The sequence below is a fragment of the Pseudooceanicola nitratireducens genome, from assembly GCF_900109195.1.
Lineage (GTDB): Bacteria > Pseudomonadota > Alphaproteobacteria > Rhodobacterales > Rhodobacteraceae > Pseudooceanicola > Pseudooceanicola nitratireducens.
Genome location: NZ_FNZG01000003.1, coordinates 706,244 through 812,327, shown reverse-complemented (window position 1 = coordinate 812,327; position 106,084 = coordinate 706,244). Strand labels below are relative to the sequence as shown.

121 protein-coding genes and 1 tRNA gene are annotated in these 106,084 nt (G+C 64.4%); 82 read left to right on the top strand and 40 right to left on the bottom strand.

Annotation, left to right across the window (positions count from 1 at the left end):
* The 11 genes from BMX99_RS20025 to rplP form a co-directional block, all read left to right on the top strand.
* Positions 1-94 (top strand): EF-Tu C-terminal domain-related protein (locus BMX99_RS20025; RefSeq protein WP_139199548.1); only part of this gene is annotated, 94 nt, incomplete at its 5' end.
* A gap of 206 nt (positions 95-300) precedes the next feature.
* Positions 301-609, top strand: coding sequence for a 30S ribosomal protein S10 (gene rpsJ, locus BMX99_RS14615; RefSeq protein ID WP_009805820.1), 309 nt, complete (start codon positions 301-303; stop codon positions 607-609).
* A 15-nt stretch (positions 610-624) separates the two neighbouring features.
* Entirely contained in the window at positions 625-1,467 is an 843-nt protein-coding gene (rplC, locus tag BMX99_RS14610) for a 50S ribosomal protein L3 (RefSeq protein ID WP_093453196.1), read from the top strand.
* On the top strand, positions 1,464-2,078 hold the full coding sequence (rplD, locus tag BMX99_RS14605) for a 50S ribosomal protein L4 (RefSeq protein ID WP_093453193.1): 615 nt from the start codon (positions 1,464-1,466) through the stop codon (positions 2,076-2,078). The genes rplC and rplD overlap by 4 nt, the downstream gene beginning before the upstream one ends.
* A complete protein-coding gene (locus tag BMX99_RS14600) occupies positions 2,075-2,371 on the top strand; it encodes a 50S ribosomal protein L23 (protein ID WP_093453190.1) in 297 nt (98 codons plus the stop codon). Before rplD ends, BMX99_RS14600 begins: the two co-directional genes overlap by 4 nt.
* Positions 2,372-2,534: 163 nt before the next feature.
* Positions 2,535-3,209 carry a VPLPA-CTERM sorting domain-containing protein gene (locus BMX99_RS14595; RefSeq protein ID WP_139199546.1) on the top strand — a complete coding sequence of 225 codons (675 nt, stop codon included), beginning with the start codon at positions 2,535-2,537 and terminating at the stop codon, positions 3,207-3,209.
* 332 nt (positions 3,210-3,541) lie between these two features.
* Positions 3,542-4,384: a 50S ribosomal protein L2 gene (gene rplB / locus BMX99_RS14590; protein WP_093453185.1), complete on the top strand. Its 843-nt coding sequence runs from the start codon at positions 3,542-3,544 to the stop codon at positions 4,382-4,384.
* Positions 4,385-4,387: 3 nt separating this feature from the next.
* Positions 4,388-4,666: a 30S ribosomal protein S19 gene (gene rpsS, locus BMX99_RS14585; protein WP_093453183.1), complete on the top strand. Its 279-nt coding sequence runs from the start codon at positions 4,388-4,390 to the stop codon at positions 4,664-4,666.
* A 3-nt stretch (positions 4,667-4,669) separates the two neighbouring features.
* The gene (gene rplV / locus BMX99_RS14580) at positions 4,670-5,050 is read left to right on the top strand and encodes a 50S ribosomal protein L22 (protein WP_093453180.1); all 381 of its coding nucleotides are present in this window, start codon (positions 4,670-4,672) and stop codon (positions 5,048-5,050) included.
* The gene (gene rpsC, locus BMX99_RS14575; RefSeq protein WP_093453177.1) at positions 5,050-5,772 is read left to right on the top strand and encodes a 30S ribosomal protein S3; all 723 of its coding nucleotides are present in this window, start codon (positions 5,050-5,052) and stop codon (positions 5,770-5,772) included. The genes rplV and rpsC overlap by 1 nt, the downstream gene beginning before the upstream one ends.
* Positions 5,773-5,784: 12 nt before the next feature.
* Entirely contained in the window at positions 5,785-6,198 is a 414-nt protein-coding gene (gene rplP / locus BMX99_RS14570; RefSeq protein WP_093453175.1) for a 50S ribosomal protein L16, read from the top strand.
* Positions 6,199-6,323: 125 nt separating this feature from the next.
* Here rplP and BMX99_RS14565 read toward each other — a convergent pair whose 3' ends face one another.
* A complete protein-coding gene (locus BMX99_RS14565; protein ID WP_093453173.1) occupies positions 6,324-7,166 on the bottom strand; it encodes an SDR family oxidoreductase in 843 nt (280 codons plus the stop codon).
* A 102-nt stretch (positions 7,167-7,268) separates the two neighbouring features.
* Between BMX99_RS14565 and BMX99_RS14560 the strand changes: the two genes are divergently transcribed.
* From BMX99_RS14560 to rpmD, 14 genes are all read left to right on the top strand, one after another.
* Positions 7,269-7,697 (top strand): winged helix-turn-helix transcriptional regulator, encoded by a 429-nt coding sequence (locus BMX99_RS14560; RefSeq protein ID WP_093453171.1) that lies wholly within the window; start codon positions 7,269-7,271, stop codon positions 7,695-7,697.
* Positions 7,698-7,792: 95 nt separating this feature from the next.
* Complete coding sequence (locus BMX99_RS14555; RefSeq protein WP_093453169.1) at positions 7,793-8,413, top strand: 2OG-Fe(II) oxygenase family protein; 621 nt, start codon at positions 7,793-7,795, stop codon at positions 8,411-8,413.
* 8 nt (positions 8,414-8,421) lie between these two features.
* Entirely contained in the window at positions 8,422-8,919 is a 498-nt protein-coding gene (locus BMX99_RS14550) for a DUF3237 domain-containing protein (RefSeq protein WP_093453167.1), read from the top strand.
* A 231-nt stretch (positions 8,920-9,150) separates the two neighbouring features.
* Positions 9,151-9,351 (top strand): 50S ribosomal protein L29, encoded by a 201-nt coding sequence (gene rpmC, locus BMX99_RS14545; protein ID WP_093453165.1) that lies wholly within the window; start codon positions 9,151-9,153, stop codon positions 9,349-9,351.
* Between the two features lie 22 nt (positions 9,352-9,373).
* The gene (rpsQ, locus tag BMX99_RS14540; RefSeq protein ID WP_093453163.1) at positions 9,374-9,604 is read left to right on the top strand and encodes a 30S ribosomal protein S17; all 231 of its coding nucleotides are present in this window, start codon (positions 9,374-9,376) and stop codon (positions 9,602-9,604) included.
* Between the two features lie 77 nt (positions 9,605-9,681).
* Positions 9,682-10,050 (top strand): 50S ribosomal protein L14, encoded by a 369-nt coding sequence (gene rplN, locus BMX99_RS14535; protein WP_009805806.1) that lies wholly within the window; start codon positions 9,682-9,684, stop codon positions 10,048-10,050.
* A gap of 2 nt (positions 10,051-10,052) precedes the next feature.
* Positions 10,053-10,364, top strand: a complete 312-nt coding sequence (gene rplX, locus BMX99_RS14530; RefSeq protein ID WP_093453161.1) for a 50S ribosomal protein L24 — start codon at positions 10,053-10,055, stop codon at positions 10,362-10,364.
* The gene (gene rplE, locus BMX99_RS14525; RefSeq protein ID WP_093453158.1) at positions 10,357-10,920 is read left to right on the top strand and encodes a 50S ribosomal protein L5; all 564 of its coding nucleotides are present in this window, start codon (positions 10,357-10,359) and stop codon (positions 10,918-10,920) included. Before rplX ends, rplE begins: the two co-directional genes overlap by 8 nt.
* A gap of 17 nt (positions 10,921-10,937) precedes the next feature.
* Positions 10,938-11,243: a 30S ribosomal protein S14 gene (gene rpsN, locus BMX99_RS14520; protein ID WP_093453156.1), complete on the top strand. Its 306-nt coding sequence runs from the start codon at positions 10,938-10,940 to the stop codon at positions 11,241-11,243.
* Between the two features lie 12 nt (positions 11,244-11,255).
* Entirely contained in the window at positions 11,256-11,648 is a 393-nt protein-coding gene (gene rpsH, locus BMX99_RS14515; RefSeq protein ID WP_093453154.1) for a 30S ribosomal protein S8, read from the top strand.
* 12 nt (positions 11,649-11,660) lie between these two features.
* Positions 11,661-12,194, top strand: a complete 534-nt coding sequence (gene rplF, locus BMX99_RS14510; protein ID WP_093453152.1) for a 50S ribosomal protein L6 — start codon at positions 11,661-11,663, stop codon at positions 12,192-12,194.
* 12 nt (positions 12,195-12,206) lie between these two features.
* Positions 12,207-12,566, top strand: coding sequence for a 50S ribosomal protein L18 (rplR, locus tag BMX99_RS14505; protein WP_093453150.1), 360 nt, complete (start codon positions 12,207-12,209; stop codon positions 12,564-12,566).
* A gap of 187 nt (positions 12,567-12,753) precedes the next feature.
* Positions 12,754-13,329: a 30S ribosomal protein S5 gene (gene rpsE, locus BMX99_RS14500; RefSeq protein WP_093453148.1), complete on the top strand. Its 576-nt coding sequence runs from the start codon at positions 12,754-12,756 to the stop codon at positions 13,327-13,329.
* 3 nt (positions 13,330-13,332) lie between these two features.
* Positions 13,333-13,518 (top strand): 50S ribosomal protein L30, encoded by a 186-nt coding sequence (gene rpmD, locus BMX99_RS14495; RefSeq protein ID WP_093453146.1) that lies wholly within the window; start codon positions 13,333-13,335, stop codon positions 13,516-13,518.
* A 126-nt stretch (positions 13,519-13,644) separates the two neighbouring features.
* Here rpmD and BMX99_RS14490 read toward each other — a convergent pair whose 3' ends face one another.
* Positions 13,645-14,385, bottom strand: a complete 741-nt coding sequence (locus BMX99_RS14490; RefSeq protein WP_244525523.1) for a vWA domain-containing protein — start codon at positions 14,383-14,385, stop codon at positions 13,645-13,647.
* 292 nt (positions 14,386-14,677) lie between these two features.
* Between BMX99_RS14490 and rplO the strand changes: the two genes are divergently transcribed.
* The 21 genes from rplO (at position 14,678) to BMX99_RS14385 (ending at position 34,304) form a co-directional block, all read left to right on the top strand.
* Positions 14,678-15,148: a 50S ribosomal protein L15 gene (rplO, locus tag BMX99_RS14485; protein ID WP_093453144.1), complete on the top strand. Its 471-nt coding sequence runs from the start codon at positions 14,678-14,680 to the stop codon at positions 15,146-15,148.
* A gap of 107 nt (positions 15,149-15,255) precedes the next feature.
* Positions 15,256-16,626, top strand: a complete 1,371-nt coding sequence (secY, locus tag BMX99_RS14480; protein ID WP_093453142.1) for a preprotein translocase subunit SecY — start codon at positions 15,256-15,258, stop codon at positions 16,624-16,626.
* The gene (locus BMX99_RS14475) at positions 16,623-17,204 is read left to right on the top strand and encodes an adenylate kinase (protein WP_093453141.1); all 582 of its coding nucleotides are present in this window, start codon (positions 16,623-16,625) and stop codon (positions 17,202-17,204) included. Before secY ends, BMX99_RS14475 begins: the two co-directional genes overlap by 4 nt.
* 159 nt (positions 17,205-17,363) lie before the next feature.
* Positions 17,364-18,266 (top strand): MBL fold metallo-hydrolase, encoded by a 903-nt coding sequence (locus BMX99_RS14470; protein ID WP_093453139.1) that lies wholly within the window; start codon positions 17,364-17,366, stop codon positions 18,264-18,266.
* Positions 18,267-18,276: 10 nt separating this feature from the next.
* Positions 18,277-18,654, top strand: coding sequence for a rhodanese-like domain-containing protein (locus BMX99_RS14465; protein WP_093453137.1), 378 nt, complete (start codon positions 18,277-18,279; stop codon positions 18,652-18,654).
* 153 nt (positions 18,655-18,807) lie between these two features.
* Positions 18,808-19,866: an alpha/beta hydrolase family protein gene (locus BMX99_RS14460; RefSeq protein WP_093453135.1), complete on the top strand. Its 1,059-nt coding sequence runs from the start codon at positions 18,808-18,810 to the stop codon at positions 19,864-19,866.
* Positions 19,867-20,268: 402 nt separating this feature from the next.
* Positions 20,269-20,637, top strand: a complete 369-nt coding sequence (rpsM, locus tag BMX99_RS14455) for a 30S ribosomal protein S13 (protein WP_093453133.1) — start codon at positions 20,269-20,271, stop codon at positions 20,635-20,637.
* Between the two features lie 15 nt (positions 20,638-20,652).
* Entirely contained in the window at positions 20,653-21,042 is a 390-nt protein-coding gene (rpsK, locus tag BMX99_RS14450; protein WP_093453131.1) for a 30S ribosomal protein S11, read from the top strand.
* A gap of 111 nt (positions 21,043-21,153) precedes the next feature.
* The gene (locus BMX99_RS14445) at positions 21,154-22,170 is read left to right on the top strand and encodes a DNA-directed RNA polymerase subunit alpha (RefSeq protein WP_093453129.1); all 1,017 of its coding nucleotides are present in this window, start codon (positions 21,154-21,156) and stop codon (positions 22,168-22,170) included.
* A gap of 164 nt (positions 22,171-22,334) precedes the next feature.
* Complete coding sequence (rplQ, locus tag BMX99_RS14440) at positions 22,335-22,754, top strand: 50S ribosomal protein L17 (protein WP_093453127.1); 420 nt, start codon at positions 22,335-22,337, stop codon at positions 22,752-22,754.
* Between the two features lie 249 nt (positions 22,755-23,003).
* Positions 23,004-23,777 (top strand): LamG domain-containing protein, encoded by a 774-nt coding sequence (locus BMX99_RS14435; protein ID WP_093453374.1) that lies wholly within the window; start codon positions 23,004-23,006, stop codon positions 23,775-23,777.
* 110 nt (positions 23,778-23,887) lie between these two features.
* Positions 23,888-25,288 carry a trypsin-like peptidase domain-containing protein gene (locus BMX99_RS14430; protein ID WP_093453124.1) on the top strand — a complete coding sequence of 467 codons (1,401 nt, stop codon included), beginning with the start codon at positions 23,888-23,890 and terminating at the stop codon, positions 25,286-25,288.
* Positions 25,288-26,631 (top strand): replication-associated recombination protein A, encoded by a 1,344-nt coding sequence (locus BMX99_RS14425; protein ID WP_093453122.1) that lies wholly within the window; start codon positions 25,288-25,290, stop codon positions 26,629-26,631. Before BMX99_RS14430 ends, BMX99_RS14425 begins: the two co-directional genes overlap by 1 nt.
* Positions 26,632-26,709: 78 nt before the next feature.
* Positions 26,710-27,084 carry a fluoride efflux transporter CrcB gene (gene crcB, locus BMX99_RS14420; RefSeq protein WP_093453119.1) on the top strand — a complete coding sequence of 125 codons (375 nt, stop codon included), beginning with the start codon at positions 26,710-26,712 and terminating at the stop codon, positions 27,082-27,084.
* Positions 27,081-28,124, top strand: a complete 1,044-nt coding sequence (locus BMX99_RS14415) for an RluA family pseudouridine synthase (protein ID WP_093453117.1) — start codon at positions 27,081-27,083, stop codon at positions 28,122-28,124. The genes crcB and BMX99_RS14415 overlap by 4 nt, the downstream gene beginning before the upstream one ends.
* Complete coding sequence (locus BMX99_RS14410) at positions 28,124-28,792, top strand: HAD-IA family hydrolase (RefSeq protein WP_093453115.1); 669 nt, start codon at positions 28,124-28,126, stop codon at positions 28,790-28,792. Before BMX99_RS14415 ends, BMX99_RS14410 begins: the two co-directional genes overlap by 1 nt.
* Entirely contained in the window at positions 28,789-29,493 is a 705-nt protein-coding gene (locus tag BMX99_RS14405) for an ATP12 family chaperone protein (protein WP_093453113.1), read from the top strand. Before BMX99_RS14410 ends, BMX99_RS14405 begins: the two co-directional genes overlap by 4 nt.
* 268 nt (positions 29,494-29,761) lie before the next feature.
* Complete coding sequence (locus tag BMX99_RS14400; RefSeq protein ID WP_093453111.1) at positions 29,762-30,781, top strand: amino acid ABC transporter substrate-binding protein; 1,020 nt, start codon at positions 29,762-29,764, stop codon at positions 30,779-30,781.
* Between the two features lie 133 nt (positions 30,782-30,914).
* Entirely contained in the window at positions 30,915-32,171 is a 1,257-nt protein-coding gene (locus BMX99_RS14395; protein WP_093453109.1) for an amino acid ABC transporter permease, read from the top strand.
* 1 nt (position 32,172) lies between these two features.
* On the top strand, positions 32,173-33,486 hold the full coding sequence (locus BMX99_RS14390) for an amino acid ABC transporter permease (protein ID WP_093453107.1): 1,314 nt from the start codon (positions 32,173-32,175) through the stop codon (positions 33,484-33,486).
* A 68-nt stretch (positions 33,487-33,554) separates the two neighbouring features.
* The gene (locus BMX99_RS14385) at positions 33,555-34,304 is read left to right on the top strand and encodes an amino acid ABC transporter ATP-binding protein (RefSeq protein ID WP_170848823.1); all 750 of its coding nucleotides are present in this window, start codon (positions 33,555-33,557) and stop codon (positions 34,302-34,304) included.
* Between the two features lie 68 nt (positions 34,305-34,372).
* Here the strand turns inward: BMX99_RS14385 and BMX99_RS14380 are convergent, their stop codons facing one another.
* The 4 genes from BMX99_RS14380 to argB form a co-directional block, all read right to left on the bottom strand.
* Positions 34,373-34,702, bottom strand: a complete 330-nt coding sequence (locus BMX99_RS14380; protein ID WP_093453103.1) for a DMT family transporter — start codon at positions 34,700-34,702, stop codon at positions 34,373-34,375.
* A 177-nt stretch (positions 34,703-34,879) separates the two neighbouring features.
* Positions 34,880-35,392, bottom strand: a complete 513-nt coding sequence (locus BMX99_RS14375) for a SixA phosphatase family protein (RefSeq protein WP_093453101.1) — start codon at positions 35,390-35,392, stop codon at positions 34,880-34,882.
* A gap of 132 nt (positions 35,393-35,524) precedes the next feature.
* A complete protein-coding gene (locus tag BMX99_RS14370; protein ID WP_093453099.1) occupies positions 35,525-36,184 on the bottom strand; it encodes a ferredoxin in 660 nt (219 codons plus the stop codon).
* A gap of 1 nt (position 36,185) precedes the next feature.
* The gene (gene argB / locus BMX99_RS14365) at positions 36,186-37,052 is read right to left on the bottom strand and encodes an acetylglutamate kinase (protein ID WP_093453097.1); all 867 of its coding nucleotides are present in this window, start codon (positions 37,050-37,052) and stop codon (positions 36,186-36,188) included.
* 173 nt (positions 37,053-37,225) lie between these two features.
* Here argB and BMX99_RS14360 point away from each other — a divergent pair, with 173 nt between their 5' ends.
* Positions 37,226-37,810 (top strand): outer membrane protein, encoded by a 585-nt coding sequence (locus BMX99_RS14360; protein ID WP_093453095.1) that lies wholly within the window; start codon positions 37,226-37,228, stop codon positions 37,808-37,810.
* Between the two features lie 6 nt (positions 37,811-37,816).
* Here the strand turns inward: BMX99_RS14360 and yihA are convergent, their stop codons facing one another.
* From yihA to yidC, 3 genes are read right to left on the bottom strand one after another with little or no spacing between them, the layout of a single operon-like run.
* Positions 37,817-38,467 (bottom strand): ribosome biogenesis GTP-binding protein YihA/YsxC, encoded by a 651-nt coding sequence (gene yihA / locus BMX99_RS14355; protein ID WP_093453371.1) that lies wholly within the window; start codon positions 38,465-38,467, stop codon positions 37,817-37,819.
* Positions 38,467-39,207, bottom strand: a complete 741-nt coding sequence (locus tag BMX99_RS14350) for an MOSC domain-containing protein (protein ID WP_093453093.1) — start codon at positions 39,205-39,207, stop codon at positions 38,467-38,469. Before BMX99_RS14350 ends, yihA begins: the two co-directional genes overlap by 1 nt.
* Positions 39,204-41,024 carry a membrane protein insertase YidC gene (yidC, locus tag BMX99_RS14345; protein ID WP_093453091.1) on the bottom strand — a complete coding sequence of 607 codons (1,821 nt, stop codon included), beginning with the start codon at positions 41,022-41,024 and terminating at the stop codon, positions 39,204-39,206. Before yidC ends, BMX99_RS14350 begins: the two co-directional genes overlap by 4 nt.
* Positions 41,025-41,282: 258 nt before the next feature.
* Here yidC and BMX99_RS19745 point away from each other — a divergent pair, with 258 nt between their 5' ends.
* On the top strand, positions 41,283-41,552 hold the full coding sequence (locus tag BMX99_RS19745; RefSeq protein ID WP_170848710.1) for a hypothetical protein: 270 nt from the start codon (positions 41,283-41,285) through the stop codon (positions 41,550-41,552).
* A 205-nt stretch (positions 41,553-41,757) separates the two neighbouring features.
* On the opposite strand, the gene BMX99_RS14340 is transcribed toward BMX99_RS19745, so the two are convergent.
* Both BMX99_RS14340 and ttcA read right to left on the bottom strand, forming a co-directional pair.
* A complete protein-coding gene (locus BMX99_RS14340; protein ID WP_093453088.1) occupies positions 41,758-43,302 on the bottom strand; it encodes a putative bifunctional diguanylate cyclase/phosphodiesterase in 1,545 nt (514 codons plus the stop codon).
* A gap of 55 nt (positions 43,303-43,357) precedes the next feature.
* A complete protein-coding gene (ttcA, locus tag BMX99_RS14335; RefSeq protein ID WP_093453086.1) occupies positions 43,358-44,236 on the bottom strand; it encodes a tRNA 2-thiocytidine(32) synthetase TtcA in 879 nt (292 codons plus the stop codon).
* Positions 44,237-44,323: 87 nt separating this feature from the next.
* Here ttcA and BMX99_RS14330 point away from each other — a divergent pair, with 87 nt between their 5' ends.
* A complete protein-coding gene (locus BMX99_RS14330) occupies positions 44,324-45,565 on the top strand; it encodes an NAD(P)/FAD-dependent oxidoreductase (protein WP_093453084.1) in 1,242 nt (413 codons plus the stop codon).
* Positions 45,566-45,640: 75 nt separating this feature from the next.
* Here BMX99_RS14330 and yidD read toward each other — a convergent pair whose 3' ends face one another.
* The 3 genes from yidD to rpmH form a co-directional block, all read right to left on the bottom strand.
* Entirely contained in the window at positions 45,641-45,862 is a 222-nt protein-coding gene (gene yidD / locus BMX99_RS14325) for a membrane protein insertion efficiency factor YidD (protein WP_093453082.1), read from the bottom strand.
* Positions 45,859-46,200 (bottom strand): ribonuclease P protein component, encoded by a 342-nt coding sequence (gene rnpA, locus BMX99_RS14320; protein WP_093453080.1) that lies wholly within the window; start codon positions 46,198-46,200, stop codon positions 45,859-45,861. The genes yidD and rnpA overlap by 4 nt, the downstream gene beginning before the upstream one ends.
* A 169-nt stretch (positions 46,201-46,369) precedes the next feature.
* Complete coding sequence (gene rpmH, locus BMX99_RS14315) at positions 46,370-46,504, bottom strand: 50S ribosomal protein L34 (protein WP_005980833.1); 135 nt, start codon at positions 46,502-46,504, stop codon at positions 46,370-46,372.
* Between the two features lie 429 nt (positions 46,505-46,933).
* Here rpmH and BMX99_RS14310 point away from each other — a divergent pair, with 429 nt between their 5' ends.
* From BMX99_RS14310 to BMX99_RS14245, 14 genes are all read left to right on the top strand, one after another.
* Complete coding sequence (locus tag BMX99_RS14310) at positions 46,934-47,650, top strand: TVP38/TMEM64 family protein (protein ID WP_093453077.1); 717 nt, start codon at positions 46,934-46,936, stop codon at positions 47,648-47,650.
* Positions 47,651-47,661: 11 nt separating this feature from the next.
* Complete coding sequence (locus BMX99_RS14305; protein ID WP_093453075.1) at positions 47,662-49,095, top strand: dihydrolipoyl dehydrogenase family protein; 1,434 nt, start codon at positions 47,662-47,664, stop codon at positions 49,093-49,095.
* A gap of 21 nt (positions 49,096-49,116) precedes the next feature.
* The gene (locus BMX99_RS14300; RefSeq protein WP_093453073.1) at positions 49,117-50,517 is read left to right on the top strand and encodes a sensor histidine kinase; all 1,401 of its coding nucleotides are present in this window, start codon (positions 49,117-49,119) and stop codon (positions 50,515-50,517) included.
* 152 nt (positions 50,518-50,669) lie between these two features.
* A tRNA-Arg gene (locus tag BMX99_RS14295) sits at positions 50,670-50,746 on the top strand.
* A 216-nt stretch (positions 50,747-50,962) separates the two neighbouring features.
* Positions 50,963-51,892: an ABC transporter ATP-binding protein gene (locus tag BMX99_RS14290; protein ID WP_093453071.1), complete on the top strand. Its 930-nt coding sequence runs from the start codon at positions 50,963-50,965 to the stop codon at positions 51,890-51,892.
* Positions 51,889-52,650 carry an ABC transporter permease gene (locus BMX99_RS14285; protein WP_093453069.1) on the top strand — a complete coding sequence of 254 codons (762 nt, stop codon included), beginning with the start codon at positions 51,889-51,891 and terminating at the stop codon, positions 52,648-52,650. The genes BMX99_RS14290 and BMX99_RS14285 overlap by 4 nt, the downstream gene beginning before the upstream one ends.
* Before the next feature lie 190 nt (positions 52,651-52,840).
* The gene (locus BMX99_RS14280; protein ID WP_409371781.1) at positions 52,841-53,632 is read left to right on the top strand and encodes a S49 family peptidase; all 792 of its coding nucleotides are present in this window, start codon (positions 52,841-52,843) and stop codon (positions 53,630-53,632) included.
* Position 53,633: 1 nt separating this feature from the next.
* Positions 53,634-53,807 carry a hypothetical protein gene (locus tag BMX99_RS14275; protein WP_409371780.1) on the top strand — a complete coding sequence of 58 codons (174 nt, stop codon included), beginning with the start codon at positions 53,634-53,636 and terminating at the stop codon, positions 53,805-53,807.
* Complete coding sequence (locus tag BMX99_RS14270) at positions 53,804-54,775, top strand: calcium/sodium antiporter (protein WP_093453062.1); 972 nt, start codon at positions 53,804-53,806, stop codon at positions 54,773-54,775. The genes BMX99_RS14275 and BMX99_RS14270 overlap by 4 nt, the downstream gene beginning before the upstream one ends.
* Before the next feature lie 9 nt (positions 54,776-54,784).
* Complete coding sequence (locus tag BMX99_RS14265) at positions 54,785-55,564, top strand: SDR family oxidoreductase (protein WP_093453060.1); 780 nt, start codon at positions 54,785-54,787, stop codon at positions 55,562-55,564.
* A 298-nt stretch (positions 55,565-55,862) separates the two neighbouring features.
* Positions 55,863-57,731 (top strand): excinuclease ABC subunit UvrC, encoded by a 1,869-nt coding sequence (uvrC, locus tag BMX99_RS14260; protein ID WP_093453369.1) that lies wholly within the window; start codon positions 55,863-55,865, stop codon positions 57,729-57,731.
* A 310-nt stretch (positions 57,732-58,041) separates the two neighbouring features.
* Positions 58,042-58,704 carry a CDP-diacylglycerol--glycerol-3-phosphate 3-phosphatidyltransferase gene (gene pgsA, locus BMX99_RS14255; RefSeq protein WP_093453057.1) on the top strand — a complete coding sequence of 221 codons (663 nt, stop codon included), beginning with the start codon at positions 58,042-58,044 and terminating at the stop codon, positions 58,702-58,704.
* Positions 58,704-58,949, top strand: coding sequence for a molybdopterin converting factor subunit 1 (gene moaD, locus BMX99_RS14250; protein ID WP_093453055.1), 246 nt, complete (start codon positions 58,704-58,706; stop codon positions 58,947-58,949). Before pgsA ends, moaD begins: the two co-directional genes overlap by 1 nt.
* A gap of 3 nt (positions 58,950-58,952) precedes the next feature.
* Entirely contained in the window at positions 58,953-59,390 is a 438-nt protein-coding gene (locus BMX99_RS14245; protein WP_093453053.1) for a molybdenum cofactor biosynthesis protein MoaE, read from the top strand.
* Between the two features lie 244 nt (positions 59,391-59,634).
* On the opposite strand, the gene BMX99_RS14240 is transcribed toward BMX99_RS14245, so the two are convergent.
* From BMX99_RS14240 to ubiA, 3 genes are all read right to left on the bottom strand, one after another.
* Positions 59,635-59,955, bottom strand: a complete 321-nt coding sequence (locus tag BMX99_RS14240) for a hypothetical protein (RefSeq protein ID WP_093453051.1) — start codon at positions 59,953-59,955, stop codon at positions 59,635-59,637.
* Positions 59,955-61,967, bottom strand: coding sequence for an OmpA family protein (locus BMX99_RS14235; RefSeq protein WP_093453049.1), 2,013 nt, complete (start codon positions 61,965-61,967; stop codon positions 59,955-59,957). The genes BMX99_RS14240 and BMX99_RS14235 overlap by 1 nt, the downstream gene beginning before the upstream one ends.
* 70 nt (positions 61,968-62,037) lie before the next feature.
* Positions 62,038-63,036, bottom strand: a complete 999-nt coding sequence (ubiA, locus tag BMX99_RS14230) for a 4-hydroxybenzoate octaprenyltransferase (protein WP_093453046.1) — start codon at positions 63,034-63,036, stop codon at positions 62,038-62,040.
* A gap of 12 nt (positions 63,037-63,048) precedes the next feature.
* On the opposite strand from ubiA, the gene BMX99_RS14225 reads away from it, so the two are divergent.
* From BMX99_RS14225 to BMX99_RS14215, 3 genes are all read left to right on the top strand, one after another.
* Positions 63,049-63,777: a 16S rRNA (uracil(1498)-N(3))-methyltransferase gene (locus BMX99_RS14225; RefSeq protein WP_093453366.1), complete on the top strand. Its 729-nt coding sequence runs from the start codon at positions 63,049-63,051 to the stop codon at positions 63,775-63,777.
* A complete protein-coding gene (locus BMX99_RS14220) occupies positions 63,774-64,292 on the top strand; it encodes a hypothetical protein (RefSeq protein ID WP_093453044.1) in 519 nt (172 codons plus the stop codon). Before BMX99_RS14225 ends, BMX99_RS14220 begins: the two co-directional genes overlap by 4 nt.
* Before the next feature lie 61 nt (positions 64,293-64,353).
* Positions 64,354-65,724 (top strand): glutamate--cysteine ligase, encoded by a 1,371-nt coding sequence (locus BMX99_RS14215; protein WP_093453042.1) that lies wholly within the window; start codon positions 64,354-64,356, stop codon positions 65,722-65,724.
* 97 nt (positions 65,725-65,821) lie between these two features.
* Here BMX99_RS14215 and BMX99_RS14210 read toward each other — a convergent pair whose 3' ends face one another.
* From BMX99_RS14210 to BMX99_RS14185, 6 genes are all read right to left on the bottom strand, one after another.
* Positions 65,822-66,385, bottom strand: a complete 564-nt coding sequence (locus BMX99_RS14210; protein ID WP_244525524.1) for a GbsR/MarR family transcriptional regulator — start codon at positions 66,383-66,385, stop codon at positions 65,822-65,824.
* Between the two features lie 80 nt (positions 66,386-66,465).
* Positions 66,466-67,074: a glycerol-3-phosphate 1-O-acyltransferase PlsY gene (plsY, locus tag BMX99_RS14205; protein WP_093453038.1), complete on the bottom strand. Its 609-nt coding sequence runs from the start codon at positions 67,072-67,074 to the stop codon at positions 66,466-66,468.
* Complete coding sequence (gene pyrC, locus BMX99_RS14200) at positions 67,071-68,357, bottom strand: dihydroorotase (RefSeq protein ID WP_093453036.1); 1,287 nt, start codon at positions 68,355-68,357, stop codon at positions 67,071-67,073. Before pyrC ends, plsY begins: the two co-directional genes overlap by 4 nt.
* Positions 68,354-68,914 carry a hypothetical protein gene (locus BMX99_RS14195; RefSeq protein ID WP_093453033.1) on the bottom strand — a complete coding sequence of 187 codons (561 nt, stop codon included), beginning with the start codon at positions 68,912-68,914 and terminating at the stop codon, positions 68,354-68,356. Before BMX99_RS14195 ends, pyrC begins: the two co-directional genes overlap by 4 nt.
* Positions 68,911-69,855, bottom strand: coding sequence for an aspartate carbamoyltransferase catalytic subunit (locus BMX99_RS14190; RefSeq protein WP_170848711.1), 945 nt, complete (start codon positions 69,853-69,855; stop codon positions 68,911-68,913). Before BMX99_RS14190 ends, BMX99_RS14195 begins: the two co-directional genes overlap by 4 nt.
* A 290-nt stretch (positions 69,856-70,145) precedes the next feature.
* Positions 70,146-71,162: a ribose-phosphate pyrophosphokinase gene (locus BMX99_RS14185; RefSeq protein ID WP_093453029.1), complete on the bottom strand. Its 1,017-nt coding sequence runs from the start codon at positions 71,160-71,162 to the stop codon at positions 70,146-70,148.
* A 105-nt stretch (positions 71,163-71,267) separates the two neighbouring features.
* On the opposite strand from BMX99_RS14185, the gene BMX99_RS14180 reads away from it, so the two are divergent.
* Together BMX99_RS14180 and BMX99_RS14175 are read left to right on the top strand one after the other, a co-directional pair.
* Positions 71,268-71,870 carry a 2-hydroxychromene-2-carboxylate isomerase gene (locus tag BMX99_RS14180; RefSeq protein ID WP_093453027.1) on the top strand — a complete coding sequence of 201 codons (603 nt, stop codon included), beginning with the start codon at positions 71,268-71,270 and terminating at the stop codon, positions 71,868-71,870.
* The gene (locus BMX99_RS14175; protein WP_093453025.1) at positions 71,867-72,676 is read left to right on the top strand and encodes an alpha/beta fold hydrolase; all 810 of its coding nucleotides are present in this window, start codon (positions 71,867-71,869) and stop codon (positions 72,674-72,676) included. Before BMX99_RS14180 ends, BMX99_RS14175 begins: the two co-directional genes overlap by 4 nt.
* Before the next feature lie 213 nt (positions 72,677-72,889).
* Here the strand turns inward: BMX99_RS14175 and BMX99_RS14170 are convergent, their stop codons facing one another.
* The 6 genes from BMX99_RS14170 to BMX99_RS14145 form a co-directional block, all read right to left on the bottom strand.
* Positions 72,890-73,927 (bottom strand): threonine aldolase family protein, encoded by a 1,038-nt coding sequence (locus BMX99_RS14170; RefSeq protein WP_093453023.1) that lies wholly within the window; start codon positions 73,925-73,927, stop codon positions 72,890-72,892.
* Positions 73,927-74,433 carry a YcgN family cysteine cluster protein gene (locus tag BMX99_RS14165; RefSeq protein ID WP_093453021.1) on the bottom strand — a complete coding sequence of 169 codons (507 nt, stop codon included), beginning with the start codon at positions 74,431-74,433 and terminating at the stop codon, positions 73,927-73,929. Before BMX99_RS14165 ends, BMX99_RS14170 begins: the two co-directional genes overlap by 1 nt.
* Complete coding sequence (locus BMX99_RS14160; RefSeq protein ID WP_093453019.1) at positions 74,430-75,398, bottom strand: bifunctional riboflavin kinase/FAD synthetase; 969 nt, start codon at positions 75,396-75,398, stop codon at positions 74,430-74,432. Before BMX99_RS14160 ends, BMX99_RS14165 begins: the two co-directional genes overlap by 4 nt.
* A gap of 99 nt (positions 75,399-75,497) precedes the next feature.
* Positions 75,498-75,941 carry a MaoC family dehydratase gene (locus BMX99_RS14155; protein WP_093453017.1) on the bottom strand — a complete coding sequence of 148 codons (444 nt, stop codon included), beginning with the start codon at positions 75,939-75,941 and terminating at the stop codon, positions 75,498-75,500.
* A gap of 113 nt (positions 75,942-76,054) precedes the next feature.
* Positions 76,055-76,930, bottom strand: coding sequence for a TIGR01459 family HAD-type hydrolase (locus BMX99_RS14150; RefSeq protein ID WP_093453015.1), 876 nt, complete (start codon positions 76,928-76,930; stop codon positions 76,055-76,057).
* Positions 76,931-77,214: 284 nt separating this feature from the next.
* Positions 77,215-78,135: a manganese-dependent inorganic pyrophosphatase gene (locus BMX99_RS14145; protein ID WP_093453013.1), complete on the bottom strand. Its 921-nt coding sequence runs from the start codon at positions 78,133-78,135 to the stop codon at positions 77,215-77,217.
* Between the two features lie 281 nt (positions 78,136-78,416).
* On the opposite strand from BMX99_RS14145, the gene BMX99_RS14140 reads away from it, so the two are divergent.
* Positions 78,417-78,848, top strand: a complete 432-nt coding sequence (locus BMX99_RS14140) for a winged helix-turn-helix transcriptional regulator (RefSeq protein ID WP_093453011.1) — start codon at positions 78,417-78,419, stop codon at positions 78,846-78,848.
* 9 nt (positions 78,849-78,857) lie between these two features.
* On the opposite strand, the gene BMX99_RS14135 is transcribed toward BMX99_RS14140, so the two are convergent.
* Entirely contained in the window at positions 78,858-79,559 is a 702-nt protein-coding gene (locus BMX99_RS14135; RefSeq protein ID WP_093453009.1) for a ZIP family metal transporter, read from the bottom strand.
* Between the two features lie 104 nt (positions 79,560-79,663).
* Between BMX99_RS14135 and BMX99_RS14130 the strand changes: the two genes are divergently transcribed.
* From BMX99_RS14130 to BMX99_RS14100, 7 genes are all read left to right on the top strand, one after another.
* A complete protein-coding gene (locus BMX99_RS14130) occupies positions 79,664-80,374 on the top strand; it encodes a DUF2161 domain-containing phosphodiesterase (RefSeq protein ID WP_093453007.1) in 711 nt (236 codons plus the stop codon).
* 246 nt (positions 80,375-80,620) lie between these two features.
* The gene (gene groES / locus BMX99_RS14125) at positions 80,621-80,908 is read left to right on the top strand and encodes a co-chaperone GroES (protein ID WP_093453005.1); all 288 of its coding nucleotides are present in this window, start codon (positions 80,621-80,623) and stop codon (positions 80,906-80,908) included.
* A gap of 67 nt (positions 80,909-80,975) precedes the next feature.
* Positions 80,976-82,625: a chaperonin GroEL gene (gene groL, locus BMX99_RS14120; RefSeq protein WP_093453003.1), complete on the top strand. Its 1,650-nt coding sequence runs from the start codon at positions 80,976-80,978 to the stop codon at positions 82,623-82,625.
* 192 nt (positions 82,626-82,817) lie between these two features.
* Positions 82,818-83,300 (top strand): GNAT family N-acetyltransferase, encoded by a 483-nt coding sequence (locus BMX99_RS14115; RefSeq protein WP_093453001.1) that lies wholly within the window; start codon positions 82,818-82,820, stop codon positions 83,298-83,300.
* Positions 83,301-83,379: 79 nt separating this feature from the next.
* The gene (locus BMX99_RS14110) at positions 83,380-84,537 is read left to right on the top strand and encodes an alpha-D-ribose 1-methylphosphonate 5-triphosphate diphosphatase (protein ID WP_093452999.1); all 1,158 of its coding nucleotides are present in this window, start codon (positions 83,380-83,382) and stop codon (positions 84,535-84,537) included.
* Positions 84,538-84,684: 147 nt separating this feature from the next.
* Complete coding sequence (gene aspS, locus BMX99_RS14105; protein ID WP_093452995.1) at positions 84,685-86,466, top strand: aspartate--tRNA ligase; 1,782 nt, start codon at positions 84,685-84,687, stop codon at positions 86,464-86,466.
* 469 nt (positions 86,467-86,935) lie between these two features.
* The gene (locus BMX99_RS14100; RefSeq protein WP_093452992.1) at positions 86,936-87,445 is read left to right on the top strand and encodes a VPLPA-CTERM sorting domain-containing protein; all 510 of its coding nucleotides are present in this window, start codon (positions 86,936-86,938) and stop codon (positions 87,443-87,445) included.
* A gap of 85 nt (positions 87,446-87,530) precedes the next feature.
* Here BMX99_RS14100 and BMX99_RS14095 read toward each other — a convergent pair whose 3' ends face one another.
* Complete coding sequence (locus BMX99_RS14095; RefSeq protein WP_170848712.1) at positions 87,531-88,100, bottom strand: CHAP domain-containing protein; 570 nt, start codon at positions 88,098-88,100, stop codon at positions 87,531-87,533.
* Positions 88,101-88,342: 242 nt separating this feature from the next.
* Here BMX99_RS14095 and BMX99_RS14090 point away from each other — a divergent pair, with 242 nt between their 5' ends.
* Positions 88,343-88,933 (top strand): hypothetical protein, encoded by a 591-nt coding sequence (locus BMX99_RS14090; RefSeq protein ID WP_093452990.1) that lies wholly within the window; start codon positions 88,343-88,345, stop codon positions 88,931-88,933.
* Between the two features lie 146 nt (positions 88,934-89,079).
* Here BMX99_RS14090 and BMX99_RS14085 read toward each other — a convergent pair whose 3' ends face one another.
* Positions 89,080-89,556 carry a hemerythrin domain-containing protein gene (locus BMX99_RS14085; RefSeq protein WP_093452988.1) on the bottom strand — a complete coding sequence of 159 codons (477 nt, stop codon included), beginning with the start codon at positions 89,554-89,556 and terminating at the stop codon, positions 89,080-89,082.
* 173 nt (positions 89,557-89,729) lie between these two features.
* Between BMX99_RS14085 and BMX99_RS14080 the strand changes: the two genes are divergently transcribed.
* Positions 89,730-90,446, top strand: a complete 717-nt coding sequence (locus tag BMX99_RS14080) for a GNAT family N-acetyltransferase (protein ID WP_093452986.1) — start codon at positions 89,730-89,732, stop codon at positions 90,444-90,446.
* 120 nt (positions 90,447-90,566) lie between these two features.
* Here BMX99_RS14080 and BMX99_RS14075 read toward each other — a convergent pair whose 3' ends face one another.
* From BMX99_RS14075 to trpS, 4 genes are all read right to left on the bottom strand, one after another.
* Complete coding sequence (locus tag BMX99_RS14075) at positions 90,567-91,436, bottom strand: branched-chain amino acid aminotransferase (protein ID WP_093452984.1); 870 nt, start codon at positions 91,434-91,436, stop codon at positions 90,567-90,569.
* A gap of 299 nt (positions 91,437-91,735) precedes the next feature.
* The gene (locus BMX99_RS14070; RefSeq protein ID WP_093452982.1) at positions 91,736-92,221 is read right to left on the bottom strand and encodes a VOC family protein; all 486 of its coding nucleotides are present in this window, start codon (positions 92,219-92,221) and stop codon (positions 91,736-91,738) included.
* 208 nt (positions 92,222-92,429) lie between these two features.
* On the bottom strand, positions 92,430-93,752 hold the full coding sequence (locus BMX99_RS14065; protein ID WP_093452980.1) for a DEAD/DEAH box helicase: 1,323 nt from the start codon (positions 93,750-93,752) through the stop codon (positions 92,430-92,432).
* 363 nt (positions 93,753-94,115) lie between these two features.
* The gene (gene trpS / locus BMX99_RS14060; RefSeq protein WP_093452978.1) at positions 94,116-95,159 is read right to left on the bottom strand and encodes a tryptophan--tRNA ligase; all 1,044 of its coding nucleotides are present in this window, start codon (positions 95,157-95,159) and stop codon (positions 94,116-94,118) included.
* A gap of 132 nt (positions 95,160-95,291) precedes the next feature.
* On the opposite strand from trpS, the gene BMX99_RS14055 reads away from it, so the two are divergent.
* Complete coding sequence (locus tag BMX99_RS14055; protein WP_093452976.1) at positions 95,292-95,981, top strand: rhomboid family intramembrane serine protease; 690 nt, start codon at positions 95,292-95,294, stop codon at positions 95,979-95,981.
* Between the two features lie 38 nt (positions 95,982-96,019).
* Here the strand turns inward: BMX99_RS14055 and BMX99_RS14050 are convergent, their stop codons facing one another.
* From BMX99_RS14050 to BMX99_RS14035, 4 genes are all read right to left on the bottom strand, one after another.
* Complete coding sequence (locus BMX99_RS14050; RefSeq protein ID WP_244525525.1) at positions 96,020-97,615, bottom strand: phospholipase D-like domain-containing protein; 1,596 nt, start codon at positions 97,613-97,615, stop codon at positions 96,020-96,022.
* A gap of 82 nt (positions 97,616-97,697) precedes the next feature.
* Positions 97,698-99,236, bottom strand: a complete 1,539-nt coding sequence (gene murJ, locus BMX99_RS14045) for a murein biosynthesis integral membrane protein MurJ (RefSeq protein ID WP_093452974.1) — start codon at positions 99,234-99,236, stop codon at positions 97,698-97,700.
* Positions 99,233-102,043, bottom strand: a complete 2,811-nt coding sequence (locus BMX99_RS14040) for a [protein-PII] uridylyltransferase (protein WP_093453357.1) — start codon at positions 102,041-102,043, stop codon at positions 99,233-99,235. Before BMX99_RS14040 ends, murJ begins: the two co-directional genes overlap by 4 nt.
* A gap of 154 nt (positions 102,044-102,197) precedes the next feature.
* Positions 102,198-103,400: a penicillin-binding protein activator gene (locus BMX99_RS14035; protein ID WP_093452972.1), complete on the bottom strand. Its 1,203-nt coding sequence runs from the start codon at positions 103,398-103,400 to the stop codon at positions 102,198-102,200.
* A gap of 108 nt (positions 103,401-103,508) precedes the next feature.
* Here BMX99_RS14035 and rsmI point away from each other — a divergent pair, with 108 nt between their 5' ends.
* From rsmI to gshB, 3 genes are all read left to right on the top strand, one after another.
* Complete coding sequence (gene rsmI / locus BMX99_RS14030) at positions 103,509-104,381, top strand: 16S rRNA (cytidine(1402)-2'-O)-methyltransferase (protein ID WP_093452970.1); 873 nt, start codon at positions 103,509-103,511, stop codon at positions 104,379-104,381.
* A 24-nt stretch (positions 104,382-104,405) separates the two neighbouring features.
* A complete protein-coding gene (locus tag BMX99_RS14025; protein ID WP_093452968.1) occupies positions 104,406-104,831 on the top strand; it encodes a YraN family protein in 426 nt (141 codons plus the stop codon).
* A 66-nt stretch (positions 104,832-104,897) separates the two neighbouring features.
* Positions 104,898-105,836 (top strand): glutathione synthase, encoded by a 939-nt coding sequence (gene gshB / locus BMX99_RS14020; RefSeq protein WP_093452966.1) that lies wholly within the window; start codon positions 104,898-104,900, stop codon positions 105,834-105,836.
* The last annotated feature ends 248 nt before the right edge of the window (positions 105,837-106,084 follow it).

Genomic DNA, 106,084 nt, shown 5'->3' with positions numbered 1-106,084 from the left:
CGCACCGATCGCCATGGAAGACGGCCTGCGTTTCGCAATCCGTGAAGGTGGCCGGACCGTTGGTTCGGGCGTCGTCTCCAAGATCGTCGCCTAAGGCAGGCAATCCTGTCGATGCTGCGGGGAATTTCTCCGCGGCATCAACTATTGATTGATGTCTTCGTGAAGACGTTGTAACGCGTCCCACGACCTAATTCCGGAGCCCCGTTCACGCGGGGCTCCATACCTACAAGGGTTCGACGAAGGGGCAGGGTGGTCCTGTTTCTTCCTCTCAACTCAAACGCCGAAGAAGGCTGAATTGACATGTCAGGTCAAACCATTCGCATCCGGCTGAAGGCATTCGATTACCGTGTGTTGGATACGTCCACGCAGGAAATCGTGAACACGGCGAAGCGCACCGGCGCTCAGGTCCGTGGCCCGATCCCGCTGCCCAACAAGATCGAGAAGTTCACGGTTCTCCGTGGCCCTCACGTCGACAAGAAATCCCGCGACCAGTTCGAGATCCGCACGCACAAGCGTCTGCTCGACATCGTGGATCCGACCCCGCAGACGGTGGACGCGCTGATGAAGCTCGACCTCGCCGCCGGCGTGGATGTCGAGATCAAGGTGTAAGGGAGGGACCATCAGATGCTCCGTTCCGGTATCATCGCAAAGAAAATCGGCATGACCCGCCTCTTCCTGGAAGACGGCAAGCAGGTCCCCGTGACCGTTCTGCAGCTGGACAAGCTGCAGGTCGTGGCACAGCGTACCGCCGATGCACATGGCTACACCGCCGTCCAGCTGGGCGCCGGCACTGCCAAAGCCAAGCGCACCTCGAAGGCCATGCGTGGTCACTTCGCGGCTGCCAACGTCGAACCCAAGCGCAAGATCGCTGAATTCCGCGTCGACGCGGAAAACCTGATCAACGTGGGCGAAGAAATCACGGCCGACCATTACTTCGAAGGTCAGTTCGTCGATGTCTGCGGCACCTCGATCGGTAAGGGTTTTGCCGGTGGTATGAAGCGCCACAACTTCGGTGGTCTGCGCGCCACGCACGGTGTCTCGATCTCGCACCGGTCGCATGGTTCGACCGGTCAGTGTCAGGACCCGGGCAAAGTGTTCAAGGGCAAGAAAATGGCCGGCCACATGGGTGCCGTCCGTGTCACCACGCAGAACCTGCAGGTCGTCAAGACCGACAGCGAACGCGGCCTGATCATGATCAAGGGCGCGGTTCCGGGTTCGAAAGGTGGTTGGGTCACCGTGAAGGACGCGGTCAAGAAACCGTTCCCCGAGAACGCGATCCTGCCCGCAGCCCTGAAATCCGCCGCTGAAGAAGCCCGCAAAGCTGCTGAAGAAGCCGCTGCGCAGGCCGAAGCCGAAGCCAAGGCCGCCGAAGAGGCAGCCGCAGCCGAGGCAGCCGCCGCCGAAGAAGCCGCGCTGAAAGCAGCGGAGGCCGAAATCGAGGCTGAGAAGAAGGAAGGCGAAGAATGAAACTCGACGTGATCAATCTGGACGGCTCTTCTGCTGGTTCCGTCGATCTCGGCGACGAGATCTTCGGCCTGGAGCCGCGTGCAGACATCCTGCACCGTGTGGTTCGCTGGCAGCGCAACAAGGCGCAGCAGGGCACCCACAAGGTTCTGACCCGTTCCGAGGTCAGCTACTCGACCAAGAAGATCTATCGCCAGAAGGGCACCGGCGGCGCACGCCACGGTTCCCGCAAGGCACCGATCTTCCGCAAGGGTGGCATCTACAAAGGCCCGACCCCGCGGTCTCATGCCCATGACCTGCCGAAGAAATTCCGCAAGCTGGGTCTGAAGCACGCGCTGTCGGCCAAGGCCAAGGAAGGTTCGCTGGTGATCATCGATGCCGCAGACGCAGGGGCAAAGACCTCGGCTCTGGCCAAGCAGGTCAAGAACCTGGGCTGGAAGCGCGCGCTGATCATCGACGGCTCCGTGAACGAGGATTTCGCCAAGGCTGCCGCGAACATCGCGGGGCTGGACGTGCTGCCCTCGATCGGCGCCAATGTCTATGACATCCTGAAGCGTGACACCCTGGTGCTCACCAAAGCGGGTGTCGAAGCACTGGAGGCTCGTCTGAAATGAGCGCGAAAGCAGAACATTACGACGTGATCCGCAAGCCGGTCATCACCGAGAAGGCAACCATGGCTTCCGAAGCCAACGCCGTTGTTTTCGAGGTCGCACCGGAAGCGAACAAGCCGCAGATCAAAGAGGCCGTCGAGGCGCTGTTTGGTGTGAAGGTGAAGGCCGTGAACACGACCATCACCAAAGGCAAGGTGAAGCGCTTCCGCGGTAAGCTGGGCACCCGCAAGGATGTCAAAAAAGCTTACGTGACGCTTGAAGAAGGCAACACGATCGACATCTCGACCGGTCTCTGATCGGTCCTGGCGGCCGGACGCCAGTCTTGCCGTTGATTTAGATGAATAATCGGGCCCCGCTTATCGGCGGGGCCCGTTTCCATTTCCGGGTCTTGAATGCGTACGTTGTAAAGAATCAAATATTATGCTTTTTTAATTCTGTGTTTGTAAAAAGGTGAGATCTATGCGGTATTTCGCAGTATTGGGTACTTTGGCACTTCTGTCCGGTGGCGCAGTTCAAGCCGCCTCTGTTGTCGAAACTGTCGATTTCTCGAACAGTTTCTTTTCCCCGACCAATTTTGGCGAATTCGGTGTTGGTGACAACACAGTCACGGGGTCCGTGTCCGCGACCTGTGTGCTTGATCCGGGGGCAGATTTCTCGGACTGTTCCGGAGGTGATGAAATCGACTACGGTTTCTTCACCCTTGCCGCGGGTACGGAACTGGTCGGTGCGTCGGTCGTAATTTCGAATTTCACGACCGATGCGATGTACAACTATCCGGTCGATCCCAACTTCCCGGCAGAGACGGGTCCCATAGAGGATCCGTCGGCGATAGGCGGTGGCGTGAACAACGTCTATTTTGAAGAAAACGGCGTCTTCAGCCTTCTGGGTGACAGCTTCCTCGCCGGTGGCGTCATCTCGGTTCAGATTTTCCCGAGCACGATCCTGGGCTTCGGGAACAATCCCGATATCCAGAGTTTTGGCACCGTTTCTTTTGATTATCAGGTGACGGTTTCCCTTCGTGAAACCACGCCGGCTGTGCCGTTGCCGGCGGGCTTTCCCCTTTTTCTGACCGGGCTTGCCGGGCTTTACGGCGTTGCGAGCAAATCTAAGCGTCAGGATACTAAGGCGGCGTAATTCCGGTATGGATTCGTCCCTGGGGTGCCAGGGTCGGACCTCTACATCAAGCGGGAGAGAGCTTGCGACATTGATGTGGACCCAATGTCCCGCGATCGGGACTTGACCATGTGGCCCAAAGTTCTTAGACGACCCCATCGGCATGGCCCCGGATTCGTCCGGGGCTCTGCTTTTGTTCGTATGACATCCTCATAAGAACATCTCACCGGGCACCTTCGGGGGCCTATACCAACGGTCACCTCGCCACACCTAAGACGGTCAGGGCAGGGGGCTAACACATAGGTCACCCGCCCATGGGCTGGGGACCACTTGCTAAACGGAAGACAGAAAGCATGGCACTCAAGTCGTATAAGCCGACGACGCCGGGCCAGCGCGGGCTGGTGCTGATCGACCGTTCGGAGCTGTACAAAGGACGCCCCGTCAAAGCCCTTACCCAGGGTCTGACGAAGAACGGCGGCCGGAACAACACCGGACGGATTACGATGCGCCGCAAGGGCGGCGGGGCGAAACGCCTTTATCGGATCGTCGATTTCAAGCGCAACAAATTCGATGTGGCGGCAACCGTCGAGCGGATCGAATATGACCCGAACCGGACCGCATTCATCGCGCTGGTGAAATATGAAGATGGTGAACAGGCCTATATCCTGGCACCGCAGCGTCTGGCCGTGGGCGACAGCGTCGTCGCGTCCCAGAAAGCCGACATCAAGCCGGGTAACGCAATGCCGTTCTCGGGCATGCCGATCGGTACCATTGTCCACAACATCGAACTGAAGCCCGGCAAGGGCGGTCAGATCGCACGCGCCGCGGGCACCTATGCCCAGTTCGTCGGCCGTGACGGTGGTTACGCACAGATCCGCCTGAGCTCGGGCGAGCTGCGCATGGTCCGTCAGGAATGCATGGCCACCGTTGGTGCCGTGTCGAACCCCGACAACTCGAACCAGAACTACGGTAAAGCCGGTCGTATGCGCCACAAGGGCATCCGCCCCTCTGTTCGTGGTGTGGTTATGAACCCGATCGACCACCCCCATGGTGGTGGTGAAGGCCGGACCTCTGGTGGTCGTCACCCGGTTACCCCCTGGGGCAAGCCGACCAAAGGTGCACGCACCCGTGACAAGAACAAGGCGTCCTCGCGGCTTATCATCCGCTCCCGGCACGCCAAGAAGAAAGGGCGCTAACATATGGCACGCTCTGTTTGGAAAGGCCCCTTTGTCGACGCTTACGTGCTGAAAAAAGCCGAAGCGGCGCGCGAATCCGGGCGTAACGAAGTCATCAAGATCTGGTCCCGTCGTTCGACGATCCTGCCCCAGTTCGTGGGCCTGACGTTTGGCGTCTACAACGGCCAGAAGCACGTTCCTGTGAACGTCTCCGAGGACATGATCGGTCAGAAGTTCGGTGAATATTCGCCGTCCCGTACCTACTACGGGCATGCTGCCGACAAGAAAGCGAAGCGGAAGTAAGTCATGGGCAAGGCACAGAACCCCCGCCGCGTGGCCGACAATGAAGCAATGGCAAAACTGCGCATGCTTCGTACGTCCCCGCAGAAACTGAACCTGGTTGCACAGCTGATCCGCGGCAAGAAGGTGGACAAGGCCCTCACGGACCTGACCTTCTCGAAAAAGCGGATTGCCGAGGACGTGAAGAAATGCCTTCAGTCCGCGATCGCAAACGCCGAAAACAACCACAACCTGGACGTCGATGAACTGATCGTCGCCGAGGCCTATGTGGGCAAGAACCTGATCATGAAGCGTGGCCGTCCGCGGGCACGTGGCCGTTATGGCAAGATCATGAAGCCGTTTTCGGAGCTGACCATCAAGGTCCGCCAGATCGAGGAGCAAGCCTAATGGGTCAGAAAGTCAATCCGATCGGCATGCGCCTGCAGGTCAACCGTACCTGGGACAGCCGCTGGTATGCCGACACGAAGGATTACGGTGATCTTCTTCTCGAAGACATCCGCATTCGTGAGTTCATCAAGGAAGAGTGCAAGCAGGCTGGTGTCGCACGCGTCATCATCGAGCGTCCGCACAAGAAGTGCCGTGTGACCATTCACACCGCACGTCCGGGCGTCATCATCGGCAAGAAAGGCGCAGACATCGAAGTCCTGCGCGGCAAGCTTGCCAAGATGACCGACAGCGAACTGCACCTGAACATCGTCGAAGTCCGCAAGCCGGAACTGGACGCAGCCCTGGTTGGTGAGTCGATCGCTCAGCAGCTGGAACGCCGTGTTTCCTTCCGTCGCGCGATGAAGCGTGCCGTTCAGAACGCCATGCGCATGGGCGCCCTGGGTATCCGGGTGAACGTCGCTGGTCGTCTGGGTGGTGCCGAAATCGCACGGACCGAATGGTACCGTGAAGGCCGTGTGCCCCTGCACACCCTGCGCGCCGACATCGACTATGCCCATTCCGAGGCGTCGACCCCTTACGGGATCATCGGCATCAAGGTCTGGATCTTCAAAGGCGAGATCATGGAGCATGACCCGCAGGCGCGTGATCGCCGTGCGCAAGAGCTTCAGGACGGTCCCGCACCCCGTGGCGCCGGCGGTAACCGCCGCGACCGCGACCGGTAAGGAGAGCGCAAGATGCTTCAACCGAAACGCACGAAATTCCGCAAGCAGTTCAAGGGCCGCATCAAAGGCGAAGCCAAAGGTGGCTCTGATCTGAACTTCGGAACCTATGGCCTTAAAGCCACCGAGCCCGAGCGCGTCAGCGCCCGTCAGATCGAAGCCGCCCGTCGGGCCATGACGCGTCACATGAAGCGTCAGGGTCGTGTCTGGATCCGGATCTTCCCCGACGTGCCCGTGACCGCGAAGCCGATCGAAGTTCGTATGGGTAAGGGTAAAGGCTCTGTTGACCGTTGGGTCTGCAAAGTGAAGCCCGGCCGTATGATGTTTGAAATCGACGGCGTGAACGAAGACATCGCACGCGAGGCCCTGCGCCTGGCCGCGATGAAACTGCCGGTGAAAACCCGCGTCGTCGTTCGCGAAGACTGGTAAGCCGGTCGGGTCCCTTGGACCGCTGGCGATGTGATCCCGGGCCCTGTGCCGGGGATCACGGACCAAACAAAAAGCGCCCCGCTGGTGACAGCGGGGCGCTTTTCTTTTGTCGGTCGGGCCGGGGGTCAGGCCAGCGTGGCCTTGACCGTCTCGGACAGGGGCGTGGTCGGATGGCCGATCAGTGCGGACAGCGCCTTGGTGTCGTCAAACAGCGCGCCTGCCTTGGCGGCGGTGTCAAAACCCGCGAAAGCCTGAGCCATGGGCGCGGGGAAACCCGCCTGGGTCAGCACACCGGCGTAGTCCGCCTCGGGCATGTCGACGTAGGGAATGTCCCTCCCGGTTCGGCGCGAAAGTTCCGCTGCCAGGTCGGTCAGCGCATAACTGTCATCGCCGGCCAGCTCGAACGTCTTGCCCACGTGGTCGGCGTTGGTCAGCACGGCGACAGCGGCGTCCGCATAATCCGCCCGCGCGGCCGAGGAGATCCGCGCATCGCCCGCGGCCCCCACAAAGGCCCCGTGTTCCAGCGCCGAAGGGATCGAGGCGGCGTAGTTTTCCGTATACCAGCCGTTGCGCAGGAGGGTCACGGTCAGGCCGGAGGCGGCCAGCAGCGCCTCGGTCTGGCGGTGTTCTTCGGCCAGGCTCAGCGCCGAGGTATCTGCATGCAGCACGCTGGTATAGACGATATGGGGGACGCCGGCGGTTTTCGCGGCCTTAATCACGGCGCGATGCTGATCGACGCGGCGGCCGATCTCGGAGGCCGAGATGAACATCAGCGTGTCCACGCCGGATAGGGCAGGGGCCAGCGTATCGGGCTGATCATAGTCGAAGGCGCGGGCCGGCACGCCCAGATCGGCGGCATTTTCGGGGCTGCGGGCCAGGGCGATAACGTCAGCCTGTCCGGCGGCTTTCAGTTTCTCGATGATAAGGCGGCCAAGCTGGCCGGTGGCTCCGGTGATGGCAATGGTCATGGTCAGGTCCTTTCCTGTCTGTGGCGCGGGGTCGGCGCCTGTCTGATGCAGGGGACCTAGGCCCTTTACTTACGAAGTGTAAGTACGTACATAAATGTTAGTATGAACATTCCATCCGATCCCAAGCCCCAGGGCCTGTCCGACGCGCTGATGCGCGGTGACCTTCTGTCGGCGAAATGCCCGTCGCGCGAGGTGATGAAACATGTGACGTCCAGATGGGGCGTGTTGGTCCTGATCGCCCTGGAACATGGCACCCTGCGGTTCAGCCAGCTGCGCCGCCGCGTCGGCGGGGTCAGCGAACGGATGCTGGCGCAGACGCTGCGCTGGCTGGAAGGCGACGGGCTGGTGCTGCGGGTGGAATATGACGTGGTGCCGCCGCATGTGGAATATCAGCTGACCCCCCTGGGACGGGAAGCGGCGGAAAAGGTGCGGGTGCTGGCGGACTGGATCGAAGGCAGCATGCCCCGCATCGCCGCCCATTGGGCCGAAGCAGGCACAGGGCCGCAGGTCGAAGACGCCACCCAGGCGTGATCCGCAAGGGCAAAATGGCGGCGCTGACCCAAAAGCGTGTCTCGCCTTCCCGAAGCCTGTAGGGTAGGAGGCACAAACCCCTGCAGGAGGCCGTCATGGCAGATATAAGGACGCTCTTCGTCACGCCGCTGTATCACGCGAAGCTTTCGGAACATGGCCCGGCCGTGGATACCGAAGAGCTTGAGACCTCTTGCTATTCCATCGCCGAGGATGACGAGGCCGGGCAGGACTGGTGCGAAGATAATGGCTATCCCGGCTATACCTCTTACGCGTCGCTGACCGATCTGCCCTGGCGCTTTCCGATCTTCGCCGATCTGGTGAAGTCGCTGGATGCCCATGTGGCCGCCTTTGCAGAAGCCTGCCAGTTCGACCTGGGGGACAAGTCCCTGGTGCTTGAGGATCTGTGGATCAACATCCTGCCCGAGGGCGGGACGCATTCGTCACATATCCATCCGCACAGCGTCATCTCGGGGACAACTTACGTCGCGATGCCTGACGGTGCGTCCGCCTTGAAACTGGAGGATCCGCGCCTTCAGATGATGATGGCGGCCCCGACGCGCGTGAAAGGGGCCAGGGACGAGCTGAAGCCCTTCATCTACGTCGCACCCAAGCCGGGCGACGTGTTGCTGTGGGAAAGCTGGTTGCGTCACGAGGTGCCGATGAACATGTCCGAAGACGATCGGATTTCGGTGAGTTTCAATTACAAGTGGGACTAGTTGAGTTAATGACAGAGAAGACCACCCGGCTTCTGATGGAAATGCGCTTGGACATGGGGCCGGCGCAGCAGGTGACAGGCCAGAGTGGTGAGACCCGGCTGATATATCATGTTCGGGGCGGGCGCTTCGAGGGCGAGCAGATTGCCGGCAAGATCCTTCCGGTGTCGGGCGACTGGGTCAGCATCAAGAACAACGTCATCACAATGGACGTGCGGGTGCAGTTGCAGACCGACGAAGGCTGGCTGGTGCAGATGTCCTACGAGAGCATCTCGGACCTGTCGGAAGAGGAACGCCGGGTCTTTGCCGCCCGGGGCAAGATCGACCAGGCCGGGCATTTCTTCCGTGTTGTGCCCACCTTCACGACCCGCGCACCGCAGCTGGAATGGCTGACGCGGGCGTCGATCTTCGGCGTCGGCACCCGCTATGACGACCGGATCGAATACGACGTCTTCGAAGAGATCGCGGGTCAGCCCTGCGACAGGGGGGCGCCGCAGCACGCCGATTAGGGGCGGGCGATCCCCTGGCCCGGCCCCGGCAGGGACCCGGGCCGCTGTTTCCGGCACCGCCGGGGCAGGGGATCCGCCCCCGCGCGCGGCGGGGCATTCGGTCGGGATTAGGTCTTGCTTCCAAGGGGAATCGCGCCTATACGGCCGGCTCATCATGACTCCACCGGAATCAGGGTGACCCGGCGCATGCGCGCTCAGGGGCCAACCGGTGATGTTGAAAGGAACGACGATATGAGCGCGAACGAGCTTCGTGACAAGACCCCCGATCAACTGCGCGAGCAGCTGACCGAGCTGAAAAAAGAGCAGTTCAACCTGCGCTTTCAGCAGGCCACTGGCCAACTGGAGAACCCCGCACGTATGCGCGATGCCCGCCGCGAGGCAGCCCGCGTCTTGACCGTGTTGAATGAAAAAGCCGCAGCTGCTGCTGAATAAGGCCAGATAGGGAAGCATCCAGATGCCCAAACGTATCCTGCAAGGCGTCGTGACCTCCGACGCAAACGCACAGACCGTCACCGTGTCGGTGGAACGCCGCTTCACGCACCCGGTTCTGAAAAAGACCATCCGTAAGTCCAAGAAATACCGGGCTCACGATGAGAACAACACCTTCAAGACGGGTGATACGGTTCGCATTCAGGAATGCGCGCCGAAGTCCAAGACCAAACGTTGGGAAGTGATCACCGCGTAAGCGGCCGCAACCCAGCTTAATCGAAACCCTGGGGGCTAGGGGCACTGCAGCCCTCCCCAAAGGTCGGGAGAAACCAAATGATCCAGATGCAGACCAATCTGGATGTCGCTGACAACTCTGGCGCGCGCCGAGTTCAGTGCATCAAGGTCCTCGGCGGTTCGCACCGTCGTTATGCGTCGGTTGGCGACATCATCGTTGTTTCGGTGAAAGAAGCCATTCCGCGCGGCCGTGTGAAAAAGGGTGACGTCCGCAAGGCCGTCGTCGTTCGCACCGCCAAGGAAGTCCGTCGTGAAGACGGCACCTCTATCCGCTTCGACCGCAACGCGGCCGTCATCCTGAACAACGCAGGCGAACCCGTCGGCACCCGTATCTTCGGGCCGGTCGTGCGCGAGCTGCGGGCGAAGAACTTCATGAAGATCATCTCGCTTGCTCCGGAGGTGCTGTAATCATGGCTGCCAAGCTGAAAAAAGGTGACAAGGTCATCGTTCTGGCCGGCAAGGACAAAGGCAAGACCGGTGAGATCACGCAGGTTCTGCCGCAGGCAGGCAAGGCCATCGTCGACGGTGTGAACATGGCTGTTCGCCACACCCGTCAGACCCAGACGTCCCAGGGTGGCCGTCTGCCCAAGGCACTGCCGATCCAGCTGTCCAACCTGGCTTATGTCGACGCCAACGGCAAACCGACCCGCGTCGGTTTCAAGATGGACGGCGACAAGAAAGTCCGCTTTGCCAAGACGACCGGAGACGTGATCGATGCTTGATACCGCGAACTACACCCCGCGCCTGAAGGCCGCCTACAAGGACAGCATCCGTGCTGCCATGAAGGAAGAATTCGGCTACGCGAACGACCTGCAGATCCCGCGCCTGGACAAGATCGTCCTGAACATTGGCTGCGGTGCTGAAGCGGTCAAGGACAGCAAGAAAGCCAAATCCGCTCAGGAAGACCTGACCGCGATTGCCGGCCAGAAAGCTGTGATCACCAAGGCGAAGAAATCCATCGCAGGTTTCCGCGTCCGTGAAGAGATGCCCCTGGGTGCGAAAGTGACCCTGCGCGCTGACCGGATGTACGAATTCCTGGATCGCCTGATCACCATCGCAATGCCCCGTATCCGCGACTTCCGCGGCGTTTCCGGCAAGTCCTTCGATGGCCGTGGCAACTATGCCATGGGCCTGAAAGAACACATCGTGTTCCCCGAGATCAACTTCGACAAAGTCGACGAAGTCTGGGGCATGGACATCATCATCTGCACGACCGCGGCATCCGACGCGGAAGCAAAGGCGCTGTTGAAGCATTTCAACATGCCCTTCAACAGCTGATCGCGGGAGAGAACGATATGGCTAAAAAATCCATGATCGAGCGCGAGAAGAAGCGCGAGCGTCTGGTCAAGAAGTATGCCGCGAAGCGTGCTGCTCTGAAGGAAATCATCAACGACGAGTCCAAGCCGATGGAAGAGCGTTTCCGCGCCACCCTGAAGCTGGCCGAGCTGCCCCGCAACTCGTCCGCAACCCGTCTGCACAACCGCTGCCAGCTGACCGGCCGTCCCCACGCTTACTACCGTAAGCTCAAGGTGTCCCGGATCATGCTGCGGGAACTCGGCTCCAACGGCCAGATCCCCGGCCTTGTGAAATCCAGCTGGTAAGGAGGGTAAGATATGAACGATCCTGTCGGCGATATGCTCACCCGTATCCGCAACAGCCAGATGCGCGGCAAGTCCACCGTCTCCACCCCGGCTTCCAAGCTGCGTGGCTGGGTCCTGGACGTGCTTGCGGACGAAGGCTACATCCGCGGCTATGAAAAAGGCACCGATGTCAACGGTCACCCGACCCTTGAAATCAGCCTGAAATACTACGAAGGCGCACCTGTCATTCGCGAACTCAAGCGGGTCTCCAAGCCCGGCCGTCGCGTCTACATGAGCGTCAATGACATCCCGCAGGTCCGCCAGGGTCTGGGTGTGTCGATTGTCTCCACGTCCAAGGGCGTGATGTCGGATGCAGCAGCTCGCAGCCAGAATGTTGGCGGCGAAGTGATCTGCACCGTCTTCTAAGGAGGTCCGTCAATGTCTCGTATTGGGAAAAAACCGGTCGAGCTGCCCTCGGGCGTCACTGCGACGATCTCGGGTCAGACCGTTGAAGTGAAGGGGCCGAAAGGCACCCACAGCTTCACCGCCACCGACGATGTGACCATCGTTCAGGAAGACAACGTCATCACCGTCACCCCCCGTGGGTCGTCCAAGCGCGCACGCCAGCAGTGGGGCATGTCCCGCACGATGGTTGCGAACATGGTTGCTGGTGCGACTGAAGGCTTCAAGAAAGAGCTGGAAATCCAGGGTGTCGGTTATCGTGCCGCCGTTCAGGGCTCCACTCTGAAACTGAACCTCGGCTACTCGCACGATGTTGATTTCGATATCCCGGCTGGCGTGACTGTCACGACCCCCAAGCCGACCGAAATCGTCATCGAAGGCTCCGACGCTCAGCTTGTCGGCCAGGTTGCGGCAAACATCCGCGACTGGCGCCGTCCCGAGCCCTACAAGGGCAAAGGGATCCGCTACAAGGGTGAGTTCATCTTCCGTAAGGAAGGCAAGAAGAAGTAAGGACGCAAGGATATGGCACTTAGCAAACGTGAACTGTTCCAGAAGCGTCGCATGCGCAACCGGAGCAAGCTTCGGAAGGTCAACGCGGGTCGCGTTCGTCTTTCCGTTCATCGGTCTTCCAAGAACATCAGCGTTCAGCTGATCGACGATGTGAACGGCGTCACCCTGGCGTCCGCATCTTCGCTGGAAAAAGACCTGGGCGTGGTCGGCAAGAACAACATCGAAGCAGCAGCCAAGGTTGGTGCGGCGATTGCCGAACGTGCGAAGAAGGCCGGCGTCGAAGAAGCATACTTCGACCGCGGCGGCTTCCTCTTCCACGGCAAGGTGAAGGCCCTGGCCGACGCCGCCCGTGAAGGTGGTCTGAAGATCTAAGATCCGGATTTGGTGGGGATCCCCCCCACCTTTTCCAACCTCGCGAGGTGGGTTTTCAAACCCACCTTTCGATTTGAGGGTACGGACAGTGCCCCGATGATCCGGGACGCCCCGCCGGGGTATCACCAAGGATCGGACAATCGGGTCGCCCCACGGGGCAGGGACCCACGATAGCAAAGGAGAGCCCATGGCTCGTGAAGATAACCGCCGGGACCGTCGCGAACGCGACGAAGCACCGGAATTCGCAGATCGCCTTGTCGCGATCAACCGTGTGTCCAAGACCGTCAAGGGTGGTAAGCGTTTCGGCTTTGCAGCCCTCGTCGTTGTTGGCGACCAGAAAGGCCGCGTCGGCTTTGGCAAAGGTAAAGCCAAGGAGGTCCCCGAGGCCATCCGCAAGGCGACCGAGCAAGCCAAGCGCCAGATGATCCGCGTTCCGCTGCGCGAAGGCCGCACGCTGCACCACGACATGGAAGGCCGTCACGGCGCTGGCCGCGTCGTCATGCGCACCGCACCGACGGGTACCGGTATCATCGCCGGTGGTCCGATGCGTGCCGTGTTCGAGATGCTGGGCATCCAGGACGTGGTCGCCAAGTCGATCGGTTCGCAGAACCCCTACAACATGATCCGCGCAACGCTGAACGGTCTCCAGAAAGAGTCCTCGCCCCGTCAGGTGGCTCAGCGTCGTGGCAAGAAAGTGGCTGACATCCTGCCCAAGCGTGAAGACGCGCCGGCGGATAGCTCCCACGTTGCCGAGGAGGCCTAATCCATGGCTACTATCGTCGTGAAACAGATCGGTTCGCCGATCCGTCGCCCCGAAATCCAGCGCAAGACGCTGATCGGCCTGGGCCTGAACAAGATGCACCGCGTGCGCGAGCTGGAGGACACTCCGTCGGTCCGCGGCATGATCAACAAGATCCCGCACCTGGTCGAGATCGTCGAAGAAAAGGCCTGATAGGCTTTCTTCCGAGAAGATAAAGACACCCCGGTCCGCAAGGCCCGGGGTGTTTTCTTTTGGCAGGGTGGCCCCGTGGTTTCACGATCTTTCGGCGTGGGGGAGGTTCCGAAAAGGTAAGGGCGGCTAGCCGCGCCGCCTGGTGGCGGGGCTGGTGGTGTCGCCGTATAGCGGGCAGCCCAGGGTGACCTGCAGCGCTTCGATCAGCGTGTCGACCGTGTCGGCGGACACGTAAAGCCCGCCGGTCCGATCGGCGAGGCAGCGGGCGACGGATCCCTTGCCGGTGTGCGCTTCTTGCTCGGGGTTGTCCCAGGTCCAGAAGTCGACGATGGCGCGGAAGCCGATGACATGGATGGTCAGGTCGCGCGCCTCAGCAGCCAGGCGATCGGCGGTGGCGCAGGGCAGGCCTCCGCAGGTTTCATTGCCGTCCGTCACCACGACGATGATCCCGGGTTCGCGGCGGTGATCCAGCGCCTGTGCCGCCACATCGACCGAGGCCGCAAGCGGGGTTAGCCCGCCGGGGTTCAGATCGTTCACCGCCGAAATGATCGGTTGCGCCGCCTGGGGGCGGGGGGCAAAGCGCAGGTCCAGGCCGGCACAGCTGTCCCCGGTGTTGGGGCCATAGATCAGCAGGCCGATGCGGCGGAAGTCCTCGACCTGGGGCAGGGCGGTGGCGACGGCCTGCCGGGCCTCCTTGATGCGGGTGACCTGCCGGTAGTCGAAGCCGTATTCGATCATCGAGCCCGATCCGTCGAAGACCAGCATGGCGTCCGTCGCGCAGCCAGCGGCAAGCGCGTGCGCGGGCAGCGACAGGCCCGCCACGAAGGCGGTGACCAGGCGGGCAGGCAGGGCTTTGGTCGCGAACATCGGGATCACATCCTGAGGCGGCAGAAAACGTCACTGCCCGGGGAGGATAGGCCATTTGCGACGATTTGTCGTCCCATGGCGGGGCAGGGCCGGTTGGGGCTCGTATGGCGACGCTTGCCGCGTGCGTTCCGGGGGCTCGGCGGCAGGCGCGCGACCGGCAGGAATGGCTTGCTTGCCGGGGGCATAGGGAATATACGCCCCCGGTGGCCATCCGGCCGCATGAGAATCAACCAAGAAAAGCCGCGTGCCCTCCACTTCGCTTCAGGAGGGTCTTCCGGCAAGGAGAAGCGACATGAAACTGCACGAACTTCGTGACAATCCCGGCGCAACCAAAAAGCGTGTGCGCGTTGGCCGCGGCCCCGGCTCTGGCAAGGGTAAGATGGGTGGCCGTGGTATCAAGGGTCAGAAATCCCGCTCGGGTGTGGCGATCAAGGGCTACGAAGGTGGCCAGATGCCGCTGTACCAGCGTCTTCCCAAGCGTGGCTTCAACAAGCCGAACCGCAAGGAATTCGCCGTGATCAACCTGGGCATCATCGCCAAGTTCATCGAAGCCGGCAAGCTGGACGCAGCCAACATCACCGAAGACACCCTGGTCGCTTCCGGTGCCGTGCGCCGCAAGCTGGACGGTGTCCGCATCCTCGCCAAGGGCGAGCTGGCCACCAAGGCGACCATCGAAGTGACCGGTGCCTCGAAGGCAGCGATCGAAGCGGTCGAAAAGGCCGGCGGTTCGCTGAAGGTCACGGCTGCGCAAGCCGCAGAGTAAGCGGTTGTGGGCGGTCGTCAGGCCGCTTACATAACCTCAAGTTTTCCAAAAGCGCCGCCGTGCCGGAAAACCGGTCCGGCGGCGTTTGCCTGAAAGAGAGACGCTGAATGGTATCCGCAGCAGAACAGATGGCGGCCAACACCAGCTGGTCCGCGCTTGGAAAAGCGACGGACCTGCGCAACCGCATCCTTTTCACCATTGTCCTTCTGATCGTGTACCGCCTGGGCACGTGGATTCCGGTTCCCGGTATCGACGGCGCGGCGCTGCGACAGTTCATGGAAGGCGCGGGGCAGGGGATCGGTGGCATCCTGTCGATGTTCACCGGCGGCGCATTGGGCCGCATGGGCATCTTCGCCCTGGGCATCATGCCCTATATTTCGGCCTCGATCATCGTTCAGCTGCTCGGCTCCATGGTGCCGGCGCTGGAACAGCTGAAGAAAGAGGGCGAACAGGGCCGCAAGAAGATGAACCAGTGGACCCGCTACGGCACGGTCTTCCTGGCGACGCTGCAGTCCTACGGCCTGGCCGTGTCGCTGCAGTCCGGTGATCTGGTCCAGGCCGAGATCCCCTATTGGTTCTTCATCGCGGTCTGCATGATCACCCTGATCGGCGGCACGATGTTCCTGATGTGGCTGGGTGAACAGATCACCGCACGGGGTCTGGGCAACGGCATTTCGCTGATCATCTTCGTCGGCATCATCGCGGAACTTCCCGCGGCGCTGGCACAGTTCTTTGCATCGGGCCGCTCGGGCGCGATCAGCCCGGCGGTGATCGTCGGCGTGATCGCGATGGTGATCGCCACCATCGCCTTCGTGGTCTTCATGGAACGCGCGCTGCGCAAGATCCACATCCAGTACCCGCGCCGCCAGGTCGGCATGAAGGTCTATGATGGCGGATCCTCGCACCTGCCGATCAAGGTCAACCCCGCAGGCGTCATTCCGGCGATCTTCGCATCGTCGCTGCTGCTTCTGCCGGTGACCATTTCGACCTTCTCGGGCAACCAGACGTCGCCGATCATGTCGACGATCCTAGCCTACTTCGGCCCGGGGCAGCCGCTGTACCTGCTGTTCTTCACGGCGATGATCGTCTTCTTCGCCTACTTCTACACGTTCAACGTGGCCTTCAAGCCCGATGACGTGGCGGACAACCTGAAGAACCAGAACGGCTTTGTTCCCGGCATCCGTCCGGGCAAGAAAACCGCCGAATATCTGGAATACGTTGCAAACCGCGTGCTTGTGCTGGGCTCGGCCTACCTTGCGGCAGTTTGTCTCCTTCCCGAGATTCTGCGCAACCAACTGGCCATTCCGTTCTACTTTGGTGGCACTTCGGTCCTGATCGTTGTTTCGGTAACGATGGACACGATTCAGCAGGCGCAATCGCATCTGTTGGCACATCAGTACGAAGGACTGATCGAGAAATCTCAGCTGCGCGGCAAGGGGAGCCGCCGTGGCAAACGGAGGGGGGCAGCACGCCGATGACCAATATTATTCTCCTTGGACCGCCGGGTGCCGGCAAGGGTACTCAGGCCGCACGACTGGTGGAGGATCGCGACATGATCCAGCTGTCCACCGGGGACATGCTGCGGGAAGCGCGGACCAGCGGAACCGAAATGGGCAACAAGGTCGCAGCGGTCATGGACCGTGGTGAGCTTGTCACCGACGAGATCGTCATCGGTCTGATCCGTGAAAAGCTGGAAGGCGACGAAAAGGGCGGCTTCATCTTTGACGGCTTCCCCCGGACCCTGGCCCAGGCCGACGCGCTTGAGGCGCTGATGGAAGAAATGGGCAAGACGCTGGATTTCGCGATTGAACTGCGCGTCCGCGACGAAGTCCTGGTCGACCGCATCGTCAACCGCGCCAAGGAAGCTGCCGCAGCCGGCAAGCCCGTGCGCGCCGACGACAACGAGGAAAGCCTGAAGGTCCGCCTGATGGAATACTACAAGAAGACTTCTCCTTTGCTGGGTTACTACCATGCGAAGAAGAAGTTGCAGCGCGTTGACGGCCTTGCGGAAATGTCCGTGGTCGAGGCCTCGATCAAGGCGATCCTTGACGCCTGATTGGTTCGAATTTTGACATCGGAAAGCCCCCGCCGTGCAGATGCCGGCGGGGGTTTTCTTTTGTCCGCGGGGCAGGCGGGGAATTTTCCCGGGCCCGCGCCTTGATACATTCCGAATGCGCAATATGTTTGGGGCAACACGGATAGAAGGAGGCACGCCATGGCGATGTTTCACCGCATAAGCCCCTCGACCGGCGCGGGATCACCCCGGGTCGAAGGGTTCTACGACAAGGCCACCGGCAGTGTGCAATACGTCGCCGTGGACGAGGCGACGAAAACCTGCGCCCTGATCGACGTGGTTCAGGATTTCGACCCGCGCGCGGCCCGCAGTGGGTTCGACAGTGCGAGCGAGATCCTGGACTTCGTGCGCGATCAGGGGCTGAGCGTCGCCTGGGTTCTGGACACGCACCCCCATGCGGATCACCTGATGGCCTCGACCTGGCTGAAGGCGCAGACCGGGGCCCCCAATGGGATCGGGGCCAAGGTGCGGGATATCGCGGCGCTTTGGGCCGATACCTACAACCTGCCGCAGACCTTCGCGCCGGATCGGGATTTCGATCATCTGTTCGCGGATGGAGAGACCTTCCAACTGGGCGATCTTGAGGTGCGGGTGATGCTGTCGCCGGGACATACGCTTGGGTCGGTCACCTATGTGATCGGGGATGCGGCCTTTGTGCATGACACCTTCATGCATGTGGACAGCGGCACCAGCCGGGCGGATTTCCCGGGCGGAAGCTCCAAGGACCTGTGGGACAGTCTGCAGGCGATTCTGGCGCTGCCCGACGACACCCGGCTGTTCGTGGGTCATGATTACCCGCCCGTGGGGGACCGCAAGGACCCCGCCTGGGAAGCCTCGGTCGCGGATCATCGCGCCCGCAACAAGCACATCGGCGGAGGGGTCAGCGAGGCCGCCTTCCGCAAGCTGCGCGATGAGCGTGACGCGACGCTGCCCCTGCCAGACCGGATGCTGCATGCGCTGCAGGTGAACCTACGCGCCGGGCAGCTGCCCGAACCCGAGGCCGACGGCCACAGCTATTACAAGATCCCCGCCAACAAGTTCTGAGGAGAGCAAGATGGACATCCAAGAGACAGCCGCCGGCCCGGTCGAGGTCTGGACCCCGGAAGAGGTCGCCACCGCAAAGGCCAGAAACGAAATCGTCCTGATCGACGTGCGCACGCCGCAGGAATACATGTTCGAACATATCGAAGGCGCGCTGCTGCTGCCCATGGCCTTCTTCGATCCCGCCGCCCTGCCGTCGCAAGAGGGCAAGCGCATCGTGCTGTACTGCGGATCGTCCATGCGGTCGGGCAAGATGGCGGAAAAGACGCGGGCCGCCGGTGTCGACAAGATCGCCCATCTGCAGGGCGGTTTCGGCAAGTGGAAAGAGGCCAAGCAGCCCTATATGGGCACCGACATGTCCACCGGCGCGCCAAAGAAGGTCACGGGCTGAACGATTGAGGCACCATGCCCGCAAGCACCGCGACGGGCGCTTGATGGCCGTGGTGCCACAGGTGCCCGAAAGCGGTGCGCCTTGCGGAATACACGTTGCCTGATCCTATACCTTTGAGTAGTCCCTGCGCAGATTTTCCAAGGGGCTGATTTCATGAAATGGGTGATCCGTCTGGCCGTTGCGGCCGTTCTGGGCGTTGTTGTTCTGTTCGGGGCCGTGGCCCTGTTGAAGACCAAGGACCGGCCCGCGCCTGATGTGCTGCCCGGCCTTGCGCTGACCCAGGTGCCCGCACCGCATCGCGACATGCCCCTGGATGTGACCGTCTGGTATCCGGCGCAGCAGGACGGCACAGAGGAGCTGGTCGGGCAGAACGCGCTGTTCTATGGCCATCACGTGCGGCGCGGGGCGACGCCCCGGGACGGCCGGCATCCCGTTGTGGTCTTGTCGCATGGCTCGGGCGGCAATGCTCTGCAACTGGGCTGGATCGCGGGGGAACTGGCGCGGCAGGGCATGATCGTCGTGGCCACCGACCATCCCGGCACCCGGTTGCGCGACAGCGATCCCTTTCAGACCGTGCGCGTCTGGGAACGCCCGCTGGACCTGAGCCTGCTTCTGGACTGGATCGCCACCGGCCCCGAGGGGCTGAGCCCCGACATGTCCCGCATCGGCGCGCTTGGCTTTTCGCTTGGCGGGCATTCGGTGCTGGCGCTGGCGGGCGAGAGGGTCTCGAAACAGCGGTTCATCGACTATTGCGACCGCAACGCGGGCCTTGTGGACTGTGGCTGGATGCAGGCGGCGGGTGTGGATTTCACCACGATCGAACAAGAGGCTTATGAGGCCTCGCGCCTGGACCGGCGCGTCGGGCATGTCCTGGCCGTCGATCCGGCGTTGCCGCAGGCGGTGGCCGAGGGCGGCACGGATGACATTCTGGCCCGGGTGCGGATCCTCAACCTGGGCGCGGTCGAGACCGTGCCTGAGGCGATGCGCGCCGATGCGCTGGCCGACCGGATCGAGCGGGCGGAATACGCCGCCGTGCCGGGGGCCTGGCATTTTTCCTTCCTGGCGGAATGCAGCGCCATGGGCCGGATCGTCATCGGGCTGGCGGGGGACGACAACATCTGTTCCGACAGCGGTATGCGGGACCGGGGCGTGCTGCATCAGGAATTGCGCGCCGACATCGCGGGGTTCTTCGCGCGTGGGTTTGGCCTGTAGGTCCGGACTGTGGTTCCGGCCTGAGACCAGAGCCAAAATTCCGGGCATGGATTACGATTGTGCTAACCAGCAGGGCAGGGGGCGTTTGCAACCTGCCCCGCTTCGCGGTACCCTGATGCATCGCCCGGACGCATTGAAGCCCTGGGCCTGTGCGGCACCGCAGGACGGTGCTTCGGTCAACCGGTCGAAGGTGCGATCGGATACCCGTTGCGCGGAAACCTGCGTTTCAGGGGTTGACCCGGCGGGCAATCGCTCATACCACGCGCTATCTCGAACGTAGGGCCGATTCCGGCCCTTCTTCGTGTTTTGTGATATGACCCGTTGTTCGACGTCCGTGTCTGACCAACGTGTTGTGAAAAAAGGGCCTGGGACTACGGGCTCGCAACAAAAGGAAGACCGACATTGGCACGTATTGCCGGCGTTAACATCCCGACTGCAAAGCGGGTACCGATCGCCCTGACCTACATCACCGGTATTGGCCCCGCATCGGCCAAAGCCATCTGCGAAGCCGTCAACATCGAAGCGACCCGTCGTGTAAACGAACTGTCGGACGCCGAAGTGCTGGCCATCCGCGAACACATCGACGCCAACTACACCGTCGAAGGTGACCTGCGCCGCGAAGTTCAGATGAACATCAAGCGCCTGATGGATCTTGGCTGCTACCGTGGCCTGCGCCATCGCCGTGGCCTCCCCGTTCGCGGTCAGCGGACCCACACGAACGCTCGTACCCGCAAAGGCCCCGCAAAGGCCATTGCAGGCAAGAAGAAGTAAGGGGAGCGCACAGATATGGCACGTGATACCCGCCGCACGAAAAAGAAGGTTTCCAAGAACATCGCCGCTGGCGTTGCGCATGTGAACTCTTCCTTCAACAACACCAAAATCCTGATCTCGGACGTTCAGGGCAACGCGATTGCGTGGTCCTCGGCCGGCACCATGGGCTTCAAGGGTTCGCGTAAGTCGACCCCCTATGCCGCCCAGATGGCCGCAGAAGACGCCGGCAAGAAAGCTCAGGAACATGGCGTGAAGACGCTGGAAGTCGAAGTTCAGGGCCCCGGTTCGGGTCGTGAATCGGCCCTGCGCGCCCTGGCCGCCATCGGTTTCAACATCACCTCGATCCGTGATGTGACCCCGATCGCGCACAACGGCTGCCGCCCGCCGAAGCGCCGCCGCGTCTAAGGCAGACAAAGTTAGGGGAGGCCGCGGTATTCGCGGCCTCCTGTCGTCATTTTTACCTCGGGTGTTTCGTCCTTAGGGACATGGGGACGAGACGAGCATGGAGGGACGTACATGATCCACAAGAATTGGGCAGAACTGATCAAGCCGACCCAGCTTGACGTCAAGCCGGGCTTCGACCCGTCGCGCCAGGCAACCGTCGTTGCCGAACCGCTGGAACGCGGCTTCGGTCTGACGCTGGGCAACGCGCTGCGCCGCGTGCTGATGTCTTCGCTGCAGGGGGCTGCCATCACCTCGGTTCAGATCGACAACGTTCTGCACGAGTTCTCCTCCATCGCCGGTGTCCGTGAGGACGTGACCGACGTGGTTCTGAACCTCAAGGGTGTGTCCCTGCGCATGGAAGTCGAAGGGCCCAAGCGCCTGTCGATCAATGCCAAGGGCCCGGGTGTCGTCACCGCAGCCGAGATTTCGGAAAGCGCCGGCATCGAAGTCCTGAACAAGGATCACGTGATCTGCCACCTCGACGAAGGTGCGTCGCTGTTCATGGAACTGACCGTGAACACCGGCAAGGGCTATGTCCCTGCCGACCGCAATAAGCCCGAGGATGCGCCGATCGGCCTGATCCCGATCGATGCGATCTATTCGCCGATCAAGAAGGTGTCGTATGACGTGCAGCCGACCCGTGAGGGCCAGGTGCTGGACTACGACAAGCTGACCATGAAGATCGAAACCGACGGGTCGATCACCCCGGATGACGCCGTGGCCTTCGCCGCACGCATCCTGCAGGACCAGCTGTCGATCTTCGTCAACTTCGACGAACCGGAATCGGCTGGCCGCCAGGACGAAGACGACGGTCTCGAGTTCAACCCGCTTCTGCTGAAGAAAGTGGACGAACTGGAACTGTCCGTGCGTTCGGCAAACTGCCTGAAGAACGACAACATCGTCTACATCGGCGATCTGATCCAGAAGACCGAAGCCGAGATGCTGCGCACCCCGAACTTCGGCCGGAAGTCCCTGAACGAGATCAAGGAAGTGCTTTCGGGCATGGGCCTGCACCTCGGCATGGACGTCGAGGATTGGCCGCCGGACAACATCGAAGACTTGGCCAAGAAATTCGAAGACCAGTTCTAAGATTTCGGAGGGGGGAGACCCCCTCCTGCCTCATCCCCCAAGGGGGAGGGCACCCCGGGTTTGTCGGTCCTAGGACCGGCCGACCCCAAGGAGAGCCGGTGACACGCATCGCCGGTCAGACAAAGCAAAACCGCCCGTAGAGGGCATATGATTGGAGAAAAACAATGCGTCACGCACGTGGTTATCGCCGCCTGAACCGGACCCATGAACACCGCAAGGCGATGTTCTCGAACATGTCCGCATCGCTCATCGAACATGAGCAGATCAAGACCACCCTGCCCAAAGCCAAGGAACTGCGTCCCATCGTGGAAAAGCTGGTGACCCTGGCGAAGAAGGGTGACCTGCACTCCCGCCGTATCGCGGCATCGCGCCTGCAGCAGGACGCGGCCGTTGCGAAACTGTTCGAAGTGCTGGGCCCCCGCTACGCCGAGCGTAAGGGCGGCTACATCCGCATCATGAAAGCGGGCTTCCGCTATGGTGACATGGCCCCGATGGCGATCATCGAATTCGTCGACCGTGACGTCGACGCCAAAGGCGCAGGCGACAAGGCCCGCGTCGCAGCCGAGGAAGCCGGCGAAGAGTAATCTTCCCCCTTCGGTGCGAAATCTGAAAGCCCTGCCAGTTCTGGCGGGGCTTTTTGCTTTCCGGGTGCCGGGAATTGGAAAGGGTCGCGGTGGCGGTTTTCCCCGTGGGGCAGGGGGGGGGGCCGCAACCTGACCCGGCGCGGGGGCCTGTCACGAACCGGGGGCTGGGCAAGCCGGGGCAAACGTGGCAAAATTGAGGCTTATTCAGCCGGCACCTGCCGGACAGCGAAATTTTCAAAGGACTTGCACATGAAACATGTGATCATCGGCGGCCTTCTGGCGCTTGGGCTGGCTTCTCCTGCGGCGGCCGTGACCTCGGGTCTGGTGGCCTTTTACGACTTCGAAAGCGGCGATGCCTCGGACGCGAGCGGCAATGGCAATGACGGCACGGTGGTGGCCGGCGTTACTTTTGGTGCGACCGGCTATGCTGGCTCCATGGGGGCCGAATTCACGGCAACGGGCGGCCTGAGCGGCATCAACACCGGAATCGACATCAACCCCGCCGCGATGCCCGCGCTGACCATGGGCGGTTGGTTCCGCGCCGACACGATCAACAACGGCAAGGTGCTGTCGCATGACAACGGCGGATTTGATCGCACCCTTGGTCTTGATACGCGTGGAAGCGTGTCGGGCGTGGACTGGACGGCCTTTTCCGGCGGTGGCGTGGTCGATGCGGACAGCGTGGCGCAGGATGTGATCGCCGGTGCCTGGCAGCATGTCGCGGTCGTCTACGACGGTGCGGCGTCGGCCCTTTATGTGAACGGCACCCTGGCCGAAAGCTTCACCGCCACCAATGGCACGTCGATCTGGTCGCTTTTCATCGGGACCAACCCCAGCTTCAACGAGGATTTCACCGGCGGCGCAGATGATGTCTTTGTCTTCTCCCGTGCGCTTAGCGCGAATGAGATCGGCAGCATCTACACCGATGGCATCACGATCACCCCGGCGGTGCCGCTTCCGGCGGGTTTTCCGCTGCTGATCGGCGGGCTGGGCGTGCTGGGTCTGATCCGTCGCCGCAGCTGAACGCCAGGTCGTTTGATCGCGGCCTGTCGTTCCGGGCCAATTGATCCCGAACCCCCAGGGCCCGGCGCAGGTTGCATTCCCGCGCCGGGCCTTCCATATCCTGCGGTATCATGAACCGAATTTCCTGTCTCGCCGTCGCCCTGCTGTCCACTGTTGCTGTGCTGAACCCCGGTCCGCTGATGGCCGAACGGGTGCCGCTGACGCGCGGAGAAATCAGCATGGGCTTTGCCCCCGTGGTGCGCGAAGCCACCCCGGCCGTGGTCAATATCTACGCCCGCCGCGTGGTGCAGACCCAGTCGACGCCCTTCGCCAATGACCCGTTCTTTCGCGAATTCTTTCGCGGGTTTGGGCAGACCCGGCCGCAGGTGCAGAATTCGCTTGGCTCGGGCGTGGTGCTGTCGAAGGACGGCATCGTCGTGTCGAATTACCACGTCGTCGGCCAGGCCGAGGATATCCGCGTGGTGCTGAACGACCGGCGCGAATTCCGCGCGCGGGTGCTGCTGGCGGATGCCGACAGCGACCTAGCCATCCTTCAGATCGAGGACGCGCCGCGCAACATGGCCCATCTGCGCCTGCGCGACAGCGACACGGTCGAGGTTGGCGAACTGGCGCTGGCCATCGGCAACCCCTTCGGCGTCGGGCAGACGGTGTCTTCGGGCATCGTGTCGGGGCTGGCGCGCTCGGGCACGGCCACAGGCAGCGCGCGGGGCTATTTCATCCAGACGGACGCACCGATCAACCCGGGTAATTCCGGCGGGGCGCTGGTCGACATCAACGGTGATCTGATCGGGGTGAACACCTCGATCCTCACACGCTCGGGCGGGTCGAACGGCATCGGCTTTGCCATCCCCGCATCGCTTGTGGCGCAATTCGTGGATCAGGCGCAGCAGGGCTTTGCCCGGTTTCAACGCCCTTGGGCCGGGATTTCCGGACAAGAGGTCGACGCCGCCATGGCCGAGACCCTGGGCATGGACCGTCCCGGCGGCGTGATCATTTCGGAACTGCATCCGAAAAGCCCCTTCCGCGTGGCGGGGCTTGAGGTCGGCGACGTGGTGACGGCGGTGGACGGCATGGCGGTGAACACCCCGCCCGAGATGATCTATCGCATGTCTGTCGCCGGTCTGGGCGAACGGGCGGATGTGACATTCCAGCGGCGCGGGCGGGAAAAAAGTGCCCGGGTCGACATGCTGAATGCGCCCGAGGATCCGCCGCGCGACGGGCTGGTCACAGACCGCCGCACCGCCATTCCCGGCCTTGCGGTGCAGACGCTGAATCCGGCCGTGGTGGCCGAAATGGGCCTGCCGACCGGGCTTGAGGGCGTGGTCATCACCGATCCCGGCGCGCTTGGCGCGCGGGTCGGGCTGCGCCCCGGCGACGTGGTGCAGCAGATCAACGGCATCGACATCCAGACCACGGCCCAGCTGGAAGAGGCGCTGACCGACGTCGGGCGGCGGCTGGACCTGGGACTGATCCGGGGCGGGCAGGGGATGACCCTGCGGCTGCGGCTCTGATGGGGGATCTGTTCGATCAGGACCCCTCGGGCGGGCAGTCCGACCGGGCCGCGGAACCAGATGGCACCGGCACTGCGCCGCGCCCTCTGGCCGACCGGCTGCGCCCCCGCGCATTAAGCGAGGTGATCGGCCAGCAGCAGGTGCTGGGCCCGGATGCGCCGCTTGGGGTCATGCTGGCCTCAAACAGCCTGTCGTCGCTGGTGCTTTGGGGGCCGCCGGGGGTGGGCAAGACCACGATCGCGCGGCTTCTGGCGGATGAAACCGACCTGCATTTCGTGCAGATCAGCGCGATCTTCACCGGGGTTGCCGACCTGAAGAAGGTGTTCGAGGCCGCGCGCCAGCGCCGCCGCATCGGGCAGGGCACGCTGTTGTTCGTCGACGAAATCCACCGCTTCAACAAGGCGCAGCAGGACGGGTTCCTGCCGCATATGGAGGACGGCACCGTTCTTCTGGTCGGGGCCACCACAGAAAACCCGTCATTCGAGCTGAACGCAGCGCTTCTGTCGCGCGCGCAGGTGCTGGTGCTGGAACGGCTGGGCGGAGAGGACCTTGAGGCGCTTCTGACCCGGGCCGAGGCCGAGCTGAACCGCGAACTGCCCCTGACCGAGGCCGCACGGGCGACGCTGAAGGACATGGCCGATGGCGATGGCCGGGCGCTGTTGAACCTGGTGGAACAGGTCGCCGCCTGGACCGTCAAGGATCCGCTGGATCCCGAGGCGCTGTCGACCCGGCTGATGCGGCGGGCGGCGAAATACGACAAGTCGGGTGAAGAACATTACAACCTGATCAGCGCGCTGCATAAATCGGTGCGGGGGTCCGACCCGGATGCGGCGCTGTACTGGTATGCGCGGATGCTGACCGGGGGCGAAGATCCACGGTTCCTGGCCCGCCGCCTGACCCGGATGGCGGTTGAAGACATCGGCATGGCCGACCCGCAGGCGCAGACCGTCTGTCTGGACGCCTGGAACGCCTATGAACGGCTGGGATCGCCCGAAGGGGAACTGGCGCTGGCGCAGGCGGTGATCTACGTGGCGCTGGCACCGAAAAGCAACGCGGGCTACGTGGCCTACAAGGGCGCGATGCGGCTGGCCAAGCAGACCGGCAGCGCCATGCCGCCGAAACATATCCTGAACGCGCCGACCTCGATGATGAAGGATCAGGGCTATGGCACCGGCTATGCCTATGATCACGACGCCGAGGACGGGTTTTCCGGGCAGAACTACTTTCCCGACGATGTGCCGCGCCCGGACCTGTATCAGCCGGTCGAACGCGGGTTCGAACGCGACCTGAAAAAGCGGCTGGAGTATTTTGAAAAGCTGCGGGTCAAGCGCAACGGCGGATAGGGGCCCTTCCGGGCCGATGACCGCAGGAAAGACGGCGCAAATATTGACTCCGATCCCTATCGGGGCCATGACCCGCGCATGATCCAGACCCTTCTGCACGTGGCGCTTGGTGGCGCGATCGGCGCATCGGCCCGATATCTGACTGGCGTGGCCGCCCTGCGCCTGATGGGCCCCGGTTTTCCCTGGGGGACCCTGGCCGTCAACGTGATCGGATCCTTCCTGATGGGGGCGATTGTGATCCTCCTGGCCGAGCTTTCGGCCAACCGGATCGCGCCGCTTCTGATGACGGGGCTTCTGGGCGGGTTCACCACCTTCTCGGCCTTTTCGCTGGATGCGGTGACCCTGTGGGAACGCGGTGAGACGATGCAGGCGGCAGCCTATGTCGCGGCATCGGTCGTGCTGTCGCTGGCCGCGCTGATGGCCGGACTTTTTGTAGCGAGGACGCTGACATGAGCGGAGTGCAACACCTGACCGTCGGGCCCGAGGACACCGACCAGCGGCTGGACCGCTGGCTGCGCGCGATCTTCCCGCAGCTGACCCAGGGGCGGATCGAAAAGATGTGCCGCAAGGGCGATCTGCGGGTCGATAAGGGGCGCGTCAAACCCGCGACCCGTCTCGTCGCGGGGCAGGTGGTGCGTGTGCCGCCGATCCCTGACACCAACGCGCCGGCCCCGGCCCCCAAACCGCTGGTGTCGGACGCGGATGCGCAGATGATCCAGTCCTGCGTGCTGTGGAAGGACGACCACGTCATCGCGCTGAACAAGCCCCCGGGGTTGCCGACGCAGGGCGGATCGAAACAGACCCGCCATGTGGACGGCCTGGCCGAGGCGCTGAAGTTCGGATACGACGAAAAGCCCCGGCTGGTGCATCGTCTGGACAAGGATACATCCGGCGTTCTGATGCTGGCGCGGACCCGCGCCGCCGCCCAGGGGCTGACCGCCGCGCTGCGCCACAAGCAGACGCGCAAGATCTACTGGGCGCTGGTCGCCGGCGTGCCGACCCCCTACCTGGGCGAAATCCGCTATGGTCTGGTCAAGGCCCCCGGTCACGGCAAGGGCGGCGAGGGCGAGAAGATGCGCGCCATCCACCCCGGAGAGGTCGCCCGCACCGAAGGCGCCAAGCGTGCGCATACGCTTTACGCGACGCTGTATCGCGTGGCGGGCCGGGCGTCGTGGGTGGCGCTTGAGCCGCTGACCGGCCGGACCCATCAGCTGCGCGCGCATATGGCCGAGATCGGGCATCCGATCATCGGCGATGGCAAGTACGGCGGGTCCAGCCAGGACAACATGGGCGACGGCTGGGGCGCGCAGCTGGGCGGGGTGATTTCCCGCAAGCTGCACCTGCACGCGCGGTCGATGACCTTTGAACACCCCGTCACCGGCAAGCCGGTCACCGTGACCGCGCCGCTGCCCGAGCATATGGCGCACAGCTGGGATACGCTTGGCTGGGACGAAAGCATCGCCGCCGACGACCCCTTCGAGGAGCTGCATTGATGCGGCTGGTCATTTTCGATGTCGACGGCACGCTGGTGGACAGCCAGGGGGATATCGTCGCCTCGATGACGGCGGCCTTTGACGGGGTCGGGCTGGCGGTGCCGGATCGCGACGCGATCCTGGGGATCGTGGGCCTGTCGCTGGATCACGCCATGCTGCGGCTGTCGCCGGAAACGCCCGAAGGCCTGCGCGCCGAGATGGTCGAAGGCTACAAGCGCGCCTATCAGGCGCTGCGGATCAAGTCGGGCGCGGCGTCGAGCCCGCTATATCCCGGCATCCGTGAAGTGGTCGAGGCGCTGAGCGCCGAGGACGAGACCCTGCTGGCCATCGCCACAGGCAAGTCGCGGCGCGGGCTGGTCGCGCTGTTGGACAACCACGGCTGGTCGCGGGTGTTTCAAAGCACCCAGGTTGCGGATGACCACCCGTCCAAGCCGCACCCATCCATGGTGCTGACGGCGCTGGCGGAAACCGGCGTGTCGCCGGAGCGTGCCGTGATGATCGGCGACACCACATATGACATGGAGATGGCGGGCGCGGCCGGCGTCGGGTTCATCGGCGTGGACTGGGGCTATCACCCGGCCAGCCTGTTGACCGGCGCGCGGGAAATCGTGTCGCAGGCGCAGGATCTGCCCGCTGCCATCACCCGCGTGACAGGAGAGCAGGGATGAGCGATTGGGCCCCGAAACGGTTCTGGAAAGAGGTCACGGTGACGGCAGGAGAGGGGGGCCATTCGGTCGCGCTGGATGGTCGTCCGGTGCGCACCCCGGTAAAACGCCCGCTGGTGCTGCCGACGGAAGCAATGGCCCATATGGTCGCCGCTGAATGGGACGCGCAGGTGGAGAAGGTCGATCCTTCGACCATGCCGGTGACGCGCGGGGCCAATGCAGCGATCGACAAGGTGGCTCTTCAGCACGCCGAAGTGGCCGAGATGCTGGCCGCCTATGGCGACAGCGACCTGCTGTGCTATCGCGCCGAGGCCCCGCAGGAACTGGTCAGCCGTCAGGCGGAGGGCTGGGATCCTCTGCTGGACTGGGCGGCGGCTGAATTCGGCGGCCGGTTGCAGGCGCAGACCGGGGTGATGCACCAGCCACAGGACGCGGCGGTTCTGGCCCCGATGACCCAGGCCGTCCACCAGATGTCGCCTTTCCAGCTGGCCGCTTTCCACGATCTGGTATCGCTTTCCGGGTCTCTTGTCCTGGGCTTCGCGGCGGCGCGGAATGCGCGGGATATCGACACGCTTTGGGCGCTGTCACGGATCGACGAAGACTGGCAGGCCGAGCAGTGGGGCGAGGACGAGGAAGCCGCCGAAGCGGCGGGAATCAAACGCCAATCGTTTCTGGATGCGAAACGATTCTTTGACGCCTCGTAAGGCCCTTTATCCCAAGGGATAGGGTGACCGAGTAATATTTTGACCATTTGGTTCCCGGGCACGCAAGATCGTGCCCGAAGCTGTCGCGATGACTAAAGGTCAACGTGCGATTGTTTGATTTTCTTGATGTTTCGCTTGACCGTCTGGAATAAATCCCGCCACACTTCCCGCATGCTGAGGGGAGGACACCCAACAGTATCACTCTGGATCCCGAAAACGGGGTCCGCCGAACCGCTCGAAACTGGGCGGAAAACAGGAAGAGGTAAAAATGAAAAAATCCGTATTTTTCGGTGCTATGACCGTTGCAGGTCTGGCCGCTGGTGCAGCTGCTGCTGGCACGCTTGACGACGTCAAGGCGCGCGGCAAGCTGAACTGCGGTGTGACCACCGGTCTGACCGGCTTCGCAGCCCCCGACGCCAATGGCGAATGGGCCGGCTTCGATGTTTCGGTTTGCCGCGCCGTTGCGGCCGCCGTTCTGGGCGACGCATCTGCCGTTGAATTCGTTCCCACCACCGGCAAGACGCGCTTTACCGCGCTGGCCTCGGGCGAGATCGACATGCTGGCCCGTAACACCACCTGGACCTTCTCGCGCGATGTGGACTTGAAGTTCACCTTCGTCGGCGTGAACTACTACGACGGTCAGGGCTTCATGGTTCCCAAAGAGCTGGGCGTGTCCTCGGCCAAGGAACTGGACGGCGCGACCGTCTGCATCCAGACCGGCACCACGACCGAGCTGAACCTCGCGGACTTCTTCCGCGCCAACAACATCAGCTACGAGCCGGTTCCGATCGAAACCAACGCCGAAGCGCAGCAGCAGTACCTGGCGGGTGCCTGTGACGTCTACACCACCGACGCCTCTGGCCTGGCCGCGACCCGTGCGACCTTTGAAGATCCGACCGCACACGTCGTTCTGCCCGAAATCGTGTCCAAAGAGCCGCTGGGCCCGCTGGTCCGTCATGGCGATGACGAGTGGGGCGATGTCGTCCGCTGGTCGCTGAACGCGATGATCGCCGCAGAAGAGCTGGGCGTGTCCTCGGCCAACGTCGCCGACATGAGCGCATCCGCCGGCAATAACCCGGAAATCAACCGCCTGCTGGGTACCGAAGGTAACCTGGGCGAGATGCTGGGCCTGTCCGCTGACTGGGCGAAGAACATCATCGCTTCCGTCGGCAACTACGGCGAAGTCTTTGAAGCGAACATCGGTGAATCGACTCCGATCGGCCTGGCGCGTGGTCTGAACGCCCAGTGGACCGATGGTGGCCTGCTCTACACGCCGCCGTTCCGCTAAACAGATCGGGAAGGGCGCGGCCAGACCGCGCCCTTCTTGCATTCGTCGACCGGGGGAATATCCGGCGACACAATCACCGGCCGATTGCGCATAGACGCTTCAGAAGACAAGGCCGGGTAACGGGGAAAATTGAATGGCTACTCTTAGCGATCCGCCGGCGGAGTCCTTCAAGCTATCCATGTTGATCTACGATACCCGGTATCGTGCGGTCACCTTCCAGATCATGGCGTTGATCGCCTTTCTGACCCTGATCGGATGGCTTATTTCGAATACCGCCCAGAACCTTGCCGACCTTGGGAAAGAACCTTCGTTCGGGTTCCTTTTCGAACCGGCCGGGTATGACATCAACCAAAGACTTGTCGAATACAACAACCAGGACAGCCACCTGCGGGCCGCCTTCGTCGGCCTTCTGAACACGCTTCTCGTGGCGTTCCTGGGCTGTGTGACGGCGACCGTGATCGGTGTGATCGTCGGGGTTCTGCGCCTGTCGGGCAACTGGCTGGTCGCGCGGGTCATGACCGTCTACGTCGAGATGTTCCGCAACGTGCCGGTCCTGATGTGGATCGTGCTGGCCATGGCCATCCTGATCGAAAGCCTGCCTGCGCCACGGGATTTCCGCGGCGACAATGCCACGGCGTCGATGTCGGTCTTCGACAGTGTCGCGGTCACCAACCGGGGCGTCTATATCCCCGAGCCGCTGTTTTCGCGGTCGCTGGGTGATCTGCCGGTGGGCGGGGCGTTCAACATCTCGCTCGACCTGGTGGCCTTCCTGGTCGTCCTGGCGGGCGGCCTGTTCCTTTCGGGCCGGATCCGCGCCCGCGCGGATGCTCAGCAAGAGGCCACGGGCGTCAGGCCCACCACCTGGTACCTGCGCCTTGGCGCGGTTCTGGTGCCGGTGATCGCCGTGCTGATCGCCCTGGGCTTCCACCTGGGCTATCCCGAGCTGAAGGGCTTCAACTTCCAGGGCGGGACGTACATGCGGAACTCGCTCATTGCGTTGTGGTTGGCGCTGTCGCTTTACACCGCCGCCTTCATCGCCGAAATCGTGCGCGCCGGTATCCTGGCCATCTCGAAGGGTCAGACCGAAGCGGCAGGGGCCCTGGGCCTGCGTCCGGGCCGGATCATGAGCCTTGTGATCCTGCCCCAGGCGCTGCGGGTCATCATTCCGCCGCTGATCTCGAACTACCTGAACCTGACCAAGAACTCGTCCCTGGCGATCGCGGTCGGATACATGGACCTGACGGGCACGCTGATGGGCATCACCCTGAACCAGACCGGGCGAGAGCTTGAGACGGTTCTGCTGGGCATGCTGATCTACCTGGGCATCTCTCTCGCCATTTCGGCGCTGATGAACTGGTACAACTCGCGCGTCAAACTGGTGGAGCGGTGATATGAGCAACACGCATTCCGATACCGTCGCCTTTGTACGCGACACCATGCTGCCCCAGCAGGAACCGCCGTCGTCTTCGGTCGGTGCCGTGGGGTGGATGCGGACGAACCTGTTCTCGGGCTGGTTCAACACCGTTCTGACCATCGTCTCGCTGGGCTTCATCGCCTTCATCCTCTACGAGATCCTGCCCTGGCTGATCTCTCCGACCTGGGACGGCACCTCGCTGACCAATTGCCGGGAAATCCTGGCCGGTCTGGGGGACGAAAGCGGGGCCTGCTGGGGGGTGATCCGCGAACGCTGGCAGCAGCTGATGTTCGGCTTCTACCCGTCCGACCTGTACTGGCGGCCGGTCCTGGCCTTCTTGCTTCTGCTTGTCGCGATCGCGCCGCTTCTGTTTGCGGACTACGTGTCGCCCAAGCTGATCTGGTTCTCGATGCTCTATCCCTTCCTGGCGGCCTGGCTGCTGTGGGGCGGGGCGATCTGGGCCCCGATCTTCGCGATCCTCGGCTTTGTCGTGGGCTTCGTGGTCTTCCGCTACGGGTCCAAGGTGATCCTGCCGGCGCTGGCCCTTGCGGCGGGCGTGGTTGCGGCCATCCTGTGGTGGACCGCCATCGGTCCGGCGATCGAGGCGCCGCTGAGCGCGGCGATCCCGATCGGCATCGAATCCGTGCAGTCGCGCGAATTTGGCGGCTTCATGCTGTCGATCACCATCGGGGTGACGGCGATCATGTGTTCGCTTCCCATCGGTATCGTGCTGGCGCTTGGCCGTCAGTCCGACCTGCTGCTGGTCAAGGCGATCTGCGTCGGCTTCATCGAATTCATCCGGGGCGTTCCGCTGATCACGCTGCTGTTCGTGGCGTCGGTCCTGCTGAACATCTTCCTGCCGCCGGGCACGAATTTCGACATCATCCTGCGCGTCATGATCATGGTGACCCTGTTTGCCGCGGCCTACATGGCCGAGGTGATCCGTGGTGGCCTGGCCGCGTTGCCGAAGGGCCAGTACGAGGGGGCCGACAGCCTTGGCCTTGACTACTGGCAGGCGCAGCGTCTGATCATCATGCCGCAGGCGCTGAAGATCTCGATCCCGGGCATCGTTTCCACCTTCATCGGCGTCTTCAAGGACACGACGCTGGTGTCGATCATCTCGATGTTCGACCCGATTGGCCTGTCGAACGCCATCCGTGCCGACACGGCCTGGAATGGCGTCTACTGGGAGCTCTTCATCTTCATCGGCGCTGTCTTCTTCGTCTTCTGTTTCTCCATGTCCCGCTACTCGATGTACCTGGAGCGCAAGCTTCAGACCGGCCATCGCTGACGGGAAAGGCAAGGAAAAAACCAATGACCAATGTACCCACCATGGACCGCGAAATTGACCGTTCGCAGATGCAAGTGTCCGACGAGGTCGCGATCGAAATCTCGAACATGAACAAGTGGTACGGCACGTTCCACGTTCTGCGCGACATCAACCTGACCGTGAACCGGGGCGAACGCATCGTCATCGCCGGCCCTTCGGGGTCGGGGAAGTCCACGATGATCCGCTGCATCAACCGGCTGGAGGAACACCAGCAGGGCAAGATCATCGTCGACGGGACCGAGCTGACCAACGACCTGAAGAACATCGACAAGATCCGGTCCGAAGTCGGCATGTGCTTTCAGCACTTCAACCTGTTTCCGCATCTGACGATCCTCGAGAACTGCACGCTGGCCCCGATCTGGGTCCGCAAGGTTCCCAAGAAAGAGGCGGAAGAAACCGCGATGCATTTCCTGGAAAAGGTGAAGATCCCCGACCAGGCGATGAAGTATCCCGGCCAGCTTTCGGGCGGTCAGCAGCAGCGTGTGGCCATCGCCCGGTCGCTGTGCATGAAGCCGCGCATCATGCTGTTCGACGAACCGACCTCGGCGCTGGACCCCGAGATGATCAAGGAGGTTCTGGATACGATGATCGAACTGGCCGAAGAGGGCATGACCATGCTCTGCGTGACGCACGAGATGGGCTTTGCCCGTCAGGTGGCGAACCGCGTGATCTTCATGGACCAGGGCCAGATCGTGGAGCAGAACGAACCGGAAGAGTTCTTCAACAACCCCAAGAGCGACCGGACCAAGCTGTTCCTCAGCCAGATCCTGGGGCACTGATCCCGGCCACATCCTATCGAAAGGGGCGGTCCTGCGGGGCCGCCCTTTTTCGTTTCCGGGCCGCGAGGTCAGTGGACCGAGGTTTTGGACACCAGGTTCAGGATCACCACGCCGGCGATGATCAGGCCCATGCCGATCATGCCCCACAGGTCGATCTTCTGCCCGAACAGCCACCAGCCGGCCAGCGCGACCAGAACCACGCCCGAGCCTGCCCAGATCGCGTAGACCGTGCCGACGGGGAAGTAACGCAGGCAGATCGACAGCAGGTAGAAGGACAGGGCATAGCCCAGTACCACCACGATCGAAGGCCCGATGCGGGTGAACCCTTCAGAAGCCTTGAGAGAGGTCGTTGCAACAACTTCGCCCATGATGGCGAGGGCAAGGAAGATATAGGGCATGGCAGGCTCCGACATATGTGACCCGGGGCTATCAGGCGCACCGGGGGCTGTCACGTTCACGCTTTGGTGACGTCTGGGTTCAGGTCATGAAGGGGACAACGGGGCGGGGCAATTGCGCGCCCTGCAAGTCCGGGATTTCACGCCGGGTCTGATGGGGGCAGGGTTTTGCCATGGGGGTCATTCGGCGGCGGCGTCCTGACCGATCAGTTCACGCGGGGTGATGAAATTCACCACCTTCGAGGTGCCGAAATGTCCGGCCTTCCAGTCCATCATCGGGATGTCGACCACCAGGGTCGCTGCGGTCGGGAAATCGGCAAAACGGGCGTGGGGCGGCGGCGCGGTGACGAGCCGCTGTGCAAAGTCGCCGATGCCGGGGTTGTGGCCGATGATCATGACGCAGGCCCCTTCGGCCTGCTGCATGACGTCCAGGATCCGGTCCGAGGAGGCAAGGTAGAGATCGGGCCGCAAACGCAGCTCTCCCTCGATCTGCAGGCGTTCGTGGGTTTCCTGCGTGCGGCGGGCATCGGAACACAGGATCAGGTCGGGGGTGATGCCGGTTTCGCGCAGCCAGGTGCCGATCGCCTTGGCGGATCGCCGGCCACGCTTGTTCAGCGGGCGGTCGTGATCCGTCTGCCTGGGGTCATCCCAGCTTGATTTCGCGTGCCGAAGCAGGATCAGACGTTTGACCATGTGGGGGAACCGTTACGAGAGGGAATGGAACAGGGGATCGGGCTGAAAGGAATCGGGCTCAGATGAATTGGACCTATGGAAACTGGGCCTATGGGAACGGGGGGTGATGGAACGGGCTTAGAGAAACTGGGCTCAGAGAAACTGGGCCATGTGATAGGCGGAATGTTCCCTGACCCTGCCATGCAATTTGCCCCTGGGGCAAGCACGGCGTGCCAGGCAGCCGCCGGTCAGGCAGTCCTGCCCGGAATCTTGGCGCAGGAAGGACTTGCAGGCGGTCGTGTCGTATCCGTCCGGGCCCAGGGCGTCGACGGGGCAGGTGGTCAGGCAGGGCTGACCTGCGCAGCTGTCGCAGGGGCGCGGCACGGGGGCGGGGACCTGCGTGGCCCAGGGCAGGGCGAGCGCACTGCGAAAGGACAGGAACAGCCCGGCCGTGGGGTGCACCAGCATGCCCACGGGCGAGCCATGCACCCGCCCCGAGGCCAGAGCCCAGCCGATAAAGGGCTGAAACGGCGGCCCGCCAAAGGGGAAAAGCGCGGTGGCGTCCAGGTCCTTTGCCCAGTCGGTGATGACCCGGCGCGACCAGCGGTCCATCGGGTCGGGCTGCGCGTCGTTGAATTCGGGGCTTTGGGAATAGGCCGGCCAGAAGGCCGGTTCATCCGGCGACAGCAGCAATAGCGTCCGGGTGCCGGGCGGAAGGTCGTCCCGGCTTTCGCAGGCCGTTTCATCCAGGCCGGCGGTGATCGTCAGATGGCGGAGCCGCGCCTGGGCCTCCAGCTCCGCCAGGGGGGGCATCTCAGTCGCCCCTGATCAGCGAACCCGCACCGTGTTCGGTGAACAGCTCCAGCAGGGTCGCATTGGGCGCACGGCCGTCCAGGATGACCACGGCGCGCACGCCCCGGTCGATGGCGTCCAGCGCCGTCTGGGTCTTGGGGATCATGCCGCCCGCGATGGTGCCGTCCTTGGTCATCTCGCGGATCTGGCCTGCCTTCAGCTCGGTCACGACCTCACCTTCGGCGTTCTTCACGCCGGCCACATCGGTCAGCAGCAGCAGCCGGTCGGCCTTGAGCGCGCCTGCGATGGCCCCGGCGGCGGTGTCGCCGTTGATGTTGTAGGTCTCGCCATCCCGGCCCATCCCGAGGGGGGCAATCACGGGGATGATGTCGGCCTTGAACATGGCGTGCAGGATGGTGGTGTCCATCTCGACCGGGGTGCCCACAAGGCCCAGTTCGGGATTGTCGGCTTCGCAGATCATCAGGTTGGCGTCCTTGCCCGACAGGCCGACGCCCTTGCCGCCCATGTCGTTGATCGCCTGGACGATGCGCTTGTTCACCCGGCCCGAGAGGACCATTTCCACCACCTCGACGGTGGCGGCATCGGTGACGCGCTTGCCGTTGACGAATTCGGACTTGATCTGAAGACGTTCCAGCATCTCGTTGATCATGGGGCCGCCGCCGTGGACGATCACCGGGTTCACGCCGACCTGGCGCATCAGGACGATATCGCGGGCGAAGATTTCCATCGCTTCGTCGTCGCCCATGGCGTGGCCACCGAATTTCACGACAACAATCGCGCCTTCGTAGCGTTGCAGATAGGGCAGGGCTTCGGAAAGCGTGCGGGCGGTGGCGATCCAGTCGCGGTTCATGGCGGTCTGTTTTCTCATATCAAGGCCCCTTTGCTGGGTCAGCCTTGTTGATACGGCCACAATCCGCCGCTGCCAAGGGCTGCATCGGCGCATTTGTGCCGCGCCGTTTGCATCAGATGGACCCATACCCCAAATGCCGCGTTGTCCTGATGAGCGCGCGCAAGCGCCAAAGGAAATAACGGAGTAGAATAATGAAACACATCAAGACCATCGTCATCGGTTCCGCCATCGCAGTTACGGCAGGCGCAGGTGCGGTCTCTGCAGGCAACCCCGTCGCGGCTCCGGCCGATCCCGTCATCACGCAACCCGCCCCGCCGGTCCTGACGACCGACGACTGGACGGGCGCTTATGTCGGGTCCGCGCTTGGCTATGGCGATTATTCCATCGGCGGTACCTCGGGGAATGGTGCCAGCCTTGGGGGATACGCCGGTTACGACTATGACTTCGGCAACTATGTCGCGGGTGCGGAACTTCAGTACCTGGGCAATGACATCAACATCGGTGGCACGGCCCTGAACCAGGTGACCCGCGTCAAGGCGCGCCTGGGCTATGACGCCGGTTCGACCCTGGTCTATGGTGTCGGCGGCTATACCAACGCCAAAAGCAGCGCCGGCAACGGCGACGGCTATGTGGCGGGTGTCGGCATGGAATACCGTTTCAACAACGGTGTCAGCCTGGGTGCCGAGTACCTGTACAACGAATACGACAACTTTGCCGGGTCTGGGAACGACCTGACCGGCAACACGATCGAGGCACGCCTCGGTTTCCGGTTCTGATAGGACCTAGTCGATTCCCGCGATGATCGATCGCAGGGTCGCGATCCCGTCGCCCTTTTCCGAGCTGGTGAGAACCAGTTCGGGATAGGCGGCGGGATGTTTCGCCAGCGCCTCACGCGTGATGCGCAGGCTTTTCTCCAGATCGGATTTCCGCACCTTGTCGATTTTCGTCAGCACCGTCTGAAAGGTCACGGCGGCGCTGTCGAGAAGCGACATGATGTCCTCGTCCACCTTTTTCACCCCGTGGCGCGCGTCGATCAGTACGAAGGCGCGGCGCAGGGTCTGGCGGCCGCTGAGGTACTGCTTCAGCAGGCGCTGCCATTTCTCGACCACAGGCAGGGGCGCATTGGCGTAGCCATAGCCGGGAAGATCTACCAGGAAGCCTTTTTCCCCAAGCGTGAAATAGTTGATTTCCTGCGTCCGGCCCGGCGTGTTCGAGGCCCGCGCCAGGTTCTTGGTCCCGGTCAGCGCGTTGATCAGGCTGGATTTGCCCACGTTGGACCGCCCGGCAAAGCAGACCTCCATCCGGTCGGCGGGGGGCAGGCCGTCCATGGCAACGACGCCTTTGACGAACTGGGTTTCGCCCGCGAACAGCTTGCGGCCCAGTTCTCGGGCGGCGTCATCGGGTTCTTCTACAGCGGGGAAGGGCAGGGGCATCATAGCAGGGTCACCTCGTCCCCGGTGCGCAGGCGGCCGCCCTTGGTCACGATCAGCGCAACCGAGAAGTCCTGGTGTCCGAGGTCTTTCAGAATATCGAGCGTGGGCACATCGCGCTGCCCGGTGTCGGTGTTGACGGTGGTGGCCATGCAGCGGTCGATGCGACGTTCGACGCGGGCCTCGGCCTCACCCAGTTTCAGCGTCTTGCCGACCCAGTCGAATTCTTCCCAGGGCGCGGGGCCGTCCAGGAAGATGTTGCAGCGCCAGCGGTGGATCTGGAAGGGATGCGCGGCCCTGGCGGCGACGTGGTCGTGGCTGGCCAGGCTGGCCATGGAAATACTCGGGGCGCTGGTGTCGGTCAGCCCGCGGTCGGCGGGGGCCGGCACCAGATGCGTCGGCGCGGCGCGGCCTTCGGCCACCAGCGGCGCAACCCAGTTGACCAGCGCGGGGCCATCCGTGGCGGGATCGATGGTCAGATCGGGGCGGTCAGGGTGGCTGAGGTGCAGCAGATCGCCGTCCGATCGCAGGGTGACGGCCATCAGCTGGGGCGAGGAGGCACCCCGGATGAAGTTCACACAGCGATTCCAAGCCCCGTCCTCAAGCTTCGCGGCCTCATGGGCCACGGCAAAACGACGGTCGCCGGGCAGTGTCTGCCCGGCGATCAAGTCAACCTCTGTCACCTCTTCGCGGCCTATGGCCTTGATCGGGTGGCGGAAGAGATGCGCAACACGCGCCGTCATTTTCCTTCGGCCTTTTTCTTGCGGCTGAAGCTTTTGCGGATATTGCCGAAAACGTCCGGCTTGAACCCGTGGCTGCGCATGATCGCATACTGCTGGATGAACGTGATGGTGTTGTTCGTGATCCAGTAAAGCACCAGGCCAGAGGCGAAGTTGCCCAGCATGAACATGAACACCCAGGGCATCCAGGCAAAGATCATCTGCTGCGTCGGGTCCGTGGGCGCCGGGTTCAGCTTCTGCTGCAGCCACATCGAGATACCCAGCAGGATCGGCAGCACGCCAAGCGACAGGATCGCGATGAAGCTTTCCGGATCGGGCGCGGCAAAGGGCAGCAGACCGAACAGGTTCAGGATCGACGAGGGATCGGGCGCGCTGAGGTCGCGGATCCAGCCGACCCAGGGGGCGTGGCGCAGCTCCAGCGTGACGAAGATCACCTTGTAGAGCGAGAAGAAGATCGGGATCTGCAGAAGGATCGGCAGACAGCCCGAGGCGGGGTTCACCTTTTCCTTCTTGTACAGCTCCATCATGCCTTTCTGCATCGCCTGGCGGTCGTCGCCGGCCTTTTCCTTCAGCTTCTCCATCTCGGGCTGAAGCTCACGCATCTTCGCCATCGAGGCGTAGGATTTGTAGGCCAGCGGGAAAAGGATCGCCTTGAGAAGGATGGTCAGCGCGATGATGGACCAGCCCATGTTGCCGATGTGGCTGTTCAGCCAGTGCAGCACGGCAAAGATCGGCTTGGTCAGGAAGAAGAACCAGCCCCAGTCGATCGCGTCGAGGAAGCGGGTCACGCCTTCGTCGTTCTGGTAGGTGCGGATGGTTTCCCATTCCTTTGCACCGGCGAACAAGCGGCTGTCGCTGCTGGCGGTGGCCCCGGCGGGGACTTCAAGCGCGGGCAGAACGGCATCGGTCTGGAAGATCGCGCGGCCGGGGAAGTATTTCGCGGTCGAGCGGAAGCCGGCCTGCGGAATGATCGTCGACATCCAGTAGTGGTCGGTGAAGCCGATCCAGCCGCTTTCCGCCACTTCGATCCGTTCGGCGGGCACGCCTTCGCGGTCGTCGGTGTCGAAATCCTCGATCTTGTCGTATTTGGCTTCTTCCAGCTCACCATCGGACATGCGGACAAGGCCTTCGTGCAGAACGAAGAACTTTTTCAGGTCCGAGGGGATGCCATGGCGGCGCAGCAGCGCATAGGGGCGCAGGCTGACCGTACCCTGGGTGGTGTTCTCGACCCCCTGGGAGACCGAGAACATGTAATCCTGATCGACCGAGATGGTGCGCGTGAAGACAAGGCCGGCCCCGTTGTCCCAGGTCAGAACGACCGGGGTTTCGGGGGTCAGCTGGCCGTCACCCTGAACAGTCCAGAGCGCGTCTTCACCGGGAACGGCGGCGGCATCGACACCCGAAACGGGGATCCAGCCATACAGCGCATAGAACGGATCGCGTTCGGTTTCGGGGCGCAGGACGGTGACCTGGGTCGCATCGGCGTCGAGGTCGGTCAGGTAGTCCTTCAGCTTGAGGTCATCCAGACGGCCGCCGCGCAGGTTGATCGAGCCGGAGAGGCGCGGGGTGTCGATCTGCAGGCGGGGGGCCGGTTCATCGGCCTGGACCGTGGGGGCCGCCGCGGAAGGCGCGGTGGTCGTTGTCGCCTGCTGCGCCGTGGGCGTCATCGGCGCGGCCTCTTCCGCCTGGGTGCTTTCCGAGGCCGTCACGGCGTTCGGATCCTGGGTCGCTTCGGGCGGCGGGAATAGCAGGAACCAGACGACGATCACCACGAAGCTGAGCACCGTTGCGAGGATTAGGTTCTTATTCTGGTCGTCCATTGCGCCCGTTCCGTTCGAATTTGAAAGGTAGGTGGGTTCAACAGAGGAAGGCATCAAAGGTCAAGGCGGAATCGGGAAAACGTGATCATTGGCCTGTTTATCGTTGGGAGAGTCGTCCCAGGGGCGGTATCGAGTCCTGCCGTTCGCGGCTTTGCTGTTTTTGGTCGTGTTGTTTCAGGTCGTGTTGTTTTCTGCCGTGTTGTTTCTTGCTGTGCTGTTTCCGATCTCGCTTGCTCCGGGCTTGGCCCTGGCAGAGCTGTGTCGCTGTCGCTGTCGCTGTCGCTGTCGCTGTCGCTGTCGCTGTCGCTGTCGCTGTCGCTGTCGCTGTCGCTGATCGTAGCCGTGCCCGTGTCAGCCGTGCCGGTGTTAGCCCTGACGGTGATGCCGGCCCTGCATTTTGCTCCCTGTTTCGGCGCGCCTCATGCCACACGCAAAACCCCGGCAGGCGTTAGTCAACGGAGACGGAGCGATGCGACGCACCTACCACCCTTCGAGCCTTGGCCTCGAACTTTGGACCTTGAACTTTAACCCTCGTGCGCTGTCCCTGTCCCTGTCCCTGTCCCTGTCCCTGTCCCTGTCCCTGTCCGTGCCCGTGTCGGCAACTGCGACGGGGTCTCCGCCATGCCATAGGAAAGGCTTGGCACTTCGGAGCTGGCCACATTGGCGCTTCGGCGCTTCACAATGCCCTAAGTCCGACACCTTCCGTCGTTCTTTGATCCCCACAAACCCCTATCTAACTACCGCGAGAAATACGCGGGGCCTCGGCCATGCGGGCGCTGTGTTTGCGCAGCCAGTCTTCGGTATTGTCGAAGGGCATGGGGCGGCCGATGCCGAACCCCTGAACGTGGTCACAGCCCAATTGCGCCAGCATCGTGTGTTCGCCGGGGGTTTCCACCCCCTCGGCCAGGGTTTCCAGGCCCAGGCGTTCGGCCATGGTCAGGATCGCCGCCACCATGCGCTGCTGTTCTGCGTCGCGATCGACCTTCATGACAAAGCTGCGGTCGATCTTGATCCGGCCGACGGCAAAGCGCCTGATCGAGGAAATCGAAGCATGCCCGGTGCCGAAATCATCCAGGTCGATCCGGCAGCCCAGACGGGCCAAGCCGTTGACATTGCGCGACACCACATCCTCGGGAGAGGCGGCAACAACGGTTTCCAGAACCTCGATCGACAGGCGCGAGGGGTCGAGTTCGTATCGATCCAGCTCCCATTTCACCTTGTCGATCAGCTTGGGGTTTCGAAGCTCATCCGAGGAGAAGTTGACCGCGACGGTTGGCACGTCCAGCCCGGCATCATCCCAGGCCCGCAGCGCGGCCAGCGATCGGTTCAACATGACCTCGCCCAGGCGGGCGAGCTTGCCAGCGTTTTCCAGCACGGGAAGGAAATCCGCCGGGGCGATGGCACCGCGTTCGGGGTGGGTCCACCGGGCGAGAGCCTCAAACCCGGTGATGCGGCCGGTGTCGGTCGAGACCTGGGGCTGAAAATGCGGCAGGATATCCCCGCTGTCCAGGGCGGCGGCGGCCTCATCCGCGAAAATGTGGCGCGAGCGTTCGGTGCGGCGCAATTCGTCGGAATAGGACCGAATCGCCGAAGGCGCGTTGCGGATCGCCTCGCCCAGGGCGGTGGCGGCCGCATCCATCAGCCCCTGGCCCGAGTTCTCCGGCACGCGGCTGCCCTGACAGAAGCCGATCGAGACCGAGACATAGATCACCGTGCCATCCAGGATGATCGGTTCTTCGGCCCCGGATTGCAGGCGGCTGGCCAGCTGGATCGCGGTTTCGATATCCAGTTGCATCACCGGGGCCAGGGCAACGCCGAAACTGGCGTGGCCGGTGCGGCAGATGATATCGCCATCGCGCAGCACCATGCGCAGGCGTTGCGCGGTTTTCTGAAGCACGTGATCTGCGGCGGATCGTCCGTAACGATCCGTAATCACGTCGAAATCGTCGATCGCCACCATGTAGCATCCGGTCGCCCGCCGGGTCGACAGCGTGCCGTCCATGGCCGCCTGCAACGTCTTGGCCAGGGTGTCATGCAGCGGCAGGCCGGTGACGGGATCGCAGGATTGCACATGTTTCGGCGCGGTGGCGTTGAAACCGCCCAGCAGGGCGAACAGCACGGGCAGCCCAAGCGCCGTCGCCATCAACCCGGGTTCGCCGGCGAACCAGAAGGCGGCCAGGGCAAGCGCCGGCAGAAAGGCCAGCGTCTGCGGCCCGATCAGCATCCGCCGCAGGCGATCGCGCAGGGATCGTAAGTGTATACTGAATGGCCGTTTCATCCTGCCCCCGGAAATCGGTTCCGGGTCAGGCTAACGCCAAGGTTTCAACAGCTGTTTAACGCAGCTTCGGGATTTCGCCTGCCTCGCCGTGATCCTGCGCGGGCGCGGCCATGTCACGCATCAGCCCGGCAAAATCGAACAGTTTGGGGTCCAGCATATGCGAGGGCCGGATGTTCATCAGCGACCGGAACATCACCTGACGCCGTCCGGGGCTGTTCTTTTCCCAGCCATCCAGGATCTGCTTGACCTGCTGGCGCTGCAGCCCGTCCTGCGATCCGCAGAGGTCGCAGGGGATGATCGGATAGTTCATCGCGCGGGCGAATTTCTCGCAATCGACCTCGGCCACATGGGCGAGGGGGCGATAGACGAACAGGTCGCCTTCTTCGTTCACCAGCTTCGGAGGCATGGTCGCAAGGCGGCCGCCGTGGAAGAGGTTCATGAAGAAGGTCTCAAGGATATCATCGCGGTGATGGCCCAGGACGACGGCGGAACAGCCTTCCTCGCGCGCGATGCGATAGAGGTTGCCGCGCCGCAGACGCGAACACAGCGCGCAATAGGTCCGCCCCTGGGGCACCTTGTCGACGACGATGGAATAGGTGTCCTGGTATTCGATGCGGTGCGGCACCTGCATCTTTTCCAGGAATTCGGGCAGGACGGTGGCGGGAAAGCCGGGCTGCCCCTGATCCAGGTTGCAGGCCAGGATGTCGACGGGCAGAAGCCCGCGCCACTTCAGCTCGTGCAGGATGGCCAGCAGGGTATAGCTGTCCTTGCCGCCCGACAGGCAGACCAGCCAGCGCGCGCCCGGTTCGACCATGCCATATTGGTCCACCGCCTCGCGCACGTTCTGCACGATGCGTTTGCGCAGCTTCTTGAACTCGGTGCTTTTGGGGGCACCGTGGAACAGCGGGTGGATATCATCAAGATCGTCGAGCATGGGCGCGCTATCGCATTTTGCGCTGTCCGGGGGAAGAGGGATGGTGTCTTTTGACATCACAACAGGGAGGCAACAGGAGGGCGGGCCATGAGCGATTATGACCTGGCGGTGATCGGGGCCGGTGTCGTGGGCGTCAGCACGGCCCTGTGGGCGGCAATGCGTGGACATCGGGTGGTGCTGATCGACCCGGCCGCGCCGGGATCGGGCACCAGTTCGGGCAACGCCTGCACCATCGCCACCTATGCCTGCCTGCCGGTCAATGACCCTTCGGTCCTGAGCGGGCTGCCGGGGCTGCTTCTGGGCAGCAACACGCCGCTTTCGGTCAGCTGGGGCCATGCGCTGCGCCATCCGCTGTGGATGCTGCGGTTCCTCGCCAATTGTCGGGCCAAGCCGTCGTCGCGGATCGCCGCGGCGCTGGCCGGGGTGCTGGCCCATGCGGACGCCGGGCTGAACCCTCTGATCGAGGCTGCCGGGGCCGGGGACCTGGTGGTGGCGAGGGGCCAGATCTCGGTCTGGTCGACGCGGGCCGGCGGGCAGGGGGCCGAAGCGGGGCTAATCCGGCGGCGCGACCTGGGGGTGAACTGGCAAGAGATGACCCCGGAACAGGCGCAGGAGGCCGAGCCGGGGCTGCGCCTGAGCATCGCCCGCGCGGTGCATTTCCCCGATGCCCGTCACATCCGCGACCCCGAGGCGCTTGTCGGCCGCTTCCACGCGGCTTTCCTGGCCCAAGGCGGCGCGCATCTGTCGCAGCGGGTGCTGTCCGTGGCGCAGCAGGGCGAGAGGGTTGTCATCAGCACGGATGCGGACGCGGTCACCGCCCGGCGGGCGGTTGTGGCGGCGGGGGCGTTCTCGGGCCGGATCACGGGGAGCGGGGCCGAAAACCTGCCCCTGGGCACCGAACGCGGCTATCACCTGATGTTCCCGGGCGAGGCCGCGCGCGTCACCCGGCCCGTCGGCTGGGGCGAGGGCGGTTTCTATGCCGTGCCCATGGCGCGGGGGCTGCGGCTGGCCGGAACGGTCGAGATCGCGGGGCTGGACGCGCCGGCCAATGCTGGGCGGCTGGCCTATCTGAAACGGCGCGGGCAAGAGATGCTGGGCCCCTTGCCGGACCCGGACAGCAGCTGGCTGGGCTTCCGTCCGACCCTGCCGGATTCGCTGCCCGCGATCGGCTTTGCGCCGGGATCGGACCGGATCCTGCATGCCTTCGGGCATCAGCACCTGGGCCTGACCCTGGGCGGGATCACCGGGCGGATCATCACCGATCTGGCGGAAGGGCGTCAGCCGAACCAGGACATTGCCGCCTTCGATCCCGGGCGGGCGTTTTCCTGAGGTCGAGGAGGACCGGCCCTGCCGGACCGAGGAGACATGCGCCGCGACGCCAGCCATGGCGCGGTCAGATGGGGATCAGTCGGGAACGTCGTCCACGCCCATGCCGCCCCAGGGGTGACAGCGCGAAATCCGCCGCAGGGTCAGCCAGCCGCCCTTGATCCCGCCATGTTTCCGCAGCGCTTCCAGCGCATAGGCCGAACAGGTGGGATCATAACGGCAATTGTGCCCGACCCAGGGGGAAAAGACCGCGCGATAGGCCCGCACGGGCAGCGAAAACAGGGTGGCCAGGGGGCTCATCCGTGCAGCTTCCGCAGGGCGTAAAGAAAATCCTGCTGCAGGTCGGCAAAGTCCCTCTCGGCGGTGTTGCCCCGGCTGCCGATCAGCACGTAATCCCAACCGGGTTTGCCGTTCTCGGGCAGCAGAAGCCGCGCCACTTCGCGCAGGCGCCGTTTGGCGCGGTTGCGGGCCACCGCATTGCCGACTTTCTTGGAACAGGTGAACCCGACCCGGATCAGCGGGTCGTCATCGCCGCGCGCCCGGGCCTGGACCAGCATGCCCTTGGTGCCCTGCCGCCGCGCGCGGGCGCAGGCCAGGAACTCGGGGCGTTTGCGCAGGGTCTCGACGGTGTGGGGCATGGCGACCTGTAACGGCAAGGGAAGGGCGTGCCTTGTGCCACGTGAATGGCAATCAAGCGGCGGCTGTTCAAAAGACGGGCAGACAAGCGAAAACCGCCCGGACAGACGCCCCGGCGGTTTTTCAAATCGATATCCGATCCCGGACCGCCAGGGGCGTCCGGGCCGCGTCTTATGCGCTCAGCGACTTGCGGCCGCGGGCACGACGTGCGTTCAGGATCTTCCGGCCGGCCTTGGTGGCCATACGTGCGCGGAAGCCGTGACGCCGTTTGCGCACGAGGTTCGAGGGTTGGTAGGTGCGTTTCATCGCTCCGTCTCCGTTTACTTGCGCCTTGCGGCGTGTGGCGCGCCGTAGCGGGGCGCAAGGTGTCCAGATCGCGGGGCCGGGGTGTGCGGGAATCGCCCGCCGGTCCGCAGGTGTTCGAAGCCCGCTCTATAGGGGTGGGTTGGGATTATGTCAAACGGGCAGAGCGGGAATTTCGCGATTTCCCCGGTGCCCGGGTGCAAAGCGTGGCGCGGGGCTGATCCGGCCGGTCATTTGTCTGTCGTTCGCCCGCCTGTCTAGCGTCGTTCAGGCGGCTGTGTCGAGCATTGCGGGCTTCGGTGCCCCTTGGTCCCGGCATCTGCCTAAAGTGCGCCTTTATAACAGCGCATCACTGCCGCGTGAGGGGGCTTCCCCCGTGCCGCCATCGCGGCCATTCTTTGCGGATCCTGCACCAACCACAAAGCCCGCTTGATGACTGTCCAGACCCGCCCCTCCCCGTTGCGCCGTTTCGGACCGCTGGCCCTGCTGATCCTGGCCGCCGGTCTGGCCTATGTCGCCCTTGGCGACCGGCTGGGGTTCGAGGCCCTGCAATCCGGGCACGAGGCGCTGCAATCCTATCGGGCTGCCCATCCGGTCCTGACCGGGCTTCTTCTGGTGCTGGCCTACACGGGCATCGTGGCGCTGTCGCTGCCCGGGGCAACGATCGCGACACTGACGGGCGGGTTCCTGTTTGGCATTTGGCCGGGCACGGCGCTGAACGTGGCCGGGGCGACCCTGGGCGCGATCGGCATCTTTCTGGCGGTGCGTGCGGGCTTTGGCCGGGGCATCGCCGCGCGGCTTGAGGCCAGCGAAGGGCGCGTGGCGCGGTTCAAGCGGGGGCTGGACCGAAACCAATGGTCGATGTTGTTCTTCATCCGGCTTGTGCCTGTCATTCCCTTCTTTGCGGCAAACCTTTTGCCTGCGCTTCTGAACGTGCCGCTTGGCCGCTTTGCGATTTCGACCGCGCTTGGCATCCTGCCCGGCGCATTGGTCTATACCTCGGTCGGGGCCGGGCTGGGCCGCGTGCTTGAGGACGGCGGACGCCCGGATCTTGGCGTGATCTTCCAGCCGCATATCCTGCTGCCGCTGCTTGGGCTGGCGGCGCTGTCGCTGATCCCGGTCCTGTTGCGCGGGAAGGCCCCGGTATGAAGGAGAGCGACATGAAAGAGAACGCGGATCATTTCGACCTGATCGTCATCGGGGCGGGGGCTGCGGGGCTGTCGGTTGCCTCTGGCGCGGCGCAGATGGGGGTGCGGGTTGCTCTGATTGAAGCGCGCGCGATGGGCGGGGATTGCCTGAACTCCGGCTGCGTGCCGTCCAAGGCGCTGATCGCCGCCGCCGCCCGGGCGCAGGCCATGCGCGAGGCCGAAGTCTTTGGCATCGAAGCGGTCGAACCCGTGGTCGATTTTCCCAAGGTGATGGAGCACGTCGCAGATGTGATCGCCCAGATCGCCCCGCACGACAGCCAGGAAAGGTTCGAAGGCCTTGGCGTCACGGTTATTCGGGGTATGGCGCGGTTCACCGGGCCTGACGCGTTGGAGGTCGAGGGGCGCCGGCTGACCGCCCGTCGTTTCGTCATCGCCACCGGATCGCGCCCGGCCATTCCGCCGATCCCGGGGCTGGAGGATGCAGGTTACCTGACGAACGAGACGATCTTTGACCTGCGCGAACGGCCCCGGCATCTGATCGTGCTGGGCGGTGGGCCGATCGGGGTCGAACTGGCGCAGGCTTTCCGCCGTCTCGGGGCGCAGGTCACGCTGGTCGAGGCCGGGACCATCCTGAACCGCGAGGACGGGCAGGCTGTGGGTGTGCTGCGCCAGGCGCTCCTGCGCGAAGGCGTCAACGTGCGGGAAGGGGCGACAGTGCAGGCGGCGGGGCGGGGGCCAGACGGCCCCTGGCTGGATCTGGACGGCGACAGGAACGGCGACAGGATCAAAGGGTCGCATCTTCTGGTCGCCACCGGACGGGCGGCGACGGTTGAAGGGCTGGGGCTTGAGGCCGCCGGTGTGGCACATGACCGCAAGGGCATCGCGGTGGACGCGCGGCTGCGTACGTCGAACCGTCGGATCCATGCCATCGGCGACGTGGTGGCGGATGCGCCCTCGTTCACCCATGTGGCGGGTTATCATGCGGGTCTCGTGATCCGTCAGGCGGTGCTGGGCCTTCCCGCCAAGGCGGATCACGCGATGATTCCGCGCGTCACCTATGGCGCGCCCGAACTGGCGCAGATCGGCCTGACCGAGGTCGAGGCCCGCAAGGCCCATGAAAGAATTCAGGTGATCCGAAAGGATCTGGCCGAGAACGACCGTGCCCGGGCGGATCGCGCCACCGAAGGGTGGATGAAACTGATCCTGCATCGCGGGCGTCCTGTCGGGGTGACGATCGTGGCCGCTCATGCGGGGGAAATGCTGGCCCCCTGGGCGCAGGCGATGGCCGCAGGCACCCGTCTGTCGAAGCTTTCTGGGATGGTTCTGCCCTATCCGACCGTCGCGGAACTGGGCAAAGCGGTAACTGGCACCTATTTCTCGGAGAAACTATTTGGTAATCCGTGGGTTGAGCGGGTGGCCCGGGCGGTTCAGCGTCTGGTGCCCTAGACCCGCGGACCGGGACTGACAATGCTGCGATCTCTTTCCGGACGTTTCCTGATCCTCACGGTGCTCTTCGTGATGCTGGCCGAGGTCATGATCTTCGTGCCCTCGGTGGCGCGGTTCCGGCAGGATTATCTTTTGTCGCGTCTGGAACGGGCGCAGATCGCGTCGCTGGCCCTGCTGACGGGCGACTTCATCAGCCCCGATCTGGAAGAAGAACTTCTAAGCAATGCCGAGGTTTACAACGTCGTGCTGCGCCGTGACGAGGCGCGGCAGCTGATCCTGTCGTCACCCGTGCCGGGGGAAGTGACCCAGACCTTCGATCTGCGCGACGCCGGCCCCTGGACGCTGATGCGCGATGCGCTGCAGCGGCTGGTGGACCCCGAGCCGCGGGTGATCCGGGTGATCGGTAACCCCGTGCGCGAGGCCGGTCTGCTGATCGAGGTGACGATGCCCACGGCCGGATTGCGGCTGGCGATGATCGACTATGGCTGGCGAATCCTGTGGCTGAGCTTTGCGATCTCGGCGCTGACTTCGGCCTTTCTGTTCCTGGCGGTGCGGGCGCTGCTGGTGCGGCCGATCAAGCGGGTCATCGAACAGATGCAAAGCTATGCCGCCGCGCCCGAGGACACCCGTCGCATCATCGAACCCTCCGCTGGGGTGACAGAACTGCGCGAGGCGGAACAGGCGCTGAAGGCGCTTGAGACCGAGCTGACCGGCGCATTGAAGCAAAAGGAACGCCTGGCCCAATTGGGCGGGGCCGTGGCCAAGATCAGCCATGACCTGCGCAATATCCTGACCTCGGCGCAGCTGTTCACCGACCGGCTGGAGCAATCCGAGGATCCGACCGTGAAACGCCTGGCTCCCAAGCTGGTCGGCTCGATCACGCGGGCGGTGAACCTATGTGAAAGCACGCTGGCCTTTGGCCGGGCCGAGGAACCTGCGCCGCGCCTGGCCATGGTGCCGCTGGCCGAACTGGTGGGCGACGTGATCGACGGTGAACGGCTGGCGATCGGTGACGCAGACCTGAGCTTCTCGGAAGACATCCCCGCCACGCTGATGGTGCGGGCGGACAGCGAACAGCTTCACCGTGTTCTGCTGAACCTGGTGCGCAACGCCCGGCAGGCGATTCTTGCGACCGGGCAGGGGGGCGAGATTTCGGTCTTCGCCGAAGAGGACGAGGCCAGCTGGGTCATCCAGGTGACCGACACCGGCCCCGGCCTGCCGCCCAAGGCGCAGGAGAACCTGTTCACCCCCTTCACCGGCGGCACGCGGCGCGGTGGCGCGGGCCTGGGCCTTGCCATCTCGGCCGAGCTGATCCGCGGCCACGGCGGCCGCCTGATGCTGGACCGGACCGACGCCACGGGCACTCGGTTCCGCATTGTCCTGCCCAAGACCCTTGCCGCGCTGGATCCGGCCGCCGAGTGATGCGTGCCCCGTCAGCTGGTGCGCAACCGCGCCAGATGCCCGCCCGATATGCCCCGCAAAATGCCGCCAAACGCCCGCATCGAAACTTTGTCACTTTTCTTGCAAGTTTCTGCTTGCGCTCCCCCGGGGTGGGGTCTAAATGCACGCCCTACGGACCGATAGCTCAGCTGGATAGAGTACTTGACTACGAATCAAGGGGTCGGGGGTTCGAATCCTCCTCGGTCCGCCACTTGACCAAAGAACCGCCCCTCGGGGCGGTTTTTTGTTGCCCTGATCCTGACCCTGGCCTTGGCCGGGCATCCCCTGCACAATCAGACGTTTCCGCAGTCTCGGCCCTTGGTCCGCGCGGCTCTGTGCGTTTTTGCAAGGTGCTCTGGCGAAATCCGCACTGGCCGGGCGCGGGGGGCGGGGCTAGGTTGTCGCCCTGCGAACAGGAGGATGGGTCATGGCACCGATCTTGCAGATCAATGATCTGAAAAAGACCTACAAGGGTGGGTTCGAAGCGCTGAAAGGCGTGACACTGGACATCGAAGAGGGTGAGATCCTGGCGCTGCTCGGGCCGAACGGCGCGGGCAAGACGACGCTGATCTCGACCATCTGCGGCATCACCATGCCCAGCAGCGGGTCGGTCACCGTGGGCGGCTTTGATACCGTGGCGCAGTACCGGCAGGCGCGCAGCCTGATCGGGCTGGTGCCGCAGGAAATCAACCTGGAGCCTTTTGAAACCGTCTGGAACACCGTGCGGCTGACACGCGGGCTTTTCGGCAAGTCGCGCGACGATGCGGCGTTGGAAAAGATCCTGCGCCGCCTGTCGCTGTGGGACAAGAAGGACAGCAAAACCAAAGAGCTGTCGGGCGGGATGAAACGCCGGGTGCTGATCGCCAAGGCGCTAAGCCACGATCCCAAGGTGCTGTTCCTGGACGAACCGACCGCCGGCGTCGACGTAGAGCTGCGCAAGGACATGTGGGACATCGTCGCCGATCTCAAGCGCGACGGCGTCACCGTGATCCTGACCACCCATTACATCGAAGAGGCCGAGGCCATCGCGGACCGGGTCGGCGTCATCAACGGTGGCAAGCTGCTGCTGGTCGAGGACAAAACCGCCCTGATGGCCCGCATGGGCCAGAAACAACTGACGATCGAGCTGCGCGAACCGCTGGCGTCCGTGCCGGCCGGGCTGGCCGAGTTCGACCTGACGCTGGCGCAGGACGGGGCGGCGCTGGTCTATACCTATGACACGAAACAGGACCGCACGGGGATCACCGCGCTTCTGTCGGCGCTGAGCGGGGCAGGCATCGGCCTGCGCGACATCTCGACCCGGCAATCGTCGCTGGAAGAGATCTTCGTGGGCCTGGTGAAGGAGAGTGCGGCATGAAACTGACGGCCGTCTGGGCGATCTATCGCTATGAAATGACGCGGTTCTTCCGCACCTTGTTGCAAAGCTTCATCTCTCCGGTGATTTCGACGTCGCTGTATTTCGTGGTCTTCGGCACCGCCATCGGCAGCCGCATCCAGGAAGTCGAAGGGGTCAGCTATGGGGCCTTCATCGTGCCGGGGCTGATCATGCTGTCGGTGATCATGCAGTCGATCTCGAACGCGTCCTTCGGGATCTACTTTCCCAAGTTCATCGGCACGATCTACGAACTGCTCTCGGCCCCGGTGTCGTTTCTGGAAATCGTCGCGGGCTATGTGGGCGCGGCGGCGACCAAGTCGCTGTTCATCGGGGTGGTGATCCTGGGCACCGCGTCGCTATTCGTGGATCTGACGATCCAGAACCCGCTGGCGATGATCGCCTTTCTGGTGCTGACCTGCGTGTCCTTTTCGCTGATGGGGTTCATCATCGGGCTCTGGGCCGGGAATTTCGAACAATTGCAGCTGGTTCCGCTGCTGATCGTGACGCCCTTGGTGTTCCTTGGCGGGTCGTTCTATTCGATCTCGATGCTGCCGCCCTTCTGGCAGACCGTGACCCTGTTCAACCCGGTGGTCTACCTGATCTCGGGGTTCCGATGGGCGTTCTTCGGGCTGGCGGATGTGCCGATCGGGATCAGCCTTATGGCGATTTCCGGGTTCACCGCGCTGTGCCTGGGGATCATCTGGTGGATCTTCCGCACCGGCTGGCGCCTGCGGGACTGACCCCGGCGTGATCGGTCGGGGCCTTCGCGCCCTTGGAAAGATGGCGGCGCATCCGAGGCGCAGGTCCCGGGTGCGCCGATTGCCGGTGTTAGCGCGTCAAACTGCGCGTCAAACTGCATGTGAATCTGCATAGGCACCCGTGTCGCGCCTTGTCGGCGGGGGGCATCGCCTCTACATCGCTGTCATGCAGATGATCCAACGTATCAGGAAACGTCCCCCCCTTGTCGCCGTGATCCGGCTGCAGGGAATGATTTCGTCCGGCCCGCGCGGGCCCCTGTCGGATGAGGCGCTGGCCCCGGCCATTGAACGCGCCTTTCGCAAGGGCAAACCCGCGGCCGTCGCCCTGCTGATCAATTCGCCCGGCGGATCGCCGGTGCAATCCTCGCTGATCGCGGCGCGGATCCGGCGGCTGGCGGATGAAAAATCCGTGCCCGTCTATGCCTTTGTCGAAGATACTGCGGCCTCGGGCGGCTACTGGCTGGCCTGCGCGGCGGATGAGATCCATGCAGACCGCTCGTCGGTCATCGGGTCCATCGGCGTCATCTCGGCCAGCTTTGGGGCGCATGTGCTGCTGTCGCGCCAGGGGCTTGAGCGTCGGGTGCACACCGCAGGAAAGTCCAAGTCGATGCTGGACCCGTTCCAGCCCGAGAAAGAGGAAGACGTCACCAGACTCAAGGCCTTGCTCGGCGATATTCACGCGGCCTTCATTGACCATGTGAAAGACCGTCGTGCCGGAAAACTGCAAGAGTCCGAGGATATCTTCACCGGTGAATTCTGGCTGGCCGAGAAGGCCCAGGCCCTGGGGCTGGTCGACGGGATCGGCCACCTGGTCCCGGTGATGAAGGCCAAGTTCGGTGAAAAGGTGCGTTTCCGCCGCTATGGGCCCAAACGCGGGCTGCTGTCGCGGTTCGGGGCGCGGGTCGTGTCGGATGCGCTGCAGGGGGTCGAGGAACGGGCGGCCTATGCCCGGCTTGGCCTCTGACGTGATCCTGAAGATCGTCACTTTATTCCTGGTCGCCATGGGTGTGTTGGCGATGTTCGGCAAGCTGAAGCTGCCGAAACCAGGCCAGTTCAGAAAAGCGTCTGGCCGTAAATGCCCGCATTGCGGGCGGTACAAGATCGGCAAAGGGGCCTGCCCCTGCGGAGGCAATAAATGATGCCATGGATCATGACCGGGCTTGGCCTGGCCATCCTGTTGTTGGCGGGCGACGTGCTGGTGCGCGGCGCCGTGAACCTGAGCCTGAGGATCGGCATACCCGCCCTGATCGTCAGCCTGACCATCGTGGCCTTCGGGACATCCGCGCCCGAGCTGCTGATCGGGATCAGCGCCATCCACGAAGGCAAGCCGGGACTGGCGCTTGGCAACGTGGTTGGGTCGAATACGGCCAACGTGCTGCTGGTGCTGGGCCTTCCCGCGATCCTGTCGCGGATGCAGACCAGTCGGATCGATACGAAACGCAGCTATTACATGATGTTGCTGGCCACGGTCGGCTTTATCGGCTTGGCCTTCCTTGGTCCGCTGACCTGGGTCAGTGGCCTGATCCTTCTGGCCGGCCTGGCCGTGGTTCTGGGCGATCAGGTCCGGGAAGCGCGCTGTCACATGGCTGACGGGGCCGAGGGCAAGGACTGCACCCCGGAGGCTGACGAGATTTCGGACCTGGAGGGCGCGGACCCGGACATGCCCTGGTGGAAGATCGGGCTGTATGTGGTGCTGGGCCTTGTGGGCCTGCCTATGGGGGCGGATCTTCTGGTCGACAATGCCTCGATCATCGCGCGGGCCTACGGGGTGTCGGACGCGGTCATCGGGCTGACGCTGGTGGCGCTTGGCACCTCGCTTCCCGAACTGGCGACGACGGTGATGGCGGCGCTGCGAAAGCAGGCGGATGTGGCCATGGGCAACGTGATCGGGTCGAACCTGTTCAACCTGCTGGGCATCATCGGGGTCACGACGCTGTTCGGCACGATCCCCGTGGATCCCGAATTCCTTCAGTTCGATCTGTGGGTCATGCTGGCCTCGGCTTTGGTGCTGGCCCCCTTCGTCCTGTTCCGCCGCGATCTGGGCCGCCGTTGGGGCCTGGTCTTGACCGCGCTCTACCTGGGCTATGTTACCGTGGTGCTGATGTAAGGAGAGCCCATGACACGCGCCCTGGTAACCGGAGCCGCCAAACGGATCGGACGCGCCCTTGCGCTGGAACTGGCAGACCTGGGCTGGGACGTGGCGGTGCATTACGGCGGATCGCGCGAGGCGGCGGAAGAGGTCGCAGGTCTGATCCGCGCCAAGGGCCGCAAGGCCGTGACGGTGCAGGCCGATCTGACCCAGGAAAATCAGGTGCAGACCCTTGTCGACCGCGCGGGGCAGGGGCTGGGCGGCGCGCTGGACTGCCTGGTCAACAATGCCTCGGTTTTCGAATTCGACACGCTCGACACGGCCAGCCGCGCCAGCTGGGACAAGCACATGGAGGCGAACCTGCGCGCGCCCTTCGTGCTGACCCAGAGGTTCGCCGCGCAATGCCCTGATGTGGAAACGGATGACGGGGGCGAGCCGCGCGCGCGGGGCGTCATAATCAACATGCTGGATCAGCGCGTGCGCAAGCTGACGCCCGAGTTCATGACCTACACCCTGTCGCGCGCCGCGCTTTGGGATCTGACGCAGACCAGCGCCCAGGCCCTGGGGCCACGCATCCGGGTCAACGCCATCGGGCCGGGGCCGACATTGCGCGGTGGACGGCAGGATGAGGACCAGTTCGCAAGGCAGCGCGCCGCAACGATTCTGGGCCGTGGCAGCGATCCGCAGGACATGTGCGATGCGCTGCGATATCTGCTGACGGCGCGGGCTGTCACGGGGCAGCTGATCTGCGTTGATGGCGGTCAGCATCTGGCCTGGGAAACCCCCGATGTGACCGGGTTGGAGTGAACTTCCCGCCTGACCAAGGGGAAGTTGTACACCTCTCGACGGGACGTCACAAAAGAGTTACCAAAACTTTAATGATTTCAGTTGGTTGACGCGGTCAAGAAAAAGAATTGATTGAAATCAGTGGGTTATGTTTGCGCTGAATTTTTAGGCAATGCCAGCAATGCCCCGGTTTACAAGGGGATTTTCTGAATGGAAAGAATTTGCCCTCAGAGTTATCCACAGAAGTCGTGGATGTCTTATCCCTTGTCCAAGTGGTCAGAAATTTGCAGCCATATGTGAGAATCACCATCTGGATATGATGACCGCATCGACACCCGAATCCCTGACCGGCTACGCGCTGATTTCCTCTCTCCTGGCGACGCTTGATTCGTCCCCGGGGGTCTACCGCATGCTCGATGAGGAAAGCCGCGTGCTCTACGTCGGCAAGGCGCGGAACCTGAAGGCGCGGGTGTCGAATTATTCGCGCCCCTCATCGCAGCATTCGGGCCGGATCGCGCGGATGATCAGCGAAACCGCCTCGATGATGTTCCTGACGACGCGCACGGAAACCGAAGCGCTGCTGCTGGAACAGAACCTGATCAAGCAGCTCAAGCCGCGCTACAACGTGCTTCTGCGCGACGACAAAAGCTTTCCCAATATCCTGGTGACCAAGGACCACGACTTTCCCCAGATCGTGAAGCACCGCGGCGCGAAGAAACGCAAGGGGGCCTATTATGGGCCCTTCGCGGGGGCGGGGGCGGTGAACCGGACGCTGAACCAGCTGCAGAAGGTCTTCCTGCTGCGCAATTGCTCGGATTCGATGTATTCCAGTCGCTCGCGCCCCTGCCTTCTGTACCAGATCAAACGCTGTTCCGCCCCCTGCACGGGCGAGATCTCAAAGGCCGACTATGCCGCCTCGGTCGCCGATGCGGAACGGTTTCTTCAGGGTCGGTCGACCCAGGTTCAGGAAAAGCTGGCCCGCGAGATGTCCGACGCGTCAGAGGCGATGGAGTTCGAACGTGCCGCTGCCCTGCGCGACCGGATCCGCGCGCTGACCCATGTGCAGTCAAGCCAGGGCGTGAACCCGCGCACCACCCCCGAGGCCGATGTGATCGCCCTGCACATGGAGGGCGGGCAGGCCTGCGTTCAGGTCTTCTTCATCCGGGCCAACCAGAACTGGGGCAACCGCGATTTCTATCCCCGCGCGGGGGCCGATGTCTCCGAGGCCGAGGTGCTTCAGGCCTTCCTGGGCCAGTTCTACGACACCAAGGACCCGGCGCGTCTGGTGCTTCTGTCGCATCCGATCGAGGACAGCGACCTGATGGAGGAGGCGTTGAGCGAGAAGCTGGGCCGCAAGGTCGAGATCGCCGTGCCGCAGCGGGGGGAAAAGGCCGAGCTGATCGAGAACGCCGCCCGCAACGCCCGCGAAAGCCTGGGCCGGAAGATGTCGGAAAGCGCCACGCAGGCCAAACTGCTGAAGGGCGTGCAAGAGGCCTTTGGCCTGGACCTGGTGCCGCAGCGGATCGAGGTTTACGACAACTCTCATATCATGGGGACGAACGCGGTCGGCGGCATGATCGTCGCGGGGCCAGAGGGGTTCCTGAAGAACCAGTACCGCAAGTTCAACATCAAGGGCGAGGATCTGACCCCGGGCGATGACTTCGGCATGATGAAAGAGGTTCTGACCCGCCGCCTGACCCGCCTGCTGGAAGACGACCCCGAACGGGACAAGGGCCTGTGGCCTGATCTGCTGCTGATCGACGGTGGCGCGGGGCAGGTTTCGGCCGTGCAGGAGATCCTAGAGGAACAGGGCGTGCCCGACCTGCCGATGGTGGGCGTGGCCAAGGGCGTGGACCGCGACCACGGGAAAGAGGAATTCCACCGCCCCGGCAAGCCGCCCTTTGCCCTGCGCATGAACGACCCGGTGCTGTATTTCATCCAGCGCCTGCGGGACGAGGCGCACCGCTTTGCCATCGGCACACACCGCGCCAAGCGCGCCAAGGCCATGTCGGCCACCCCCCTGGACGAGGTGCCCGGCGTCGGTGCCGCCCGAAAGCGCGCGCTTCTGGCGCATTTCGGATCGGCCAAGGCAGTGAGCCGGGCGGGGCTGGCGGATCTCAAGGCGGTCGAGGGGATTTCCGGTGCCATGGCCGAGACGATCTATGCCCATTTCCACGAAAAGGGCTGAGCGGTGATCCGAAGGCGCGCGCGTGCCGCGCGCACGCGATCCATGGGTCTGCAATCGGGGCGATTGCAGACCGGTGCCTCCGGCGGGAGTATTTCGGGCAAGATGATCGAGGGCGTCCTGATCCCCCATCATCTTGCCGAAAATACTCCGGGGTGGCGGCATTCGAAGGATGCCGCCAGGGGCAGGGCCCCTGCAGCGCCGCTTGCGGCGCTTCCCTTGCGGGGCGGTCGGGGCCACTGGGGACGGGAATTCGGGGATGTGAGACCTTCGGGTTCTTTTCCTGATGTCGGGAACAGGGTAGGAGGCTGATATGCGCATGACACTTCCCAATATCCTCACATTGATCCGCCTGCTGGCGGCCCCGGGGATCATCCTTGTCTTCCTGCTGATCCCGCGGCCTTACGCGGACTGGCTGGCCTTTGGTCTGTTTGTCGGGGCCTCGGTCACTGATTACATCGACGGCTACCTGGCGCGGAAGTGGAACCAGATCAGCCGGATCGGCACCATGCTGGATCCGATTGCCGACAAGGCCATGGTCGCGCTGGCGCTTCTGGCGCTGGCGGTCTGGTCGCCGCTGAAGGTGGCGGTGATCCTGCCTGGGGCGGTGATCCTGTTCCGAGAGGTCTTTGTGTCGGGGCTGCGCGAATTCCTGGGCGATGTGGCAGGCACGCTGAAGGTCACCAAGCTGGCCAAGTGGAAGACGGCCGTGCAGATGATCGCCATCGCGCTGCTTCTGGCCCAAGGCGGGTTGAACACCACGCTTGGCATGGCGGTCTTCGGGATGGATGCGCCGATGATCACGGCGATCCTGGACGGCAGCGAAGAGGATCCCCTGGGGATCCGGGGCATGCTGGTCCGGGCCGAATGGGCCGGTTACATCGGCTTGATCCTGATCTGGCTTGCCGCCGGGCTGACGGCCATCACCGGCTGGGATTACTTCAGCAAGGCGCGCGCACATCTGGGGGAAGACTGATGGATGTTCTTTACTTCGCATGGGTGCGCGAGAGGATCGGCCAGCCGCGGGACGTGGTCGAGACCCAGGCCGCCACAGTGGCCGAGCTGGTCGAGGAGCTGAAGGCGAGGGAAGAGCGCTACGAGGCCGCCTTTGCCGATCTGTCGGCCCTGCGCGTCGCCCTGGACCAGGAGCTGGCGGATTTCGATGCGCCGCTTGCGGGCGTGCGCGAAGTGGCCTTCTTCCCGCCCATGACCGGGGGCTGAGCCATGCGGATCGCGGTGCAGAGCGCGGCATTCGACGCGGGCGCAGAGCTGAACGCCTTTTCCGAAGGGCATAGCGACGTGGGCGCGGTGGTCAGTTTTTCCGGCCTCGTGCGCGCGGACGGCGGGCTGAGCCGGCTTGAGATCGAACATTATCCCGGCATGACCGAACGGGCGATCACCAAGATCGCCGAGGAGGCGCAGGGGCGCTGGTCGCTTGGCGACGTGCTGGTGATCCACCGTCACGGCCCGCTGGAGCCGGGCGAGGCGATCATGATGGTCGCTACCGCCGCGCCGCACCGCAAGGACGCCTTTGAGGCGGCCGAATTCCTGATGGACTACCTGAAAAGCCGCGCGCCTTTCTGGAAAAAGGAACTCGGGCCGGACGGATCCGACTGGGTTGCTGCCAAGGACGAGGACGAGGCGGCGCTGACCCGCTGGTAGGCGGGGGCGGGCCGAGGGGCCTTGGCTTGCCAGGTTCAGCTTTGGATCGCGTGAAATGACCTGTAGCCGCACTTCTACAGGACGTGGTGCAAAAAACGGCATGGCCTGCCAGATCCGGACGGATTTCTGATCTTGGGACGACTCCGTGGCCGACCGCGCCAGAATTCCAGCTTTGGTCGCCTGCCCGATAGGGGCGGTTTCAGGGGTCGGTTATAGGGGCCGATTTCCGGGGGCGGGGGCGGCGTTAGTGGCCGCGTTCCAGCTGAGTGCGCAGGTCTTCGGCTTCGTGGCGGGCTTCGCGCAGGCCTTCCATGGCGGCGGAAAGCTCGGCCTCGGTCTGGGACAGCTGGTTGGTCAGCTCGGCCTCGCGCTGCTGCAGGTAGGTGATGGCCTGGTCGCGCATCTCTTCGGCTTCGTGCAGCTCTTGCGCCATGCGCTCAAGTTCGCCCATGTCGGCCTTGGAAACGCGGGTGAAGCGGTGGATCAGCCAATAGGCAAACCAGCCAAGGCCAAAGGCAATAAACAGGATGATCGCGATGGCGATCACAAACTCGGCTCTGTTCATTACTCTGTCTTCTCCTGACCCGCGGCACTGCCCTGTTCTGCGTCGGAACCATCGGTGGATTCAAGTGCAGAATCACCAGAGGAATCCGAGGCTTCAGGGTCCGCATCACCGTTGTCTTCGACGTCGTCGCCGCTGCCCTCATCGGCGGTCTCGGTGGATTCGGTGCCCGTATCTTCGGCCGCGTCATCCGCGGCCTCATCGGTGGCAGAGGCAACAAGAGTGAATTCGATGCGGCGGTTGGCCTCGCGGCCCTCTTCGGTGTCGTTGTCGGCGATCGGCTGGGTTTCCCCGAAGCCGGTGGCGACGAAACGGCCGGTCTGGACGCGGCGCTGGCGCAGCTCGGTCAGGACGGTGTCGGCGCGTTGCTGCGACAGGTCGAGGTTCATCGATTCACGCCCCTGGCTGTCGGTATGGCCGCCGATTTCCAGCGCCACGGGGCCGCAGAAGGTCAGGACGCGGGCCAGGTCGTCCAGGATCACGCGGCTGTCGCCGGTGACCGTGGCCGAGCCGGGTTCGAAGTTGATCTTGCGGTTGGACTGGATGGCCTGGACATCGGCCAGGCATTCCTGCGGCGTGGGCAGGGCGGCCTCGGGGTCGAGCTTTTCGTCATAGGCGACGTCGATCGAGAAGTTTTCGCCTTCGCCCAGCCGTTCCGAAAGGATGCGGGCGATGTCGGCGCTGGCGTCCTGGTTGCCGGTCACGCCGCGCACGTCGACATTGGCTTCGCGCACGACCACGGCCCCGTTGTTCAGCGCCGAAAGCGCCTCGATGCCCGCCAGGACGCGCAGCGACCAGGGCTGGGGCAGGGTGTCGTCCATGCGGGCGGCGAAATAGACCTTTTCACTGCCGAAGCGCGACTTGGCATAGCTTTCGGCGGCATCGCGGGACAGGTCATCGCGGATGCGGCCGCGCAGCTGGACCTGGCCCTCGGGCGAGAGGATGGCGGTGAATTCCACCGGGCCCTGGGGCGTCGCGGCTTGCGCATCGGGGAAGACGGCGTGCAGGGCGAAGACATCGGGAAGGGCGTTCTCCAGTTCCCCCACGACACGGTCGAATGTGGCGCGGTCGCTGGCTTCGGCGGCGATCAGGGTGATGTCGGTGTCGGAAAAGGTGACGCTGCCTTGGCCGATGCGGCCTAGTGCGAGGATGGCCGAACTTGTCGCCTCGGCCCATTCCGGGGAAGGCACGCCCAGTCCGAGGGTGCAGCGCGCATCGCCGGAAAAGCCGGTGCCACGGGCGGCGGTCAGGATGCGTTTCTGCGCGGCCTCGGTGTCGACGGAACAGGCGTCAAAGCGGGCACCGTCGCCGTCGATCAGGTAGCGCAGGGTAAAGGGCGTGATCACCGGGCGCGGGGCCGAGATATCCAGGGTCAGCGCGACGGGGCCGGGCGCGCGGCGGGTCAGCTGGGTTTCCAGCTGGCGCTTTTTCTCGGCGCTGTTGGCCATGGCAGTGATGGTGACATCGCCGGCGGCGAGCGAAATCTTGGACCGGGGCAGGTCGCGCAGGGCGGCGATGGCATAGTCGACGGTCAGCGGCCAGGTTTCCGGCGTGGCATAATCGGCGGTTTCCAGCAGGTCCGAGACCTCGTTCACGCCGGGCAGCTTGGACAGGCGCGCGATCAGCTCGTCCCGGTCGGTCGAGGCGGGGATCAGGCCGATCAGGTTCAGCCGGCCGTCATTGCGCAGCATCTCGATGGAAAAGCGCGGCGGGGCGATGCCCTTGGAGGCGGTGACCTCCATCTCGTCGATGACGCGGCTGGCGTCGACCACGGTGCCGGCCAGGGTCATGGCGCGAAAGCGCAGCGCCTCGCTCGGGGCGGTGCCGGTCAGTTCGATGCGCAGCCCATTGGCGGTGACATCGGCCCAGTTCATCGCCTCGCGGTCAAGTTCGTAGCGCACGCCATCGGCCGAGGACCGTTCGACCGCGAGGGCCGAGAAGAAGGCGACGATCACCGAAAGGAGGGCAGCGGCGGTGAAGGTGCCGCCAAGGATCGTGACTGTAGACAGACGCATGTCGGCCCCGGAGTAGTGGCGAGTTCTTTAGCGATGCGGCGGGTTTAAGGGCAAAGCCCCTGCGGCGCAATCACACCAGAAGGGCAGCGGCGAAAAACGGCAGAGGCAGAAGGCCCGCATCGCGGTTGGCGCGGAACAGCATCAGGCAGCGGTCGTTGTCGTCGATGTCGAGCCGCCGGAGCTGCCAGACCATGTGCCAGCCAAAGGCCCAGGGACCGGCAAGCGCCAGCACCAGCGCCAGCGGATTGGCCCCGGGCAGCATCGCGCCCAGCACCGTCAGGGCCATCAGCGCAACCGAGGCCACGAGGAACCGGCGCAGCCAGCGCGGCGTCTGGTCTGCAAACAGGCGGGCGGTGGATTTCACGCCGATCAGCGCGTCGTCTTCCTTGTCCTGATGGGCATAGATCGTGTCGTAGAACAGGGTCCAGGCGATCCCGGCGATATACAGGACGAAGGGCGGCCAGGACAGCGATCCGGTATGCGCCGCCCAGGCCAGAAGCGCGCCCCAGTTGAAGGCGAGGCCCAGGAAAATCTGCGGCCACCAGGTGAACCGCTTGGCAAAGGGATAGATCGCCACCGGCAGCAGCGACAGCACGCCCAGGGCGATGGCGGCGGGCGGGAAGGTCAGCAAGATGCCAAAGGCGATCAGCGCCTGCAGGGCCATCCAGACGGCCGCCTGTTTCGCGCTGACCTGCCCCGAGGGGATCGGCCGCGACCGGGTTCGCGCCACGGCCCCGTCAAAGTCGCGGTCGGTGATGTCGTTCCAGGTGCAGCCCGCACCACGCATCAGCCAGGCCCCGGCCCCGCAGCCGACCGCGATCCACAGATCGGAAAGTGAGGCGCGCCCGTCCGACAGCATCGCCAGCAGCAGTGACCACCAGCAGGGCAGCAGCAGCAGCCAGGTGCCGATCGGCCGGTCCGCGCGGCTGAGGCGCAGGTAGGGGCGCGTCCAGGCGGGGGCATAGCGGTCGACCCAATTGCCGCGCACCGCGTCGGCGACCTCTCCCTGTGTCGTTTGGGTTGCGGTTTCGGTGGTTGCGGCCTCTGGTGTCGGGTCGTTGGCGGACATATGTTGGGCCTCATGGAACGAGCAAAAGTCAGGCTGTATGTAGATCAGCCCCTGGGGCAGGGGCAAACGGTTCCTCTGGACCGCGATCACGCCAATTATCTTTTCAACGTCATGCGCATGGGCGTGGGTGATGCCGTGGCCCTGTTCAACGGGCGCGACGGCGAATGGCGCACAGAGGTGGTGCAGGCCAACAAGCGGGCGGGTGTTCTGGCCTGCCAGGGGCTTTCGGCCCCGCAGGGCGAGGTGCCGGACCTGTGGCTGATCTTTGCGCCGATCAAGAAGGCGCGCACGGATTTCATCGTTGAAAAGGCCGCTGAAATGGGCGCGCGACGGATCCTGCCGGTGCTGACGGAATTTACCAATTCCGAACGTGTGCGGGTGGACCGGCTTCAGGCGCATTGCGTCGAGGCGGCCGAGCAATGTGGTGGCACCTATGTGCCCGAGGTGGCGGAACCGGTGAAGCTGGACGCGCTTCTGGCCGATTGGGACCCGGCGCGGCAGTTGATGTTTTGCGATGAATCCCTCGCGGGCGGCTCCTCCGCCCTGTCCGGCGTCGTCGCGGGCCAGCCCTGGGCGATCCTCATCGGGCCCGAGGGCGGATTTTCCGAAGGAGAGCGCAAGCGGCTGCGGGCGCTGCCCTTTGCTCATCCCGTGTCGCTTGGTCCGCGGATCCTGCGGGCGGATACGGCGGCGGTGGCGGCCATGGCGCTGTGGCAGGACTGCCTGGGCGACTGGTCATGAGCGCGCTGATCCGGCCCGAGCTGCGCGGTTGGGCCGCACGCTGGCGCGAGGCGCTGATGGGCGCGGGCGTCGGTCTGCTGGGGCTGTACTGGGCGCTGAGTTCCTTCGGGATCCTCGCCTGGATCGGCTGGGCGCTGATCCTGGCCGCACCGGTGCTGATCTTTGCCGGGGTCCAGCGCGGGCGCTTCCGCGCGGGCAGCGGCGGGCCGGGCGTGGTGCGCGTGGACGAAGGGCAGATCGCCTATTTCGGCCCGCTGAACGGTGGCATGGCCGCGCGCAGCGAGATCCGCCGCCTGTCGCTGGACAGCCGGTCGGACCCGCCGGTCTGGGTGCTGGAACAGCACGGCCAGCCGGAACTGGCGATCCCGCTGACCGCCGAAGGGGCCGACGCGCTTTTCGATATCTTCGCCGCGCTGCCGGGGATCCGCACCGACCGGATGCTTGAACAAATGCGCACAAGGGGGGCACCTCACCGTGCCGTGATATGGGAAAGACCGGCCCGGCGTCTGCATTGACACCCCCGGCATTTCCGACCATCCCTGTCAGACAACAAGCAAGATCGGAGGCCGCGCCCCCATGTCCATTCCCCAATCCGGAGGCGGCCCGATCGAGCGGCCCGAACAGCTTTCCGAATACCTGGAAAGTGGCTGCAAACCCAAGGACGCCTGGCGTATCGGGACCGAGCATGAGAAGTTCGGCTATTGCAAGGACAGCCTGAAGCCCATCCCCTATGAAGGCGAACGGTCGATCCTGACCGTGCTGGAAGGGCTGCGCGACGGCCACGGATGGGCCCCGCTGGAAGAGGGCGGCAAGCTGATCGGCCTGACCAAGGATGGCGCGAACATCTCGCTTGAGCCGGGTGGTCAGCTGGAACTCTCGGGCGCGCCGCTTGAGACGATCCACCAGACCTGCGACGAGGTGAACGACCACCTGCGCGACGTGAAGGACATTGCCGACAAGGTTGGCGTGGGCTTTATCGGGCTGGGCGCCGCGCCGGACTGGACGCATGAGGACATGCCCCTGATGCCCAAGGGGCGGTACAAGCTGATGGACGCCTATATGCAGGACGTCGGCACCACCGGTCAGATCATGATGCGCCGGACCTGTACGGTTCAGGTGAACCTGGATTTCGCCTCCGAGGCGGACATGATCCAGAAGATGCGCGTGGCCGTGGCGCTGCAGCCGGTGGCCAATGCGCTCTTCGCCAATTCACCCTTCTTCGAGGGCAAGCCGAACGGCGTAAAAAGCTATCGCAACTATGTCTGGCGGCATCTGGATGCGGCCCGCACCGGCATGATCCCCTTTGTCTTCGACGAAGGCTTCGGGTTCGAGGCCTGGGTGCAATACGTTCTCGATGTGCCGATGTATTTCGTCTACCGCGACGGCAAGTACATCAACGCGCTTGGCCAGTCCTTCCGTGATTTCCTGAAGGGCCAGCTGCCCGCGCTGCCGGGTGAGGTTCCGACCCTGTCCGACTGGGCCGATCACCTGACCACCGTCTTCCCGGAGGCGCGGATGAAGAAGTTCATCGAGATGCGCGGCGCGGATGGCGGCCCCTGGCGCCGCCTGTGCGCCCTGCCGGCCTTCTGGGTCGGGCTGACCTATGACCAGTCGTCGCTGGATGCCGCCTGGGACCTGGTCAAGGGCTGGAGCGCGGAACAGCGCGAGGCGCTGCATGTGGCCGCGGGCGAACACGGGCTTCAGGCCAAGGTCGACGGCATCGACATGGCGACCCTGGCGGCCCAGGTGGTCGAGATCGCAGACGCGGGCCTGCGCAACCGGGCGCGACCCGGGGCAGGGGGCCTTGTCGCGGACGAGACGCATTTCCTGAACGCGCTGAAGGAAAGTCTGGAGACCGGCCAGGTGCCGGCCGATGAGCTGCTTGAGAAGTATCACGGCGAATGGAACGGGGATCTGTCACGGATCTACCCGGAATATTCCTACTGATCCCGACTGATCCCGACTAACCCCGCCGGGGCGCGTCCATGGACGCAAGCCCGGCCGCCAGGGGCCGCAGGGCAACGCCGGACAGACAAAAGGCCACCTAGCTGGTGGCCTTTTTCTTTTTCTTCTTGGGTTTCAACGCGTCGCCGGACAGAAGCGCGCCGATCTTCGATCCGATCCGCAGCAGCGACAGCTTGGACGCGCGCGGCAGCTGAGAGATGTCGTCGTACCACCCGTCCAGGGTCTGCATGATCTCGTAGGTTTCGGCGATGCGCGCGCGGACTTCGGGCGGGGTGTCGTCGCCCTCGGCCTGGCCCTGGATGTCGCGCAGGGCGGTCAGGGTGGGGGCAAATTCACGTTCGCGCCGCGCCTCGATCACCGTCTCGACCAGGTCGAAGATGTCGCCGACGCTGGTGAAGTAATCCCGCCGGTCGCCCAGCTGCCGCGTGGTGCGCACCAGCTTCCAGGCCTGAAGTTCCTTCAACCCGTTCGAGATGTTCGACCGGGCTAGATTCAGCGTGCCCGCGATCTCCTCGGCGGTGAGCGGATCGGGCGAAAGGTGCAGAAGGGCGTAGATCTGCGCGACCGAGCGGTTGAGACCCCATCTGGATCCCATGTCGCCCCAGTGCAGGATGAATTCCTGCATGGATGGGCTTAGCTGCATCAATCGTCCCCCTGTTCAATTTCTCTGGTCTATCAAAGACTTCGTAAAAATTCAACGACAGTGGGGGCGATTGGGCGTGACTACTTCTTGCCGATCTTCGGTTCCTGCCCCGCCAGCAGCCGCTGGATGTTCGGACGGTGCCGGATGAAGACCAGAAGGGCCAGCACGATCAGCATGAGGGTGGCATCGGCGCGGCCCAGCAGCAGCGCCCAGATCGGGGCCATGGCCGCCGCCACCAGCGCCGACAGCGACGAGATCCGCAGGATCAGTGCCGTCGCCAGCCAGGTCGCACAGGCCGCCAGGCCAAGCGGGAAGGCATAGGCCAGCAGCAGACCCAGAAAGGTCGCGACGCCCTTGCCGCCCTTGAAGCGCAGCCAGACGGGGAAGCAATGGCCCAGGAAGGCCATCAGGCCGGCCAGCTGCACCGCATCCTCGCCCGCCAGGGCGCGGGCGATCAGCACGGCAGCGGCCCCCTTGGCCCCGTCCAGCACCAGCGTCAGCGCGGCGGCGGTCTTGTTGCCGGTGCGCAGCACGTTGGTCGCACCGATATTGCCCGACCCGATGCTGCGCAGATCGCCCAGGCCAAAGACGCGGGCCAGCACGATGCCGAAGGGGATCGAGCCCAGAAGGTATCCGGCAAGGCCCCAAATCAACAGGGCGGCCGGCGGGGTGATCAGGTCAGGTGTCACTGGGGGCCTCCTAGCGGATCTCCGAAGACCTGGGTGCCGCCGACCCAGGTGGCCTGCACGCGGCCCTGCATCCGGGCTTCGTCAAAGGGGGTGTTGCGCGATTTGGACAGCAGCTTGAACCGGTCCAGCACGAAGGGCGCATCGGGATCGAACAGCACCAGGTCCGCCGGCGCCCCGACGGACAGGCGGCCGCTGTCCAGCCCCAGGCGGCGCGAGGGGTTCAGCGACAGCGCGCGCCACAGCTGCGGCAGGCTCAGATCGCCGGAATGCACCAGCCGCATGGCGGCGGGCAGCAGGGTCTGCAGGCCCACGGCGCCGCTGGCGGCGGCCTCGAACGGCAGGCGCTTGCTTTCCTCGTCCTGGGGCGTGTGCATCGAACAGATGATGTCGATCAGGCCCGAGGCCACGGCCTGGACCACGGCCATGCGGTCGTCTTCGCTGCGCAGGGGCGGCTTTACCTTGAAGAAGGTGCGGTAGTCCGCAACGTCCAGTTCGTTCAGCGTCAGATGGTGGATCGAAACGCCGGCGGTGATGTCCAGCCCGTTGCGCTTGGCACGTTCCAGCGCGGGCAGGGCGCGGGCGGTGGTGATCTGGTCGACGTGATAGCGCGCGCCGGTCATCTCAAGCAGGGCAATGTCGCGGTCCAGCCCCATGCGTTCGGCCATCGGGCTGACGGCGGGCAGCCCGCGGAGCGAGGCGAATTTGCCACTGGTCGCCGCCGCACCCGCGGACAGGATCGGTTCCTGCACATGGCCCACCAAAAGCGCGCCGCGCGACCGGGCATAGGTCAGCGCGCGCGACAGGGCCTTGGTGTCGCTGACGACGTGATCGCCATCGGTAAAGGCCACGGCCCCGGCATCCATCAGGAACCCGATCTCGGTCATCTCGCGCCCGGCGCGGCCCTTGGTCAGCGCGGCCATTGGCAGGACCCGCACGGGCGAGGCTTCGCGCGCGCGGCGGGCGACGAATTCCAGCGTCTCGGGGTTGTCGATGGTCGGCTCGGTGTCGGGACGCGTGACCATGGTGGTCACCCCGCCCGCCGCCGCCGCCGCCCCGGCCGAGCCAAAGCTTTCCTTGTGCCGCTCGCCCGGTTCGCAGATCTTCACGCCGATGTCGACGATGCCGGGGGCCAGGCACATCCCGCCACAGTCGATGCCCTCGGCCACGCCTTCATGGCGCGCGGTGATGAGGCCATCTTCCAGCGTCAGCCCGCCCAGGGTTTCCTCTCCGGTCTCCGGATCGATCAGGCGGGCGTTGGTCAGGGTCACTGTTGTGCGGCTCATGCGCCACCTCCCATCGTGCGGGCCAGGATCAGGCCAAGCACCAGCAGCACCGCCGCGCCCAGCACCAGCCAAAGGCTGTAGCGGTTGCGCCCGGCCGTCACCTCGGGGGCGGTCGGGGTCACCGGCGGGACGGATCCCTGCGCGGTCTCGGCGCTCAGCGGCTCAAGCGTTATCGGGGCCGGGGTCAGCGCCCAGCTGCCCACATGGGCCAGCGGCGCGCGCGGATGCAGCGGCACATGCGCGCCGTCAAAGCCCGCGCCCTTCACGATCACCACCGATCCGCTCAGCGCGTCGATGCGGGCGCGGTCGGGGGCGATGGCACTGTCCTCGACACCGATGCCCTCGGTCAGGAACCCGGTCAGGCCGATGCCCTCCAGGTCCTCGGCCACGGCCCCCTCGACCGCGGCTTCGTCCAGGGCCTCGACGCCAAGCGCATCGCGCAGGGGGAAATCCCCGCTGTCGGGGTCCTCGGTGACGAAATCCCACAGCGCGTCTTCGGGCAGGTCGACCGTGAACAGGTGGATCGTCTCGCGCGGGCCTGATGTCAGATCGCTCATGCCGCGGCCCTCCGGGCGCGCAGGTTCCGGGCCAGAAGGTCCATGGCGGCCATGCGCACGGCCACGCCCATCTCGACCTGTTCCTGGATGACCGACCGGTTGATGTCGTCGGCAATGGAGCCGTCGATCTCGACACCGCGGTTCATCGGGCCGGGGTGCATGACGATGGCGTCGGGCTTGGCATGGGCCAGCTTCTCGGCGTCCAGGCCGAACAGATGGTAATATTCCCGTTCCGAGGGGATGAAGCCGCCGTCCATGCGTTCCTTCTGAAGCCGCAGCATCATGACGACATCGACGTCGCGCAGCCCCTCTTCCATGTCCTCAAAGACCTCACAGCCCAGCTCGGCCATGCCGGCGGGCATCAGCGTGGGCGGGCCGACCAGCCGCAGCCGGTTCTCCATCTTGCCCAGCAGGATCAGGTTGGATCGGGCCACGCGCGAATGGGCGATGTCGCCGCAGATGGCGATGGACAGCCGGTGCAGCCGCCCTTTCTTGCGCCGGATGGTCAGCGCATCCAGAAGCGCCTGGGTCGGATGCTCATGCCGTCCGTCGCCGGCGTTCAGCACCGCGCAGTTCACCTTCTGCGCCAGCAGATCGACAGCCCCCGAATGGGGATGGCGCACCACCAGCAGATCGGGCTGCATGGCGTTCAGCGTCATGGCCGTGTCGACCAGCGTCTCGCCTTTCTTGATGGACGAGGCCTCGAGCCCCATGTTCATCACATCCGCGCCCAGCCGCTTGCCCGCCAGTTCGAAACTGGCCTGGGTCCGGGTGGAATTCTCGAAGAACATGTTGATCTGGGTCAGACCCTTCAACGCATCGCCATGCTTGTCGGCGCTGCGGGACAGGGCGACGTAATCGTCCGCCAGATCAAGGATTTCCCCGATCTCATCCGGGGCCAGCTGTTCAATGCCCAGCAGGTGATCCTGTCGAAAGCCCATCGGTACCCCCATCTTTCGCCCGCTTATAGAAACCCGCCGACCTCAGGACAAGGGCGAGGAAGGGCAAGGACGCGCGCGGGCCCATCCTCTTTGGTTTTCCCGAAATATCCTCGGGGTAGGCGGCCGTGCCCCCGGCACGGACGGCGCAGGGGCAGACAGCCCCTGTCGCGCTTTTCGCACCTCGATCCCGCCGGGACTGCAGCGCCCCCCGCGACCCGCGCGCCGCACCCGTGAGGGGCGGCAAGCCGCCGCGCAGAGGGTGTCGGTCGAGCCGAGGGTCAGGCCAAAAGTTAGGGCCGGAAGACGCCTTCGTAGATCGGCTCCATCGTCGTCGTCTCGAACAGCGACGACACCGAGGTGCCGTTCCAGATGTTCAGCGTCGCCTGGGCGAACAGCGGCGCGGTCGGCAGGATGCGGATCTGCGGGCAGTTGCGCACCGGCTCGGGTGCGGCGATCGTGTCGGTGATCACCAGGTTCTTCAGGACCGAGTTCGAGATCCGGTCGACCGCGGGGCCGGACAGCACACCATGGGTGACATAGGCGTGCACCTCCTTCGCGCCGTAATCCAGCAGCAGCTCGGCCGCCTTGCACAGGGTGCCGGCGGTGTCGCACATGTCGTCGATCATGATCGCGATCTTGTCCTTCACGTCGCCGATCACGGTCATCTCGGCCACTTCGCCGGGCTTCTCGCGGCGCTTGTCGACGATCGACAGCGGCGCGTTGATCCGTTTCGCCAGTTCTCGCGCGCGGGCCACGCCGCCCACGTCCGGAGAGACCACCATGATCTCGTCCATGCGGTCCTTGAACTGTTCGCGGATATCCAGCGCGAAGATCGGGCTGGCATAGAGGTTGTCGACGGGGATGTCGAAGAAGCCCTGGATCTGCGCGGCATGCAGATCCATGGTCAGCACCCGGCTGACACCGGATTCCACCAGCATGTTCGCCACCAGCTTGGCCGTGATCGGCGTACGGGGCTTGGTGCGGCGGTCTTGGCGGGCATAGCCGAAATAGGGGATCACGGCGGTGACCCGCTGTGCCGAGGACCGGCGCAGGGCGTCGGCCATGATCAGCAGTTCCATAAGGTTGTCATTGGCCGGGTTCGAGGTCGACTGGACAATGAACATGTCCTCGCCGCGGACGTTCTCGAAGACCTCGACGAAGATCTCGCCATCGTTGAAGCGTTCGACGCGGGCGTCGACCAGATCGATGCTCTTGCCGCGGTGTATCGACATCCGCCGGGCGATGGATTTGGCCAAGGGCAGGTTGGCATTCCCGGCGATAAGCTTGGGTTCGACGACGTTCGGCATGGCAGCTCCGATTGCGGTATTTGCAGGTGCAGGATGACAGATTCGTGACGTTGAACACCGCTTACCACCCCGCTAGGGTCTTGCCAAACCGCCGAAAGGGTTAACATGCCGCATATCGACTATTATTTCGTGACGATCTCGCCCTGGACCTATCTTGCAGGCACCAAACTGGAAGAGATTGCCGCGAAACACGGGGCGACGATCACCTACAAGCCCTGCGACATGAACCGCGTCTTTGCCTCGACCGGGGGGCTGCCGCTGGCGGAACGGGCCCAGGCGCGCAAGGATTACCGCATGCAAGAGCTGAAGCGCTGGCGCGCCGCCCGCAATATGCCGCTGACGCTGCAGCCTGCGTATTTCCCGACCAATCCCGCGCCCGCCGCCTATGCGATCATCGCGGCGCAGAATGCGGGCGGCGGTGACCTTGGACAGCTGACCCATTCGATCCTGCGCGCCTGCTGGGCCGAGGAAAAGGACGTTTCGGACGAGGCGGTGATCCGCGATTGCCTTTCCTCTGCCGGGTTCGACCCCGAGCTGGCCAACAGCGGGCTGCTGACTGGGGCGATGACCTATGAATCCAACGCCGACGAGGCGGTGCAGGTCGGCGCCTTCGGCGCGCCCTTCTACCTGGTCGACGGAGAAGAGAAGTTCTGGGGCCAGGACCGGCTTGAGCTTCTGGACCGCTACCTAGCAGGAGAGCTGGGGTGACATCACGGATTTACGCGGGTCACGAGACGGCCCTGCGCGCCTGGGACGGCGGCGAGGGCCGCGCGCTGATGGTGCATTGTTCGCTTGGGCACTCCGGGGCCTGGAAGGGCGTGGCCGGGCATCTGGCGGCGACGCATGCCTCGCGCGGGTTTGATCTGCCGGGGCATGGGCGCAGCGGTCCCTGGGACGGGCAGGGCGTCTACCAGGACGTGGTCTGTGCGCAGATCCGCGGCATGATCGCGGATTGGGAAGCCCCGGTCGATCTGATCGGCCATTCCTTTGGCGCGACCGCCTGCCTGCGGGTTGCCTGCACCTCTCCCGAGCTGGTGCGGCGGCTGGTGCTGATCGAGCCGGTGTTCTTCACCGCCGCCTACCGCGCCGATCCCGCCTTTGAAGCAGAACAGATGGCCAAGGGCAGCGAGGTCTACGACAGTTTCCGCGCCAAGGATTATCGCAGCGCCGCCCGCGCCTTCCTGCGCGACTGGGGCGGCGGGCAGCCGTTCGATGCGATGTCGCCCGTGCAGCAGGACCAGTTCGTCGAGCAGATGAAGCTGGTCGAGGCGGTCTATGTCACCAACAACGGCGATCCCGACGGGATGCTGGGGGATGGTCTTGTGGCGCGGCTGCCGATGCCGGTGCTGCTGATCGACGGGGCCGAAAGCCCCGAAGGCAGCCACAGGATCGTGCAGGCGCTGGACGATCTGATCCCCGACAGCCGGTTGGTCACGATCCCCGGAGCGGCGCATATGGTGCCGATTACCCATGCGGATTCGGTCGGGCCGCTGGTGGCGGAGTTTCTGGCGTAGTATTTTTCGGGGCGGGTCGCTTGCTGGCCCTTGCGGGCCTTGCGCGCTGATGGGTGCGCCGTTCCGGCCCGTGTTGCGGGCGGAGAGGGCGACAGGGGCTGTCTGCCCCTGCGCCGGACCCGGGCAGGCCCGGGTCCGGCTACCCCGAGGATATTTTTGGCAAGAGGATGTTTGGGGGTGGTACCGGGTGAAGGGGCCGGGTGGTTTCGTGTGTCAGCCGGCGGCGAGGGCGAGGAAGCGGTCGATCTCGGTAGGGGCGATGGACCAGTCGGTGACCAGTCGGATGGTGACGGCATCGTCGGTGTCGGGCGAGCCCTGCATGATATTGAAGGCGGTGCCTTCGGCCTTGAGGCGTTTGGCCAGGGGCGAGGGGATCGTCAGGAAGGCCATGTTCACGGCCGGTTCATAGTCGAAGGTAACACCGGGGAACTTGCGCAGCCCGTCGGCCAGGCGCGCCATGTTGTCGTTGGCCTGTTTCGCCGTGGTAAGCCAGAGATCGTCGGCCAGGTAGGCGACCATCTGGGCCGAGAGGTAGCGGTGCTTGGAGAAGAGATGCGCCCCGCGTTTGCGGCGCAGCTGGAATTCCGTGGCGCGGGCGGGATCGAAGAGGATCACCGCCTCGACCCCCATGCAGCCGTTCTTGGTGCCGCCGAACGACAGCACATCGACCCCGGCGCGCCAGGTCATCTCCGCGGGGGTGCAGCCCAGGGCGACAAGGGCATTGCCGAAGCGCGCGCCGTCCATATGCACGGGCAGGTCGTGGGATTTGGCCACCGCCGTCAGGGCGCGGATTTCATCGAGCGTGTAGATCTGGCCGCGTTCCGTCGCCTGGGTCAGCGACAGCGGGCCGCGGGCGGGGCCATGGGGAAAGCGGTTGCCCTCGGCCTCGATCGCGCGGGCCAGTGCCTGGGGCGAAATCTTGTCGTCCGTGCCGACCAGGGTCAGCTTGGCCCCGGAGGTGTAGAATTCCGGCGCATTGCATTCGTCTTCGTGGATATGCGCGGTTGGCGAACAGAAGATCGTATGGGTCGGCGGGCAATGGCAGGCGAGGCCCAGGCAATTGGCGGCGGTGCCGGTGGCGACCAGGAACACCTCGGCCTCGGGCGCATCGAAGATCTCGCGCAGCTGGGTGCGAGCCTGATCCATCAGCGGATCGGCCCCGTAGGATCCGGTGAAGCCGGTGTTGGCGGCGACCAGGGCCTCCATCACGGCGGGGTGCACGGGGCCGGTGTTGTCAGAGCCGAAATACATCAGATGGGTTCCTCGATGATATGCTCTTCCCAGTCTTCGTCGGCGATTTCATATTCCGAATAGGTCATGCCCCGGACCGAGACGCCGGCCTGGTGCACGGTTTCCGGATCGCCCGAGATCAGCGGATGCCAGGGGAAGAGGGGGCGGCCTTCGTAGACCAGGCGATAGGCGCAGGTCTGGGGCAGCCAGTACATGTGATCGCCGATGGAATCGGCGGTGAGAGAGATGCAATCCGGCACGAATTGCTTGCGGATCGGGTATTGCGAACACAGGCAGGTGGCATCGTCCAGCAGGCGGCAGGCAACGCGGGTCAGGGCGACCTCACCTGTGTCCTCGTCCTCGAGCTTGTTGAGGCAGCATTTGCCGCAGCCGTCGCAGAGCGCTTCCCATTCCCGGTCCGAGAGCTTGTCGAAGGCGGTCTTTTCCCAGAACCGCGCACGCAGCCCGCTACGGTCAATGGGATCGCTGCGGTCGACGGGGGCGCGGGGCGGAATCGGGCGGCTCATGCAGGGTTCTGTGGCGTGTGGGCCTGAAGATCGTGGGCCAACAGTTTGCGGGCCTCGGCGCAATCGGCATCCATCTGGGCCACAAGGGCGTCGAGGCTGTCGAACTTGGCCTCGGGGCGGAGATAGTCGACCAGCGCGACCGAGAGGGTTTCGCCGTAAAGATCGCCCTTGAAGTCGAAGACATAGGTCTCAAGGTTGGGCGTTTCGCCATTGAACTGCGGCCGCAGCCCGAGAGAGGCGGCCCCGTGATAGCTGCCCTTGTGCGGGCCGGTCAGCACGTCGACCAGCACCGCGTAGACGCCGAATTTCGGCTGGTGCAGCCCGGCGATGGACATGTTGGCCGTGGGATAGCCCAGGTCGCGGCCGCGTTGATCGCCACGGATCACCGGGCCTTCGATGCGGTGCCAGTGGCCCAGCATGGCGGCGGCATCGCGCGGGCGGCCGTCGCTGAGGGCGTTGCGGATGGCGGTCGAGGAGACCTCTTCGCTGTCTTCGGCCACCAGATCGGCGATGGTCACGCCAAAGCCCAGGTCCTTGCCAAAATCCTTCAGCATCTGAATCGTTCCCGCCCGTTTGGCCCCGAAGTGGAAATCCGCGCCGACAACGACGTGGCGCGCGCCCAGGCCCTGGGCCAGCACGCGGGTGGCGAAATCCTGCGGCGACAGGCTGGCCAGCGCGGGGTTGAAGGTCAGTTCATACAGGATGTCGACGCCGATCTTGTCCAGCCGGTGCGCGCGCGCCTCGGTTCCGGTCAGGCGGAAGGGCGGGGCGTCGGGGGCGAACAACTCGCGCGGATGCGGTTCGAAGGTCAGTACGCCAAGCGGGGCGTTCAGGTCCCTTGCCGCCCTGCGGGCCAGGTCGATCACGGCCCGGTGCCCGATGTGGACGCCATCGAAATTGCCGATGGCGACGGAAGCGCCCCGATCGGCCTGGGTGGTGAATTGGTAGTCGCGCACGATCCTCATGGGGCAGGGGTAGCCCCGTGCTGCGGCGGGCGCAAGTGGCGGAGTTGAGGAGGGGCGCTGCCCCTCAAACTCCCCGGAGTATTTCGGGCAAGATGATGATCAGTCGAATTTGCGCGAGGGGGCCAGTACGGTTGCTTCGCCCATCAGGACCTTTTTGCCGTCGACCATGCAGCGGCAGTCCAGTTTGACCCGGCGCTTGGCGTGGTCGATGTCGATCACCTCGACCTCGGCCAGGACCATGTCGCCGGGGCGCACGGGGGCCAGAAACTTCAGCGTCTGCCCCATGTAGACGGTGCCGTGACCGGGCAGCTGTTCGCCGATCACCGCCGAGATCAGCCCGGCGGTCAGCATGCCATGCGCGATGCGGCCTTCGAAGATCGTGTCCTGGGCATAGGCGTCGTCCAGGTGCACTGGGTTCCGGTCGGTGGAGACCTGGGCGAACATCTCGATATCCTCGTCGGTCACGATTTTGCGCAGGTGGCGCGTCATGCCCATTTCGATGTCTTCGATGCAGATCGTTCCGCGCGGGAAATTGTCCAACATACTCTCCACCTTTCGGTTGTCCGATTGGGCGCTGAGCAATAAATGTCCGAAGCTACCCGCTTGTGGGTAACTTTATTACTTTGCGGGCGCAGAAAATCAAGTGGCAATTGGTCCTATCTGAGGAAGCCGATCGCATAGGTGGGCGCGGCCTGTTCGCCATTCAGATAGGCCGTGAGCGCCTGTGGATCAGGCTGTTCGATGGTTTTCGTCTCGCCCGCCGCAAGGCCGCCGGTGATGAAGAGGCTGTCGATCTCTTCGCCCATGGCCCCACGGATGTCGGTGGCGATGCCGTCGCCGATGGCCAGCATCGATTCGGGCGCGACGGATTTGCCCAGAGCCGTCAGGCGGCGGCGGGCCAGGTCATAGATCGGCGGATGGGGCTTGCCGAAGTACAGGCTTTCGCCGCCCATCTCGGAATACAGCTGTGCCACCGCGCCGGCGCACCATTCGCGCCGTTCGCCGCGGTCGACGACGATGTCGGGGTTGGCGCAGAGAAGTTTCAACCCGCGCGTCTTGGCCAGAAGCAGCTGCGGCCGCAGGTCTGCGGGATCGGCCAGCGGGTCGAAGGGGCCGGTGCAGACGATGCCCTCGGCCTCGTCCACGGGCACGGTGGTGATGTCGATGGGATTGTCCTGGATCTTCAGCGGCTGAAGAAAGACGTCCTCTTCTTCCGGCAGACCGATGAAATAGACCTTTTCGCCCACAGCCCCGTCAAAGGCGGCGGCGCGGGCGCTGTCGCCGGATGTGGTGATCACGTCCCAGGCGTCGCGCGGCACGCCGAAGCCTTCGATCTGGGTCTCGACCGCGCCTCGGGGGCGGGGAGAGTTCGTCAGCAGCACGACGGTGCCGCCGCGCTTGCGGTAGGCGACCAAGGCGTCGCAGGCGGCGGGGAAGGCTTTGACCCCGTTGTGCACGCAGCCCCAGAGATCGACGAGCAGCACGTCGTATTGGTCAGAGATCTGGTCGAGCGAGGTGATGATCTGGGTCATGTGGGATCCGTCGGTGAATGGGGTCGCGTTGATCGGCAAGCTAGGCCGGTGCCGGCCGGAAGGCCAGAGCAGGCGATGCGCGGGATGGGCGATTTTCGGGCGCGGGCCGGGGGCGGGGGATTGCAGAATCCTGAGTCTTTTGAATCTCTTGTCCCCGGTTTCTGCGTAGATGATTCAGCTTATCTGATCTTTTGGCTTTGCGCGGGTGATGCGGTGGCGCAGGCCACCCGGCAAAGAAAAAGGGCGCATGACGCGCCCTTTTTGCAAAAGTCGTAAGGTGCAGATCAGACCTTGAGGTTGGGGATGATCTGCTTCTTGCGGGACATGATGCCGGGCAGGACGACGGTGTCGCCATCGACGGTCGCGCCAAAGCTTTTCTCGGCCACGCCCTTCACCAGGTCGTTCGGCACGAACAGCGTGGCTTCTTCGTTCAGGATGTCGACGACGAAAAGCAGGACCTGGTCCACGCCGTCTTCGGCCTCGACCGCCTTGAAGCTTTCCATCAGGCTGTCCTTGCGGTCCAGCACGATCTTCGGTGCGGTGGTTTCCAGAACCGAGACGCGGAATTTCGTGTCGCCGACGGCGTATTCCTTGCTGTCCATGCGGATCAGGTCAGCGTCGGAGAAGGCCGAGACATCGGATTTCGCTTCGAACATTTCGGACGCATAGGCCGAGAGGTCGATGTTCAGTTCCGCCGCCAGCTTGATCGCCAGGTCCTTGTCCTGATCGGTCGTGGTGGGGGACCGGAATTCCAGCGTATCCGAAAGGATGCAGGACAGCATCGCGCCCTTGATGTTGTCGGGCATCTTGGCGGCGTTTTCGCCCATCAGGTTGTACATGATGGTCGCGGTACAGGCGAGAGGCTTGATCGTGATGTCGATCGGGCCCTTGGTTTCCAGGCCGCCGGTCAGCTTGTGGTGGTCGATGATCTGGATGATGTCCGCGTCGTTGATGCTGTCGGGCAGCTCGGCGGGGTTGTTGGTGTCGACGATGACGACCTGTTCACCCTCGGCGACGGTGCTGATGATCTCGGGTTTTTCGAAGCCCCACTTTTCGATGACAAAGGCCGCTTCGGTGTTCGGCTCGCCCAGCAGGGCGGGGGTGGCGGGCGTGCCGCGCACTTCGGAAAGGTACCAGGCCCAGATGATGGGAGAGCCGGTGGAATCGGTGTCGGGCGATTTGTGACCGAAAACCTTGATCGTCATTTTGAGTATCCTGTCGCTGTTCGTTCGCGGGCCTTGGCGCGGTGGCGTCAATTCGGCGCCCTTATAGGCGCGGTCGCACGACTTGTCACCCGGTCGCTGCTGCGATGCGGCGACGCGGCTTGGGGCGGGCGTATCGGGGTCCGTCGGGACTCGCCCAGGTTGTTAGAAGAACGAGCGTTAGGGGTCTGGATTCACGCGCTTTAACTTTACTTGTTTTTTACAAGCAAAAGGCGATATTCTTTAATTGCAGAATGCAAGTGATGTGGACTCAGGGGGCTTTCATGTCGAAACCGACGTCTGAAAACTGGTCCGGCTGTCCGATCCGATACGGGGCCACGGTGCTGGGCGACGCCTGGGCGCTGGTGATCCTGCGCGACCTGATCTTCAAGGAAGCGAAACATTTTGGCGATTTTGTGGCGGCGGGCGAAAGGATCTCGACCAACATTCTGACGGACCGCCTGAAGCGGCTGGAGGACGAAGGCGTGATCACCCGCCGCAAGGATCCCGACCGGGCCGTGCGGGTGATCTATGAGCTGACCGAGAAGGGGCGCGGGCTGGTGCCGGTGATGCTGGCGCTGATCGACTGGTCCGAGGCCTGGGACCCGCAGACCGAAGTGCCGGGCGATTTCATCGCCGCCTATCGCGACGATCCGGGCGCGTTTGCCCAGGCGATCATCGAAGGGCTGACGCCCGAAGGGGCGTCGCCCGAGTAACGCGGCAGATCACCCGCCCAGCTGGGACAGGGCAAAGGCGATCAGCAACCCAAGCGTGACGGCGATGCCGGTGGCCTTGTGGTCCTCTTTGTAGGCCTGGGGGAAAACCTCGGTCGCAAGCGATGCGGTCACGGCCCCGGCGGCAATGGCGCGGATGGCGGCCAAGGGCGCGTCGCCCAGGTCTTGCAGCATCAGGAAGCCGACCACTGCGGCCAGCGCCAGCAGTGCCGCCGTGCCGACCCATAGCGCCATGACCCGGCCGCGCGACATGCCCGATTCCGCCATGCGCTTTGCGCCGCCCGCGGCCTCGGGCAGGTTGGACAGAAGGATGGACCCGGCCAGCGCCGCGACCTCGGGCGCGCCGGTGCCGATCAGGGCGACCCCCAGGGCCAGGTTTTCCGGCACGCCATCGAAGGTGATCGCCAGCAGCAGGCCCTTGCCCTCGGACCCGTCCGAGGCGCGTTCCAGCGCGCTGTCGGCCAGGGTGAAGCCCACGGCCCCAAGCGCGACTGCCAGCGACAGCCCCCAAAGCGGCAGATGGGCCGAGGCCGGCTGGATCAGTTCCGACATGACCGACACGATCAGCGCGCCCCCGGCAAGGGCGACCAGAAAGCCCTCGGTCCGGTCGGGCAGGCGGCCGTACAGCCCCCATGCCGCCCCAAGGATCAGGGCGGCCGAGACGGCGACAACGACAAGTGTCAGTGTAAGCATGTGAAGTCCGGGTTTGCGGGCAGGTCCGGGATCAATGCCCGGCGGCACCCTCTTGTTCCTGACCCCTCTTGTTCCGGACTGGGGCCGCGCCGTAAAGTCCGCCCATGGCCAAACTGCGCGAAACCGACCTGTATCCCCCGATCAAGGCCTATCTCGAGGCCCAGGGGTACGAGGTGAAGTCCGAGGTCGCCGGGGCCGACGTCATGGCGATGCGCGACGATGATCCCGATCCGGTGATCGTCGAGATGAAGACCGGCATGAACCTGACGCTGGTGCAGCAGGGCGTGGCGCGGCAGGCGATGACCGATTGGGTCTATCTGGCGGTGCCGACGCTGAAGGGCCGCAAGGCGCTGACCGGGCACCTGTCACTGTGCCGCCGCCTTGGGCTGGGGCTGATCACGGTGCGGGCGCGCGATGGCCATGTGCATGTGCATTGCGATCCCGCCCCCTTCGTGCCGCGCGGATCCAAGCCCCGGAAGGGGCGGTTGTTGCGGGAATTCCAGCGCCGGGTCGGGGACCCGAACGCCGGCGGATCCGTCGGGGTCAAGCTGGTGACGGCCTATCGTCAGGACGCTTTGCGCTGTGCCGCCGTGCTTCAGGCGCAGGGCCCGCTGCGCGGGGCCGAGGTGGCCCGGGCCGCCGGTGTGCCCAATGCCACGACCCTGATGCGCGACGATCATTACGGCTGGTTCGAGCGGGTCGAGCGCGGGGTCTATGCGCTGACCCCCAAAGGCGCAGAGGAACGCGGGCAGTTCGATGCGGGGGATCTGATTGCCCCCGCACCAGCGGAAGAAACAGCGGAACAAACCGCCTGACCCGGGCTGCACCGGGCGTTAAACTGGCGGCGCATCGTCAGCGGGAATCCCCGCCCTCCCGGCGAATTGGTGGCATTTCGATAAAATCCTCCCCAAGTTTGTGGCGCAGTTTCCTTGACAGCCCAAATTCCGGTCCTTATCTCCGGGCCGTTAGCACTCGCAGGGTGTGAGTGATAACGCCTCGCTGTCCGTCGCTGAACGAGGGCAGGGAGGCAGGGAGAAACTTTGAGCCAAGGAGCCTCAGAGATGGCATTCAAACCGCTTCATGACCGAGTGCTGGTCAAGCGCGTGGAAAGCGAAGAGAAAACCGCAGGCGGGCTGATCATCCCCGACAGCGCCAAGGAAAAGCCAGCGGAAGGCGAAGTTGTTGCTGTGGGCGAAGGTGCCCGCAAGGACAGCGGTGAGCTGATCGAGATGGCCGTGAAAGCCGGCGACAAGATCCTGTTCGGCAAGTGGTCCGGCACCGAGATCACCCTGGACGGCCAGGAACTGCTGATCATGAAAGAAAGCGACATCCTCGGCATCATCGCCTGAGGGGAGGCAGGGTAAGACCCCAGCCCCACGCATTCTGAACACAACGACTTAGTCAGGAGAGACACATATGTCTGCAAAAGACGTCAAGTTCGACACCGAAGCCCGCAACAAGATGCTCAAGGGCGTCAACGTGCTGGCCGACGCCGTGAAAGTGACCCTGGGCCCCAAAGGCCGCAACGTGGTCCTGGACAAATCCTTCGGCGCGCCCCGCATCACCAAGGACGGTGTTTCGGTCGCCAAGGAAATCGAACTGGAAGACAAGTTCGAAAACATGGGCGCACAGATGGTGAAGGAAGTTGCTTCCCGCACCAACGACGAAGCCGGTGACGGTACCACCACCGCAACCGTGCTGGCCCAGGCCATCGTGAAAGAGGGCATGAAAGCTGTCGCAGCTGGCATGAACCCGATGGACCTGAAGCGCGGCATCGACCTGGCAACCGCCAAGGTCGTCGAGGCCATCAAGGCCGCAGCCCGCGACGTGACCGACAGCGACGAAGTCGCCCAGGTCGGCACCATTTCCGCAAACGGTGAAGCCAACATCGGCCGCATGATCGCAGACGCGATGCAGAAAGTCGGCAACGAAGGCGTCATCACCGTCGAAGAAAACAAGGGCATGGAAACCGAAGTGGATGTCGTCGAAGGCATGCAGTTCGACCGTGGCTACCTGTCGCCCTACTTCGTCACCAACCCCGACAAGATGACTGTCGAGCTGGAAGACGCAATGGTTCTGCTGCACGAGAAGAAACTGTCTTCGCTGCAGCCGATGGTTCCCCTGCTCGAGCAGGTCATCCAGTCCCAGAAGCCGCTGCTGATCATCGCCGAAGACGTCGAGGGCGAAGCCTTGGCGACCCTCGTCGTGAACAAGCTGCGTGGCGGTCTGAAAATCGCAGCCGTCAAGGCACCGGGCTTCGGCGATCGCCGCAAGGCCATGCTGCAGGACATCGCGATCCTGACCGGCGGTCAGGTGATCTCGGAAGACCTGGGCATGAAGCTTGAGTCCGTGACCATGGACATGCTGGGTACCGCCAAGAAAATCGGCATCACCAAAGACGAGACCACCATCGTTGACGGCGCCGGCGACAAGGCCGAGATCGAAGCACGCGTTGCCCAGATCAACACCCAGATCGCTGAAACCACGTCCGACTACGACCGTGAGAAGCTGCAGGAACGCGTTGCCAAACTGGCTGGCGGTGTTGCTGTCATCCGCGTCGGCGGCATGACCGAAGTCGAAGTGAAAGAGCGTAAGGACCGTGTGGACGATGCTCTGAACGCGACCCGCGCTGCTGTTCAGGAAGGCGTCATCGTTGGTGGTGGTGTTGCCCTGGTTCAGGCCGGCAAATCGCTGGAAGGCCTGACCGGTGCGAACCCCGACCAGAACAACGGTATCGCCATCGTGCGTCGTGCCCTGGAAGCGCCGCTGCGTCAGATCGCTGAAAACGCAGGCGTCGACGGTGCCGTCGTTGCCGGCAAGGTCCGTGAATCGACCGACCTGAAGTTCGGCTTCAACGCTCAGACCGAAGAATATGGCGACATGTTCTCCTTCGGTGTGATCGACCCGGCCAAGGTGACCCGTACCGCGCTGGAAGACGCAGCCTCGATCGCTGGTCTGCTGATCACGACCGAAGCCATGGTTGCCGACAAGCCCGCCAAAGACGGCGGTGCCGGCGGCGGCATGCCCGACATGGGCGGCATGGGCGGCATGGGCGGCATGATGTAATCACGCCTGTCCTGACGGACAGCGCATGTGATTTTCATGTGAGCCAAGACTTGGAAAAGGGCACCGTTTCGGTGCCCTTTTTCGTGCGCGGGGCCCCGGTGGCGGCATGGACGGGCGCGGGGGATTGGCGAAAAAAACTGGTCCCGGACGGGCAAAGAGATAAACTTGGTTTATTCAGATGACGGAATTGCCATGATCATTCGCCCCTTCCGCCCCGGTGACGCCACCGGTGTCAGCATCCTTCTTGATACCGCTTTCGAGGGCCAGGCCGAGCTGCGGCTGGTCCAGGCCCTGCGCGAGGCCGATCAGATCGCTGTGGAACTGGTGGCCGAGCTTGAGGGCCATGTGGTCGGCCACATCTGCTTTGCCCGGCTGGTCGCGCCGGAAGGCTGGCTGTCCCTGTCGCCGCTGGTCGTTTCGCCTTCGCAGCAGGACCGCGGGATCGGGTCGGACCTGGTCCGCGCAGGGCTGGATGCCGCGCGGCAGGCGGGGGCAAAGGCGATCACCGTCCTGGGCGCGCCCGACTATTACACGCGCTTCGGCTTTACCCTGAAGGCGGCCGAGAACCTGCACACCCCCTATGACCGCGATTATTTCCTGGTCTATCCGATTGCGGCGGGGACGTCGGGCCACCTGGGCAAGGTCATCTACCCTTCGGCCTTTCAGGGGATCTGAGGGGCGGCGAGCCGGGGGCTGCGCCTTTGAAACCCGACGGGCCTTGATTCCGACGATATGCCGGGACAGAAGACCCCCCATGTCTGGATCCTTGTCTGCACCCGATTTCCATATCCAGGGCGCGCTGTCGCTGCGCCCCGATGGCCTCTCTGGCGCTGCGATTGGCGTCTCGGCCGGGGTGCTGACTGATGCCCATGTGGGTCGCGCCGTGCATCTGGACGGGTGGGAGCTTCGCCCCGGCCTGATCGACCTGCATGGCGACGGGTTCGAACGGCACCTGGCCCCGCGACGCGGCGCGATGAAGGATCTGTCCGTCGGCCTGGCCTCGCTCGACACAGAGCTTGCGGCAAACGGCATCACCACCGCCTACCTGGCGCAGTTCTATTCCTGGGAAGGCGGGATGCGCGGCCCTGAGTTCGCCGCCCGGATGCTGTCGGCATTGCAGGCAACGCGCGCCCGGCTGGTGACAGACATGCGGGTGCAGCTGCGCGTCGAAAGCCATCTGATCGACGACTACCCGAAAATCGAGGCGCTGATTGACCAGCACGATATTCCGTATGTCGTGCTGAACGATCATGTCCCTCATGCGGCTTTGGCACGGGGCAAACGTCCGCCCCGGCTGACCGGGCAGGCGCTGAAATCCGGCCGCAGCCCCGAGGCGCATCTGGCCCTGCTCCAGGATCTGCACGCTCGCAGCGCCGAGGTTCCCGGCGCCGTCACCGCGCTGGCCGCCCGTCTGGCGGCCAGGGGGGGCCTGACCGGAAGCCACGACGATGCGGATGCCGCCGCCCGGCGGGATGCACAAGCGCAGGGGCTGACCATCTCTGAATTCCCCGAAAGCCGAGAGGCCGCGCTGGAGGCCGCTGGGCAGGGTGCCCCGATCGTGCTGGGCGCGCCGAACGTGGTGCGGGGGGGATCGCATCAGGGCAAGGTCTCGGCCGCCGATCTGGTGCGTGAAGGGCTGTGTTCCGCGCTGGCCTCGGATTACCATTACCCCGCGCCCTTCCAGGCGGCGCAGCAGCTGGCAGGGGATGTGGGGGTGCCTGCGGCCTGGGCGCTGGTGTCGTCGGGGCCGGCGTCGGTTCTGGGCCTGGCGGATCGCGGTCAGCTTTTGGCTGGGCTGCGCGCCGATCTGGTGGGGATCAACCCGGCGACGGGGCGCATCGGGTTGACGGTGACGGGCGGGCGCATCGCCTATGCCGACCCGCAGGCGGCGGCGGCCCTTCTGGCGGCCTGATCGGGCCGGATCAGGCCGGATTGCCGCGCCAGCCCCCGGAACCCTCTGTTTCCGGGCGTCCAAAGCCGCAGCCCGCTTGACTTCCGCGCCTATCCCATGTGTATCGGCCCCTGCCGAAACCGCGGCTTCTGACCAGAGGAAACGACCATGCACGCCTATCGCAGCCACACCTGTGCCGATCTGACCGCCGCCAATGTTGGCGAGAATGTCCGCCTTTCCGGCTGGGTGCATCGGGTCCGCGATCACGGCGGCATCCTCTTCATCGACCTGCGCGACCATTACGGCACGACCCAGGTCCTGTGCGACCCCGACAGCCCGGTCTTTGCCGAGGTGGAAAAGGTCCGGTCGGAATGGTGTATCCGCATCGACGGCAACGTGAAGGCGCGTGACCCGGAACTGGTGAACCCCAAGCTGCCGACCGGTGAGGTCGAGGTCTTCGTGCGCGACATCGAGGTTTTGGGCAGCGCCAAGGAACTGCCGCTGATGGTCTTCGGTGATCAGGAATACCCCGAGGAAACCCGCCTGCGGTATCGTTACCTCGACCTGCGCCGCGAGAAGATGCAGACCAACATGAAGCTGCGCTCGGACGTTGTGGCCTCGATGCGGAAACGCATGTGGGACAAGGGCTTCCGCGAATTCCAGACGCCGATCATCACCGCATCCAGCCCCGAAGGCGCGCGTGACTTCCTGGTGCCGTCGCGTCTGCATCCGGGCAAGTTCTACGCCCTGCCGCAGGCTCCGCAGCAGTTCAAGCAGCTGCTGATGGTCTCGGGCTTTGACAAATATTTCCAGATCGCACCCTGCTTCCGCGACGAAGACCCGCGCGCCGACCGCTCGCCCACGGATTTCTACCAGTTGGACATGGAGATGTCCTTTGTCACCCAGCAGGACGTCTTTGACACGATTTCCCCGGTCATCGGCGGCGTGTTCGAAGAATTCGGCGGTGGCCGCAAGGTTGACGCCCCCGCCGACTGGCCGCAGATCACCTATGCGGATGCCGCGCTGAAATATGGCTCGGACAAGCCCGACCTGCGCAACCCGATCGAGATGCAGGTGGTGTCCGAACATTTCGCGGGCTCGGGCTTTGCGATCTTCGCCAAGCTGCTGGAACAGGACGGCACCGAGATCCGCGCCATCCCCGCCCCCACGGGCGGCAGCCGCAAATTCTGTGACCGCATGAACGCCTTCGCCCAGAAAGAGGGCCTGCCGGGCATGGGCTATATCTTCTGGCGCGATCAGGGCGACGGCATGGAAGCCGCCGGTCCCCTGGCCAAGAACATCGGCCCCGAACGCACCGAGGCGATCCGCCAGCAGCTGGGCCTGGGCGTCGGCGACGCGGCGTTCTTCCTGGGCGGCAAACCCAAGTCCTTCGAATCCGTTGCCGGTCGCGCCCGCAACGTCATCGGCGAAGAATTGGGCCTGACTGACAAGGACCGCTTTGCCTTTGCCTGGATCGTCGATTTCCCGATCTACGAAAAGGACGAGGAAACCGGCGAGATCGATTTCGAACACAACCCCTTCTCGATGCCGCAGGGCGGGCTTGAGGCGCTCGAATCCGATCCGCTGTCGGTGAAGGGCTTCCAGTACGACCTGGCCTGCAACGGCTATGAGCTGGTGTCGGGCGCGATCCGGAACCACCGCCCCGAGATCATGTTCAAGGCCTTCGAGATCGCGGGCTATGGCAAGGACGAGGTCGAGAAGCGCTTTGGCGGCATGGTCAACGCCTTCCAATACGGTGCCCCGCCGCACGGTGGCTGCGCCGCCGGTGTGGACCGCATCGTCATGCTGCTGGCGGACGAGGACAACCTGCGCGACGTCATGCTGTTCCCGATGAACCAGCGGGCCGAGGACCTGATGATGGGCGCGCCGTCCGAACCGACCAGCGACCAGCTGATGGAGCTGTCGCTGCGGGTCATCCCACAGGAGTGATCCTGGGGTCAGATCTTTTATGACGGGCGGCGGGGCAACCTGCCGCCCGTTTTCGTTGCGCCCAGTTTGGTCTGCCGTTTGGCCGGTCGTGTCGTAGGTCGTTTTGTCTGTTGCGTTGCCCCTTGTCTGGCCAAGGGGTGATTGACCGGGCAGGGCAGGGCGGAACCTGACCGGAAACACCACCCCGGCTGCGGTTGATTTTCAATTTGGAAAGTTGCATTTTCCTATTGAAATGATTCGAATTTTTCCCATTGGAAATCGATTGATTGTTTTGCGTTCGAAAACGACATCAATCTAAGGTTGAATCAGGTTATCTAGATTTCTTCAGAAACGGTGTCGCCTGCGTGATTTTGGCCAAAAGTGGCGAAAATAAGCCCATCATTGGGGGTGTCACGTTAAATTTCAACGCGGCGCGATCTTAAGGCGTGATATTTAATAATGTGTTTCAGAGTATGAGGAGTTTATATTCATGAACATTTTGAAGACCCTTAAGTTCGCTGCTGCGGCCTTGATCCTGGGTGTATCCTCGGCTCATGCGCTTACCGTTAGCGGATTGACGATTGTCGGTCAGGAAACCAGCGGCAACTGCCCTGTAGATCTGAATGGCGACACGAAGTGCTTCCTGTCCAACGGCGGCTCGAACGTCATTCTGACGATCACCGCAGATGCAGGGTACACCTTCGACGTTGCGCAGGTGTCTTACCTGCTGACGGGCGGTGGCCAGCTGCGTAAGTTCAACGTGTCTGGTAGCAACTTCGCGACGTTCGAAATCGACAACGTGCCGCCTACCGGGGTCGAAACCGTGAACCTCACGGGGCTGACTTTCCTGCAGTTTGCAAACGTCGGCAATGCCTCGGCGCGGATCGATTTTAGCACGCTGGTTGTGACCCCGCCGGCGGTTCCGCTGCCTGCAGCCGGTTTCCTGCTGCTGGGTGGCTTTGGTGCCCTTGCCGCTGTGAAGCGTCGCAAGAAGGCCTGAGCCGCGCGAAAGCAAAGCGAGCCATGAAAACGAAAACGGCACCGATCTCGGTGCCGTTTCTATTCTGCCTGCTCGGGAAATGGGGTCAGACGTCCTGACCGGGGCGGGCCGGCAGGATGAAGCCGTTGACCGGATAGGTCTGGCCGTATTGGCCGGGGTTGGTCTCGACCCGGACCTTGCTCCAGTCGTTGTTGGGGCTGACGTCGATGACGCCCATGCCAAGCGAGACCTTGTTGCGGTGCCAATTGGCGTGGTCGATGCGGATCTCGCGGTCCGAGATGCGTTTCGACACGACGGCCACGTGCCCCATGGGCATGCCACGGGTGGCGGCAAAGGCCATCACGGCCCCGACAGCGGGCGTCTTGCTGCGCTCGTAGCTGCCGGCGGCCTGGGACCACCATGTGTTTGCATTGCCGTGGATCTGCACGCCGCTGGCGGTACGGGCGAAGGGCACGCACCAGACGCGGATGCCGCGGGCGCGTTTGACATTGGCCTCGACCACGGCCATGTCGCGTAGTTCCATGTTCAGCACCGCGCGGTCGGCGGCGTCCTGGGCGGAGTAGTTGGCGCATGCCGCGCCGGTCAGAAGAAGCGCCGCGGCGGCCAGACGGATCGTCCGGCGCAGCGGCTGGGTGGTGGCGCGTTTTACGCTCATTTATGCCTCGGTTGCCTGTTCACACCTGCCTCACAATTCTGCAAGACCCGGTGCTCATCCCCGATTAATGGCCTTGAAACAACCCCTTTGGGGTCGAAGCGGCGGGAACCTGCCCACGTCTCGCGCGTTGAGCCTGTTGACCCGCGCCCCGGACCGGGCGATCTGGGTCCTGTTTGCGCCCCGATCTGCCAGGGTATTCGATCCGCCAGAAAGGCCCGGGCCGGGCCGGAAGAGAGACCCGCATGCAGCGCCGCGCCGTCCTGACCCTGTTGCCCGCCGCCCTTGCGGGCTGTGCCATGCCCGAGGCACCCGAGGCACCCGAGGCACCCGAGGCACGCGGGGGGCAGGCCCCAGACGCGGGGCGCGCGGATGTGGCCGCCCGGATCGTTGAATTGGAGCGGGATATCCTGGCGCTTTCCGGGGCCGAGGGGATCGCGCCCGAAGACGCCGCCCGCGCCGCCCGCATCGCCGTGACCTATCCGCTGGAGCTGCGCGCGCGCTACGGTGTCACCGATCCGCCGCTGGTGCATAACACCAAGGTCAATCTGGGCTTCCGCGACCGTGGGCTGTGCTGGCACTGGGCGGATGATCTTCAGGCGCGGCTGGCGCAGGAAGGCTTCCAGACGCTGGATCTGCACCGGGCCATCGCCAATGCCACAAGCCTGCGGATCGACCATTCGACCGTCGTGATCTCGGCGCGCGGGGCGGCAATGGAGCAGGGGCTGGTGCTGGATCCCTGGCGGCAGGGCGGGGTGCTGTTCTGGGCCCCGGTGCTGCAGGACCCGCAGTACACATGGGAACGCCGCGCCCGGGTGATGGCGCGGCGTCGCTAGGCGGTATGGGGATCATGGGCCTGTCCGGGTCGGTCTGATCGGGCGCGATCTGGCCGCTTTTGATCAGACCGGGTTCAGTCAGACTGGCTTCGGTCAGACTGGGTAGGACCGCGTGCAGACCGGGCAGGACCGCACGGACAGGCGGATCAATCCTCCAGCGCGTCCTCGCGTTTTTCCTCGATCAGGTCCATCTCCTTGGACTTCCGGGTCAGGAACTTCTGGCCGAAGCTGTCGTTCTCTTCCTTGCCGATCACTTCCTTGGCCCGGGTGAAGACCTCGTTTTCCTCTTCTTCCATGTGGTGTTCATAGTCGTGCTTCAGCGTCTTGAAGCGGGTCAGCCAGCCGGGTGAAGACATGTCCATCTCGCGCAGCTCTTCCAGGATCTCGTCCATCTCGGCGTGTTCATGCACGGAATGGCGGGCGGCGTCCTGACCCCAGGTCTGGGTCATCAGCTTGGAATAGAAGGTTTCTTCCTCGGCAGCGGAATGACTTTTGACGTCGCGGTAGAATTCGTCCCAGGCCTCGCGGCGGTCCTTGCTGTCGCCCTCGGTCCGGGCGATGCGGTCCAGAAGGTCGCGGTGGCGGTTATGGTCTTCGATGATGGCGTCGTAGATGGATGGCATTCCGGCTCTCCCTTGATGTAGTTGCAGGGGGAACGTCGCGGGCGGGGTGGCGGTTCCCGGGGGCATCAGGATCAGTCAGCATGGGGCAGGCGGTTTTCGCCCTTGGCTTTCCCGCAGGCGCTTCCTAGGGTCCGGGGCCTGCCCGAGGGAAAGATCCGAGAAAGGGAAATTCCATGCGTGACGCCCGCCCCATTGGCCCCGCCGTGACCGGCTGGACGCCGCCCCCCGCACCGGGACCGGACCTGGTTTTAGAGGGCAGGCATGTGCGGCTGGAACATCTGAGCGCACAGGCCCATGCCGCGCTGCTGTTCCGCGAGATCGAGGGCGAGGATTGGCTGTGGGATTACATGCCCGTCGGTCCGTTCAATTCCGCCGCCCAATTCCACCGCTTCGTGCACGAGACAGAGGACAGCCGCGATCCGCTGTTCCTGGCGATCCGGGCCAGGGGGGATGACCGGGTGGTGGGCTTTGCGTCCTTCCTGCGGATCACGCCCGAGGCCGGGTCGATCGAGGTGGGGTTCATCCTGATGTCGCCCCGCCTGCAGCGCACGCCGGCGGCGACCGAGGCGATGTTCCTGATGATGCAATGGGCCTTTGACGCGGGCTATCGCCGGTACGAATGGAAATGCGACGCTCTGAACCGCCCGTCGCGCCGCGCGGCGCAACGGTTCGGGTTCAGCTATGAAGGGGTGTTCCGTCAGGCCACGGTCTATAAAGGGCGCAACCGCGACACCGCCTGGTTTGCGGTGATCGACGCCGATTGGCCTGCGCTGAAAGAGGCGTTCCAGGTCTGGCTGGCCCCGTCGAATTTCGAAGGTGAGGGGCAGCAGAAGGAAAGCCTTGCGGATCTGACTCGCCTGGTGCGGGTGGCGTCGGACCCGGCGCTTTAAGGTTTCGGCGTCGGGCCATACGCTTCAAAATATTCGCGTGGGGCCCGGGGGCTGCTTCTTGCGCCTTACGGCGACGCGTCGCGGCGGGCGGCGGCGCCCCCGGCGCGGCGGTACCCGGGGTCAGAGCGTTTCGGCACCCGCGGCCCAGTCCCAGTACATCTCGCGCGCCTGGCGGGTCAGCGGGCCCATCTGATAGCTGCGGTCCTCGATCCCGGTCACGGGGGTGACCTTGGACATGTTGCCGGTCAGGAAGACCTCGTCCGCGGCGTCGAAATCCTCGTAGCGCAGCACGGTTTCATGCACCGTCACGCCGTTGTCGCGGAAGTTCTTGATGTGGCGGGCGCGGGTGATCCCGGCCAGGAAGGTGCCATTGGCGATCGGGGTGAACAGCTCTCCGTCGCGGGCCATGAAGATATTGGCCGTTGCGCTTTCGGCGACATTGCCCAGGGCGTCGGTCACGATGGCATTGCCGAACCCGCGGGCGCGGACCTCTAGCAGCATGCGGGCGTTGTTGGGATACAGGCAGCCGGCCTTGGCATTGACGACCGAGGACGACATCACCGGGCGGTGAAAGCTGGTCCGGCCAAGCGTGGTCGAAGCATCGGGGGCTGCCATGGGGATTTCTTCCAGGCACAGCGCAAAGCCGGTGGAATTCGGGGCCGGGTCCACCCCGAGCGTGCCGCCATCCAGTGCCCAGTACATCGGGCGGATGTAGACGGGGGTGCCGGGGGCATAGGCCGACAGGCCCTCTTTCGCGATTTCGACCATGGCGTCGGTTTCGACCGTCGGGTCGATCATCAGCGCCTTGGCCGACCGGTTCACCCGGGCGCAATGGGCGGTCAGGTCGGGGATCAGCCCGTTCACCATGCGCGCGCCGTCGAACACGGTCGTGCCCAGCCAGGATCCGTGATCGGCCGCCTTCATCACGGGGATGTCGCCGTCGTGCCAGGTGCCCTGAAAATAGGTGCGGATATTGGTGCCGGTGGCCATGGGGCGATCCTTTCCTTGCTGGACCCGTGTGTCGCGCGATTTATGGCAGGCGGGGCGGGGAAGGGAAAGCCCGGTCGGGGGCAAAGGCGGGCCGTGCAGGGACGGCGGTGCGAGACGAGAAAAGAATACCCCCGGTCCGATAGGAGACCGGGGGGAGGGGATGAAATGACTTTGATAGCTTCTGACTTGGGGATGAGGGCCAAGCCCTGCGGCGTCAGTCTATCGCAGCGCTGCAACGGTTTTGCGACAGCGGGCGTGGTTGGGCACGTGGCCGGCGCAGATAGCCGGCGGCAGGGGTGTCAGGCGGCTTCGTCCAGCAGGGCCTGAAGATCCAGCGGGCTGTTGACCATCGACAGGTTGCCCTTGGCGTCGCGGGGCCAGTCGGCTTCGGGGCGGTCGCGGTAGAGTTCAACCCCGTTGCCGTCGGGATCGCGCAGGTAGATCGCCTCGCTCACGCCGTGGTCGGCGGCCCCGTCCAGCGGGATCCCGGCCTCGACCACCCGGCGCAGCGCATCGCCAAGCGACGCGCGGTCGGGATAGAGGAAGGCGGTGTGATAGAGCCCGGTGTGCCCCGGAGGCGGCGGCGTTGCACCACGGCTTTCCCAGGTGTTCAGCCCGATGTGGTGGTGATAGCCGCCAGCCGAGAGGAAGGCCGCCTGGCTGCCGAACTTCTGCTGAAGCTCGAACCCCAGCACGCCGGAATAGAAGGCGATGGCCCGGTCAAGATCGGCGACTTTCAGGTGGATGTGACCGACACGGGTGTCGGGATGCACTGGTTTGGTCATGGAATGATCCTTTCGCTTTGATCCCAAGATACGCCGTGCCGGGCGCTGTGCCTACGCCTGTGGGCGCAGGGACTCTGTGCAGAATTGTGGGCGGCGGTTCGGTGTCCGAGCAGGCGCAAGCGGCGGGCGGTCAGGCCCGGGGCAAAAGGAAAGGGCCCGGAGCGGATGCCTCGGGCCCATTCGATCACAACTGTCGTCTGGTCGTGCCTTATGCAGCGTTCGACCCCGCACCGCCCTTGCGGCGGCGCTGGCGGTTCGGGCGCTTGGCCCCGTTGGCGTTCTGGGGGCCCTTGCCAGCCGATTTCGCGGCCTCGCCACCTCCGGCGGGACGCCCACGACGGCCACCGCCACCGCCACCACCGCCGCGACGGCGGTTCGACTTGGACTTGGGCGCATTGCGCGGGGCGGGGCGGGTGCCACCGGCGGTTTCGATCTGGTGACCGATGACCTTTTCGATGTCGCCCAGCTCGCCCATTTCCTCGGCCGAGCAGAGGCTGACCGCGCGGCCGTCCTTGCCGGCGCGGGCGGTGCGGCCGATGCGGTGGACATAGTTGTCCGCGACGTTCGGCATTTCAAAGTTGTAGACGTGGCGCACGTCGGGGATGTCGATGCCGCGCGCGGCGACATCGGTGGCGACCAGCACGCGCAGCTCACCGGATTTGAAATCGTTCAGGGCGCGGGTCCGCTGGCCCTGGCTTTTGTTGCCGTGGATCGCGCCGACGGCGAAACCGGCATGGATCAGCTTCTTGGCCAGCTTGTCCGCGCCGTACTTGGTGCGGGTGAAGACCAGGGCCAGTTCCTCGCGGTGTTCGTCGAGAAGGTTGATCAGCGCAGCCTGCTTGTCGGCGGGTTCGACGAAGACGACGGATTGGTCGATCTTGTCGGCGGTCTTGCCCGGAGGGGTCACCTCGATCCGCAGGGGATCGTTCAGGAAGGCCCCGGCGATTTCCGCCATCAGCTTGGGCATGGTCGCCGAGAACAGCAGGGTCTGGCGTTGTTCGGGCAGGCGCTTGGCGATTTTGCGCAGGTCATGGATGAAGCCCATGTCCAGCATCTGGTCCGCCTCGTCCAGCACCAGGTAGCGCGTCTTGGCCAGGCTCAGCGATCCGCGGTCCAGCAGGTCCAGAAGGCGGCCGGGCGTGGCGACAAGGATATGCGCGCCGCGTTCCAGGCGCTGCGCCTGGGCATTGATCGACGCCCCGCCGACCACCAGGCCGATGCGCAGGTGTGCGCCTTGCAGGATGTCACGCAGGTTGTCGCTGATCTGCTTGGCCAGCTCGCGGGTCGGGGCCAGGATCAGTGCACGCGCGGTGCGGGGATCGGCCTTTTCCGAGGTGGCCATCAGGGCGTCAGCAATGGGCAGGCCGAAGGCCAGGGTCTTGCCGGTGCCGGTCTGGGCCAGGCCCATGATGTCCCGGCCCTTCAGCGCCTCGGGGATGGCGCGGGTCTGGATCGGGGTGGGCGCGGTCAGGCCCCTCTCATCAATGCGAGAGAGCAGGGCGGGGCGCAGGCCCAGCTGGTCGAATGTCATATGGAATGTCCTTTCGGGCCTGCATCCTGCAGGCCGCATGTCGTGCCCGGATCGGGCAGGGTGATGTCGGGTCGCGTGGGTCCATGCGATGACCTGACGGACCGGATTGTCCGCAGGAGGTAATCGCAGATGCGCCTATGTGCCTTGTCGGGAAGCAGGCCCAGGGGGCCGTTTCCGGTGGCTGGCACGCGGACGGGGCGAGGCCCCGCGCCGGTTAGGGGCCGACGATCACGGGCTGCACATGGGGCCTGGCGGGGAATAAGTCAATGGGTTTCGCTGCAGGGCAGCGAGGGCGGTGACAAAAATGGCCCGCACCGGGGATCGGGCGGGCCATGTTGGATCGAGGTGAAGGGACCGGGCCGCTTAGCGGATCATCCCCACGATATCATAGGTCTTTTTCAGGACGGGCGCGGCGATGGCGCGGGCGCGTTCGGCCCCGTTGCGCAGGATCGCGTCGATTTCGTCGGGGGCTTCCATCAGGCGCGCCATTTCCGTCGAGATCGGCGACAGCTTGGCCACGGCCAGCTCGGCCAGCATCGGCTTGAATTCCGAAAACTGCTTGCCGCCCACATCCGCAAGCACCTGGTCGACGGTCTGATCCGCCAGGGCGGCGTAGATGTTGACCAGGTTGCGAGCCTCGGCGCGACCCTCCAGCCCGTCGGCTTCCGAGGGCAGGGCCTCGGGGTCGGTGCGGGCCTTGCGGATCTTCTGGGCGATGGCGTCGGCGTCATCGGTCATGTTGATCCGCGCCATGTCCGAAGGATCGGACTTGGACATCTTCTTGGACCCGTCGCGCAGGGACATGACGCGGGTCGCCGCGCCCTCGATCACCGGTTCGGTCACGGGGAAGAAATCGACGCCGTAGTCGTTGTTGAACTTGATCGCGATGTCGCGGGTCAATTCGATATGCTGCTTCTGGTCCTCGCCGACGGGCACGTGGGTCGCGTGGTAGACCAGGATGTCGGCGGCCATCAGCGACGGATAGGCGAACAGCCCCAGAGAGGCGTTCTGCTGATTCTTGCCCGCCTTGTCCTTCCACTGGGTCATCCGCTGCATCCAGCCCATGCGAGCGATGCAGTTGAAGATCCAGGCCAGCTGGGTGTGTTCATGCACCTGGCTCTGGTTGAACAGGATCGCCTTGGCCGGATCCAGGCCCGAGGCAATGTAGCCCGCGGCCAGTTCGCGGGTCTGGCGGCGCAGGGCCTCGGGGTCCTGCCAGACGGTGATCGCATGCAGGTCGACCATGCAGAAGATCGTCTCGAACCCGTCGTTCAGACCCTTGTCCTGCCAATCGACAAAACGACGCATCGCGCCCAGGTAGTTCCCAAGCGTCAGCCCGCCCGAGGGCTGGATCCCGGAAAAGACGCGGGGCTGAAAGGTGGTGCCTGTCGATGCGGCGTCGGTCATTGGGGGATCCTCCGGCTGGATTTCCGTGCCGCGCTGGCTTACCCATGGGCCCGGCCCCCGTCAAGCTTGGTCCAGCGCCGCTGGTCCCGGGCCGGGGATGGGCCGACCCTGCATCCAAAGACCGGAGTGACGATGTCCTTTTCCAGTGATGAACGCGCCGTGAACCCCATTCCGCCGCTGATCCTTGCGCTATTCGTCGTCGCCATGGGGGTCGAGGTGATGTTCCAGCTGGGCACAAGGGGGATCATCGGCGGGCCCTCGGCCGTGGGCTGGCGTCAGGCGGCGCTGACCGACTATGGCTTCCAGGGGCAATATGCGCGGTTCATGGTCGAAACCGGGCAGCTGCGGCCCGAGTTCCTGCTGCGCTTCGTGTCCTATCCCTTCGTGCATCTGTCCTTCACACAGGCGCTGATTGCCGGGGTCATGCTGCTGGCGCTTGGCAAATTCGTGGGCGAGATCATGCATCCCTTTGCGGTCTTCGTGCTTTATGTGCTGTCGACCATCGGCGGGGCTTTGGCCATGTGGGCGCTGGCCGGGGACAGCGAATGGCTGTTTGGCGGCTTCCCCCCGGTCTACGGGCTGATCGGAGGGTTCACCTATCTGCTGTGGGTGCGTCTGGGGGCCGTGGGGGCAAGCCAGGTGCAGGCCTTCCGGCTGATTGCCGTGCTGGCGGGGCTGCAGTTCCTGTTCGGCGTGCTGTTCGGCTTCGCGCCGGACTGGCCGGCGGACCTGGGCGGCTTCGTCTTCGGCTTTGCCCTGTCGCCGCTGCTGGTGCCCGGCGGGCTGTCGGCGCTGGTCACGCGGCTGCGCAAGCGGGGCTAGGGCTCCGCCGCACCGGCGCAGGGTTCAGAACGCAGGGTTCAGAACATCGCCGAGGGCAGGATCGGGATATAGCTGGCAAAGCGACGATTGCGCGCGGCCGGGTAGGGCAGGATCATCGCGTCCCGGTCTTCCGGGCGCAGTTCGCTGGCGGATTTGGCGGTGCTGAACCAGGTCGCGGCCAGCTGGCTGTCTGCGTCCGACACTTGGCGGCCCAGCCATTTCGTCGCCAGCCGCTGGCGCAGGTGGCGGATGGCGGCGGGGTCTTGGAACAGGACCGAGGCCTCGGTATCCCACAACAGCGACCGCCCGTTCAGGTTGGCCGAGCCGACGATGCCAATCCGTTCGTCGATCAGCGTGACCTTGGAATGCAAATAGATGATGCCCGCGCCCTTCACCGGCATCGGTGTATGCGGGTCCGCCGGGCGGGGCTGCACCGGGGATACGATGGCCAGCCGGTCGCCAAAGGCGCGGCGCAGGATGCCAAAGCAGCGCAGTTGCAGCGCCTGGGCGTGGCGCGCATCCGTGCCCGAGGCACGGTCGAAGATCACCCTCTCGGGTTCTGTCGGAATGACCAGCGTCATCTGCAGATCCGGCACCTCGCGCGCACGGGCGGCCAGGGCACGGGCCAGGGGCAGGTGGCGGAAAAACTGCGTCTCGATATAGACCGAGCGTTCGGCTTCGGTGAAGGCCTTCAGCAGCGTGTCTTCGTGTTCCTTGACCTCAGTCACCGGGCCAAAGTGCAAAGGACCTGTGCCATGGGTCGAGACGGTGCGCAGCAGCCGCGGCGCGGGGGGCGACAGGCGGTCCCCGTCCGAACCGGTCGAGGCCGGAGCCTCGGCCACGGGAACAGGCAGCGGGCGCAGTACCGTGGCCCTGGCGCTGAAGACGGTGCCACAGCCGACGCGGGCGCGATCCCAGCAACAGGCGAAATGGCGGCGCAGCTCATGCGTGATCGGGCCCGATACCTGCATCGAGACATCGTGCCAGGTCTGGTCCGGGCTTTGATCGTGGTCGTGGTCGTCCCAACGGCGTTCGTCCACGTCGATGCCGCCGATGATGGCGCGGGTGCCGTCGGCCACGGCGAATTTCTGATGCAGGGTGACGGGCCGCAGCCGGTGACGGCCGTTCAGGGCCTGCAGCTGAAGGGCGGTCAGATGTTCCTGCGGGGTATTGCGCAGCTTTTCCAGCCGTTTGCGGATCTGCGGGCCAAAGACCCGGCCCCAGATCGGGGCGGGGGTGCAATCGTGCAGGGAACAGATGATTTCGGCATTGGGATGGTCGGTCACCCGCGCGGCAAAGCGGCCGGCGCTGATCCAGGCGTCGTGGTGCAGATCGGCAGTGAAGACCGGGTCGAAATCGGCCAGCAGTAGCCGGATGGTCACGTCACGTTCGGCCACATGGGCAAAGAGGTCGGCCCAGGTCTTCAGCCCAAGGCTTTGCGCCGCGTGGCTGCGCAGCCCGGTGCGGGCGTCGAAGATGCGGAAGGCCAGCAGCACCTCGGCCCTCGCGTCCAGCACCAGTTGTTCCAGCGCCGGGAACATCTCGGCGGCGGTGATCAAAGGGTTCAGCGCGGGCCAGGGGGCGGCTTGCGCCCCGGTGGTCTTTGTTTCGGCTTGGATGGCCGCAAGGGTCATGGTGGGGTCCCGATCCTGTCCTGTCACGGGACCAACACCAAGCGGTGCGGCTGGGTTCCCCTTCCGGCGTGCGCGGGCGGTTTTACCCGCCGCGCTTCACCGCCGATTTCAGCTCCGACAGGCGGAAGGCGTTCAGCACATGGCTGATAATGAAATAGATCACCGTGCCGCCCAGGATCAGCAGCGCCAGCGCGCCGGGCCGGGTGACGGCGAAGACCGGTTCAAGCGCGATGCGCCCGACCCAAAGCGCGACCCCCAGCAGGGCCGAGGCCAGGACGATCCGCCAGATGCGCCGCCGCAGCCTGTCGTCCAGCGTGACGGAACTGCCCATGCGGCGCGATCCGAACCACAAAAGCACCACCATGGCCCAGCCTGCGGTGGTGGTGGCGGTGGCGGCAGCCATATAGCCGATCGCCGGGGCCAGCCCGATGGCCAGGCCCGCGTTCACCACCATGGCGACGACGGCATAACGGAAGGGGCTTTTGGTGTCCTCGCGCGCGTAGAACAGTGGCTGCAGCACCTTTTGCAGCACGAAGGCGGGCAGGCCCAGGCCATAGACCGCCACCGCAAGCGCGGTCGCCTGGGCGTCCGCGACCGTGAAGGCCCCGCGCTGGAACAGCGTCAGGATCAGCGCATCGGGGATGACCACCAGCGCCACAGCGCAGGGCAGAGTCAGGAACAGGGCGAATTCGGCGGCGCGGTTGAAGCCATGGCGGCCTCCGGCCTCGTCCCCCGCACGCAGGCGGCGCGACAGGTCGGGCAGAAGCACCACGCCGATGGCGATGGCCACAACGCCAAGCGGCAGCTGGTACAGCCGGTCGGCCAGGTTGAGATACTGGATCGAGCCTTCGAAGAAGCTGGCGACTTGGCGGCCGACCAGCAGGTTCACCTGAACCACGCCTCCGGCCAGGGCGGCGGGGGCGGCGACGGCGGCCAGCTTTCGCATCTCGGGCGTCAGGCGGGGCATGCGGGGCTTTAGGGCAAAGCCCGCGCGGGCCGCCGCATACCAGACCAGCGCCAGCTGCGCGGCCCCGGCCAGGGGCACGCCCCAGACCAGCGCCCGGCCAATGTCCATGCCGCTGCGCGCGCCGATCACCATGGCGGTGACAAGGATCACGTTCAGCAGCACCGGCGCGGCGGCGGCGGCGGCAAATCGCCCGGTGGCGTTCAGAACGCCGGAGAACAGCGCCGCCAGCGAGATGAAGAAGATATAGGGAAAGGCCACGCGGCCATAATCCACCGCCAGGTCAAAGCGCGCGTCCCCCACGAAGCCCGAGGCCATGGCATAGACCAGCGCCGGCATGAAGATCGTCGCCAGCAGGGTCAGCACGATCAGCGCCGCCCCCAGCATGGCCATGGCCTGTTCGGCAAAGTCGCGGGCATCCTCGCCCGCTTCGACCTTCTTGGCGAACTGCGGCACGAAGGCCATGTTGAACGCCCCTTCGGCAAAGAAGCGGCGGAACATGTTGGGCAGGGAAAAGGCCACCACGAAGGCCTCGGCCACGGGACCGGCCCCCAGGTAGGCGGCAAAGAAGATGTCGCGGGCAAACCCGAGGATACGGCTGGCCAGGGTCCAGACGCCGACGGTAAGAAAGCCCCGGATCAACCGGATCGGCTTCACGATCTGGCCCTTTCCTGACCTTCGGAAATCGCGTCGCGCAGCTTGGCCTCAAGCGCCTTCTGCTTGGATTCGCTGTAAAGTTTCAGCCCGAACATGTCTTTCACATAGAAGCTGTCGACCGCCTGTTCGCCGTAGGTGGCGATCACGGCCGACGAGATCTGGATATTCGCCGCCGCAAGGGTGCGGGTCAGGTCGAACAACAGGGCGGGGCGGTCGCGGGTGTCGACCTCGATGATGGTGTAGATCTCGGATCCGTCGTTGTCGAAGCTGATCGCGGTGTTCAGCTTGAAGGCGCGTTCGCGTTTCTTGATCTTGTCGCGGTCCTTCATGGCGTCGCGGGCCACGACCTCGCCCTTCAGGGTCTTCAGGATCATCAGGCGCAGGCGCGGCAGGCGGGCTTCTTCATAGGGGTGGCCGTCGGCATCCTGGATCCAGAAGGCCGCCGTGGCATAGCCATCCTTCGAGGTATAGGTCCGGGCATCCACAACGTTGGCCCCGACCAGCGCCAGCGCCCCGGCCAGGCGCGCGAAGATGCCGGGATGGTCCTGCATGGCAAAAAGCGCGCGGGTGGCATCGCGGTCCTCGTCCGGGTGCAGATCCATCGAGATCTCGTTTTCGCCGATGTCGCGCAGCATCTGGGCCAGGACGGTCTGGGCGGTGACATGCAGCCCCTGCCAGTAGGTCGGGTAATGGCGGCGGATCTCGCGGTCGAGGTCGGCCTTGGTCCATTCGGGCAGGGCCTCGCGCAGGGCGCGCTTCGCTTCGCGCGACCGGGTTTCGCGGTTCAGGTCCTCAAGCCCGGTTTCCAATGCGCGGCGGGTCTGATTGTACAGCCCGCGCAGCAGGGCGGCCTTCCAGTTGTTCCAGACGCCCGGGCCGACGCCGCGGATGTCGCAGACTGTCAGCACGCACAGCAGGTCCAGCCGTTCGCGGGTGCGCACGGCCTTGGCAAAGTCGCGCACGGTGCGCGGGTCGGCGATGTCGCGTTTCTGCGCCATGTCCGACATCAGCAGGTGATAGCGCACCAGCCATTCCACGGTTTCGCATTCCGCGGGCTTCAGCCCCAGGCGCGGACAGACCGAACGCGCGATGCGCGCGCCGACGATGGCGTGGTCTTCTTCGCGCCCCTTGCCGATGTCATGCAGCATCAGCGCGACATACAGAACCTTCCGGTTCACCCCTTCGCGCAGGATGGTCGAGGCAATGGGAAGCTCTTCCTTCAGCTCGCCGTGTTCGATCATCGCCAGGTGGCGCAAGCATTGGATGGTGTGTTCGTCCACCGTGTAGTGATGGTACATGTTGAACTGCATCATCGCCACGATGGGTTCGAATTCCGGCAGGAAGGCCGCAAGGACCCCCAGTTCGTTCATCCGGCGCAGGGCGCGTTCCGGGTTGCCGTGGTTCAGCAGCGTGCCCAGGAAAATGCGCACGGCCTCGGGGTCGGAGCGCATGTCGTCGTCGATCAGGTCAAGGTTCGCGGTGACCAGGCGCATGGCGTCGGGGTGGATCAGCATGCCGGTGCGCATGCCTTCCTCGAACAGGCGCAGGATGTTCAGCTTGTCCGCCAGGAAGGTGTCTTCGTCCTTGATGGCCAGGCGGTTGTGCACCACCTCGTAATCCTTGTTGACGGTGCGGCGGCGGCGGAAGACCCGTTCCAGAAGCGGTTCGCTTTTGACATGGGCGGCTTCCATCTTGGTCAGAAAGATGCGCGTGACCTCGCCCACCACTGTGGCGTGGCGGAAGTAATCTTGCATGAAGACCTCGACCGCGCGGCGGCCCGCCCGGTCGCGGTATCCCATGCGCTCGGCCACGACGACTTGCATGTCGAAACTCAGCTGGTCCATGGGGCGGTCGGCGATCAGGTGCAGATGGCAGCGCACCGCCCAGAGGTAATCGTCGGCCTTGTAAAACTTGGCGTATTCCTCGTCCGAGAAGACCCCAAGCGTGACCAGCTGCGAGGTGTCCGAGACCCCGTGCACGTATTTCGCGATCCAGTAGAGCGACTGAAGATCGCGCAGCCCGCCCTTGCCCTCTTTCACGTTGGGTTCGACCATGTAGCGCTGGCCGCCCTGTTTCAGGTGGCGCGACTGGCGTTCGTCCAGCTTGGCAGTGATGAAGTCCTTTTCCGTGCCGCGGAACAGATCCGACCAGAGGCGGTCGTTCAGGTCGTCGAACAGCTTGCGTTCGCCGGTGATGAAGCGGCCTTCCAGCAGGGCGGTGCGGATGGTGTAATCCTCTGCCCCCAGCTTAATGCAGTCGCGGATGGTGCGGCTGGAATGGCCGACCTTCAGGTGCAGGTCCCACAGGATGTACAGCACCCTCTCGATAAGGCTTTCCAGGTCGTCGCTAATCTTGGTGTTGGCCAGGAACAGCAGGTCGACGTCGGAATGCGGCGCCATCTCTCCGCGGCCATAGCCGCCCACGGCACAGAGCGCGAAGGCACCGGGCTTGGCCTTTTTGTCGGCCAGGTGGACCTGCGCCATGCGCAGCGCGGCGGTCACCAGGCCGTCGGTCAGCCAGGTATAGGCGCGGGTGGCGGGGCGGGCGATGCGGGGGGTTTCCTCGAACGCGGCCTTGATGCGGGCGCGGCCCTTTTCCTGGGCCTCCTGCAGCAGGGTGATGGCGGCCTTGCGGAAGGCCTTGTCATCCGCGTGCGTCTTGCGGGCGGCGTCGATGGCCGCGCAAAGCGCTGCGGGATCCAGGATTTCCTGCGCGGGCAGGATCAGATCCTCGGGCAGCGCGTCATGCGGAGCCGAAGGGGAAGAGGCGGAGGTGCGGGCCGGACCCGAGGAGGAAGCGTTCTTCATGGGGCTGTAAAGAATATAGCGCGGGGCGTTTGCCAAGGGATAAATGCAAAGACGGGGGCTGTGTGGCCCCCGTTCTGTGTCTTGCTGCGGCGCGATGCGCGCGCTTTTGCCAATGGGGCCGGGATCTTCCCGGACCCCGAGAGAGTCGGGCGGATCAGAAACCGATGCCAGCGAAGCCGCGCGGCGCGGGGTCGATCACCACGACCTGCTTGTCGCGGATGGTGGCCACGGCCAGGCCACGCTCGACCACCCCATTGGGACGGAAGCGGAAGACGCCCTCGACCCCCTGGAAGCCCGCGCCCTGGGTCAGGGCACTTGCGGTCAGCGCATCGGACTTGCCCTGTTGGACCAGCGCACCGATGGCGGCGATCCCGTCATACGCCAGGCCGGCCAGCGGATGCGGGCCCGAACCATAGGCCGCCTGGTAGCGAGCCGAGAATTCGCCGCTGCGGGCCGGGTCGGGCAGGGCGAACCAACCGCCTTCAAGCCCCTGAAGGTCCAGCGTCTGCGGCGGCACGTCCCAACGGGTCAGACCGATGTACTGGGTCACCGCCGGGTTCACGCCGCTTTCGGGCAGCAGCTGGGCAAAGAAGGGCAGGGCCGCATTGGTGTTCGAGGTCATGAAGATCGCATCCGCCCCGGTCGAGGAGACGGTGGAGCGCACCTCTTGCACGGCCTGGATCACGCCCTGCTGCGAATAGCTGTAGCTGACGTTGCCGACGACGCTGGCCCCCGCGGCGCTTGCGGCCTGGGCGATGGCGGCACGGCCCAGCTCTCCTGCCGCATTCTCGGCCGAGACGGTGACGATCTTGCGCTTGCCCTGCGTGGCGGCATAGCTCGCCAGGCGGCGGGCGGTGTTGTCGAAGGTATGGCCCAGGACGAAGACGTTGCCACCAGCGAGCGAGGCGTTGTTGGTAAAGGCCATCACGTTCACGTTGCGCTGCGCCGCCGCGATCCCGGCCGCGTTGGCGTTGCCGCCATACAGCGGGCCCAGGATGATCTTCGCGCCGTCTGCGATCGCTTGCTGGGTGACGGCGGTGGTCTGCGCCTCGTTCCCGGCGGTGTCATAGACCCGCAGGTCGATCCTTGTGCCGGCCAGGTCCGCAATCGCCAGACGCGCCGCGTTCTCGAGCGAGGCCGAGACGACCGCATCGCCCGACCCGCCGGACTTGGGCACCAGAAGCGCAACCGGAACGGGTTTCGAGGTGTCGATGGTCTGGCCTCCGCCGCCAAGGCTGACGGGCTGACAGGCTGCCAGCGCAAGGGCAAAGAGACCGGCGGCCAGCCCCCTGGCCGACTTGCGGCCGGGAAGAGGGCGGGTTACGGCCTTGCGAGGCGCGCGCAAAAGGGCGAACATGAAACACTCCTTGATAGACGGCGGATTTCCGGGCGCGGCGCGCCTGCAACCTGCCGGTGTCATATGGCTTTGCGGTAATCATAGCCGCCTGCGGATGAGGGTCCAGAAATGAATCGGGTCACGACGGAACAGACGGGCAGGATGCCGCCCGGGCTGACATTGGTCAGCGTGCCGATCGGGACGGCGCGGGACATCACACTGCGGGCCTTGGACGTGTTGCGCGACGCCGATGTGCTGGCCGCCGAAGACACGCGATCCCTGCGCAAGCTTCTGGATATCCACGGCATTCCCCTGCGGGATCGGCCCATGGTGGCCTATCACGACCACAATGGCGACCGCGCCCGCCCACGCCTGATGCAGGCCCTGGAGCAGGGGCTTTCGGTCGCCTATGCCTCAGAGGCGGGAACGCCGCTGATCGCCGATCCGGGCTATGACCTTGCGCTAGCCGCGCGCGAGGCGGGCTATGCGGTGACGGCAGCGCCTGGGGTCTCGGCGGTGGTGACCGCGCTTAGCCTGGCTGGGCTGCCGACGGACCGGTTCCTGTTCGCGGGCTTCCTGCCCAATGCCACCAAGGCCCGCCGCGAGGCGCTGGAGGCCCTGGGCAATGTCCCCGCCACGCTGGTCTTCTACGAATCGCCCAAGCGGCTGGACAAGATGCTGGAGGACGCGGCCCGCGTGCTGGGCGACGGACGAGAGGCCGTCGTCGCGCGCGAGTTGACCAAGAAATTCGAGGAAATCCGCCGCGGATCCCTGTCGGACCTGGCCGCGCATTACCGCGCCACGCCGCCGAAGGGCGAGATCGTCGTGCTGATCGGGGCGGGAAAACGCGAAGACATTAGCGAAAAATTCGTGATTGATGCGCTAAGGTCGGAACTGGATGCGGGGCTTTCGGTGCGCGACGCGGCGGCTGCGGTCTCGGAAAACACGGGCTGGCCCCGGCGCAAGGTCTATCAACTGGCGCTGGATCTGTGCCGGGGGTGATCGGCACCCCGGAAGGGGATGCACATGAAGCACTGGGATCATTCGTCTGATGCACTGCCCGCGGTGGCCGTCCCGTCGGACCGGCGGCGACAGCGGGGGCAGACGGCCTATCACGCGGGCCTCGCGGCCGAAGACAGTGTTGAACGCCACTATGTGGATCGCGGGCTGCGCCCCCTGGCGCGGCGCTGGCGGGGGCCGGGCGGGGAAATTGACCTGATCCTGCTGGATGGCGATGCGGTCGTCTTTGTCGAGGTAAAGAAAGCCGCCAGTTTCGACCAAGCTGCCCTGCGTGTCCGTCCGCGTCAGGCGCAGCGGATTGGGGCCTCGGCCCTGGCCTATCTTGACCACATGCCGCGCGGATCGCTGACCGACATGCGCATCGACGTGGCCTTGGTGGATCAGGTGGGCGCGGTTCAAGTTCTGGAAAACGCATTCGCGGACTTCTGGTAAAGGCGCATTGCGCCTCTCGCGGGTTTCCGCCATCAAGTTGGCGAAATGTTATTCGGGAGAAGCGCGATGAAAGTTGCCATCCAGATGGATCCGGTCGGCGCGATCAATATCAACGCGGACAGCACCTTCCGCCTTGCGGAAGAGGCGCAGGCGCGCGGGCATTCGCTGTTCTATTACACGCCCGAGCGTCTGTCCTATCAGGAGGGCCGCGTCATGGCCCGTGGGCAAAGCCTGACGGTGCGCCGGGAGCAGGGCAACCACGCCGATCTGGGCCCCATGGAAGAGGTCGATCTTGCCGAGTTCGACGTGGTCTGGCTACGACAGGATCCGCCCTTTGACATGTTCTACATCACCACCACCCATCTGCTGGAACGTCTCAGCCCCGGGACGCTGGTGGTCAACGATCCCTTCTGGGTGCGCAACTTCCCCGAGAAGCTGCTGGTGCTGAACTTCCCCGATCTGACGCCGCCCACGGCCATTGCCCGCGACCTCGAGACCATCAAGGCCTTCCGCGAGAAGCATGGCGACGTGATCGTCAAACCGCTGTACGGCAACGGCGGGGCGGGGGTCTTCCGCATCACGCCCGAGGATCGCAACCTGGCGTCCCTGCACGAGATGTTCACCGGCTTCTCGCGCGAGCCGCTGATCGTGCAGAAGTTCCTGCCGGCCGTATCGAAGGGCGACAAGCGGGTGATCCTGGTCGATGGTGAGCCCGTGGGCGCCATCAACCGTGTTCCGGCCGAGGGCGAGACCCGGTCGAACATGCACGTGGGCGGCCGGCCAGAGAAGGTCGGCCTGACCGAGCGGGATCTTGAGATCTGTGCAGCCATCGGGCCGCTGCTGAAGGAAAAGGGTCAGATTTTTGTCGGCATCGATGTGATCGGCGACTGGCTGACCGAGATCAACGTGACCTCTCCGACCGGTATCCAGGAGCTGGAGCGCTTTGACGGCGTCAATATCGCCGGCAAGATCTGGGACGCGATCGAGGCCCGTCGCGCGGCCTGATCTTTGTGTTTTCCGAGACAATGGGGGCATCGCTTTGGCGGTGCCCTTGTTGTTTCGGGGACGGGATTTAGTCGGTTTCCAACGCGGAATTTTTGCACCGAAAGGGCCATCAAACTGAACCGCGAGGGGTTGACTGCACCCTTGATCAGATGCGCTCCTCGCTCCTCGCTCCTCGCTCCTCGCTCCTCGCTCCTCGCTCCTCGCTCCTCGCTCCTCGCTCCTCGCTCCTCGCTCCTCGCTCCTCGCTC

Excerpts from the sequence above, each read along its gene's own strand:
- rpsJ (WP_009805820.1), top strand. The coding sequence starts at position 301 with ATGTCAGGTCAAACCATTCGCATCCGGCTGAAGGCATTCGATTACCGT.
- rplC (WP_093453196.1), top strand. The coding sequence starts at position 625 with ATGCTCCGTTCCGGTATCATCGCAAAGAAAATCGGCATGACCCGCCTC.
- rplD (WP_093453193.1), top strand. The coding sequence starts at position 1,464 with ATGAAACTCGACGTGATCAATCTGGACGGCTCTTCTGCTGGTTCCGTC.
- BMX99_RS14600 (WP_093453190.1), top strand. The coding sequence starts at position 2,075 with ATGAGCGCGAAAGCAGAACATTACGACGTGATCCGCAAGCCGGTCATC.
- BMX99_RS14595 (WP_139199546.1), top strand. The coding sequence starts at position 2,535 with ATGCGGTATTTCGCAGTATTGGGTACTTTGGCACTTCTGTCCGGTGGC.
- rplB (WP_093453185.1), top strand. The coding sequence starts at position 3,542 with ATGGCACTCAAGTCGTATAAGCCGACGACGCCGGGCCAGCGCGGGCTG.
- rpsS (WP_093453183.1), top strand. The coding sequence starts at position 4,388 with ATGGCACGCTCTGTTTGGAAAGGCCCCTTTGTCGACGCTTACGTGCTG.
- rplV (WP_093453180.1), top strand. The coding sequence starts at position 4,670 with ATGGGCAAGGCACAGAACCCCCGCCGCGTGGCCGACAATGAAGCAATG.
- rpsC (WP_093453177.1), top strand. The coding sequence starts at position 5,050 with ATGGGTCAGAAAGTCAATCCGATCGGCATGCGCCTGCAGGTCAACCGT.
- rplP (WP_093453175.1), top strand. The coding sequence starts at position 5,785 with ATGCTTCAACCGAAACGCACGAAATTCCGCAAGCAGTTCAAGGGCCGC.
- BMX99_RS14565 (WP_093453173.1), bottom strand. The coding sequence starts at position 7,166 with ATGACCATTGCCATCACCGGAGCCACCGGCCAGCTTGGCCGCCTTATC.
- BMX99_RS14560 (WP_093453171.1), top strand. The coding sequence starts at position 7,269 with ATGAACATTCCATCCGATCCCAAGCCCCAGGGCCTGTCCGACGCGCTG.
- BMX99_RS14555 (WP_093453169.1), top strand. The coding sequence starts at position 7,793 with ATGGCAGATATAAGGACGCTCTTCGTCACGCCGCTGTATCACGCGAAG.
- BMX99_RS14550 (WP_093453167.1), top strand. The coding sequence starts at position 8,422 with ATGACAGAGAAGACCACCCGGCTTCTGATGGAAATGCGCTTGGACATG.
- rpmC (WP_093453165.1), top strand. The coding sequence starts at position 9,151 with ATGAGCGCGAACGAGCTTCGTGACAAGACCCCCGATCAACTGCGCGAG.
- rpsQ (WP_093453163.1), top strand. The coding sequence starts at position 9,374 with ATGCCCAAACGTATCCTGCAAGGCGTCGTGACCTCCGACGCAAACGCA.
- rplN (WP_009805806.1), top strand. The coding sequence starts at position 9,682 with ATGATCCAGATGCAGACCAATCTGGATGTCGCTGACAACTCTGGCGCG.
- rplX (WP_093453161.1), top strand. The coding sequence starts at position 10,053 with ATGGCTGCCAAGCTGAAAAAAGGTGACAAGGTCATCGTTCTGGCCGGC.
- rplE (WP_093453158.1), top strand. The coding sequence starts at position 10,357 with ATGCTTGATACCGCGAACTACACCCCGCGCCTGAAGGCCGCCTACAAG.
- rpsN (WP_093453156.1), top strand. The coding sequence starts at position 10,938 with ATGGCTAAAAAATCCATGATCGAGCGCGAGAAGAAGCGCGAGCGTCTG.
- rpsH (WP_093453154.1), top strand. The coding sequence starts at position 11,256 with ATGAACGATCCTGTCGGCGATATGCTCACCCGTATCCGCAACAGCCAG.
- rplF (WP_093453152.1), top strand. The coding sequence starts at position 11,661 with ATGTCTCGTATTGGGAAAAAACCGGTCGAGCTGCCCTCGGGCGTCACT.
- rplR (WP_093453150.1), top strand. The coding sequence starts at position 12,207 with ATGGCACTTAGCAAACGTGAACTGTTCCAGAAGCGTCGCATGCGCAAC.
- rpsE (WP_093453148.1), top strand. The coding sequence starts at position 12,754 with ATGGCTCGTGAAGATAACCGCCGGGACCGTCGCGAACGCGACGAAGCA.
- rpmD (WP_093453146.1), top strand. The coding sequence starts at position 13,333 with ATGGCTACTATCGTCGTGAAACAGATCGGTTCGCCGATCCGTCGCCCC.
- BMX99_RS14490 (WP_244525523.1), bottom strand. The coding sequence starts at position 14,385 with ATGTTCGCGACCAAAGCCCTGCCTGCCCGCCTGGTCACCGCCTTCGTG.
- rplO (WP_093453144.1), top strand. The coding sequence starts at position 14,678 with ATGAAACTGCACGAACTTCGTGACAATCCCGGCGCAACCAAAAAGCGT.
- secY (WP_093453142.1), top strand. The coding sequence starts at position 15,256 with ATGGTATCCGCAGCAGAACAGATGGCGGCCAACACCAGCTGGTCCGCG.
- BMX99_RS14475 (WP_093453141.1), top strand. The coding sequence starts at position 16,623 with ATGACCAATATTATTCTCCTTGGACCGCCGGGTGCCGGCAAGGGTACT.
- BMX99_RS14470 (WP_093453139.1), top strand. The coding sequence starts at position 17,364 with ATGGCGATGTTTCACCGCATAAGCCCCTCGACCGGCGCGGGATCACCC.
- BMX99_RS14465 (WP_093453137.1), top strand. The coding sequence starts at position 18,277 with ATGGACATCCAAGAGACAGCCGCCGGCCCGGTCGAGGTCTGGACCCCG.
- BMX99_RS14460 (WP_093453135.1), top strand. The coding sequence starts at position 18,808 with ATGAAATGGGTGATCCGTCTGGCCGTTGCGGCCGTTCTGGGCGTTGTT.
- rpsK (WP_093453131.1), top strand. The coding sequence starts at position 20,653 with ATGGCACGTGATACCCGCCGCACGAAAAAGAAGGTTTCCAAGAACATC.
- BMX99_RS14445 (WP_093453129.1), top strand. The coding sequence starts at position 21,154 with ATGATCCACAAGAATTGGGCAGAACTGATCAAGCCGACCCAGCTTGAC.
- rplQ (WP_093453127.1), top strand. The coding sequence starts at position 22,335 with ATGCGTCACGCACGTGGTTATCGCCGCCTGAACCGGACCCATGAACAC.
- BMX99_RS14435 (WP_093453374.1), top strand. The coding sequence starts at position 23,004 with ATGAAACATGTGATCATCGGCGGCCTTCTGGCGCTTGGGCTGGCTTCT.
- BMX99_RS14430 (WP_093453124.1), top strand. The coding sequence starts at position 23,888 with ATGAACCGAATTTCCTGTCTCGCCGTCGCCCTGCTGTCCACTGTTGCT.
- BMX99_RS14425 (WP_093453122.1), top strand. The coding sequence starts at position 25,288 with ATGGGGGATCTGTTCGATCAGGACCCCTCGGGCGGGCAGTCCGACCGG.
- crcB (WP_093453119.1), top strand. The coding sequence starts at position 26,710 with ATGATCCAGACCCTTCTGCACGTGGCGCTTGGTGGCGCGATCGGCGCA.
- BMX99_RS14415 (WP_093453117.1), top strand. The coding sequence starts at position 27,081 with ATGAGCGGAGTGCAACACCTGACCGTCGGGCCCGAGGACACCGACCAG.
- BMX99_RS14410 (WP_093453115.1), top strand. The coding sequence starts at position 28,124 with ATGCGGCTGGTCATTTTCGATGTCGACGGCACGCTGGTGGACAGCCAG.
- BMX99_RS14405 (WP_093453113.1), top strand. The coding sequence starts at position 28,789 with ATGAGCGATTGGGCCCCGAAACGGTTCTGGAAAGAGGTCACGGTGACG.
- BMX99_RS14400 (WP_093453111.1), top strand. The coding sequence starts at position 29,762 with ATGAAAAAATCCGTATTTTTCGGTGCTATGACCGTTGCAGGTCTGGCC.
- BMX99_RS14395 (WP_093453109.1), top strand. The coding sequence starts at position 30,915 with ATGGCTACTCTTAGCGATCCGCCGGCGGAGTCCTTCAAGCTATCCATG.
- BMX99_RS14390 (WP_093453107.1), top strand. The coding sequence starts at position 32,173 with ATGAGCAACACGCATTCCGATACCGTCGCCTTTGTACGCGACACCATG.
- BMX99_RS14385 (WP_170848823.1), top strand. The coding sequence starts at position 33,555 with ATGCAAGTGTCCGACGAGGTCGCGATCGAAATCTCGAACATGAACAAG.
- BMX99_RS14380 (WP_093453103.1), bottom strand. The coding sequence starts at position 34,702 with ATGCCCTATATCTTCCTTGCCCTCGCCATCATGGGCGAAGTTGTTGCA.
- BMX99_RS14375 (WP_093453101.1), bottom strand. The coding sequence starts at position 35,392 with ATGGTCAAACGTCTGATCCTGCTTCGGCACGCGAAATCAAGCTGGGAT.
- BMX99_RS14370 (WP_093453099.1), bottom strand. The coding sequence starts at position 36,184 with ATGCCCCCCCTGGCGGAGCTGGAGGCCCAGGCGCGGCTCCGCCATCTG.
- argB (WP_093453097.1), bottom strand. The coding sequence starts at position 37,052 with ATGAGAAAACAGACCGCCATGAACCGCGACTGGATCGCCACCGCCCGC.
- BMX99_RS14360 (WP_093453095.1), top strand. The coding sequence starts at position 37,226 with ATGAAACACATCAAGACCATCGTCATCGGTTCCGCCATCGCAGTTACG.
- yihA (WP_093453371.1), bottom strand. The coding sequence starts at position 38,467 with ATGCCCCTGCCCTTCCCCGCTGTAGAAGAACCCGATGACGCCGCCCGA.
- BMX99_RS14350 (WP_093453093.1), bottom strand. The coding sequence starts at position 39,207 with ATGACGGCGCGTGTTGCGCATCTCTTCCGCCACCCGATCAAGGCCATA.
- yidC (WP_093453091.1), bottom strand. The coding sequence starts at position 41,024 with ATGGACGACCAGAATAAGAACCTAATCCTCGCAACGGTGCTCAGCTTC.
- BMX99_RS14340 (WP_093453088.1), bottom strand. The coding sequence starts at position 43,302 with ATGAAACGGCCATTCAGTATACACTTACGATCCCTGCGCGATCGCCTG.
- ttcA (WP_093453086.1), bottom strand. The coding sequence starts at position 44,236 with ATGCTCGACGATCTTGATGATATCCACCCGCTGTTCCACGGTGCCCCC.
- BMX99_RS14330 (WP_093453084.1), top strand. The coding sequence starts at position 44,324 with ATGAGCGATTATGACCTGGCGGTGATCGGGGCCGGTGTCGTGGGCGTC.
- yidD (WP_093453082.1), bottom strand. The coding sequence starts at position 45,862 with ATGAGCCCCCTGGCCACCCTGTTTTCGCTGCCCGTGCGGGCCTATCGC.
- rnpA (WP_093453080.1), bottom strand. The coding sequence starts at position 46,200 with ATGCCCCACACCGTCGAGACCCTGCGCAAACGCCCCGAGTTCCTGGCC.
- rpmH (WP_005980833.1), bottom strand. The coding sequence starts at position 46,504 with ATGAAACGCACCTACCAACCCTCGAACCTCGTGCGCAAACGGCGTCAC.
- BMX99_RS14310 (WP_093453077.1), top strand. The coding sequence starts at position 46,934 with ATGACTGTCCAGACCCGCCCCTCCCCGTTGCGCCGTTTCGGACCGCTG.
- BMX99_RS14305 (WP_093453075.1), top strand. The coding sequence starts at position 47,662 with ATGAAAGAGAACGCGGATCATTTCGACCTGATCGTCATCGGGGCGGGG.
- BMX99_RS14300 (WP_093453073.1), top strand. The coding sequence starts at position 49,117 with ATGCTGCGATCTCTTTCCGGACGTTTCCTGATCCTCACGGTGCTCTTC.
- BMX99_RS14290 (WP_093453071.1), top strand. The coding sequence starts at position 50,963 with ATGGCACCGATCTTGCAGATCAATGATCTGAAAAAGACCTACAAGGGT.
- BMX99_RS14285 (WP_093453069.1), top strand. The coding sequence starts at position 51,889 with ATGAAACTGACGGCCGTCTGGGCGATCTATCGCTATGAAATGACGCGG.
- BMX99_RS14280 (WP_409371781.1), top strand. The coding sequence starts at position 52,841 with ATGATCCAACGTATCAGGAAACGTCCCCCCCTTGTCGCCGTGATCCGG.
- BMX99_RS14270 (WP_093453062.1), top strand. The coding sequence starts at position 53,804 with ATGATGCCATGGATCATGACCGGGCTTGGCCTGGCCATCCTGTTGTTG.
- BMX99_RS14265 (WP_093453060.1), top strand. The coding sequence starts at position 54,785 with ATGACACGCGCCCTGGTAACCGGAGCCGCCAAACGGATCGGACGCGCC.
- uvrC (WP_093453369.1), top strand. The coding sequence starts at position 55,863 with ATGACCGCATCGACACCCGAATCCCTGACCGGCTACGCGCTGATTTCC.
- pgsA (WP_093453057.1), top strand. The coding sequence starts at position 58,042 with ATGCGCATGACACTTCCCAATATCCTCACATTGATCCGCCTGCTGGCG.
- moaD (WP_093453055.1), top strand. The coding sequence starts at position 58,704 with ATGGATGTTCTTTACTTCGCATGGGTGCGCGAGAGGATCGGCCAGCCG.
- BMX99_RS14245 (WP_093453053.1), top strand. The coding sequence starts at position 58,953 with ATGCGGATCGCGGTGCAGAGCGCGGCATTCGACGCGGGCGCAGAGCTG.
- BMX99_RS14240 (WP_093453051.1), bottom strand. The coding sequence starts at position 59,955 with ATGAACAGAGCCGAGTTTGTGATCGCCATCGCGATCATCCTGTTTATT.
- BMX99_RS14235 (WP_093453049.1), bottom strand. The coding sequence starts at position 61,967 with ATGCGTCTGTCTACAGTCACGATCCTTGGCGGCACCTTCACCGCCGCT.
- ubiA (WP_093453046.1), bottom strand. The coding sequence starts at position 63,036 with ATGTCCGCCAACGACCCGACACCAGAGGCCGCAACCACCGAAACCGCA.
- BMX99_RS14225 (WP_093453366.1), top strand. The coding sequence starts at position 63,049 with ATGGAACGAGCAAAAGTCAGGCTGTATGTAGATCAGCCCCTGGGGCAG.
- BMX99_RS14220 (WP_093453044.1), top strand. The coding sequence starts at position 63,774 with ATGAGCGCGCTGATCCGGCCCGAGCTGCGCGGTTGGGCCGCACGCTGG.
- BMX99_RS14215 (WP_093453042.1), top strand. The coding sequence starts at position 64,354 with ATGTCCATTCCCCAATCCGGAGGCGGCCCGATCGAGCGGCCCGAACAG.
- BMX99_RS14210 (WP_244525524.1), bottom strand. The coding sequence starts at position 66,385 with ATGCAGCTAAGCCCATCCATGCAGGAATTCATCCTGCACTGGGGCGAC.
- pyrC (WP_093453036.1), bottom strand. The coding sequence starts at position 68,357 with ATGAGCCGCACAACAGTGACCCTGACCAACGCCCGCCTGATCGATCCG.
- BMX99_RS14195 (WP_093453033.1), bottom strand. The coding sequence starts at position 68,914 with ATGAGCGATCTGACATCAGGCCCGCGCGAGACGATCCACCTGTTCACG.
- BMX99_RS14190 (WP_170848711.1), bottom strand. The coding sequence starts at position 69,855 with ATGGGCTTTCGACAGGATCACCTGCTGGGCATTGAACAGCTGGCCCCG.
- BMX99_RS14185 (WP_093453029.1), bottom strand. The coding sequence starts at position 71,162 with ATGCCGAACGTCGTCGAACCCAAGCTTATCGCCGGGAATGCCAACCTG.
- BMX99_RS14180 (WP_093453027.1), top strand. The coding sequence starts at position 71,268 with ATGCCGCATATCGACTATTATTTCGTGACGATCTCGCCCTGGACCTAT.
- BMX99_RS14170 (WP_093453023.1), bottom strand. The coding sequence starts at position 73,927 with ATGTATTTCGGCTCTGACAACACCGGCCCCGTGCACCCCGCCGTGATG.
- BMX99_RS14165 (WP_093453021.1), bottom strand. The coding sequence starts at position 74,433 with ATGAGCCGCCCGATTCCGCCCCGCGCCCCCGTCGACCGCAGCGATCCC.
- BMX99_RS14160 (WP_093453019.1), bottom strand. The coding sequence starts at position 75,398 with ATGAGGATCGTGCGCGACTACCAATTCACCACCCAGGCCGATCGGGGC.
- BMX99_RS14155 (WP_093453017.1), bottom strand. The coding sequence starts at position 75,941 with ATGTTGGACAATTTCCCGCGCGGAACGATCTGCATCGAAGACATCGAA.
- BMX99_RS14150 (WP_093453015.1), bottom strand. The coding sequence starts at position 76,930 with ATGACCCAGATCATCACCTCGCTCGACCAGATCTCTGACCAATACGAC.
- BMX99_RS14145 (WP_093453013.1), bottom strand. The coding sequence starts at position 78,135 with ATGACGATCAAGGTTTTCGGTCACAAATCGCCCGACACCGATTCCACC.
- BMX99_RS14140 (WP_093453011.1), top strand. The coding sequence starts at position 78,417 with ATGTCGAAACCGACGTCTGAAAACTGGTCCGGCTGTCCGATCCGATAC.
- BMX99_RS14135 (WP_093453009.1), bottom strand. The coding sequence starts at position 79,559 with ATGCTTACACTGACACTTGTCGTTGTCGCCGTCTCGGCCGCCCTGATC.
- BMX99_RS14130 (WP_093453007.1), top strand. The coding sequence starts at position 79,664 with ATGGCCAAACTGCGCGAAACCGACCTGTATCCCCCGATCAAGGCCTAT.
- groES (WP_093453005.1), top strand. The coding sequence starts at position 80,621 with ATGGCATTCAAACCGCTTCATGACCGAGTGCTGGTCAAGCGCGTGGAA.
- groL (WP_093453003.1), top strand. The coding sequence starts at position 80,976 with ATGTCTGCAAAAGACGTCAAGTTCGACACCGAAGCCCGCAACAAGATG.
- BMX99_RS14115 (WP_093453001.1), top strand. The coding sequence starts at position 82,818 with ATGATCATTCGCCCCTTCCGCCCCGGTGACGCCACCGGTGTCAGCATC.
- BMX99_RS14110 (WP_093452999.1), top strand. The coding sequence starts at position 83,380 with ATGTCTGGATCCTTGTCTGCACCCGATTTCCATATCCAGGGCGCGCTG.
- aspS (WP_093452995.1), top strand. The coding sequence starts at position 84,685 with ATGCACGCCTATCGCAGCCACACCTGTGCCGATCTGACCGCCGCCAAT.
- BMX99_RS14100 (WP_093452992.1), top strand. The coding sequence starts at position 86,936 with ATGAACATTTTGAAGACCCTTAAGTTCGCTGCTGCGGCCTTGATCCTG.
- BMX99_RS14095 (WP_170848712.1), bottom strand. The coding sequence starts at position 88,100 with ATGAGCGTAAAACGCGCCACCACCCAGCCGCTGCGCCGGACGATCCGT.
- BMX99_RS14090 (WP_093452990.1), top strand. The coding sequence starts at position 88,343 with ATGCAGCGCCGCGCCGTCCTGACCCTGTTGCCCGCCGCCCTTGCGGGC.
- BMX99_RS14085 (WP_093452988.1), bottom strand. The coding sequence starts at position 89,556 with ATGCCATCCATCTACGACGCCATCATCGAAGACCATAACCGCCACCGC.
- BMX99_RS14080 (WP_093452986.1), top strand. The coding sequence starts at position 89,730 with ATGCGTGACGCCCGCCCCATTGGCCCCGCCGTGACCGGCTGGACGCCG.
- BMX99_RS14075 (WP_093452984.1), bottom strand. The coding sequence starts at position 91,436 with ATGGCCACCGGCACCAATATCCGCACCTATTTTCAGGGCACCTGGCAC.
- BMX99_RS14070 (WP_093452982.1), bottom strand. The coding sequence starts at position 92,221 with ATGACCAAACCAGTGCATCCCGACACCCGTGTCGGTCACATCCACCTG.
- BMX99_RS14065 (WP_093452980.1), bottom strand. The coding sequence starts at position 93,752 with ATGACATTCGACCAGCTGGGCCTGCGCCCCGCCCTGCTCTCTCGCATT.
- trpS (WP_093452978.1), bottom strand. The coding sequence starts at position 95,159 with ATGACCGACGCCGCATCGACAGGCACCACCTTTCAGCCCCGCGTCTTT.
- BMX99_RS14055 (WP_093452976.1), top strand. The coding sequence starts at position 95,292 with ATGTCCTTTTCCAGTGATGAACGCGCCGTGAACCCCATTCCGCCGCTG.
- BMX99_RS14050 (WP_244525525.1), bottom strand. The coding sequence starts at position 97,615 with ATGACCCTTGCGGCCATCCAAGCCGAAACAAAGACCACCGGGGCGCAA.
- BMX99_RS14040 (WP_093453357.1), bottom strand. The coding sequence starts at position 102,043 with ATGAAGAACGCTTCCTCCTCGGGTCCGGCCCGCACCTCCGCCTCTTCC.
- BMX99_RS14035 (WP_093452972.1), bottom strand. The coding sequence starts at position 103,400 with ATGTTCGCCCTTTTGCGCGCGCCTCGCAAGGCCGTAACCCGCCCTCTT.
- rsmI (WP_093452970.1), top strand. The coding sequence starts at position 103,509 with ATGAATCGGGTCACGACGGAACAGACGGGCAGGATGCCGCCCGGGCTG.
- BMX99_RS14025 (WP_093452968.1), top strand. The coding sequence starts at position 104,406 with ATGAAGCACTGGGATCATTCGTCTGATGCACTGCCCGCGGTGGCCGTC.
- gshB (WP_093452966.1), top strand. The coding sequence starts at position 104,898 with ATGAAAGTTGCCATCCAGATGGATCCGGTCGGCGCGATCAATATCAAC.